Origin of the sequence: Burkholderia sp. Bp9012 (assembly GCF_003853825.1) — a bacterium.
In the GTDB taxonomy this organism is placed as follows: Bacteria; Pseudomonadota; Gammaproteobacteria; order Burkholderiales; family Burkholderiaceae; genus Burkholderia; species Burkholderia diffusa.
This window is the reverse complement of the sequence record NZ_QTQA01000016.1, coordinates 1-112,974: the sequence shown is the minus strand read 5'-3', so window position 1 is coordinate 112,974 and position 112,974 is coordinate 1. Positions and strand designations below refer to the sequence as shown.

108 protein-coding genes and 1 pseudogene (1 of these 109 only partly in view) are annotated in these 112,974 nt (G+C 67.7%); 58 read left to right on the top strand and 51 right to left on the bottom strand.

From position 1 onward, the window contains the following. The 4 genes from gatB to DIE11_RS22125 all read left to right on the top strand — a co-directional run. On the top strand, positions 1-1,140 hold the 3' portion of the coding sequence (gene gatB, locus DIE11_RS22140; RefSeq protein WP_059678975.1) for an Asp-tRNA(Asn)/Glu-tRNA(Gln) amidotransferase subunit GatB. The gene continues 333 nt to the left of window position 1, outside the view; only the last 1,140 of its 1,473 coding nucleotides appear in the window; the start codon falls outside the window, past its left edge; its stop codon occupies positions 1,138-1,140. 126 nt (positions 1,141-1,266) lie between these two features. After that, on the top strand, positions 1,267-2,106 hold the full coding sequence (locus tag DIE11_RS22135) for a PPK2 family polyphosphate kinase (RefSeq protein ID WP_059607488.1): 840 nt from the start codon (positions 1,267-1,269) through the stop codon (positions 2,104-2,106). A gap of 49 nt (positions 2,107-2,155) precedes the next feature. Then, complete coding sequence (locus DIE11_RS22130) at positions 2,156-2,926, top strand: exodeoxyribonuclease III (RefSeq protein ID WP_124627035.1); 771 nt, start codon at positions 2,156-2,158, stop codon at positions 2,924-2,926. Positions 2,927-3,061: 135 nt separating this feature from the next. After that, complete coding sequence (locus DIE11_RS22125) at positions 3,062-4,846, top strand: ATP-dependent endonuclease (RefSeq protein ID WP_124627032.1); 1,785 nt, start codon at positions 3,062-3,064, stop codon at positions 4,844-4,846. A 243-nt stretch (positions 4,847-5,089) separates the two neighbouring features. Here DIE11_RS22125 and DIE11_RS22120 read toward each other — a convergent pair whose 3' ends face one another. After that, a complete protein-coding gene (locus DIE11_RS22120) occupies positions 5,090-6,142 on the bottom strand; it encodes an NAD(P)-dependent alcohol dehydrogenase (protein WP_059607484.1) in 1,053 nt (350 codons plus the stop codon). A gap of 227 nt (positions 6,143-6,369) precedes the next feature. Between DIE11_RS22120 and DIE11_RS22115 the strand changes: the two genes are divergently transcribed. Further along, complete coding sequence (locus DIE11_RS22115) at positions 6,370-7,314, top strand: AraC family transcriptional regulator (RefSeq protein WP_124627031.1); 945 nt, start codon at positions 6,370-6,372, stop codon at positions 7,312-7,314. A 67-nt stretch (positions 7,315-7,381) separates the two neighbouring features. On the opposite strand, the gene DIE11_RS22110 is transcribed toward DIE11_RS22115, so the two are convergent. The 7 genes from DIE11_RS22110 to argB form a co-directional block, all read right to left on the bottom strand. Beyond that, positions 7,382-8,428: a M48 family metallopeptidase gene (locus tag DIE11_RS22110; protein WP_124627029.1), complete on the bottom strand. Its 1,047-nt coding sequence runs from the start codon at positions 8,426-8,428 to the stop codon at positions 7,382-7,384. After that, positions 8,418-9,839: an AmpG family muropeptide MFS transporter gene (locus DIE11_RS22105; RefSeq protein ID WP_124627027.1), complete on the bottom strand. Its 1,422-nt coding sequence runs from the start codon at positions 9,837-9,839 to the stop codon at positions 8,418-8,420. Before DIE11_RS22105 ends, DIE11_RS22110 begins: the two co-directional genes overlap by 11 nt. Before the next feature lie 116 nt (positions 9,840-9,955). Further along, a complete protein-coding gene (metW, locus tag DIE11_RS22100) occupies positions 9,956-10,564 on the bottom strand; it encodes a methionine biosynthesis protein MetW (RefSeq protein ID WP_124627025.1) in 609 nt (202 codons plus the stop codon). Continuing rightward, the gene (locus tag DIE11_RS22095; RefSeq protein ID WP_124627023.1) at positions 10,561-11,706 is read right to left on the bottom strand and encodes a homoserine O-acetyltransferase; all 1,146 of its coding nucleotides are present in this window, start codon (positions 11,704-11,706) and stop codon (positions 10,561-10,563) included. Before DIE11_RS22095 ends, metW begins: the two co-directional genes overlap by 4 nt. 253 nt (positions 11,707-11,959) lie before the next feature. Further along, positions 11,960-12,622: a nucleoid occlusion factor SlmA gene (gene slmA / locus DIE11_RS22085; RefSeq protein WP_124627020.1), complete on the bottom strand. Its 663-nt coding sequence runs from the start codon at positions 12,620-12,622 to the stop codon at positions 11,960-11,962. Continuing rightward, entirely contained in the window at positions 12,589-13,380 is a 792-nt protein-coding gene (locus DIE11_RS22080; protein WP_124627017.1) for a pyrimidine 5'-nucleotidase, read from the bottom strand. The genes slmA and DIE11_RS22080 overlap by 34 nt, the downstream gene beginning before the upstream one ends. Continuing rightward, positions 13,377-14,276 (bottom strand): acetylglutamate kinase, encoded by a 900-nt coding sequence (gene argB, locus DIE11_RS22075; protein ID WP_059534964.1) that lies wholly within the window; start codon positions 14,274-14,276, stop codon positions 13,377-13,379. Before argB ends, DIE11_RS22080 begins: the two co-directional genes overlap by 4 nt. A gap of 295 nt (positions 14,277-14,571) precedes the next feature. Here argB and DIE11_RS22065 point away from each other — a divergent pair, with 295 nt between their 5' ends. From DIE11_RS22065 to DIE11_RS22055, 3 genes are all read left to right on the top strand, one after another. Further along, on the top strand, positions 14,572-14,796 hold the full coding sequence (locus DIE11_RS22065; protein ID WP_059607468.1) for a cysteine-rich CWC family protein: 225 nt from the start codon (positions 14,572-14,574) through the stop codon (positions 14,794-14,796). Positions 14,797-14,908: 112 nt separating this feature from the next. Further along, positions 14,909-16,315 (top strand): ATP-binding protein, encoded by a 1,407-nt coding sequence (locus tag DIE11_RS22060; protein WP_124627015.1) that lies wholly within the window; start codon positions 14,909-14,911, stop codon positions 16,313-16,315. A gap of 13 nt (positions 16,316-16,328) precedes the next feature. Continuing rightward, complete coding sequence (locus DIE11_RS22055; protein WP_044847841.1) at positions 16,329-16,871, top strand: response regulator transcription factor; 543 nt, start codon at positions 16,329-16,331, stop codon at positions 16,869-16,871. Between the two features lie 83 nt (positions 16,872-16,954). Here the strand turns inward: DIE11_RS22055 and hslU are convergent, their stop codons facing one another. The 9 genes from hslU to lpxL all read right to left on the bottom strand — a co-directional run bounded on the left by hslU (position 16,955) and on the right by lpxL (position 26,299). Further along, positions 16,955-18,298, bottom strand: coding sequence for an ATP-dependent protease ATPase subunit HslU (hslU, locus tag DIE11_RS22050; RefSeq protein ID WP_059607464.1), 1,344 nt, complete (start codon positions 18,296-18,298; stop codon positions 16,955-16,957). Between the two features lie 10 nt (positions 18,299-18,308). Beyond that, entirely contained in the window at positions 18,309-18,845 is a 537-nt protein-coding gene (gene hslV, locus DIE11_RS22045; RefSeq protein ID WP_006760749.1) for an ATP-dependent protease subunit HslV, read from the bottom strand. Between the two features lie 237 nt (positions 18,846-19,082). Then, positions 19,083-19,499 (bottom strand): RNA polymerase-binding protein DksA, encoded by a 417-nt coding sequence (gene dksA / locus DIE11_RS22040; protein ID WP_006477498.1) that lies wholly within the window; start codon positions 19,497-19,499, stop codon positions 19,083-19,085. A 494-nt stretch (positions 19,500-19,993) separates the two neighbouring features. Continuing rightward, positions 19,994-21,067, bottom strand: coding sequence for a GTP-binding protein (locus DIE11_RS22030; protein WP_124627013.1), 1,074 nt, complete (start codon positions 21,065-21,067; stop codon positions 19,994-19,996). A 198-nt stretch (positions 21,068-21,265) separates the two neighbouring features. After that, a complete protein-coding gene (locus DIE11_RS22025) occupies positions 21,266-22,480 on the bottom strand; it encodes a class I SAM-dependent rRNA methyltransferase (protein WP_124627011.1) in 1,215 nt (404 codons plus the stop codon). A gap of 76 nt (positions 22,481-22,556) precedes the next feature. Beyond that, positions 22,557-23,477: a tyrosine recombinase XerC gene (gene xerC / locus DIE11_RS22020; RefSeq protein ID WP_059607459.1), complete on the bottom strand. Its 921-nt coding sequence runs from the start codon at positions 23,475-23,477 to the stop codon at positions 22,557-22,559. A 10-nt stretch (positions 23,478-23,487) separates the two neighbouring features. Further along, a complete protein-coding gene (locus DIE11_RS22015; protein ID WP_059607457.1) occupies positions 23,488-24,213 on the bottom strand; it encodes a DUF484 family protein in 726 nt (241 codons plus the stop codon). Between the two features lie 36 nt (positions 24,214-24,249). Further along, positions 24,250-25,119 (bottom strand): diaminopimelate epimerase, encoded by an 870-nt coding sequence (dapF, locus tag DIE11_RS22010; RefSeq protein ID WP_124627009.1) that lies wholly within the window; start codon positions 25,117-25,119, stop codon positions 24,250-24,252. 295 nt (positions 25,120-25,414) lie between these two features. Then, the gene (gene lpxL, locus DIE11_RS22005) at positions 25,415-26,299 is read right to left on the bottom strand and encodes a lauroyl acyltransferase LpxL (RefSeq protein ID WP_059468610.1); all 885 of its coding nucleotides are present in this window, start codon (positions 26,297-26,299) and stop codon (positions 25,415-25,417) included. A gap of 265 nt (positions 26,300-26,564) precedes the next feature. Between lpxL and metK the strand changes: the two genes are divergently transcribed. After that, positions 26,565-27,752: a methionine adenosyltransferase gene (metK, locus tag DIE11_RS22000; protein WP_059607451.1), complete on the top strand. Its 1,188-nt coding sequence runs from the start codon at positions 26,565-26,567 to the stop codon at positions 27,750-27,752. A gap of 118 nt (positions 27,753-27,870) precedes the next feature. Here metK and DIE11_RS21995 read toward each other — a convergent pair whose 3' ends face one another. Then, a complete protein-coding gene (locus DIE11_RS21995) occupies positions 27,871-28,212 on the bottom strand; it encodes a hypothetical protein (protein ID WP_124627007.1) in 342 nt (113 codons plus the stop codon). A gap of 353 nt (positions 28,213-28,565) precedes the next feature. On the opposite strand from DIE11_RS21995, the gene DIE11_RS21990 reads away from it, so the two are divergent. After that, entirely contained in the window at positions 28,566-29,339 is a 774-nt protein-coding gene (locus tag DIE11_RS21990; RefSeq protein WP_059607448.1) for a phytanoyl-CoA dioxygenase family protein, read from the top strand. Between the two features lie 149 nt (positions 29,340-29,488). Here the strand turns inward: DIE11_RS21990 and DIE11_RS21985 are convergent, their stop codons facing one another. After that, positions 29,489-29,695 (bottom strand): DUF3185 family protein, encoded by a 207-nt coding sequence (locus DIE11_RS21985; RefSeq protein WP_124627005.1) that lies wholly within the window; start codon positions 29,693-29,695, stop codon positions 29,489-29,491. Between the two features lie 184 nt (positions 29,696-29,879). Between DIE11_RS21985 and mgrA the strand changes: the two genes are divergently transcribed. Then, entirely contained in the window at positions 29,880-30,923 is a 1,044-nt protein-coding gene (mgrA, locus tag DIE11_RS21980) for an L-glyceraldehyde 3-phosphate reductase (protein WP_124627003.1), read from the top strand. Between the two features lie 119 nt (positions 30,924-31,042). On the opposite strand, the gene DIE11_RS21975 is transcribed toward mgrA, so the two are convergent. Together DIE11_RS21975 and DIE11_RS21970 are read right to left on the bottom strand one after the other, a co-directional pair. Then, the gene (locus DIE11_RS21975; protein ID WP_014895742.1) at positions 31,043-31,228 is read right to left on the bottom strand and encodes a hypothetical protein; all 186 of its coding nucleotides are present in this window, start codon (positions 31,226-31,228) and stop codon (positions 31,043-31,045) included. Positions 31,229-31,530: 302 nt separating this feature from the next. Next, positions 31,531-32,412 carry a DMT family transporter gene (locus DIE11_RS21970; RefSeq protein ID WP_124627001.1) on the bottom strand — a complete coding sequence of 294 codons (882 nt, stop codon included), beginning with the start codon at positions 32,410-32,412 and terminating at the stop codon, positions 31,531-31,533. 627 nt (positions 32,413-33,039) lie between these two features. Here DIE11_RS21970 and DIE11_RS21960 point away from each other — a divergent pair. Then, entirely contained in the window at positions 33,040-33,252 is a 213-nt protein-coding gene (locus DIE11_RS21960; RefSeq protein ID WP_011886311.1) for a hypothetical protein, read from the top strand. A 58-nt stretch (positions 33,253-33,310) separates the two neighbouring features. Then, positions 33,311-34,333 carry a serine/threonine protein kinase gene (locus DIE11_RS21955; RefSeq protein WP_124626999.1) on the top strand — a complete coding sequence of 341 codons (1,023 nt, stop codon included), beginning with the start codon at positions 33,311-33,313 and terminating at the stop codon, positions 34,331-34,333. Between the two features lie 72 nt (positions 34,334-34,405). Here DIE11_RS21955 and DIE11_RS21950 read toward each other — a convergent pair whose 3' ends face one another. After that, a complete protein-coding gene (locus DIE11_RS21950; protein WP_124626997.1) occupies positions 34,406-35,848 on the bottom strand; it encodes a coniferyl aldehyde dehydrogenase in 1,443 nt (480 codons plus the stop codon). A 720-nt stretch (positions 35,849-36,568) separates the two neighbouring features. On the opposite strand from DIE11_RS21950, the gene DIE11_RS21940 reads away from it, so the two are divergent. Beyond that, positions 36,569-38,212 (top strand): GMC family oxidoreductase, encoded by a 1,644-nt coding sequence (locus tag DIE11_RS21940; protein WP_124626995.1) that lies wholly within the window; start codon positions 36,569-36,571, stop codon positions 38,210-38,212. Between the two features lie 33 nt (positions 38,213-38,245). On the opposite strand, the gene DIE11_RS21935 is transcribed toward DIE11_RS21940, so the two are convergent. From DIE11_RS21935 to fliF, 6 genes are read right to left on the bottom strand one after another with little or no spacing between them, the layout of a single operon-like run. Continuing rightward, entirely contained in the window at positions 38,246-39,607 is a 1,362-nt protein-coding gene (locus DIE11_RS21935) for a flagellar hook-length control protein FliK (protein ID WP_124626993.1), read from the bottom strand. Between the two features lie 31 nt (positions 39,608-39,638). After that, complete coding sequence (gene fliJ / locus DIE11_RS21930; RefSeq protein WP_059607431.1) at positions 39,639-40,097, bottom strand: flagellar export protein FliJ; 459 nt, start codon at positions 40,095-40,097, stop codon at positions 39,639-39,641. A gap of 5 nt (positions 40,098-40,102) precedes the next feature. After that, positions 40,103-41,662, bottom strand: a complete 1,560-nt coding sequence (gene fliI, locus DIE11_RS21925) for a flagellar protein export ATPase FliI (protein ID WP_124626991.1) — start codon at positions 41,660-41,662, stop codon at positions 40,103-40,105. After that, the gene (gene fliH / locus DIE11_RS21920) at positions 41,656-42,339 is read right to left on the bottom strand and encodes a flagellar assembly protein FliH (RefSeq protein WP_124626989.1); all 684 of its coding nucleotides are present in this window, start codon (positions 42,337-42,339) and stop codon (positions 41,656-41,658) included. The genes fliI and fliH overlap by 7 nt, the downstream gene beginning before the upstream one ends. Further along, positions 42,332-43,327 (bottom strand): flagellar motor switch protein FliG, encoded by a 996-nt coding sequence (gene fliG / locus DIE11_RS21915; RefSeq protein ID WP_124626987.1) that lies wholly within the window; start codon positions 43,325-43,327, stop codon positions 42,332-42,334. Before fliG ends, fliH begins: the two co-directional genes overlap by 8 nt. Next, a complete protein-coding gene (gene fliF / locus DIE11_RS21910) occupies positions 43,317-45,080 on the bottom strand; it encodes a flagellar basal-body MS-ring/collar protein FliF (protein WP_124626985.1) in 1,764 nt (587 codons plus the stop codon). The genes fliG and fliF overlap by 11 nt, the downstream gene beginning before the upstream one ends. Positions 45,081-45,330: 250 nt before the next feature. On the opposite strand from fliF, the gene fliE reads away from it, so the two are divergent. The 6 genes from fliE to DIE11_RS21875 all read left to right on the top strand — a co-directional run bounded on the left by fliE (position 45,331) and on the right by DIE11_RS21875 (position 49,394). After that, on the top strand, positions 45,331-45,675 hold the full coding sequence (gene fliE / locus DIE11_RS21900; RefSeq protein ID WP_059448462.1) for a flagellar hook-basal body complex protein FliE: 345 nt from the start codon (positions 45,331-45,333) through the stop codon (positions 45,673-45,675). Between the two features lie 208 nt (positions 45,676-45,883). Beyond that, positions 45,884-46,318: a flagellar export chaperone FliS gene (fliS, locus tag DIE11_RS21895; protein ID WP_059535013.1), complete on the top strand. Its 435-nt coding sequence runs from the start codon at positions 45,884-45,886 to the stop codon at positions 46,316-46,318. Then, positions 46,315-46,647, top strand: a complete 333-nt coding sequence (locus tag DIE11_RS21890) for a flagellar protein FliT (RefSeq protein WP_059607422.1) — start codon at positions 46,315-46,317, stop codon at positions 46,645-46,647. The genes fliS and DIE11_RS21890 overlap by 4 nt, the downstream gene beginning before the upstream one ends. Positions 46,648-46,722: 75 nt before the next feature. Further along, on the top strand, positions 46,723-48,078 hold the full coding sequence (locus tag DIE11_RS21885) for a flagellar hook-length control protein FliK (protein WP_124626983.1): 1,356 nt from the start codon (positions 46,723-46,725) through the stop codon (positions 48,076-48,078). Further along, entirely contained in the window at positions 48,075-48,395 is a 321-nt protein-coding gene (locus DIE11_RS21880) for an EscU/YscU/HrcU family type III secretion system export apparatus switch protein (protein ID WP_124626981.1), read from the top strand. The genes DIE11_RS21885 and DIE11_RS21880 overlap by 4 nt, the downstream gene beginning before the upstream one ends. A gap of 264 nt (positions 48,396-48,659) precedes the next feature. After that, entirely contained in the window at positions 48,660-49,394 is a 735-nt protein-coding gene (locus tag DIE11_RS21875) for a PepSY-associated TM helix domain-containing protein (RefSeq protein WP_124626979.1), read from the top strand. 79 nt (positions 49,395-49,473) lie between these two features. Here the strand turns inward: DIE11_RS21875 and DIE11_RS21870 are convergent, their stop codons facing one another. From DIE11_RS21870 to DIE11_RS21830, 9 genes and pseudogenes are all read right to left on the bottom strand, one after another. Beyond that, positions 49,474-50,499, bottom strand: a complete 1,026-nt coding sequence (locus DIE11_RS21870; RefSeq protein ID WP_059607548.1) for an XdhC family protein — start codon at positions 50,497-50,499, stop codon at positions 49,474-49,476. Positions 50,500-50,828: 329 nt separating this feature from the next. Further along, positions 50,829-52,235 (bottom strand): amino acid permease, encoded by a 1,407-nt coding sequence (locus tag DIE11_RS21865; protein WP_059607413.1) that lies wholly within the window; start codon positions 52,233-52,235, stop codon positions 50,829-50,831. A 197-nt stretch (positions 52,236-52,432) separates the two neighbouring features. Continuing rightward, positions 52,433-53,089 (bottom strand): response regulator transcription factor RqpR, encoded by a 657-nt coding sequence (gene rqpR / locus DIE11_RS21860; RefSeq protein WP_124626977.1) that lies wholly within the window; start codon positions 53,087-53,089, stop codon positions 52,433-52,435. 7 nt (positions 53,090-53,096) lie between these two features. After that, positions 53,097-53,906 (bottom strand): quorum system sensor histidine kinase RqpS, encoded by an 810-nt coding sequence (gene rqpS, locus DIE11_RS21855; RefSeq protein WP_124626975.1) that lies wholly within the window; start codon positions 53,904-53,906, stop codon positions 53,097-53,099. A 415-nt stretch (positions 53,907-54,321) separates the two neighbouring features. After that, positions 54,322-55,092, bottom strand: coding sequence for a ferredoxin--NADP reductase (locus tag DIE11_RS21850; RefSeq protein ID WP_059535031.1), 771 nt, complete (start codon positions 55,090-55,092; stop codon positions 54,322-54,324). Between the two features lie 226 nt (positions 55,093-55,318). Next, positions 55,319-55,450, bottom strand: a pseudogene (locus tag DIE11_RS21845) (LysE family translocator); the annotation flags it as partial. A gap of 71 nt (positions 55,451-55,521) precedes the next feature. Continuing rightward, positions 55,522-56,337 carry an endonuclease/exonuclease/phosphatase family protein gene (locus tag DIE11_RS21840; RefSeq protein WP_059607406.1) on the bottom strand — a complete coding sequence of 272 codons (816 nt, stop codon included), beginning with the start codon at positions 56,335-56,337 and terminating at the stop codon, positions 55,522-55,524. Positions 56,338-56,342: 5 nt separating this feature from the next. After that, the gene (locus DIE11_RS21835) at positions 56,343-56,831 is read right to left on the bottom strand and encodes a hypothetical protein (protein WP_124626973.1); all 489 of its coding nucleotides are present in this window, start codon (positions 56,829-56,831) and stop codon (positions 56,343-56,345) included. 146 nt (positions 56,832-56,977) lie between these two features. Beyond that, positions 56,978-57,697 (bottom strand): nitroreductase, encoded by a 720-nt coding sequence (locus DIE11_RS21830; protein WP_124626971.1) that lies wholly within the window; start codon positions 57,695-57,697, stop codon positions 56,978-56,980. A gap of 227 nt (positions 57,698-57,924) precedes the next feature. On the opposite strand from DIE11_RS21830, the gene DIE11_RS21825 reads away from it, so the two are divergent. The 10 genes from DIE11_RS21825 to DIE11_RS21780 all read left to right on the top strand — a co-directional run bounded on the left by DIE11_RS21825 (position 57,925) and on the right by DIE11_RS21780 (position 69,255). Further along, positions 57,925-58,905 (top strand): AAA family ATPase, encoded by a 981-nt coding sequence (locus DIE11_RS21825; protein WP_059607402.1) that lies wholly within the window; start codon positions 57,925-57,927, stop codon positions 58,903-58,905. A gap of 122 nt (positions 58,906-59,027) precedes the next feature. Then, entirely contained in the window at positions 59,028-60,137 is a 1,110-nt protein-coding gene (locus tag DIE11_RS21820) for an NAD(P)/FAD-dependent oxidoreductase (RefSeq protein WP_124626969.1), read from the top strand. A 171-nt stretch (positions 60,138-60,308) separates the two neighbouring features. Next, on the top strand, positions 60,309-60,620 hold the full coding sequence (locus tag DIE11_RS21815; RefSeq protein ID WP_059508331.1) for a high-potential iron-sulfur protein: 312 nt from the start codon (positions 60,309-60,311) through the stop codon (positions 60,618-60,620). 188 nt (positions 60,621-60,808) lie between these two features. Next, positions 60,809-62,116, top strand: coding sequence for an MFS transporter (locus DIE11_RS21810; protein WP_059607399.1), 1,308 nt, complete (start codon positions 60,809-60,811; stop codon positions 62,114-62,116). Positions 62,117-62,428: 312 nt separating this feature from the next. After that, positions 62,429-64,057, top strand: coding sequence for an ABC transporter substrate-binding protein (locus DIE11_RS21805; protein ID WP_124626967.1), 1,629 nt, complete (start codon positions 62,429-62,431; stop codon positions 64,055-64,057). A gap of 116 nt (positions 64,058-64,173) precedes the next feature. Continuing rightward, complete coding sequence (locus DIE11_RS21800) at positions 64,174-65,184, top strand: ABC transporter permease subunit (RefSeq protein ID WP_124626965.1); 1,011 nt, start codon at positions 64,174-64,176, stop codon at positions 65,182-65,184. 4 nt (positions 65,185-65,188) lie between these two features. Beyond that, a complete protein-coding gene (locus DIE11_RS21795; protein ID WP_059607393.1) occupies positions 65,189-66,106 on the top strand; it encodes an ABC transporter permease subunit in 918 nt (305 codons plus the stop codon). 2 nt (positions 66,107-66,108) lie between these two features. After that, the gene (locus DIE11_RS21790; RefSeq protein ID WP_059607392.1) at positions 66,109-67,107 is read left to right on the top strand and encodes an ABC transporter ATP-binding protein; all 999 of its coding nucleotides are present in this window, start codon (positions 66,109-66,111) and stop codon (positions 67,105-67,107) included. Beyond that, complete coding sequence (locus tag DIE11_RS21785; RefSeq protein ID WP_124626963.1) at positions 67,104-68,117, top strand: peptide ABC transporter ATP-binding protein; 1,014 nt, start codon at positions 67,104-67,106, stop codon at positions 68,115-68,117. The genes DIE11_RS21790 and DIE11_RS21785 overlap by 4 nt, the downstream gene beginning before the upstream one ends. Beyond that, complete coding sequence (locus tag DIE11_RS21780) at positions 68,110-69,255, top strand: TraB/GumN family protein (protein WP_059607388.1); 1,146 nt, start codon at positions 68,110-68,112, stop codon at positions 69,253-69,255. Before DIE11_RS21785 ends, DIE11_RS21780 begins: the two co-directional genes overlap by 8 nt. Before the next feature lie 569 nt (positions 69,256-69,824). Here the strand turns inward: DIE11_RS21780 and pxpA are convergent. Genes pxpA through pxpB form a run of 3 tightly spaced genes read right to left on the bottom strand, consistent with a single transcriptional unit; the run spans position 69,825 to position 72,365 of the window. Further along, positions 69,825-70,589, bottom strand: coding sequence for a 5-oxoprolinase subunit PxpA (pxpA, locus tag DIE11_RS21775; protein WP_124626961.1), 765 nt, complete (start codon positions 70,587-70,589; stop codon positions 69,825-69,827). A gap of 55 nt (positions 70,590-70,644) precedes the next feature. Then, the gene (locus DIE11_RS21770; RefSeq protein ID WP_124626959.1) at positions 70,645-71,712 is read right to left on the bottom strand and encodes a biotin-dependent carboxyltransferase family protein; all 1,068 of its coding nucleotides are present in this window, start codon (positions 71,710-71,712) and stop codon (positions 70,645-70,647) included. Further along, positions 71,709-72,365, bottom strand: coding sequence for a 5-oxoprolinase subunit PxpB (pxpB, locus tag DIE11_RS21765; protein ID WP_059607384.1), 657 nt, complete (start codon positions 72,363-72,365; stop codon positions 71,709-71,711). The genes DIE11_RS21770 and pxpB overlap by 4 nt, the downstream gene beginning before the upstream one ends. Before the next feature lie 148 nt (positions 72,366-72,513). Here pxpB and DIE11_RS21760 point away from each other — a divergent pair, with 148 nt between their 5' ends. Then, a complete protein-coding gene (locus DIE11_RS21760; protein ID WP_059607383.1) occupies positions 72,514-73,026 on the top strand; it encodes a winged helix DNA-binding protein in 513 nt (170 codons plus the stop codon). Positions 73,027-73,094: 68 nt separating this feature from the next. Here DIE11_RS21760 and DIE11_RS21755 read toward each other — a convergent pair whose 3' ends face one another. After that, complete coding sequence (locus DIE11_RS21755) at positions 73,095-73,703, bottom strand: 5-formyltetrahydrofolate cyclo-ligase (RefSeq protein WP_059607382.1); 609 nt, start codon at positions 73,701-73,703, stop codon at positions 73,095-73,097. Between the two features lie 8 nt (positions 73,704-73,711). Here DIE11_RS21755 and DIE11_RS21750 point away from each other — a divergent pair, with 8 nt between their 5' ends. Genes DIE11_RS21750 through DIE11_RS21735 form a run of 4 tightly spaced genes read left to right on the top strand, consistent with a single transcriptional unit; the run spans position 73,712 to position 78,621 of the window. Beyond that, a complete protein-coding gene (locus tag DIE11_RS21750) occupies positions 73,712-75,664 on the top strand; it encodes a lytic transglycosylase domain-containing protein (RefSeq protein ID WP_124626957.1) in 1,953 nt (650 codons plus the stop codon). A 57-nt stretch (positions 75,665-75,721) separates the two neighbouring features. Continuing rightward, the gene (locus DIE11_RS21745; RefSeq protein WP_124626955.1) at positions 75,722-76,681 is read left to right on the top strand and encodes a complex I NDUFA9 subunit family protein; all 960 of its coding nucleotides are present in this window, start codon (positions 75,722-75,724) and stop codon (positions 76,679-76,681) included. Positions 76,682-76,735: 54 nt separating this feature from the next. Then, on the top strand, positions 76,736-77,383 hold the full coding sequence (locus tag DIE11_RS21740) for a glutathione S-transferase family protein (RefSeq protein WP_059607377.1): 648 nt from the start codon (positions 76,736-76,738) through the stop codon (positions 77,381-77,383). Continuing rightward, entirely contained in the window at positions 77,380-78,621 is a 1,242-nt protein-coding gene (locus DIE11_RS21735) for a multifunctional CCA addition/repair protein (protein ID WP_124626953.1), read from the top strand. Before DIE11_RS21740 ends, DIE11_RS21735 begins: the two co-directional genes overlap by 4 nt. A gap of 45 nt (positions 78,622-78,666) precedes the next feature. Here DIE11_RS21735 and DIE11_RS21730 read toward each other — a convergent pair whose 3' ends face one another. Then, entirely contained in the window at positions 78,667-79,485 is an 819-nt protein-coding gene (locus tag DIE11_RS21730; RefSeq protein WP_059607373.1) for a helix-turn-helix domain-containing protein, read from the bottom strand. Positions 79,486-79,939: 454 nt separating this feature from the next. Here DIE11_RS21730 and DIE11_RS21720 point away from each other — a divergent pair, with 454 nt between their 5' ends. Next, the gene (locus DIE11_RS21720; RefSeq protein WP_124626950.1) at positions 79,940-81,790 is read left to right on the top strand and encodes a M24 family metallopeptidase; all 1,851 of its coding nucleotides are present in this window, start codon (positions 79,940-79,942) and stop codon (positions 81,788-81,790) included. 131 nt (positions 81,791-81,921) lie between these two features. On the opposite strand, the gene DIE11_RS21715 is transcribed toward DIE11_RS21720, so the two are convergent. From DIE11_RS21715 to flgA, 3 genes are all read right to left on the bottom strand, one after another. Then, complete coding sequence (locus DIE11_RS21715; RefSeq protein ID WP_039317824.1) at positions 81,922-82,362, bottom strand: flagella synthesis protein FlgN; 441 nt, start codon at positions 82,360-82,362, stop codon at positions 81,922-81,924. A gap of 85 nt (positions 82,363-82,447) precedes the next feature. Further along, a complete protein-coding gene (gene flgM, locus DIE11_RS21710; protein WP_124626948.1) occupies positions 82,448-82,780 on the bottom strand; it encodes a flagellar biosynthesis anti-sigma factor FlgM in 333 nt (110 codons plus the stop codon). A gap of 118 nt (positions 82,781-82,898) precedes the next feature. Further along, complete coding sequence (gene flgA / locus DIE11_RS21705) at positions 82,899-84,131, bottom strand: flagellar basal body P-ring formation chaperone FlgA (protein WP_124626947.1); 1,233 nt, start codon at positions 84,129-84,131, stop codon at positions 82,899-82,901. A gap of 206 nt (positions 84,132-84,337) precedes the next feature. On the opposite strand from flgA, the gene flgB reads away from it, so the two are divergent. From flgB to DIE11_RS21640, 13 genes are all read left to right on the top strand, one after another. After that, positions 84,338-84,826, top strand: a complete 489-nt coding sequence (gene flgB, locus DIE11_RS21700; RefSeq protein ID WP_059448497.1) for a flagellar basal body rod protein FlgB — start codon at positions 84,338-84,340, stop codon at positions 84,824-84,826. A gap of 38 nt (positions 84,827-84,864) precedes the next feature. Next, entirely contained in the window at positions 84,865-85,290 is a 426-nt protein-coding gene (gene flgC / locus DIE11_RS21695) for a flagellar basal body rod protein FlgC (protein WP_059448498.1), read from the top strand. A 67-nt stretch (positions 85,291-85,357) separates the two neighbouring features. Further along, complete coding sequence (gene flgD / locus DIE11_RS21690) at positions 85,358-86,104, top strand: flagellar hook assembly protein FlgD (RefSeq protein WP_124626945.1); 747 nt, start codon at positions 85,358-85,360, stop codon at positions 86,102-86,104. A gap of 28 nt (positions 86,105-86,132) precedes the next feature. Continuing rightward, complete coding sequence (flgE, locus tag DIE11_RS21685; protein ID WP_124626942.1) at positions 86,133-87,374, top strand: flagellar hook protein FlgE; 1,242 nt, start codon at positions 86,133-86,135, stop codon at positions 87,372-87,374. 20 nt (positions 87,375-87,394) lie between these two features. Further along, a complete protein-coding gene (gene flgF / locus DIE11_RS21680) occupies positions 87,395-88,153 on the top strand; it encodes a flagellar basal-body rod protein FlgF (RefSeq protein ID WP_124626940.1) in 759 nt (252 codons plus the stop codon). Between the two features lie 35 nt (positions 88,154-88,188). After that, positions 88,189-88,977, top strand: coding sequence for a flagellar basal-body rod protein FlgG (gene flgG / locus DIE11_RS21675; RefSeq protein ID WP_014895799.1), 789 nt, complete (start codon positions 88,189-88,191; stop codon positions 88,975-88,977). 21 nt (positions 88,978-88,998) lie between these two features. Next, positions 88,999-89,688: a flagellar basal body L-ring protein FlgH gene (flgH, locus tag DIE11_RS21670; protein ID WP_124626938.1), complete on the top strand. Its 690-nt coding sequence runs from the start codon at positions 88,999-89,001 to the stop codon at positions 89,686-89,688. Positions 89,689-89,693: 5 nt separating this feature from the next. Next, positions 89,694-90,881 (top strand): flagellar basal body P-ring protein FlgI, encoded by a 1,188-nt coding sequence (locus DIE11_RS21665; RefSeq protein ID WP_124626936.1) that lies wholly within the window; start codon positions 89,694-89,696, stop codon positions 90,879-90,881. Next, positions 90,882-91,880: a flagellar assembly peptidoglycan hydrolase FlgJ gene (gene flgJ / locus DIE11_RS21660; protein WP_124626934.1), complete on the top strand. Its 999-nt coding sequence runs from the start codon at positions 90,882-90,884 to the stop codon at positions 91,878-91,880. Between the two features lie 236 nt (positions 91,881-92,116). Beyond that, positions 92,117-92,872, top strand: a complete 756-nt coding sequence (locus tag DIE11_RS21655; protein ID WP_124626932.1) for a flagellar brake protein — start codon at positions 92,117-92,119, stop codon at positions 92,870-92,872. Between the two features lie 195 nt (positions 92,873-93,067). After that, on the top strand, positions 93,068-95,050 hold the full coding sequence (gene flgK, locus DIE11_RS21650) for a flagellar hook-associated protein FlgK (protein ID WP_124626930.1): 1,983 nt from the start codon (positions 93,068-93,070) through the stop codon (positions 95,048-95,050). A gap of 23 nt (positions 95,051-95,073) precedes the next feature. Further along, entirely contained in the window at positions 95,074-96,312 is a 1,239-nt protein-coding gene (flgL, locus tag DIE11_RS21645; RefSeq protein WP_124626928.1) for a flagellar hook-associated protein FlgL, read from the top strand. Between the two features lie 240 nt (positions 96,313-96,552). Then, positions 96,553-97,860: a solute carrier family 23 protein gene (locus tag DIE11_RS21640; RefSeq protein ID WP_124626926.1), complete on the top strand. Its 1,308-nt coding sequence runs from the start codon at positions 96,553-96,555 to the stop codon at positions 97,858-97,860. 40 nt (positions 97,861-97,900) lie between these two features. On the opposite strand, the gene DIE11_RS21635 is transcribed toward DIE11_RS21640, so the two are convergent. Then, complete coding sequence (locus tag DIE11_RS21635) at positions 97,901-98,785, bottom strand: transcriptional regulator GcvA (RefSeq protein WP_059607347.1); 885 nt, start codon at positions 98,783-98,785, stop codon at positions 97,901-97,903. A gap of 96 nt (positions 98,786-98,881) precedes the next feature. Here DIE11_RS21635 and DIE11_RS21630 point away from each other — a divergent pair, with 96 nt between their 5' ends. From DIE11_RS21630 to DIE11_RS21590, 9 genes are all read left to right on the top strand, one after another. Further along, the gene (locus DIE11_RS21630; protein WP_124626925.1) at positions 98,882-99,496 is read left to right on the top strand and encodes a chromate transporter; all 615 of its coding nucleotides are present in this window, start codon (positions 98,882-98,884) and stop codon (positions 99,494-99,496) included. Beyond that, on the top strand, positions 99,493-100,020 hold the full coding sequence (locus DIE11_RS21625) for a chromate transporter (protein WP_059607343.1): 528 nt from the start codon (positions 99,493-99,495) through the stop codon (positions 100,018-100,020). The genes DIE11_RS21630 and DIE11_RS21625 overlap by 4 nt, the downstream gene beginning before the upstream one ends. Positions 100,021-100,078: 58 nt before the next feature. Further along, on the top strand, positions 100,079-100,801 hold the full coding sequence (locus DIE11_RS21620) for a YoaK family protein (protein WP_124626923.1): 723 nt from the start codon (positions 100,079-100,081) through the stop codon (positions 100,799-100,801). Between the two features lie 200 nt (positions 100,802-101,001). Further along, a complete protein-coding gene (locus DIE11_RS21615; RefSeq protein ID WP_124626921.1) occupies positions 101,002-102,123 on the top strand; it encodes a porin in 1,122 nt (373 codons plus the stop codon). A 373-nt stretch (positions 102,124-102,496) separates the two neighbouring features. Beyond that, positions 102,497-102,721 (top strand): hypothetical protein, encoded by a 225-nt coding sequence (locus tag DIE11_RS21610; protein WP_014895816.1) that lies wholly within the window; start codon positions 102,497-102,499, stop codon positions 102,719-102,721. Positions 102,722-102,965: 244 nt separating this feature from the next. Next, positions 102,966-104,321: a glutathione-disulfide reductase gene (gene gor / locus DIE11_RS21605; protein WP_124626919.1), complete on the top strand. Its 1,356-nt coding sequence runs from the start codon at positions 102,966-102,968 to the stop codon at positions 104,319-104,321. 449 nt (positions 104,322-104,770) lie between these two features. Beyond that, on the top strand, positions 104,771-105,442 hold the full coding sequence (locus tag DIE11_RS21600) for a CsgG/HfaB family protein (RefSeq protein WP_182670311.1): 672 nt from the start codon (positions 104,771-104,773) through the stop codon (positions 105,440-105,442). 83 nt (positions 105,443-105,525) lie between these two features. Continuing rightward, on the top strand, positions 105,526-105,954 hold the full coding sequence (locus DIE11_RS21595; protein ID WP_124626917.1) for a DUF4810 domain-containing protein: 429 nt from the start codon (positions 105,526-105,528) through the stop codon (positions 105,952-105,954). 10 nt (positions 105,955-105,964) lie between these two features. After that, the gene (locus tag DIE11_RS21590; RefSeq protein ID WP_124626915.1) at positions 105,965-106,630 is read left to right on the top strand and encodes a DUF799 domain-containing protein; all 666 of its coding nucleotides are present in this window, start codon (positions 105,965-105,967) and stop codon (positions 106,628-106,630) included. Positions 106,631-106,807: 177 nt separating this feature from the next. Here the strand turns inward: DIE11_RS21590 and DIE11_RS21585 are convergent, their stop codons facing one another. From DIE11_RS21585 to DIE11_RS21565, 5 genes are all read right to left on the bottom strand, one after another. Further along, positions 106,808-108,109 carry an FAD-binding oxidoreductase gene (locus tag DIE11_RS21585; protein ID WP_124626913.1) on the bottom strand — a complete coding sequence of 434 codons (1,302 nt, stop codon included), beginning with the start codon at positions 108,107-108,109 and terminating at the stop codon, positions 106,808-106,810. Between the two features lie 25 nt (positions 108,110-108,134). After that, positions 108,135-109,439, bottom strand: coding sequence for an FAD-binding oxidoreductase (locus tag DIE11_RS21580; RefSeq protein ID WP_124626912.1), 1,305 nt, complete (start codon positions 109,437-109,439; stop codon positions 108,135-108,137). 112 nt (positions 109,440-109,551) lie between these two features. Then, positions 109,552-111,126 (bottom strand): DUF3138 family protein, encoded by a 1,575-nt coding sequence (locus tag DIE11_RS21575; protein WP_124626909.1) that lies wholly within the window; start codon positions 111,124-111,126, stop codon positions 109,552-109,554. A 101-nt stretch (positions 111,127-111,227) separates the two neighbouring features. Next, a complete protein-coding gene (locus DIE11_RS21570; RefSeq protein WP_044847895.1) occupies positions 111,228-112,067 on the bottom strand; it encodes an ABC transporter permease subunit in 840 nt (279 codons plus the stop codon). Then, positions 112,064-112,974 (bottom strand): ABC transporter permease subunit (locus DIE11_RS21565; protein ID WP_124626907.1); only part of this gene is annotated, 911 nt, incomplete at its 5' end. The genes DIE11_RS21565 and DIE11_RS21570, both read right to left, overlap by 4 nt.

The window sequence follows — 112,974 nt, the reverse complement described above, 5'->3', positions numbered from 1 at the left end:
GCCAACGAAAAGGCCGGCAAGGAAGCGTACGAGAAGACGGTCAACCTGACCCGCGCGCACCTCGAGGAAGACGCGGGCAAGTCGCTGCACGAAGACTTCGCCGGTATGACGGGGATCGACCTGAACCGCGCGGGCACGCCGCTGCTCGAGATCGTCACCGAGCCGGAAATGCGTAGCGCGGCCGAGGCCGTGGCCTATGCGAAGGCGCTGCACGCGCTCGTCGTGTGGCTTGGCATCTGCGACGGCAACATGCAGGAAGGCTCGTTCCGCTGCGACGCGAACGTGTCGGTGCGGCCGGTCGGCCAGGAGAAGTTCGGCACGCGCGCCGAGATCAAGAACCTGAACTCGTTCCGGTTCCTCGAGGAAGCGATCAACTACGAAGTGCGCCGCCAGATCGAGCTGATCGAGGACGGCGGCGAAGTCGTGCAGGAAACGCGCCTCTACGATCCGGACAAGCGCGAGACGCGTTCGATGCGCAGCAAGGAAGACGCGCACGACTACCGCTACTTCCCCGATCCCGACCTGATGCCGCTCGTGATCGGCCAGGACTGGATCGAACGCGTGCAGTCCGGGATGCCCGAGCTGCCGGCCGCGATGCAGCAGCGCTTCGTCGAGCAGTACGGCGTGTCGGCGTACGACGCGGGCGTGCTGACGTCGAGCAAGGCGATGGCCGCGTATTTCGAGGCCGTGGTCGCAAAGGCCGGCGCGGCGAACGCGAAGATCGCCGCGAACTGGCTGATGGGCGACGTATCGTCGCAGCTGAACCGCGACGGCATCGAGATCGACGCGATTCCGGTATCGGCGGCCCAGCTCGCGCTCGTGCTGCAGCGCATCGCCGACGGCACGATCTCGAACAAGATCGCGAAGGAAATCTTCTCGACGATCTGGGACGAGAAGGCGACCGACGACGGCGCGGCCGACCGCATCATCGATGCGAAGGGGCTGAAGCAGATCTCCGACACCGGCGCGCTGGAGGCGATCATCGACGAGGTGCTCGCGGCGAACGCGAAGTCGGTCGAGGAATTCCGCGCGGGCAAGGAAAAGGCGTTCAACGCGCTGATCGGCCAGGCGATGAAGGCGACCAAGGGCAAGGCCAATCCGCAGCAGGTCAACGAGTTGCTGAAGAAGAAGCTCGGCTGAGCATGGCCGCGCGCCTGAACCGCGCCTGACGACGGGCCGCCGCCGAACCTGTTCGGGGCGGCCCGTCGTTTTGGTGCATGCGTTATCGTGTGCGCGTGTGCCTTGCACCGTCCAACGGAGGAACGAATGGCGAAACAACCGTCGCTCGACGATTTCCGCGTGCCGTACAGCACGCGCGAGAAAGAAGCCGCCGCATTCACGCTCGATGCGTTCGACCCGGCTGCGAAGCCGTTCTCGTCGGGGTCGAAGGATGCCGACCGCGAACGGCTGTCGGCCGTGTCGATCGAGCTCGACGTGCAGCAGGAACGTCTGCACACGCAGCAGAAGAAGCGCGTGCTGCTCGTGCTGCAGGGGATGGATACCAGCGGCAAGGACGGCACCGTGCGCGCCGTGTTCCGCGAGGTCGATCCGCTCGGCCTGCGCGTCGTGTCGTTCAAGGCGCCGACGCCGATCGAAGCCGCGCACGACTTCCTCTGGCGCGTGCATGCGCAAGCGCCGGCCGCGGGCGAGCTGGCGATCTTCAACCGCAGCCACTATGAAGACGTGCTCGTGCCGCGCGTGCTCGACGCGATCGACAGCAAGGAGTGCGAGCGCCGCTACCGGCAGATCCGCGATTTCGAGACGATGCTGGTCGAGAACGGCACGACCATCATCAAGTGCTTCCTGCACATCTCGAAGGACGAACAGCGCGCGCGGCTGCAGGCGCGTATCGACGATCCGACCAAGCACTGGAAGTTCGACATCTCCGATCTCGATGCGCGCAAGCGCTGGGACGCATATCAGTCCGCGTACCGCGACACGCTCGCCGCGACGTCGGCCGAGCATGCGCCGTGGTACGTGATCCCGGCGGACTCGAAGACGCACCGCAACGTGATGATCGCCGAGCTGCTGCTGCGCACGATGACCGACATGAAGCTGGAATTCCCGCTGCCGAAGCCCGAGCTCGAAGGCGTGAAGATCCGCTAGCCTGCGATCCTGTAACAACATCGAACTGAACTGAACAACGGAACCCGACATGATGCGAGTGATTACCGCCAACCTGAACGGCATCCGCTCCGCCGCGAAGAAGGGCTTCTTCGAATGGCTCGGCGAACAGAACGCCGATTGCGTGTGCGTGCAGGAAATCAAGGTATCGGCCGACGACCTGCCGGCTGAATTCGTCGAGCCGCACGGCTTCAGGAGCTACTTCCACCACGCCGAGAAGAAGGGCTACAGCGGCGCGGGCGTGTACAGCCGCCACGAGCCCGATGACGTGATCATCGGCTTCGGCAGCAGCGAATTCGATTCCGAGGGGCGCTACGTCGAGGCGCGCTACGGCAAGCTGTCGGTCGTGTCGGTGTACGTGCCGTCCGGCTCGAGCGGCGAAGAGCGCCAGCAGGCGAAGTACCGCTTCATGGACGAATTCATGCCGCACCTCGCCGAGCTGAAGAAGAAGCGCGAGGTGATCCTGTGCGGCGACGTGAACATCGTCCACAAGGAAATCGACATCAAGAACTGGAAGAGCAACCAGAAGAACTCGGGCTGCCTGCCGGAAGAACGCGAGTGGCTCACGAAGCTGTTCGACGATGTCGGCTACGTCGACGTGTTCCGCACGCTCGACCAGCGCCCCGAGCAGTACACGTGGTGGAGCAACCGCGGCCAGGCGTATGCGAAGAACGTCGGGTGGCGGATCGATTACCAGATCGCGACGCCCGGCGTGGCCGGTACCGCGAAAAGCACGTCGATCTTCAAGGACATCAAGTTCAGCGATCACGCGCCGCTGACGGTGGATTACGACTACAAGTGATCGTTAAGGCGCGGAAGTACGCGCCGTTAGCTTTATCGAAGGTAGGTGCTCCAGTGAGTGAGGCGGGCACACTGATGTAGCGCTGGGGTCGTGCGGGGTAGCACGGGCGTCGTTCAAAAGGTTGCGATAAAAATCATGCCGATAGACCATATAAAGGTAAAAAATTTCCGCTCTCTTGCTGACGTGTCAGTAGATGCTAAAGCGTTGACTGTATTCGTTGGCTGCAATGACGAGGGCAAATCAAATTTGCTGCGTGCACTCGATTTATTTTTCAATGGGACGAATGGTCGTTACGATTTCAAGTGGGATCGGGACTATAGTGGGTATGCTCGCGTGGTTAAGAACAAGGCCCCGCAAATCGAAATAGTATTAACATTCACTTTGCCGTACTCATTTAATGTGCGTCAGCAGGTGGTGTGGAAACGAGTGTGGCGACAACAAGGGCTTCACGGAGAACTCATCAGTCTTGCGGATGGTAGTGACCTACCTGGTCGTTCGAAGGCGTACGCATACCTCAAGGCGATGAGGTATGAGTATGTTCCTGCGATTAAAGGTCAAGAGTATTTTGAGTTGCTGCTGGGTTCGGTGCACGATATGTTGGATGCCACCGTCCAAAGCGATATTCGAGCGGCCGCCGCAAGTTTTACCGGTGAAATTCGCCGGCATACTGGAGGTATTCTTTCTGATTTGGAAGTGCAGCTTGGATTGAAATCAGATTTGGAACTTCCGAGTGATCTTAAGCAGCTCTTTACCGAACTCGAATTTCGATCGACGGTCGGGGATCGCCGGGTTGCGTTGTCTCAGAGAGGCGACGGAATTAAGGTGCGACATATTCCGATTATCTTGCGTTGGCTTGCGGAGCAAGCAAATCATCTGTCGGCACCAGGGCGGCCAAGGGTCGTAACGATCTGGGGGTATGAGGAACCTGAGAACAATCTCGAAACACGTCGATGTTTCGAGTTGGCTGAATTTTTTCTCGAAAATAGCGAAAAGACACAAACCTTTCTTACCACTCACTCTCCAGTGTTTTACTCAGTGATTCGATCATCCTCAAGTGATGAAATCGCGCTGGCTGAGGTCAAGCTTGGTGCTGGTGAGGGTACTCAAGTGACCCCTCGTTCGGTTGGGCAGCCGAGCGATGTGGAGGCTCTCCATTCTTCAATTGGTTTTTTGGAGTTGTTGGAGCCTCACGTTAGTGAGTGGCGGAAAAAGGTTGAGCGGTTGCAGGAGCGAATTGAGGAGGGGGTTGCGACAGACCACCCAACAATTTTTGTAGAGGGGCCTTCAGATAAAGCAATCATTGATACCATTCTGAAGACTCGATTCGATAAATCAAAGCATCTGCGTGTAATGTGTTCTGTGCGGAATGGCGGTGGGCATGGGTGGGTCAAAGATAGCTTGATCGCGTGGCACCATAGTCGCCCGCAAGCGCGAGCGGTTGGTTTGTTCGATGGCGATGATGCAAGTGTCCCGTCAATCGACGAGTTTCATGAGCTTGTCGAAAAGCGTGCGAACGGAAAAACCAAGGCATTTAAGCATAAAATGAAGGCTGATGGTTCTGCGCGCGAAGTGATCAAGGCAGGTGTCAGGCTTCAGTTTGCAATTGAAGAGCTTTGTCCGCGTGAACTGTGGGATGTGGCGAGTAAAAATGGCTGGCTTGAAGACCGAAGTGGGTTGACCCAATTTTACGGATTTCGAGAACATAACATCACATTCAATGATTGGCTTGCTGGAAAGCTTCCGGATTCAAGGCTGTTGATGCTTGCGAAGCAGCGCGTTGGGGAAGATTACAAAGAAAAGTTCTCAAATCTTGTTGTTGAGTCGCTGAAGGATGCAACGTGTTCGTTTGATTTTCAGCCGCTCGTGAAATTGGTTGAAGCTCTCGTTGAGCGAGTGGAGGTATCGTCTGCCGCGGCGTGATGAGAAATTTCTAATACGTTATTTGTTGTGATGGCCACGAATTTTCGTGGTTCATTGACTGGAATGGTCGATATTCAAGGATGTCAAGTTCAGTGGCGATGCACCGTTGACGATCGACTACGACTATAAGAGGTAACGCCTTCCGTCGCACATCGTTCGCGGCGCTGGAATCGAGAGACCTGATCGCCGGATGCAGAACGGGCCGCATGTCGAACATGCGGCCCGTTTCGTTTGGCGCGTGGCTTACTGCTTGATCGACGCCATGTCGATCACGAACCGGTACTTCACGTCGCTCTTCAGCATCCGCTCGTAAGCGGTGTTGATCTGCTGCATCGGAATCGTTTCGATATCCGACGTGATGCCATGCTTCGCGCAGAAATCGAGCATTTCCTGCGTCTCCGCGATTCCGCCGATCAGCGAGCCCGCGAGGCGGCGGCGCTTGAAGATCAGGTTGAACACCTGCGGCGACGGATGGTCGTGCTCCGGCGCGCCGACGAGCGTCATCGTGCCGTCGCGCTTGAGCAGGTGCAGGAACGGGTTCAGGTCGTGCTGCGCGGCGACCGTGTTCAGGATGAAATCGAAGCTGTTCAGGTGCGCGTTCATCTGCGCCTCGTCCTTCGAGATCACCACTTCATGCGCGCCGACGCGCTTGCCGTCCTCGATCTTCGACGGCGACGTCGTGAACAGCACGACGTGCGCGCCCATCGCGCGCGCGAGTTTCACGCCCATGTGGCCAAGCCCGCCGAGGCCGACGATCCCGACCTTCTTGCCGGGGCCGACGTTCCACTGGCGCAGCGGCGAATAGGTCGTGATCCCCGCGCACAGCAGCGGTGCGGCGCCGGCCGGGTCGAGCGTCTCGGGCACGCGCAGCACGAATGCCTCGTCGACGACGAGCTGCGTCGAATAGCCGCCGTACGTGACATCGCCGGTCACGCGATCCTGGCCGTTGTAGGTGCCGACGAAGCCGTTCTCGCAATACTGCTCGAGGCCTTCCGCGCAGCTCGGGCAGGTGCGGCACGAATCGACGAGACAGCCGACGCCGACCAGCTCGCCGACCTTGAAGCGCGACACCTGCGGGCCGGTCGCGGTCACGCGGCCGACGATTTCATGGCCCGGCACGACCGGATAGATCGTGTTGCGCCATTCGTTGCGGGCCTGATGCAGGTCCGAGTGGCAGACGCCGCAGTAGAGCACCTCGATCTGGACGTCGAGGTCGCGCAGCGCGCGGCGCTGGAATTCGAACGGGGCGAGCGGCGATTGCGCGTCGGTCGCCGCGTAAGCGTAGGTTGTGCTCATGCAGGGGCTCCTTGTCCGGGAAAACATCCGGCGAATCAGACTGCCGCCGCGTCATGTGGCGACGCGGCGAGACAGGTGCCCATCGTAAGGAGCGAGCCGCGTCGGCGAAATACACGAAGGTCTCGAAGATTTGCCTATTCCTCTCGAATTGCGCGCGAACGGCCGTAAAAATGCTTTCAAGGTGCTACATTGCGAGCCTGATTCTCTTGCAGGACAGGATGACGCCGATGAGCTTCCAGCCCCTTTCAGACGACGCGGGCGACCGTGTGCGGCGCCGCATGATCGAGCTGCATTCGCGTCTCGCACCGAACGACGGCGATACGCTGGCGGCGCTCGACGGCGTGCGCTTCATCCGCGTGAGCCGTCCGGTGCCGCGCATGCCGGTGCTGTACGAGCCGAGCATCATCGTCGTGTGCCAGGGTCGCAAGCTCGGCTATCTCGGCGATCGCTCGTTCGTCTACGACGCGCAGCAGTATCTCGTGCTGTCGGTGCCGCTGCCGTTCGAATGCGAGACCTTTGCGAGCATGGACGAGCCGTTTCTCGCGATCTCGATCCGCGTCGATCTCGCGGTGATCGCCGAGCTCGCGATCCTGCTCGACGAGACGCTCGGTGCGGCGGTCGGCGAGCCGCACGGCGTCTGTTCGACGCCGCTGGATGCGCCGCTCGCCGACGCGGTGGTGCGGCTGCTCGAAGTGCTCGCGTCGCCGCACGACACACGCGTGCTCGGGCCGGCGATCATGCGCGAGATCGCGTATCGCGTGCTGACGGGCGCGCAGGGCGACGCGATTCGCGCGGCGCTCGTTCAGCAACATCATTTCGGCCGCATCGCGAAGGCGCTGCGGCGCATCCATGCGGACCTGAAGGCCGATCTCGACGTCGAGACGCTCGCGCGCGAGGCCGGGATGAGCCTGGCGGTGTTCCATGCGCAGTTCAAGCACGTGACGGCGACGTCGCCGATGCAGTACGTGAAGGCCGCGCGCCTGCACCAGGCGCGGTTGATGATGGTGCAGGACGGTCTCGGGGCAGGTGCCGCCGCGGCGCGGGTCGGCTATGCGAGCGCATCGCAGTTCAGCCGGGAGTTCAAGCGGCTGTTCGGCCGCAGCCCGGGAGACGACGTGCGCTGGATGCGCGAAAGCGGCAGCCGGCCCGTCGAGTCGGAAGTCGGCGCGTAGCGCCCGGCCTCATACGCCGCTGACGCGCGTCGGCGATGCGCGGCGGGGAAGCCGCCGCATGCGGCGCTCAGCGCCGCACGATCTTGCGCCGCTGCGCGCTGATGCCCGCGTAGTCGGGGAGCGTGTCGACCCGTTTGCCGACTGCCTTCGCATACAGCGGCATCAGGTCCGGCAGGCGGTTCAGCAGATCCTGCCGCCGCGCGGCGTTGTACGGATGCATGTAGATGAAGCCCGATGTCCTGTTCGCGCGCGTCGCCGCCGCGAGCTTGTCCCACAGCGTGATCGCCGCGCGCGGATCGAAGCCCGCGCGGGCGGCAATGTCGCCGCCGATCACGTCGGCTTCGGTTTCGTCGGTCGGGTCGTAGCGCAGCGTCTGCAGACGCGCGCCGAGGTTCAGCGCCTGCGGCAGCGGCTCGCCGACGCCGAACAGCGGCGGCAGCGAGGCCGCGCGCAGCGACGTTTGCGACGTCGTGCTGAAATTGCTGCGTGCGTGTTCGCGCAGCGCATGCGCGATGCCGTGCGCGAGCAGCACACCGAACTCGTCGTCGTTCAGGCGGACGCGATCGAGCATCCCGCCGTACACGAGCACCTTGCCGCCCGGCAGGCACGTGACGCGGATGTCGCGCGAGCGGATCGCGTTGACGTCCCATGCCCAGTTCTTCACACGATCGTTCCACTTCACCGAATACGGCGCGAGCTTCATGACGATCGCGCGCAGTCGCTTCACGCGCGGCTGGTTGGCGGGCAGCAGACGGTCGCTGTCGGCGGCCGCCTGCACGATCTGCGCGTATTCGCTCGCGGTGAGCTGCTCGAGCAGCGGCGACGGGATCAGCGTGCGGAACGCGATCGCGTTGCCGTAGCGCACCTGCTGAGACGTCGGCGTATAGGCCTTCGCAGGCACGGCGGCGCCGGTCGGCTGCGCGGCTTCGGCGGCGGACTGCGCAACGGGAGCGGCGGGCGTGGACGGCGCAGCCGGCGCGATGGCGGGCGCGGAGCCGGCCGCAGCCGCACTTGTGTCGGTCGCATGCACGCTTCCCGCCGCGCCGAGCGTCGCGAGGCCGACGCTCAGCGCGGCGGCGACGCGTGCCGCGCGATGCAGTCGATCATTGCGCACGGCTGGCCTCGCCGTTGCGCGCGGTGCCGTTCCACGGCGCGATCTTGAACAGCAGCAGCATGCCGGGGATCGCGAGCGCGGTGCACACGATGAAGTAGTCGAACCAGCCGATCTTCGCGACGATGAAGCCGCTCGCGGCCGAGGCGAGCGTGCGCGGCACGGACGCGAGACTCGTGAACAGCGCGAACTGCGTGGCCGTGTAGCGCGGATCGGTCGTGCTCGCGATATACGCGACGAACGCAGCCATCGTCAGGCCGGTGGTGAACGTTTCGGCGGCGTAGACGAGCGCGAGCGCGACCGTCATCGGGCTCAGGTGCGGCGTGACCTCGAAGCCGAAGACCGACAGGAACGACGCGAGCGCGTGACTTGCCGCGACCGTGAAGTCGTAAAGCACCGCGAGCACCGGCGAGCCGGGGCCGACCTGGGCGAGCCACGCGAAGCCGAGCGTCGACACCATCTGCAGCGCGCCGAAAATCCACAGCCCGCGGCCGATGCCGATCTTCACGAGCCAGATGCCGCCGATGATGCCGCCGGCAACGCTCGCGACGAGCGCGGTGGTTTTCGCGACGATGCCGATTTCGGTGCGCGTGAAGCCGATGTCGAGGAAGAACGACGTCGACAGCGTGGTGGCCATCGTGTCGCCGATCTTGAACAGGAAGATGAACGCGATGACGAGCAGCGCACCGCGCCAGCCGTCGCGCTGGATGAATTCGCGGAACGGCAGCACGATCGCGTCGCGCAGGTTGCGCGGCGGCGCGCCGATCACCTCGGGCTCGCGCACGACGAGCGTCATCAGGATGCCCGGCAGCATGAATGCGCCGGTGATCGCGAACACGACGTCCCACGGCATGTGGTCGGACAGGATCAGCGCGAGCGAACCGGGGATCAGCGCGGCGAGCTTGTACGCGTTCACGTGTATCGCGTTGCCGAGGCCCTGCTCGGTGTCGCGCAGCAGCTCGCGACGGTAGGCATCGATCACGACGTCCGCGCTCGCGCCGAAGAACGCGACGAGCGTGGTGAGCGCGGCGACCGTCCAGATCGAGTCGCGCGGCGACACGAAGCCGAGCGCGGCGATCGCGCCGGCGACCAGCACCTGCGTGAGCAGCAGCCAGCCGCGCCGGCGTCCCGGCCGCCAGCCGGGCAGGCGCGGGATGTAGCGGTCCATCAGCGGCGCCCACAGGAACTTCCACGTATACGGGAACTGGATCAGCGCGAACAGGCCGATTTCCTTCAGGTTCACGCCCTCGGAGCGCAGCCATGCCTGCACGAGGTAGACGAGCGTGAAGAGCGGCAGACCGGACGTGAAGCCGAGAAACACGCAGATCAGCATGTGCGTGTTCAGATAGGCGCGCCAGCCGGGGTGATCCTCGTGAGCGGTGAGTGCGGGCGCCTCGTGTGGCCTTTTGGACATGGACAGAAACTGGGTAGCGTTGACTGATTGCGGCGGCGGCGCAGGCAGCGCGGGCGGCGCAGGAGGGGCGGCCGCACGCGGGGGCGGGCCGGATCATCCGTCAACGGCTCCCCGGCTCAGCTGCGCTTGACGCGGTAGACAGCAAGACTACCACGCCAGTTGGCTCCCCATCGAATCGGCTGGCCTTCGTGCAGCACGATGCGGTCGAGGATCGTGACGCCGACTTCGGGCGCGAGCGCCTCGAAATCCTTGATCGTCAGCACCCGGACGTTCGGCGTGTTGTGCCACTGGTAAGGCAGCGACTTCGACACCGGCATCCGGCCGCGCAGCACCGACAGCCGGTGCGCCCAGTAGCCGAAGTTCGGGAACGAAACGATGCATTCGCGTCCGACACGCGCGGTTTCGCGCAGGATCGCGGCCGTCTGGTGGATCGTCTGCAGCGTTTGCGACAGGATCGCGAAATCGAAGCTGTGATCCTCGAACAGGCGCAGGCCGTCCTCGAGGTTCTGCTGGATCACGTTGATCCCGTTCTTCGTGCTCGCGAGCACGCCGGCGTCATTCAGTTCGATCCCGTAGCCGGACACGTCCAGTTCCTCGGACAGCAGCGACAGCAGCGAGCCGTCGCCGCAGCCGAGATCGAGCACGGTCGAGCGCGGTTCGACCCAGCGGGCGATCGCACGGAAGTCCGCGCGTGCGGACAGGGAGTTCAGCGCTTGCTGGTTCATGCACCCACCTCGTTGGCGATTCGTTCGTAATACGCGCGGAGCAGGTTGTGATATCGCGCGTCGTCGAGCAGGAACGCGTCGTGGCCGTGCGGCGCGTCGATCTCCGCGTAGCTGACCGTGCGCTTGTTGTCGAGCAGCGCTTTCACGATCTCGCGCGACCGCGCGGGCGCGAAGCGCCAGTCGGTCGAGAAGCTCGCGATCAGGTATTTCGCCTGCGTGTGCGCGAGCGCGGCCGTCAGGTTGCCGTCGAACGCCTTCGCCGGGTCGAAGTAGTCGAGCGCGCGCGTGATCAGCAGGTAGGTGTTCGCGTCGAAGTAGTCGGCGAACTTGTCGCCCTGGTAGCGCAGGTACGACTCGACCTCGAATTCGACGTCGAAGCTGAAGTTGTACGCGTCGAGCGCGCCGTCCGCGCGGCGCAGCGCACGGCCGAATTTCTCGGCCATGTCGTCGTCGGAGAGATACGTGATGTGGCCGATCATCCGCGCGACGCGCAGGCCCCGCTTCGGCTTCACGCCGTGCGCGTAGTAGTTGCCGCCGTGGAAGTCGGGATCGGACAGGATCGCGGAGCGCGCGACCTCGTTGAACGCGATGTTCTGCGCGGACAGCTTCGGCGTCGACGCGATGTCGATACAGTGGGCGACGCGGTCCGGATACATCAGGCTCCATGCGAGCGCCTGCATCCCGCCGAGGCTGCCACCCATCACGGCGGCAAAGCGCTCGATGCCGAACGCGTCGGCGACGCGCGCCTGCGCATGCACCCAGTCCTCGACGGTGACGACCGGAAAGCGTGCGCCATACGGCTTGCCGGTCGACGGATCGACGCTCATCGGGCCGGTCGAGCCGAAGCACGAGCCGAGGTTGTTCACGCCGATCACGAAGAAGCGGTTGGTGTCGAGCGGCTTGCCCGGGCCGACCATGTTGTCCCACCAGCCGGTGCTGCGCGGATCGTCCGCGTAGATGCCGGCGACGTGGTGCGATGCGTTGAGCGCGTGGCAGACGAGCACCGCGTTCGAGCGCGCGGCGTTGAGTTCGCCGTACGTCTCGACGACGAGCTGATAGTTGCCGATCACGCTGCCGCTTTGCAAGCGCAGCGGTTCGGCGAAGTGCATGGTCTGTGGAGCGACGATGCCGATCGATTCCATTCGTTCCGCCTTATGACTGGGCGGCTAAACGGTGTCGGCGATGCGCGGAGGCGAAGGTGCGCGGCTGACGACCTCTTTAGCCGCATTTGTAGTGAACCGCCGGGACGAAGACGCATCAAGGCCCTGGTCGGTTCGCGCGCCCGCAATCGAGTCAGCAAATCGGCGCGCTTCCGACCCGCCACCCAAGGTGGCAGGTCGGAGGAGTATAGCGGAATTCCGCGGAGCGCGGATTTCGCGGGCCGGCTGCGCCCGGCTACTGCAGGATCAGCCGCAAATGCGCATCGGCCTGCTCGCCGGGCGGCCTCTGGAAGCCGCCTTTCGCGAACCGGTGCCACTTGCCGATCACGTAGCTGACGAGCAGGCTCGCGCGCGCGGCGGGATCGTAATCGGCCGGCAGCACGAACGGCGCGGCGCCATCGGGCGCCTGCGCCTCGGTACGCGCGACCCGCAGGCACTGCTTGACGGTCGCCTCGATCCGGTCGAGCAGCTGGTTCACGCGCTCGGTGAGCCGCTCGTCCTCGCCGACCAGCGCCTCGCCCGTCAGCACGCGCGTCATGCCCGGATTCTTCGCCGCGAAATTGAGCATCGTCAGCGCGATCGTGCGCGCCTGCTGCACGCCGTTCGGCTCCTTCGCGACGATCTGGTTGACGAGCCCGAACAGTGCCTGCTCGATGAACTCGATCAGGCCTTCGTACATCTTCGCCTTGCTGGTGAAATGCCGGTACAGCGCGGCTTCCGACACGTCGAGGCGGGCCGCGAGCGCGGCCGTCGTGATTTTTTCGGGCTTCGGCGCCTCGAGCATCGCGGCGAGCGTCTGCAGGATCATCACGCGACGCTCGCCCGGCTTCGGGCGCGTGCGGGACGGCGTGGCCTGGTCTTCCTTTACGGCTTGGTCCTGCGGGTAAGTCGGCTGCATTTCTGTCGCCCCGATCGTGTGCCCAGTCGGAGCGATTTTAACGAACGAATGCGCTGGTCGACATATTGCGGGCGGCCGATGTTCGGCAGATGGCCCGGCAGGTGCCCGGTGATCCACACCGTGCCGATGCCGAGGCGCTTGTAGCGCTTCAGGTGGCTGCGGGTATCTTCGACGAGGATCGCGTCTTCGAGCCGCGCATGCGCGGCGCGCAGAATCCGGCGCAGCATCGTGTGGTCGGGCTTCGCGCGCCATGTGCGACGGTCGCGCATGTGCTCGATCGCGATCACGCGCTCGAACAGGCGCTCGATGCGCAACTCGCGCAGCACCGCGCGCGCGTAGTTCTCGGGCGCGTTGGTCAGCACGAACTTGCGGCCCGGCAGCGCGGCGACGATGCGCGCGAGGCCGCGCTCGGCGCGCAGCATCGCGGGCAGGTCGGAAAACGTGTGGACGACGCGCAGGAAGTCGTGCGGATCGATCGGGTGATGGCGCGCGAGGCCGAGGAGCGCGGCGCCGTAGCGCTGCGTGTAGCCGGTGCGCAGCCGGTCGGCTTCGGCACGCCCGACGTGGAGCGTGTCGATGATGTACTGCGTCATCGCGCGGTTGATCTCCGGAAAGATCGCGTGCGATGCGTGATGGAGCGTGTTGTCGAGATCGAACAGCCAGACGGGCGCGCCGGCGCGCGGCCGGCTGCGAGGGATGCGCCGGCGTCGCAGCGACGCCGGCAGGTCGGGGCTGGAAGTTTTGCGGCGCGCGCTCAATGCGAGCGGATCATAGTGCCGAACGGCTGCTCGGTCAGGATTTCCAGCAGCACCGAGTGCTCGATCCGGCCGTCGACGATGTGCACCGACTTCACGCCGCTCTTTGCAGCGTCGAGCGCCGACGAGATCTTCGGCAGCATGCCGCCCGAGATCGTGCCGTCCGCGAACAGCGCGTCGATCTCGCGCGCCGACAGGTCGGTCAGCAGGTTGCCGTCCTTGTCCATCACGCCGGGGATGTTGGTCATCATCAGCAGCTTCTCGGCGTTCAGCACCGTCGCGAGCTTGCCCGCGACGAGGTCCGCGTTGATGTTGTACGAGAGGCCGTCCTCGCCGAAGCCGATCGGCGAGATCACCGGGATGAACGCGTCGTCCTGCAGCGCTTTCACGACCGCCGGGTTGATCGCCTCGACTTCGCCGACCTGGCCGATGTCGATGTACTGGCCCGGATTGTCGCGGTCCGGCATCAGCAGCTTGCGTGCGTGGATCAGGCCGCCGTCCTTGCCCGTCAGGCCCACCGCGTGGCCGCCGAAGTGGTTGATCAGCATCACGATGTCCTGCTGGACTTCGCCGCCCAGCACCCATTCGACGACTTCCATCGTCTCTTCGTCGGTCACGCGCATGCCCTGGATGAAGGTGCCGGCCTTGCCGATCTTCTTCAGCGCGTGATCGATCTGTGGGCCGCCGCCGTGGACGATCACCGGATTGATACCGACCAGTTTCAGCAGGATCACGTCGCGCGCGAAGCCTTGCTTGAGCCGCTCTTCCGTCATCGCGTTGCCGCCGTATTTGATCACCACGGTCTTGCCGTGGTAGCGGCGGATGTACGGCAGTGCCTCCGCGAGGATTTCTGCCTTCAGCGTGGGGGCGATCTGCGAGAGGTCGATGGGCTCGGACATGGCGGCGGCTCTGGCTGGGAACGGTTGAAACAGGGCGAATTGTACAGGAGTGGCGCAGCGCAGCATCGGGTTTTTGGGCTGGCCGGACGGCCGATCGCGCGGGCCGGTCGCCACGCGCGGCGGCCCGCCGGCCATGGTGCCGGACCCCGCGCGGGGCGCCCGCGGCGGCGGGGTGGACAGCGCGACGGCCTGCGTCGGCGGCATGCATCGGCCGAGCGGCCGACGTGCAAAATCCGTCCGCCGCGCTATGCTTGTCGCGTAGGGTGACGTTCCTGCCCGCTTCCGCGTTTCCGCCATGACCGATACCGCCGCCGACGCCCGCTCGACGCCGCGCCGCGCGCGTTGCCCACGCTGCGGGCGCGGCTTCGACTGCGGCGCTCGCACCCAGCCATTCGACTGCTGGTGCGCGTCGATGCCGACCCTGTCCGGCGGCGCGCCGCCGGCGGCCGGTACGCGCTGCCTCTGCCCGGAGTGCCTCGCCGCCGAGATCGCCCAGCGCATGGCACGCGAGGCCGGCTGACGGCGCGGGCCCGTGCAACCCGACTCGACGCCGGCTCGTCCGGTGCGCCGTCCGTCCTCGCTGAACCGGCCCCCGATAGAGGTGCCGGGCGCTAAACGGGTAAACTGCCCGGATGCAACGAATTACCACCACCGGGCGCGTCAACCTCAGTCACCTGTTCTGGCTGCGCAATCTCGCGATCATCGGCCAGCTCGTGACGATCGGCGTCGTGCAGACCTATTTCGGCGTGCATCTGCCGTTGCCGGCGATGCTCATGGTCATCGCGCTCGAAATCGTTTTCAACGCGCTGACCTGGGTGCGTGTGCTGCGCGCGCGGCCCGAGACCAATTTCGAGCTGCTCGGCCAGCTGTGGGTCGACCTCGGCGCGCTGTCGGCGCTGCTGTTCCTGTCGGGCGGCACGACCAACCCGTTCGTGTCGCTATACCTGCCGTCGCTCGCGATCGCGGCGGCCGTGCTGCCGTGGCACCTGATGATCTGGCTCGCGGCGTTCGCGGTCGCGTGCTACGCGGCGCTCGGATTCGATTCGGTGCCGCTCAACATGGACAATCCGGCGAATCTGTTCGACTACTACCGCACGGGGATGTGGGCGAACTTCATGGTCAGCGTCGGGCTGATCGCATGGTTCGTCGCGCGCATGTCGAACGCGTTGCGCCAGCGCGATGCGGCGCTCGGCGAAGCGCAGGCGCACCTGCTGCGCGACGAGCGGGCGGTCGCGCTCGGCGTGCAGGCCGCCACCGTCGCGCACGAGATGGGTACGCCGCTGTCGACGATCGCAATGCTTGCGGAGGAACTGCGCGATGCGGCACGCGCCGATCCGGGGCTCGCGCGCTACGAGGCCGACCTGAAGGTGCTGGAAGAACAGATGACGCTCTGCACGTCGGCGCTCGCGCGCCTGCGCAGCCGGGCGAGCGCGCCGGCGAGCCGCCAGCCGGTGGACGACTGGCTCGACACGTTCGTCGAGCACTGGCGCCTGAGGCATCCGCACGTGCAGTTCGAACTGCTCGGCGCGCGCCCGTCGGGCGTTGGGCTCGACGACACGGTCGCGGCCGGCCAGATCCTGACGATCCTGCTCGACAACGCCGCACGGGCGAGCCCGCACCGCGTGACGCTGGCCGCGAAGCTTGCGCATCACGAGCGGGCTGCGGACCAGATCGAATTCGAGGTATGCGACGACGGCCCCGGCATTCCGGCCGCGCTGCGCGAATCGCTCGGCTCGATGCCGGTCGACAGCACGCAGGGCGGCCACGGGGTCGGCCTGTACCTCGCGTTCAGCGCGGCCGTGCGTCTCGGCGGCGAGATCGAGCTGTCCGATGTCACGCCGCGCGCGGGGGGCGGCAACGGGCGCAGCCATGGCGGCGCGAACGGACACGCGGCAGGTGCGTCGGGCCAGCGCGCGACCGAACGAGCGGCGGCCACGCCGGACGGCCGCCCGGCCGGCACCCCCGGCCGCGGCACGCGCGCGGTGCTGCGCCTGCCGGTGGCGCGTATCGCGGTGCCGGCCGCCTCAACCAACACGTAGACGGAGAAACCACATGAGCGAGAACAATTTCCTGGTGATCGACGACAACGAGGTGTTCGCGGGCACGCTCGCGCGCGGCCTCGAGCGCCGCGGCTATGCGGTCCAGCAGGCGCACGACAAGGAGGCGGCGCTGCGGCTGGCGGCCGGCGGCAAGTTCCAGTTCATCACCGTCGACCTGCATCTCGGCGACGATTCGGGCCTGAGCCTGATCGCGCCGCTGTGCGACCTGCAGCCCGACGCGCGGATTCTCGTGCTGACCGGCTACGCGAGCATCGCGACCGCCGTGCAGGCGGTGAAGGAAGGCGCCGACAACTATCTGGCGAAGCCCGCGAACATCGAGTCGATCCTGGCCGCGCTGCAGACCAACGCGAGCGAAGTGCAGGCAGACGAGGCGCTCGAGAATCCGGTCGTGCTGTCGGTCGACCGGCTCGAATGGGAGCACATCCAGCGCGTGCTGGCGGAGAACAACAACAACATCTCGGCGACCGCGCGCGCGCTGAACATGCACCGCCGCACGCTGCAACGCAAGCTCGCGAAGAAGCCGGTGCGGCAGTAAGGGGCGCGGCTGCATCGGCCGGGCGCACCAACGAAAACGGGCGGCCCGTCGGGCCGCCCGTTTCGCATTCGACGCCGCGTGCGTTACAGCACGTAGCGCGACAGGTCTTCGTCCTGCGACACTTCGCCGAGCGCGCGATCGACGTACTTCGCATCGATCGTCACGCGCTCGCTGGCGTGATTGCCGGCCGAGAACGACACTTCCTCGAGCAGCTTCTCGATCACCGTATACAGCCGGCGCGCACCGATGTTCTCGGTCTTTTCGTTGACCGAGTACGCGATCTCGGCGAGGCGGCGGATGCCGTCTTCGGCGAACTCGAGCTGCACGTCTTCGGTGGCGAGCAGCGCCTGGTACTGCTTGACGAGGCTCGCGTCGGTCGCGTCGAGGATCGCCTCGAAGTCTTCCACCGACAGCGAATCGAGTTCGACGCGGATCGGAAAGCGCCCCTGCAGTTCGGGAATCAGGTCGCTCGGCTTGGCCAGGTGGAACGCACCGCTCGCGATGAACAGGATGTGATCGGTCTTCACCATCCCGTACTTCGTGTTGATCGTCGTGCCTTCGACGAGCGGCAGCAGGTCGCGCTGCACGCCCTGGCGCGACACTTCGCCGCCGCTGCCTTCGTTGTTGCGCGACGTGATCTTGTCGATCTCGTCGAGGAACACGATGCCGTTCTGCTCGACGTTCTGCACGGCCTTCGTCTTCACTTCCTCGTCGTTGAGCATCTTCGCCGCTTCCTCGTCGGTCAGCAGCTTCAGCGCTTCCTTGATCTTCACCTTGCGGCGCTGCTTCTTGCCGCTGCCGAGGTTCGAGAACATCGAGCGGATCTGCTCGGTCATTTCCTCCATCCCCGGCGGCGCCATGATTTCCATGCCGGCCGTCGGCTGCTCGAGGTCGAGTTCGACTTCCTTGTCGTCGAGCTGGCCTTCGCGCAGGCGCTTGCGGAAGGTCTGGCGCGTCGCGTTGTTGTCGTCGTTCGCGTGATCCGCGTTGCCGCCGAAGCCCACCGCGCGCGGTTGCGGCAGCAGGATGTCGAGGATGCGGTCTTCCGCCTGGTCGGTTGCCTTGCTGCGCACCTTGCGCATCTCGGATTCGCGCGTCTGCTTGACCGAGATCTCGATCAGGTCGCGCACGATGCTGTCGACGTCGCGGCCGACGTAGCCGACTTCGGTGAACTTGGTCGCCTCGATCTTGATGAACGGCGCGTCGGCGAGCTTCGCAAGGCGGCGCGCGATTTCGGTCTTGCCGACACCCGTCGGCCCGATCATCAGGATGTTCTTCGGCGTGATTTCCGTGCGCAGCGGATCGGCGACCTGCTGGCGGCGCCAGCGGTTGCGCAGCGCGACCGCGACGGCCTTCTTCGCCTTGTTCTGGCCGATGATGTGCTTGTCGAGTTCCGAGACGATCTCGGCAGGGGTCATGGTGCTCATGGTGCGGTCCTTACTCGATCGTTTCGATGATGCGGTTGTGGTTCGTGTAGATGCACATGTCGCCGGCGATCTCGAGCGATTTCTCGACGATCTCGCGCGGGGACAGCTCGGTGTTCTCCGCGAGCGCGCGGGCCGCAGCTTGCGCATAGGCGCCGCCCGAACCGATCGCACAAATGCCGCCTTCCGGGTCGAGCACGTCGCCGTTGCCGGTGATCACGAGCGTGGTGGTCGCATCGGCCGTGATCAGCATCGCCTCGAGGCGGCGCAGCATCCGGTCGGTGCGCCAGTCCTTCGCGAGCTCGACGGCCGCGCGGGTCAGGTTGCCCTGGTGCTTCTCGAGCTTCGCCTCGAAGCGATCGAGCAGCGAGAACGCATCGGCGGTGCCGCCCGCGAATCCGACCAGTACCTGGTTGTTGTAGATCCGCCGCACTTTCCGCGCGCCACCCTTCATGACGATGTTGCCGAGGGTTACCTGGCCGTCGCCGCCAAGCGCGACCTTGTCGCCGCGCCGGACCGAAACGATGGTCGTGCCGTGAAATTGCTCCATCTGCGTTCCTTGAGAAAAACGGGGAAGAGTCGGGCGGCGCGGGGCGCCGCCGCTTGAATCGCAGTGCGCCGGGGAGCGGCCCGGCGCGCGTCCGATTCATTTTAGGGCGGGCGCCGGGATATCAAGAGGGGGAGGCAAATCGGCCGGCGGGCCGGGAACCGGTGCCGGAAAAACAAAAAGCGCGCGGCGGGCCGCGCGCTTTCGGGAAGCAGCGTGTCGGAGCGGAACGCCGCTCGATCAGTCGCCGAACAGCTTCTGGCGCAGTTCGCGGCGCTCTTGCGCCTCGAGCGACAGCGTGGCCGTCGGGCGCGCGAGCAGGCGCGGGATGCCGATCGGCTCGCCGGTTTCCTCGCACCAGCCGTAATCGCCGGAATCGATGCGGGCGAGCGACTGTTGAACCTTCTTGAGGAGCTTGCGTTCGCGATCGCGCGTGCGCAGTTCGAGCGCGTGCTCTTCCTCGATCGTCGCGCGATCGGCGGGATCGGGCACGATCACCGTCTCGCGCAGGTTCTCGGTCGTCTGGCCTGCGTTCTTGAGGATGTCCGCCTGCAACTGTTCGAGCCGATTTTTGAAGAAGGCGAGCTGATCCTCATTCATGTAATCCTTGTCGCTCATCTTCAGGATTTCGGCTTCGGTCAAGAGTTTCTTCGTCATCTGCTTGCTTCTTCAATGTGCGGCAAATCAAGAGATATTGCCTGCACTTTGGGATTACCCGCAACTGCGCTTGCAATCATTTGCGATATGCCGCCGCGGGGCCGAAAGCCTCTGGAAAACCGGTTCTCAAATACCAGGATAGCCCTGGCGCGGATTTGCGCGCGCGGCGAACCGGTGTGCTGCGCGGCAGATCGCATCGGCCGCGGCCGGGTGGCGGATGGGCGATCCGGCGCGGTTGCGATGCCCGGTCAATGGTTCAGCAAGAACCGGGCCTGTTATTGCCGTACTCCAGCGGGCACGTATTGTAACTGAATCGCAAGCGGGCGCCGTATCGGGTCGATCCCCGTCGGCTGCGCCAATATCTAGAAAATATAACGCGCAAATCGCGAAAAAGCGATGACGGCGAAACCCTGCCCGGAAAAGGCACCGCGCAAGCGCCGCGGCCGCCCCGGAAGGCGGCCGCATGGAAGGCGCGCGACGCCGGGCCAGAAGGCTCAGGCGAGGCAGGCGTCGAGGCCGTCGGTGATCAGGTCCTGCGGCAGGTCGACGCCGATGAACACCATTTTGTTGGTCTTCTTCTCGACCGGCAGCCACTTCGCGGCGAGGTCGCTGCCCATCATCTGGTGCACGCCCTGGAACACGACCTTGCGGTCGACGCCCTTCATGTACAGCACGCCCTTGTAGCGCAGCATCCGTTCGCCGTAGATCTGCAGGATGCCGCCGAGGAAGTCTTCCAGCTTGTTCGGGTCGAACGGGCGGTCGTTGCGGTACACGAACGACTTGATCTTGTCGTCGTGGTGCGCGTGGTGGTGGTGGCCGTGGTCGTGATCGTGCGCGCATTGACCGTGATCGTGGTCGCAATGCGCGTGATCGTGATCATGGTCGTGATCGTGGTGATGGTGCGCGTGGTCGTCCTCGGCGAGGAAGTCCGGATCGATCTCGAGCTTCGCATTCAGGTTGAAGCCGCGCAGGTCGAAGATTTCCTTGATGTCGGCTTCGCCGAAGTTCACGACCTTGATCGTCGCCTTCGGGTTCATGTGCATCAGGCGGTGCTTGAGCGCCGCGACGGCCTGGTCGTCGACCAGGTCCGACTTCGTGATGAACAGGCGATCGGCGAAGCCGACCTGGCGCTGCACCACTTCGTGTTCGTCGAGCTGCGCGTTCGCATGCTTCGCGTCGACCAGCGTGATGACCGCGTCGAGCAGGAAATCGTCGGCGATTTCGCTGTCGATGAAGAAGGTTTGCGCGACGGGGCCCGGGTTCGCAAGGCCGGTCGTTTCGATCACGATGCGGTCGAAGTCGAGCTTGCCTTCGCGCTTCTTCGCGGCCAGATCGCCGAGCGCGCGTGCGAGGTCGCCGCGGATCGTGCAGCAGATGCAGCCGTTGCTCATCTGGATGATCTGCTCGTTCGTGTCCTGAACGAGGATCTCGTTGTCGATGTTTTCTTCGCCGAACTCGTTCTCGATCACGGCGATCTTCATGCCGTGCTGTTCGTTCAGGATGCGCTTGAGCAGGGTCGTCTTGCCGCTGCCGAGGAAGCCGGTGAGGATGGTGACGGGAGTGGCCATGTCGGTCGCCTGTGGTTCGTGAATCGGGGTCAAAACCAGGATGTGTGCGTCGCGCCGTCGACTCGCGAGCCGGGGCGCACAACCATCCATTGAAACATACCTGTCAAGCCTTCGCCCGTCGTCCGGACGACAGGCTCGAGCGCGTGGCCGCCAGCGGGGCGGCCCGGCGGACGCGGGTGTGCGCGTAGATCGGGGCGATCAGACGATTTGCAACAGCAGGCCCTTCAGATATTCGCCTTCCGGGAACGCGGCGAGTAGCGGGTGATCGACGCCCGCGCCGAGCCGCTTCAGGATCCGCGCGTCGACCTTCGCGTCGGCGGCCGCGCCCGCGACGATCTTCTGGAACAGGTCCATGTCGATCGCGCCCGAGCACGAATACGTAAACAGCAGGCCGCCCGGACGCAGCAGCTTGAAGCCGCTCAGGTTGATGTCCTTGTATGCGCGTGATGCGCGGTCGACGCTGTCGCGGGTCGGCGCGAACTTCGGCGGATCGAGCACGATCAGGTCGAAGCGCTCGCCTTCGTCGACGAGGCGGCGCAGCGTCTTGAACGCGTCCGCGTCGAGCCAGGTCGCGCGCTCGGCATCGAAGCCGTTCGCGACGACGTTCTGCTGCGCGAGCGCGAGCGCGTCGCCCGACGAGTCGATCGACACGACACGGTTCGCGCCGCCCTTGAGCGCCGCGAGCGAGAAGCCCCCCGTGTAGCAGAAGCAGTTGAGCGCGTCGCGGCCGGCCGCATACTGCGCGACGAGTGCGCGGTTGTCGCGCTGGTCGACGTAGAAGCCCGTCTTGTGGCCGTTCGGCACGTCGACGTGATAACGCACGCCGTTTTCGTTCGCGATCAGCGTCGCGGGCGGCGCATCTCCTGCCAGCACGCCGGTCGTCTGTTCGAGCCCTTCCTTGTCGCGGATCGACACGTCCGAGCGTTCGTACACGTTCGGGCAGCCGGTCGCGCCGCTGAGTGCCGCGACGATCGCGTCCTTCCACGCCTCGACGCCCGCCGCCATGAACTGGCATACGAGCTGGCCGCGCGGTGCGGCGCCCGGCTCGGCCGTGTCCGCGACGTAATGGTCGACGATCAGCCCCGGCAGCCCGTCGGCTTCGCCGAACACGAGCCGCACCGCGCCCGTGCCCGACACCATCGTCGTGCGGTGCGCGACCGCGCGCTGCACGCGGCGCTTGAAGAAGGCGTGATCGATCGGTTCGTTCTCGTCGAAGCTCCACACGCGCACGCGGATCTGCGACTGCGGGCTGTACGCGCCGCGCGCGAGGAAGCGGCCGTCGTGCGCGCGGACGATCACGGTCGCGCCGGGCGCGGGCTTGCCGTCGACGCGGTCGATCGCATTGGCGTAGATCCACGGATGGCGGCGCAGCAGCGATTTTTCCTTGGACGGCTTGAGGGTGACGGTTTGCATGATGAGATCGAAAGGGGCCGTGCGCAAAGCCGACCTTGGCCGGTCGCCGCGCGCGGCGGGTAACACGGGAAGCGCGTCAGTCGCGCTTCTTCGCGCGCGGATGCGCGCTGTCGTAAATTTTCGCGAGATGCTGGAAGTCGAGCGACGTATAGACCTGCGTGGCGGAGACGCTCGCGTGGCCCAGCAGTTCCTGCACCGCGCGCAGGTCGCCGCTCGACTGCAGCACGTGCGTTGCGAACGAATGGCGCAGCACGTGCGGGTGGACGTTGGCGGGAATGCCCGCGGCCAGCGCCGCGCGCTTCACGCGGTCGCGCACGACGCCGGGCGCCATCCGGTTGCCGCGCACGGACACGAACAGCGGATGCGGATCGTGCTTCACGAATTCGCCGCGCACCGCGAGCCACGCGTTCAGCGCCTCGATCGCCTTGCGGCCGACCGGCACCTTGCGTTCCTTGTTGCCCTTGCCGCGCACGGTGACTTCGGCCTCGGCGAGATCGAGCCAGCCGGCCGAGCGGTAGCCGTCGGCCTGCGTGTACATGACGTCGAGCCCGACCAGTTCGGCGAGGCGCAGCCCGGACGAATAGAAGAGTTCGAGGATCGCGTGATCGCGGATGCCTTCGGTCGTACCGGCGAGCGGCGCGTCCATCAGTGCCGATGCGTCGTCGACCGAAAGTGCCTTCGGCAGGGTTTTCGGGCGCTTCGGCGCACGCACCGCGGCGACGGGGTTCGCGGGCATCTCGATGCGCTGCGCGAGCCAGCGGTAGAACGCGCGCCACGCGGACAGCCGGTGCGAGATCGAGCGCGCGGACAGCCCGCCCGCATGCGCGCGCGCGACCGCGCCGCGCATGTCGGCAGCCGTGAGCGCCTCGAGCGGGCGGCCGGCGGCGAGCTTCTTCAGTTCGTCGAGTTCGTGCGTATACGCACGCAGCGTGTGTTCCGACAGCTGCCTGACGTGCTTCAGGTTCGACAGGTAGGCGGCGATCGGATCGTCGGTCATGGGCGCGGCATCAGTGCGGCAGCAGGCGCGTGAGCGCGGCGCTCGCGAGCGTCGCGATCTGCGCGAGGAAGTCGGTCGCCATCCCGTCGTGGAAGCGGCGCGGATCGGGCGAGCCGAGCACCAGCAGGCCGAACGCGGGGGCGTCGGTGCCGCCGAGCGGCGCGCGCAGCGCGAGCAGCGCGACCGACGTGGCCGCGCCGTCGCCGGCCGGCGCGGCTTCAGCGCCTTCCGCCGCATTCGCGGCCGGCGCCGCGAGCGCGGGTGCGAGCCACTGGGCCGCTTCGAATCCGGTGTTCGCGCCGCAGTACGGCGTCGACAGCCCGTTCGTGAACAGGCGCACTTCCTCGCCGACCTGGCGCGCGAAGTCGGCCTGCGAGTAGGTGTCGGCGACGTCCCACACGCGCAGCGCGGTTTGCGGCACGTCGAACACCTCGGCGATGCCGTCGGCGATCGTGCGCGGCAGCGCGTACGGATCGCGTTCCGCGATCACGCGCGCGGTCCAGCGACTGAACTTCGCGGACAGGCTGTCGTTCTCGTGGCCGTAGCGCACGAGCTCGGCGAGCCGGCGCTCGAGATGCTTGTTCTTGTCGCGCAGCATTTCCATCTGCCGCTCCTGCAGCGAGATCGCGGCCTTGCCGTGCGGATTCGCGAGACGGATCGTCGCGAGCAGTTCCGCGTGTTGCGCGAAGAATTCGGGATTGGCGAGCAGGTAGTCAGCGACTTCGCGATCGTTCATGTGGCTGGAGCGTTCAGTTATCAGGGCGTTGCAGGGTCAGACGTTCAGGTCGATCTCGCCTTCGAACACGGTCGCGGCGGGCCCGGCCATCATCAGCGCGGCGGTTTCGTCGCGCGCGCCGTCCCAGCTGATCGTCAGCGTGCCGCCGTGCGTGTGCACGGTTACCGGCGAATCGAGCAGGCCGCGCCGGATGCCGGCCGCCACCGCCGCGCACGCGCCGGTGCCGCACGCGAGCGTCTCGCCCGCGCCGCGCTCGTACACGCGCAGCTTCACCTCGTTGCGCGACACGATCTGCATGAAGCCGGCATTCACGCGCTGCGGGAAGCGGGCGTGAAGCTCGATCAACGGGCCTTCTTCGAGCACCGGATACGCTTCGGCGTCTTCGACGACCTGCACCGCGTGCGGGTTGCCCATCGACACCGTCGAGATCCAGCGCGTCGCGCCGCCGACGTCGAGCGGCCAGAGCGTGTCGTTGCCTTCCGTCCGGCCGTCGAGCCCCGAGGCGTCGAACGGCACCTGCGCCGGCGCGAACACGGGTGCGCCCATGTCGACGACGACTTCGCCGTCGTCCTGCATCGTCAGTGTGATCAGGCCCTTCATCACTTGCACGCGCACGCTGCGCTTGTCGGTCAGGCCGCGGTCGCTGACGAACTTCACGAAGCAGCGCGCGCCGTTGCCGCAGTGCTCGACCTCGCCGCCGTCGCAATTGAAGATCCGGTACTTGAAATCCGCGCCGTCGACGGTCGGTTTCTCGACGAGCAGCAACTGGTCGGCGCCGATGCCGAAGTGTCGGTCGGCGAGCGCGCGCACCTGCGCCTCGGTGAGCGGCGGCAGCGCGCGCGAATAGCTGTCGAGCACGACGAAGTCGTTGCCCGCGCCGTGCATCTTGGTGAACGAGAGTTTCACTGGGTCCGGAATTCCATGGCGAACAGGGCGGTCGGCACGGCGGACGCGGCGTGCCGCGATGGCGTGCGGCGTCGTTCGTCGTGCTGATCTCAACCGCAAATGATACATGCAGCCGACAGGGGCGTCCTGCGCGGGCGGGGCGTCATTCGGGTGGCTGGGCGGGGAAACCGGCGGGACGGCGGATCCGTGGCTCGCGCGGCAATCGGCCCACGGTCTCTGGCAGGGGCGCGCGCAAGGCGCGCCGAAGGTGGCACGGCTGCAGGCGCGCATCGTGCCGCGCGCCCGCGGGTTCGGCTCAGTAGAGGCTCGGCTCGCCGGGCGGGCGCGTCTTGAAGCGCTTGTGCACCCAGTAATACTGCTCCGGCATCAGCGGAATCTGCTCCTCGAGGAATTCGTTCATCCGCCGCGCGTCGAGATCGTCGTCGCCGGTCGGGTAGTTGTCCCACGGCTTGAACACCTTCAGCCGGTAGCCCTTGTAGTTCGGCAGCACCTCGCCGATGAACGGCACGACCTGCGCGCGGCCCGTCTTGGCGAGCCGGCCGACGGCCGTCAGCGTGCACGCCGGCACGCCGAAGAAGGGGACGAACGTCGAATTGCGCAGACCATAGTCCATGTCGGCGCCGAGCATCACCGGCTTGCGGTCGCGCAGCCAGCGCAGCACGACGCGGGCGCTGTCCGCGCGGCCGACCATCTCGGCGTCGAAACGCCCGCGGGCCTTTTTCGCCTCTTCCTCGAGCACGGCATTCGAGAACGGCTGGTACAGCGACCCGCAGCGGCGCTGCAGCGAACGGTTCAGCCAGATCGAGCCGGCTTCGATGCCGACGAAATGCAGGCCCAGGAACAGCGTCGGGGGCAGATCCGGATCGGTGAGGTCGACTGCGCTGTCGACCTGGATCAGCTTCGCGAGCTTGCGCTCGGAGCCGAACCACTGGACGCTGCGCTCGACGTAACTGCGGATCGCGTGGCGGAAGTGCTGGCCCGCCACTTCCTCGCGCCGTTCGTCGCTCCAGTCGGGGAAGCAGAGTTTCAGATTGGTATGTACGATGCGCTTTCGCCGGCTGGGAATCTGGTACAGCAGCCAGCCGAGGCCGTCGCCGAACCGTGCGGTCAAGCCGTACGGCAGCAGGGCGAGCAGCTTCAGCAAGCCGATGGCGAGGTGCGTGCCGAGGCGGCCTAGCATGCGGAATCTCCGTGGGGCCGGCTGGCCGGCACGTTGCGAACAGGGGGGTAGGACAGCGGACGATGCAGCACGAGTGGCGCTCTGTGACAATTCACGAAAGCCGCTATAATACGGGCTTCGCCGAGTTAACTGACAACTTGCGGGGCGAAGCCGGCTGGCGCGAAGCGCGCTGCCCGGTCCTGGTAATCCGCTAAAGCGTCGCCGCTTCAGGCCCAACGAAGCTGGCTACGTGAAACCAACCGTAACCACACAGGAGCCTGAAAAAGTGGCAAACGATTATCTCTTCACGTCCGAATCCGTCTCCGAAGGCCATCCGGACAAAGTCGCGGACCAAATCTCGGACGCGATTCTCGACGCCATCCTCGAGCAGGACAAATACTCCCGCGTTGCAGCCGAAACGCTGTGCAACACGGGTCTCGTCGTTCTGGCCGGTGAAATCACCACGACGGCCAACATCGATTACATCCAGATCGCCCGCGACACCATCAAGCGCATCGGCTACGACAACACCGACTACGGCATCGACTACAAGGGTTGCGCGGTACTCGTCGCGTACGACAAGCAGTCGCCGGACATCGCGCAAGGCGTCGACCGCGCGCATGACGACAACCTCGATCAAGGCGCGGGCGACCAGGGTCTGATGTTCGGTTACGCATGCGACGAAACGCCGGAACTGATGCCGCTGCCGATCCACCTGTCGCACCGTCTCGTCGAGCGCCAGGCGAGCCTGCGCCGCGACGGCCGCCTGCCGTGGCTGCGCCCGGACGCGAAGTCGCAAGTGACGATCCGCTACGTCGACGGCAAGCCCGATTCGATCGACACCGTCGTGCTGTCGACGCAGCATGCACCGGACATCGAACTGCCGGCGCTGCGCGAAGCCGTGATCGAGGAAATCATCAAGCCGACGCTGCCGGCCGACCTGATCAAGGGCGACATCAAGTTCCTGGTGAACCCGACCGGCCGGTTCGTGATCGGCGGTCCGCAGGGCGACTGCGGCCTGACGGGCCGCAAGATCATCGTCGACACCTACGGCGGTGCCGCACCGCACGGCGGCGGCGCGTTCTCGGGCAAGGATCCGTCGAAGGTCGACCGTTCGGCAGCGTATGCCGGCCGTTACGTCGCGAAGAACATCGTCGCGGCAGGCCTCGCCTCGCGCGCGCTGATCCAGGTGTCGTACGCGATCGGCGTGGCCGAGCCGACCTCGGTGATGGTCAACACGTTCGGCACGGGCCGCGTGTCGGATGCGGTGATCACGAAGCTCGTGCGCGAGCATTTCGACCTGCGTCCGAAGGGCATCATCAAGATGCTCGACCTGCTGCGCCCGATCTACGAGAAGACGGCAGCTTACGGCCACTTCGGCCGCGAAGAGCCGGAATTCTCGTGGGAAGCGACCGACAAGGCGCTCGCACTGGCCGAAGCGGCCGGCGTGGAGCCGACGGCACGCGTCGCGTAAGCGTCGTCCGCCCGAAACAAAAAACCCCGGCATGCCGGGGTTTTTTTTATGTGCGTCGATCGCCGGCGGGATGACGGCCTCGCTGCGATCGTGGCGAGCACTGCCCGCCGGCGCGGCTTCAGCGTGCGCTGAACCCGAACCAGCCGTTGCTGGCCGCGAGGCGGCGCGGGCGGTTGATGCGGCGCTGCGGGCCCTGCGTGCGGCGCAGCGCGAGCGCGCGCAGCGACGACGGCTTCTGCAGCAGCGAGCGCAGGCCGGCGCGGCGTGCGAACGCCTGCGCGCTCATCATCGAGAAGAACGCGTGGAACCAGGCGCGGATGCCGTCCAGCCGGCTGTGCGCGTGCGTATGCTCGGCGAGCGCCCGTGTACGTGCGCGGTGATGGCGCAGCGGGCGGGCGGGAGCGGACGGTGCGACGCGCTTCGCAGTGCGGTTGAGACGGGAAGTCAGACGGAGTGGCATGTGAACGATGCTTCGCTTGTATGGATGGCGCTCTTGAAAAGCGCACTGGTATGAACGGCCTCGGATGGCGCAACGGATCTTACCGAAAGTCGTTGCGCGCCGCGCCCGCCAGAATTGACAGGCCGCGACAGGCTACAAGGGATTCGTGACGTGCAAAAGTCGCGATAAACCCTTGTGCCGCAAGCGTGTCGCTGCATACCGCCTGTCGCTGAGGCTCGCGCCGCGCCGCACAGTTCCCTTGCGCCAGATCAAAACGACGATTGGCATGCCCCTGCGCACGACAATGGCGCTGTTCGCGGCATCCGGCGCCGATTTACAATCGTCACATTCACACGATAAACGTCTGGCATCCCATGTCGTCTCCATTGCAGTTGGAATCGATCCGCGCGCAAGTCGCGGAATTGCGCGAACGCGGCTTCGTCGTCGCGCGCGGCCTTGTCGACGAGGCGCAGTGCGCGGCGCTCAAGCAGATCGCGGCGCGCCAGTTGCAGGAAGCGGCGGAGCCGATCGAGTTCGAGGCGGATTTGCGCTACCCGGGCGCGCCCGAGTCGAAGCATGCGCCGGGCGGGCATACGGTGCGGCGGCTGCTGGACGCCTACACGCGCGATCCGGCGTTCGCCGCGCGCGCGATCGCACCCGAAATCGGCGAGTGGATGCGCGAGTACTTCGGCGAGCAGCCGGTGCTGTCACGCGCGCATCACAACTGCATGATGACGAAGCACCCCGCATACGGCAGCCTGACGGGCTGGCATCGCGACTTCCGCTACTGGTCGTTCGAACGCGCGGACATGGTGTCGGTGTGGCTCGCGCTCGGGCCGGAAACGAATGAAAACGGTGCGCTCTGGCTGGTGCCGGGTTCGCACACGGCCGAATTCGGGCCGGAAGCGTTCGACGACGCGAAGTTCTTCCGCAGCGACCTGCCGGAAAACCGCAAGATGATCGACGCGGCAACCTGCCCGTCGCTCCAGACGGGCGACGTCGTGTTCTTCCACTGCAACACGCTGCATTCGGCGGGGCAGAACCGCTCCGACCAGGTGAAGTTCTCGCTCGTCTATACGTACCACGGCGTGAGCAACCGGCCGACGCCGGGCACGCGTTCGGCGGCGAAGCCGGAAGTGCAGTTCTAGCGGCGGTTCGGGCGGCGATGCAGCCGCGCCGCTTGTCCGATGGGGCACTGCAGCTGCACGGGCGGATGAACGAACGGGCGGCCTGGGCCGCCCGTTGCATTTCGTGCAGCCCGCTCCGCAACGCGGGCCGCCATCGCGCGGCTGCGCGATCAGCGCTTGTTGGCCGGCATCGCGAGGCCGATCAGGCCGATCAGCGATGCGACGGCGCCGCCGGCGATCAGCAGGATCGTCTTCGTGGCGGGCGAGCCGGTGAAGAAGCGCGACACGTTGTCGTTGATCGAATGGAGCGACTGGCCGCCGAAATACAGCAGCACGACGCCGCCGACGAGCAGCGCAACCGAGATGACCCGGGACATACCAACCTCGCTGTAACGGTGATTCGAGACGCCGCAGTGTAGGCGACGCACGCGTCTGCGTCCATTGCCGTGCGCGCTTCGCCCACGTTCGATACCATAACCGTCGTACGTTTCCCTCGCCGCCGGCGCGCGATGTTCGCGCGCGGCGCGCGTCCCATCCCCGACGTCTTCACGGAACCGACTCATGGCCTACGAAGCAGCTTCCGAACGTTATGCCGACATGCAATACCGCACCTGCGGCAAATCCGGGCTCAAACTGCCCGCCCTGTCGCTCGGCCTGTGGCACAACTTCGGCGACTCGACGCCGATCGCGACGCAGCGCGACATCCTGCGCACCGCGTTCGACCTCGGCATCAATCATTTCGACCTCGCGAACAACTATGGGCCGCCGTACGGCAGCGCCGAAACCAACTTCGGCCGGCTGCTGAAGGAAGATTTTCGGCCGTACCGCGACGAGCTGCTGATCTCGACGAAGGCCGGCTGGGACATGTGGCCGGGGCCTTACGGCAGCGGCGGCGGGTCGCGCAAGTACGTGCTCGCGAGCCTCGACCAGAGCCTGCAGCGGATGGGGCTCGACTACGTCGACATCTTCTATTCGCACCGCTTCGACGCGCACACGCCGCTCGAGGAAACCGCCGGCGCGCTCGCATCGGCCGTGCAGCAGGGCAAGGCGCTGTACATCGGCATTTCGTCGTACTCGGCCGCGAAGACGCGCGAGATGGCCCAACTGCTCGCGCAATACAAGGTGCCGCTGCTGATCCACCAGCCGTCGTACAACCTGCTGAACCGTTGGGTCGAGGAGGATCTGCTCGGCACGCTCGACGACATCGGCACGGGCAGCATCGCATTCACGCCGCTCGCGCAGGGGCTGCTGACGTCGAAATACCTGAACGGCGTGCCGGCCGATGCGCGCGTGAACAAGCCGGGCGGCGGCTCGCTGAAGCAGGATCACCTGAGCGCGGACAACCTCGAGCACGTGCGCAAGCTCGACGGCATCGCCCAGCGGCGCGGGCAGAGCCTCGCGCAGATGGCGCTCGCCTGGGTGTTGCGCAATGGCCGCGTGACGTCCGCACTGATCGGCGCAAGCCGTCCGGAGCAAGTGCGCGAAAACGTCGGCGCGCTGAAGAATCTCGAATTCTCGGCCGACGAACTCGCGGAGATCGATCGCTACGCGACCGAGGGTGGCATCAATCTGTGGGAAAAACCGTCCACCGATCAGGCGATCTGATCGGCATCAAGGACAGTCGATACGGGATGCGAACCATTGCATGCCGTATCGCTGCGCACGCACACAAGCGGCTACGTCGCTGCGATGCCGCGGCGTGACCGGCGCGCGCCAACGCGTCGCTAGAGCAACGCAGGCAGGCCTTCGACGAGCAATACCGCAACGCCGACGCCGAGGATGACGCCGAGCACGCGCAGCAGGTTGTGGCGGAATTCGGTTGCGCACGGCACCGCGCCGAGAAACAGCGCGCCGGCCAGCGCCATCGGAATCAACAGGATGAAGTCGCCGATCGTGAAATAGGTGGTCATGCGTGTCTCCATAGCCGGCCGGAACAGGCGCACGCGCGTCTTCCAGCCCCATGCCGGGCATTTCTCGTGTTGGGCCGACCCGATTGCGAACGGGGCGGTCAGTTCGAGTATAGGCAACCTCGCTGCGTTTTTCGCTATCCGAACCATTAAAAGTATGCGGAAAACCCCGGAGAATCTGCATTTTTCCGGCGAGTCGGACGAATGCCTTGCACCATTCTTTCCCGCTCCTTTCGATTCGCGCTGAAACGTCGTACATGTTCGATACGGGGCCACCGCACCCGCGGGTGCGGCGGCCCGTCCGCCTACGCGCGATCGGGGCGCGCGCGAGCGGCCGGTGTGCGGAACACGAGCGCGAGCCCCGCCACGATCGCGCCCATGCCGGCGAGCGCGAGCGGTTCGGGCCGGTTGCCGAGCCAGACCGCGTCCATCAGCGTGGTGAGGACGGGCACGAGATAGAACAGGCTCGTCACGTTGACGAGATCGCCACGTTGCATCAACCGGTAGAACAGCAACTGCGCGATCACCGAGATCACGATGCCGAGCCACAGCAGCGGGACGATGAACGCCCAGCCGACCTCGAGCGAGACCGGCCGGAATGGCAGGATCGCCACGCACAGCGCGAGGCCGATCGCGTTCTGCAGCGGCAGCACGTCGGCAGGCGCCGCGCGCACGTGCTTTTGCAGCAGCGAGCCGGCGGTCAGCGCGACGAGCGCCGTGAGCGCGCAGGCGACGCCCATGATCGGCAGACCCGCACCGCCCACGCCGCGGCACACGATGAGCGCGAGACCCGCGAGCGACAGCCCGAGCCCCGCGACGCGCATCGGTTGCCAGCGCCGCTCGATGATCGCCAGCGTGAGGATCGGCTGCACGCCGAGGATCGTCGCAAGCACGCCCGGCGCGATCCCGCGCTCGAGCGCGAGCAGGTAGAAGATCGAATAGCCGCCCATCATGAGCAGGCCGGTCAGCGCGGCCATGCGCCGCTCGCCGCGCGGCGGCAGCCAGCGTCCGCGCATGATGGCCGGCACGAGCAGCACGAGTGATGCGAGCGCGAATCGCGCGGCGAGAAAGACGAACGCGGATGCGTGACGCAGACCGAGTTCAGCGAAGATCGCGCCGCTGCTCCACAGCAAGACGAAGAGCGACGTCACGCCATGCGCGGCGAGCGCGCGTTTGAACGAAATCATGTGAATCCACCTGTCGAACGGATCGAAACGTCCCAAGTCGCGCACGTGGCGACGCGCCGTGCGCAATGACGCACGAACGGCCGCAAACGGGCGAATGGAAAACGGAAACCGGAAGCCGGCTGGTCAGCCGACGCGTGCCGCCGGCGGGGGCGGCGCGGCGCCGACGAGCGGCGGTGCAACAGGAGGAGGGAGGACGGATGGATGCGCGCACGCCTGCGGCCGCGAGTCGAACTGCGGCCGGGATGTTGCGAGAGCGGACGTGAGCGGTTGCATCGGGTCGATTAGCGCTTGAACGCGAATGAACGACAAAGGTAACGCAAGGCGGCCGCCTGACGCAACCGCCGTCGGCGGGAGGCCGGCGCCGCGCGTGTGGCCGGTTTCGGCGGACGGTCACATTCGACAGGGTATGATGGGGGTATCCGTCCGTGCAAGCGCACGCGCGGCGCAGTGGTTGATTGGAGACATTCGACGAATTCGCGGCACTTCGCCTGCTTCTTCTTCTTTTCGCGCTTCGATAAACCGTGAACAATGGGATTACGCGCAACACCCCGACGAGGGCGGCGCGGATCGTGCATTTGCCGGCTCGCCAGCGAGCCGGGTTTCAAGTTTCAAGAGTGGGGAACCATCATGCATGTCGGGTCGATTGTCTGCACTACCCATATCGCCGTGCCGAAGGGCGCGCGCGGCATCGTTCAGCGCGTTCTGGGCGACATGGCCATGGTGACCTGGTACGCGGGCGTGCCAGGCGAGTCGAAGGAACTCAACACCGAGCCGTTCTTTCTCGAGGACCTGATCGACACCGGCGAATCCGTGCTGCCGGCCGGCGCCGCGATCCACTGAGCGCGCGTGCCGTATCGGACGCTCGTGTTTCGGCGCGGCTGACGGCACAATGCGGGGCATGAAAGACGTCACTTCCGCCTCCGCAGCTCCCGCCGGCCCGCCGTTCGCCGGCCTCACGCCCGAGTGCGTGCTCGATGCGCTCGACAGCGTGCTGATGCCGGCCGGGCTGCGCACCGACGGGCGCCTGCTCGCCCTCAACAGCTACGAAAACCGCGTCTACCAGGTCGGCATCGAGGACGGCCCGCCCGTCGTCGCGAAGTTCTACCGGCCCGCGCGCTGGTCGGACGAAGCGATTCTGGAAGAACACGCGTTCGTCGCCGAACTCGCCGCGCGCGAGATTCCGGCGGTGCCCGCGCGCGTCGTCGACGGCCGTACGCTGCACGCGTTCGACGGCTTCCGCTTCTCGATCTTCGAGCGGCGCGGCGGCCGCGCGCCCGACCTTGACCGCAGCGACACGCTCGAATGGCTCGGCCGCTTCATCGGCCGGATTCACGCGGTCGGCGCGACGCGGCCGTATGTCGCGCGTCCCGTGCTCGACATCCGCGCGTTCGGCTACGAGCCGCGCGACTACCTGCTCGCGCACGATTTCATTCCCGACGACGTAAGGCCCGCCTACGAGACGGCGGTGACGCTCGCGCTCGAAGGCGTCGAGGCCGCATTCGAGCGCGCGGGCGAGATTCGCCTGCTGCGCACGCACGGCGACTGCCATCCGAGCAACGTGCTGTGGACCGACGCGGGCCCGCATTTCGTCGACTTCGACGACAGCCGGATGGCGCCCGCGGTCCAGGATCTGTGGCTACTGCTGCCCGGCGATCGCGAAGGCGCGTCGCGCGCGCTCGCGGACCTGCTCGCCGGTTATGAGGACTTCTGCGAATTCGAGCCGCGCGAACTGCATCTGGTCGAAGCGCTGCGCACGCTGCGCTTGATCCACTACGCGGCATGGCTCGCACGCCGCTGGGACGATCCGGCGTTTCCGGCCGCGTTCCCGTGGTTCAACACGCATCGATACTGGGAAGCACGCGTGCTCGAGCTGCGCGAGCAGATCGGCGCGATGCAGGAAGGGCCGCTCTGGCCCGTGTGACGGCGCGCGCGGCAACCTCGCCGCGCGGCATTTTCGGGTGGGCCGACGCGCGTTGCTCGCGGCCCGCGCCGCTCAGAACTTCAACATCATCTTGATCACCGCGGCGAAGCGCTTGCCATAGGGCGGTGCGATCAGCCCGCGGGTATTCAGGCGTGCCTGCGTGAGCACGGGCTTCATCTTCGAGAACGTCACGAAGCCGTCGTAGCCGTGATACGCGCCCATCCCGCTCGCGCCGACGCCGCCGAACGGCAAACTGCCGCACGCGATGTGCAGCAACGCATCGTTGACCGTCACGCCGCCGGAGATCGTTTCGCGCATCACGCGGTCGATCGTGCCCCCATCCTCATCGAACAGGTACAGCGCGAGCGGCCGCGGGCGCGCGTTCACGTACGCGATCGCCTCGTCGAGCCGCTCGTACGGCACGAGCGGCAGCAGCGGCCCGAAGATTTCCTCCTGCATCAGCTGCGACGCGGCCGGCACGTGCGTGACCGCGCACGGCACGAAGCGGCGCGACGCGGGGTCGGACGGCGCATCCGACAGCGGATGCAGTTGCGCGCCGGCGGCCTGCGCGTCGGTCGCGAGCTGTTGCAGCCGGGCGTAATGGCGCGGCGACACGATCGTCGTGTAGTCGCCGTTGGCCGACAGGTCCGGATACAGCTTCGCGAAGCGCTCCCGTGCGCGCTCGATGAACGCGGCTTCCATCCCGCGCGGCAGCAGCACGTAGTCGGGCGCGATGCAGGTCTGGCCCGCGTTCAACGTCTTGCCGCCGATGATCGCATCGACGGCCGCGTCGAAGCGCGCATTCGGCCCGACGATCGCCGGCGACTTGCCGCCGAGCTCGAGCGTGACGGGGGTGAGATTGTCGGCCGCGGCGCGCATCACGTGGCGGCCGACGTGCGTCGAGCCGGTGAACAGCAGGTGATCGAACGGCAGTGCGGTGAACGCGGCGCCGATCTCCGCATCGCCGTTCACGACCGCGACATGGTCGCGCGAGAAGGTCTTCGCGATCAGCTGTTCGAACAGCGCCGACGTGCGCGGCGTTAGTTCGGACATCTTGACGATCGCGCGGTTGCCGGCGGCGAGTGCGCAGATCAGCGGCCCGGCCGCGAGCAGGACCGGATAGTTCCACGGCACGACGATGCCGACCACGCCGAGCGGCTGCGGCAGCACCTTCGCGCGCGCCGGCCGTAGCCACTTGTTCATCGGCTTGCGGATCGGCTTCATCCAGCGCTTGCCGTGCTTGAGCGCGTCGTCGATCTCTTCCTTCGCCATCCAGATTTCCGACAGCAGCACTTCCTGCTTCGCGCGATGCCCGAAGTCGGCGCTGATCGCATCGGCGAGCGCATCCGCGTGATCGATCAGCATCGTGCGCAGCGCGCGCAGGTGCTGCGCGCGGGTGTCCCACTCCGGGTATGGCGCGCGCAGGTAGGCCGCGCGCTGGTCGCGCAGCAGCGACGTCAAGGCATCGACCGACGGCTGCGCTTGCGGGGCCAGTTCGGGCAAATCGTTCTTCATTTCGTCTCCTCCAGTTGGGCGTGGCACGTCGGCCAGCAGTCAGGCCGCACGTACCCGCTCGGCGAGCGTGGCGGGGCGGGGCAGGATGGCGCGCGTCGCCCGGCAGGGTGCCGGATGCGATGCACGGTCGAAAACAGGGTGCAGCGTGCGGCAAGCGTCGCATCCGCGCGACGGTGTTCGTGTCCGAAAACGGGATTGCGCGGTCCGCGCGTACGGCCGGACGCGATGTCGGGCCGGTGTGCGATAGCGCGCGGCGAGTACTTGCCGGCGCACCGAAGCAGGGCAGCGCGGTGCGTGCGGCGACGTGCGCACCGGCAGGTCGTGCCGCGCGTGCGACGAGCCGTCCAAACGGTCGGCGATACGTCGCGTCGTTCGATTTCGACCGGCCGCGCGCACGGTGTTGCACCTCACCGTCCGGGCATCCGTTTGAAATGAAATGCGGGCCGCGCGCGGTGCGTCCGGACAACCCGGTCGGCACGCGGCCTGCAGAGCGTCGCGCTGCATCGTCGTCTCCCCAGTTTCGCGACGGCGCGGCTTCTGGCGGCCGGTGCATCGCGTCGCATCAATCGATACATCTTAAATTTAGTTCACGCGGGCGTTTAGAGGAATCGCTCTTGAATCGGCGTGCCGCGCGCGCGGCGGCCATTCCTACAATGCCCGAACATTACAAGCGGGAGCCGGCCGCGCCGGGCGCCGTTCATGACACGAAGGAGACGTGACATGCAATACGACTACATCATCGTAGGCGGAGGGTCGGGCGGCTCGAGCCTCGCCAGCCGCCTCGCCGACGCATGCCCCGACGCGACGATCGCGTTGATCGAGGCCGGCTCGCACACGGAGCGCAACCTGCTCGTCAACATGCCGGTGGGAATCGCGGCGCTCGTGCCGTTCAAGCTCGGCACGAACTACGGTTACGAGACGGTGCCGCAGCCGGGCCTCGGCGGCCGCCGCGGATATCAGCCGCGCGGGCGCGGAATGGGCGGCTCGAGCGCGATCAACGCGATGATCTACACGCGTGGCCACCCGGGCGACTACGATGAATGGGCGCAACTCGGCGCGACGGGCTGGGGCTGGCAGGACGTGCTGCCGTATTTCCGCCGCGCGGAGGGCAACGCGCGCGGTGCCGATGCGTGGCACGGCGCGGACGGCCCGCTGACGGTGTCCGACCTGCGCTTTCGCAATCCGTTTTCCGAACGATTCATCCAGGCGGCGCACGCGGCCGGCTATCCGCTCAACAACGACTTCAACGGCGCGACGCAGGAAGGCGTCGGCTTCTATCAGGTCACGCATCGCGACGGCTCGCGCTGCAGCGTCGCGCGCGCATACATCTACGGCCGCGAGCGGCCGAACCTGCACGTGATCACCGACGCGACGGTGCTGCGCGTGGGCTTCGACGGCAAGCGCGCGGTCGGGGTCGTGGTGTCGCGCGACGGACGCGTCGAGACGCTCGGTGCACGCGCGGAAGTGATCCTGTCGGCCGGCGCGTTCAATTCGCCGCAGCTGCTGATGTGCTCGGGGATCGGTCCGGCGGAACAGCTGCGCCGGCACGGGATCGCCGTCGTGCAGGACGCGCCGGACGTCGGCACGAACCTGATCGACCATATCGATTTCATCATCAACACGCGCGTGAATTCGTCGGAGCTGGTCGGCGTCTGCCTGCGCGGGATCGCGAAGATGACGCCGGCGCTCGTGCGCTACTTCTCGAGCCGCACGGGGATGATGACGAGCAACGTCGCGGAGGCCGGCGGCTTCATCAAGAGCGACCCCTCGCTCGATCGTCCGGACCTGCAGCTGCATTTCTGCACGGCGCTCGTCGACGACCACAACCGCAAGATGCACTGGGGCTTCGGCTATTCGCTGCACGTGTGCGCGCTGCGCCCGTTCAGCCGCGGCACGGTCGCGCTCGCGAGCGGCGATGCGCGCGACGCACCGCTGATCGATCCGCGCTTCTTCAGCGATACGCGCGATCTCGACCTGCTCGTGCGCGGCGCGCAGGCGATGCGCCGGATCCTGTCGCAGGCGCCGCTCGCGTCGCAGGGCGGGCGCGAGCTGTACACCCGGGCGGACCAGAGCGAAGCCGAGCTGCGCGCGACGATCGTCGAGCATGCCGACACGATCTATCACCCGGTCGGCACCTGCCGGATGGGCTCGGATGCGCGCGCGGTCGTGGATCCGCAACTGCGCGTGCGGGGCGTCGAAGGGCTGCGGGTGGTGGATGCGTCGGTGATGCCGACGCTGATCGGCGGGAACACGAATGCGCCGTCGGTGATGATCGGCGAACGCGCGGCGGACTTCATCGTCGCGACACGCCGGGGCGGTGGCGTGCCGCGCAACGAGGCGGCCGCGGCGGCGCACGGCCGCTGAGCGGCGCGCACCGGCACACGACCGACGCGATGCTCAGGCGAACGTATCGACGAGGCCCGCGCGGCTCACGGTCGCGCCGGCCGCTGCGGATTGCACGGCGTCGACCGGTGCGTCGACGGCTGACGACCCGGCGCGCGCGCGCGGCGACGGCCGGCCGCCGGCGAAGCTTTGCTGCGGGTTCTGCTGCTGCGACGCGAAGCCGCCATCGCTGACGCTCGCGCTGCCCAGGCCGAGCCCGCCCGCTTCCATCGCTTCACGCAGTTTCGGCAGCGCGGCTTCCACCGCGTCGCGCACCTGCGCGTGCTGCGACACGAACAGCGCATGCGCGTGGTTGTCCGCGACGCGCAGCACGACCTGCAGCGGGCCGAGGTCCGGCGGGTTCAGCGTCAGCTCGGCGCTTTGCTGGTGCGCATTCGACAGGAACACGACTTTCTGGCTCAGCGCATCGGTCCAGTCGGCGGTGCCGACGTGCGGCGCCAGCACGTGTGCGTTGGCCGCGGCGATCGAGCTTGCGGCGGGCGATGCCTGGAGGTTCGCCTGTGCGGCTGCCGCAGCCGTTGCGGCGGCAGCGACCGTCGCGTCGGCGGCCGGGCTGGCGGTTTCCTCGGCGGCCGCGAATGCGTGCTGCGCGGCGGGCTGGGCCGTTGCGCCGGCCTGCAGCGCCGGTGCGGTGGCTTGCGTGGGCGCCTGCTGCGTCGCGAGCGCGCCTTTCGCGTCGGCGAGCGTGCGGTCGAAGGTCGGGACTTTCGGCGTCGGCGGCGTAGCGGCAGCCGAGGCGGACGTCGCCGCCGCGGGTGCTGCCGCTGTCGCAGCCGTGCCCGTCGCGGGCATCGCGATTGCACCCGCGCCGCCGGTCAGCTTCGCAAGTGCCGCCTGCAGCGTGTCGCGACCCGACACCGGCACGGCAGGCTCGGCGGCCGCATCCTTGCTTGCGTGGTTCGTCAGCGCGGCCGTGGCGTCGGGCTGGCCGGACACGGCCGTCGTTTGCGCGGCGGTGGCAGCGGTATCGGCACCGACTGGCGCCGCGTCGTTCGCGCGCGTCTGCAGTTGCGCCTGCACGGCGGCTGCCGCGGCGAGCGCGGCAGCGTCCGGGTTGAGCGTCGCGATGGCGTCTTCGGTCGACTGGTCGTCGTCGCCGTGGTCGGCGGACTTCGTGCCGGCGGCGGATGTCGACGACGCCTGTTTCGTCGAGACGTCCGGCTTGCCGGCGATTGCCGCGTCGTGCCGCGTGACGACGCTTTGCTTCAGCGTCTGCGCGAACGGCATGGCGGCAGGGCTGCTTGCGGCATCGTTGCCGGCGGACTTGGCGGAGGCGGACGAACCCGCATCGCGGATCGCCTTGAGTGCGGTGCCGGCGGTGTCGAGCAGCACGCCGAGCAGGGGCAGGGGAGGCATGACGATTCTCTCGTTCGAAAGCGGTGAGCGGTTACGCTGAACGGGCCGCATCGGCCCGCATGCGCAGGATCTTCGCGGCGTGTTCGTCGGCGTCGCGCTGTTCGCGCTTCGCCGTACGCTGCGCTTCCTGCGCGACGCCGCGCGCCTGCAGGATTTCGTATGAACCGACGGTGCGTTTCTTCTGTTGCCAGTTGGGGCGCGCCTCGTCGATGCGGACTTCGGCTGCGGCCAGCACGTTGCGTTGCTGCACGATCGCCGCGTCGAGCGTATCGATGAACGCCTGGAAGTTGCGCCAGTTGCCGGCCGGCATCCCGTGTTGCGCGGACTGCGCGAAGCGCGCGTGATACTCGTCGCGATAGCGCAGCAGTGCATCGAGCTGGTCGGCGGCCGCGGTGCGGTCGCGCTGCGCGGTGCCGAGCTGCTTCGCGGCCGTGTCGAGATCTTCCTGCGCGCGGTCGAGCAGGAGCTGAAGGGGAAAGCCGTGTGCCATCGGGGTCAGCCTCCGTGTACGTCGAACAGCGCATCGAGCGCGCCGAGGCTCGACGCGAACGGCGCGCATTCGCGAAAGCCCTGCTGCAGGAACGATTCGATGCGCGGGTAGAGCGCGATCGCGCGGTCGAGCTGCGCGTCGCGGCCGGGCGCATAGGCGCCGACCGCGATCAGGTCGCGATTGCGCTGGTAGCGCGACAGCATCTGCTTGAACTGCCGCACGCGGTCGAGATGCGTTTCGTCGATCAGCGCGGTCATCGCGCGGCTGATCGACGCCTCGATGTCGATCGCCGGATAGTGGCCGGCTTCGGCGAGCGCGCGCGACAGCACGATATGGCCGTCGAGGATCGCGCGCGCCGAATCGGCGATCGGGTCCTGCTGGTCGTCGCCTTCGGTCAGCACCGTGTAGAACGCGGTGATCGAGCCGCCGCCTTCGGGCCCGTTGCCGGTGCGCTCGACGAGCGCGGGCAGCTTCGCGAATACCGACGGCGGATAGCCCTTGGTCGCGGGCGGCTCGCCGATCGCAAGCGCGATCTCGCGCTGCGCCATCGCGTAACGCGTCAGCGAATCCATCAGCAGCAGCACGTGCTTGCCCTGGTCGCGGAAATACTCGGCGAGCGACGTCGCGTAGGCCGCGCCCTGCATCCGCAGCAGCGGCGACACGTCGGCCGGCGCTGCGACGACGACCGAGCGCGCGAGCCCGTCCTCGCCGAGGATCTGTTCGATGAACTCCTTCACTTCGCGGCCGCGTTCGCCGATCAGCCCGATCACGATCACTTCCGCGCTGGTGTAGCGCGCCATCGTGCCGAGCAGCACCGACTTGCCGACGCCGGAGCCGGCGAACAGGCCCATCCGCTGCCCGCGGCCGACGGTGAGCAGGCCGTTGATCGCGCGCACGCCGACGTCGAGCACGTGATGGATCGGTTCGCGATCGAGCGGGTTGATCGACGGCGCCGACAGCGGTGCGTCGACCTTCGACGCGAGGGGGCCGAGGCCGTCGAGCGGGCGGCCCGACGCGTCGACCACGCGCCCGAGCATTTCCCAGCCGACCGGCAGCCGCTTCGCACCGGCGAGCGGATCGGCGACGGGCGCGCTTTCCCGTGGCCACACACGCGCACCGGGCAAGACGCCTGCGACGTCGGTGGTCGGCATCAGGAACAGGCGATCGCCGGCGAAGCCGACGACTTCCGCTTCCGCGTGCGGCAGCGTGCTGCCGGGCGGCAATTCGATCGTGCATTCGGCGCCGACCGACAGGCGCAGCCCGATCGCCTCGAGCACGAGGCCCGCGGCGCGCGTGAGGCGCCCGCACGGGCGCAGCGGCAGCGCGCGGTGACTGCGGGCCGCGAGCCCGTTCAGGTGCGTGCGCCAGTGCGCGAGGTGCGGATTGTGCGGCGCGCGCGGCGCATCGCCGGCGGTATCCGTCGCGGGCGCGTGCGTGCCGTGCGCGGCGCCATGCGATGCTTCGAGGTCGAACAACGCATCGGGGCCGAACGACGCGAGTGCGAGCTCGCGCTCGAGCGGTGTCATCCCGTCGTGCAGCACCGATTCGGGCGTGGGCGTCACCATGCGCTCACCTTGCCGATCGCGGCGGCGACGCGTTGCCAGCGGGTGGGCAGCGTCGCGTCGACCTCGCCGGTCGCGGCGTGCGCGCGGCAGCCGCCGCGCTCGATCGACGCGTCGGTGCGCACGTTCCAGCCGAGCGTATCGAGATCGTCCTGCAGATAGGCTTCGACGACGGGCAGGTCGGCCGGATTCACCACGAGATGCGGCGCGCCGGACAACGCCGGCTCGGCGGCGAGCACGTCGCGCACGGCCGCGACGAGCGCGGCCGGATCGTGCTTCACGTGCTGGCGCACGACCTGCTGCGCGATGTCGAGCGCGAGCTGCGCGAGCTCGGACGCGAGATCGTGCTCGACGCCCGACACGGCCTCGCGAAACGACGCGGCCAGCGCCGCAAGCTGCGCGGCCTGTTCGCGTGCTTCGGCCTGGCCGGCCTCGAAGCCTTGTTCGCGCCCCTGATCGAACCCGGCCTGGTAACCCAGTGCCTGGCCTTCGACGTGGCCGGCCGCATGGCCTTCGGCATGCGCGGCGTCGCGCACGCGCTGCAGTTCCTCGGCGAGCGCGGCGGCCGCCGCTGCCGCATCGTCGGGCGGCGGCGGGGGCGGCGGCGGATCGAACGACGCCATCTCCCACCGCTGGTACGCGGTGAGGGTGCCGGCGAGCTCGCGCGCGGAATCAGACATACGCGTCTTCCGCCTTGCCGCCGATCACGATCTGGCCGCTCTCGGCGAGGTTGCGCACGATCTGCAGGATGCGGCGCTGCTGCGTCTCGACTTCGGACACGCGCACCGGGCCGCGCGCGTCGAGATCCTCGGCGAGCAGTTCGGCCGCGCGTTGCGACATGTTCGCGAGGAATTTCTGGCGCAGCGCGGGCGGCGCGCCCTTGAGCGCGATGATCAGCGTTTCCGACTCGACTTCCTTCAGCACCATCTGGATCGCGCGATCCTCGAGGTCGAGCAGGTTCTCGAACACGAACATCTGGTCGACGATCTTCTGCGCGAGGTCGGCGTCGTACTGGCGCACGCTTTCGAGCACGCCTTCCTCGTGATTGCTCGTCATGAAGTTCAGGATCTCGGCCGCGGTGCGGATGCCGCCCATTGGGCTGCGCTTCAGGTTGTCGCTGCCGGACAGCAGGCCGGTGAGCACGTCGTCGAGCTCGCGCAGCGCGGCCGGCTGGATGCCGTCGAGCGTCGCGATCCGCAGCAGCACGTCGTTGCGCAGCCGCTCGGTGAAGCACGACGCGATCTCCGACGCCTGGTCGCGGTCGAGGTGCACGAGGATCGTCGCGATGATCTGCGGATGCTCGTTCTTGATCAGTTCCGCGACGGCGGCCGAGTCCATCCACTTCAGGCCCTCGATGCCGCTTGTGTCGCTGCCCTGCAGGATCCGGTCGATCAGCACGCCGGCCTTGTCCTCGCCGAGCGCCTTGGTCAGCACCGAGCGGATGTACTCGCTCGAATCGAGCGACAGCGCGGTGTGCTGCTCGGCTTCCTTCGCGAACTCGTGCAGCACCTCCTCGACCTGCTCGCGCGTGACGTTCTTCAGCGCGGCCATCGCGGCGCCGATCTTCTGCACCTCGCGCGGAGCGAGGAACTTGAATACTTCAGCGGCCTCTTCCTCGCCGATCGACATCAGCAGCAGCGCGCTCTTGGTCAGGCCTTCAGCGTTCATCGGACACCCAGTTCTTCACGACGGTGGCGACGATCTTCGGATCCTGGCGGGCGATCGTGCGCGCGTAGTCGAGGTTGCGTTCGTAGCGGTTCTTTTCGTTCTCGAAGCCGAGCAGCAGCGGATCGGGCTCGTCCGCCTGTTCCAGGGCGGGCAGGCCGTCGAGCGCGACCGGATCCTCCGGCGCCGCGAGTGCCGGTGCGGCCGGCTCGGGCGGCGGGAACGCGCGGCGCATCGCCGGGCGCACGAACATGAAATAGAGCGCCGCCGCGGCCGCCGCGATGCCGAGCCACTTCGCGGCTTCCTTCGCCATCGCGATCATGTCCGGCTGGCGCCACCACGGCAGGTCGGCGTACGGGTCAGTGGCGGTCGAGAACGCGCTGTTCACGACGTTGACCGAGTCGCCGCGCTTCTCGTCGTAGCCCATCGCGTCCTTCACGAGCTGCTCGATCTGCGCGAGCTTCGCGGGCGGCAGCGGCTGCATCGTCACGTGGCCCTTCGCGTCGGCGACCGGCTGGTAGTTGACCACGACGGCGACCGACAACCGCTTCACGTTGCCCATCGGCTGCTCCACGTGGCGGATCGTCTTGTCGAGCTCGTAGTTGGTCGTCTGGTCCTTGCGGTCGCTGACGGGCGTCGACTGCGGCCCGTTCTGGCCGTTGCCGGCGACGATCGGCGCGGAGGCCGGCTGCGGCGGCGTGTTCGACAGCGCGCCCGGCACGCCCGATGCGCCGCCCTGCGCGAGTTCGGTCGCGCTGCTGGTCTGCTGGCTGCGGATCGCGGCCTGTTGCGGCGCGCCGTTCGGGCCGTAGCTTTCCGAGGTCTGCTCGAGCTTCGAGAAATCGATGTCCGCGCTGACCTGCGAGCGCGCGTTGCCGGTGCCGAAGATCGGCGCGAGGATCGCGTCGATGCGCTTTTGCGTGTTGTGCTCGACCTGCTGCACGTACTTGAGCTGGCTCGCGTCGAGGCCGGTGGCCGACGCGGTCTGCGTCAGCAGGTTGCCGTCCTGGTCGACGATCGTCACGTTCTTGGCCGGCATGTCGGGCACGCCGGACGACACCATCCGCGTGACCGCCTGCACCTGGCCCTCGTCGAGCACGCGGCCCGGGTAGAGGTCGACGAACACCGATGCGCTCGGCGCTTCCTTGTCGCGCACGAACACCGACGGCTTCGGGATCGCCAGATGCACGCGCGCCGTCTTCACGGCGTTGATCGACTCGATCGTGCGTTGCAGCTCGCCTTCGAGCGCGCGCTGGTAGTTCACCTGCTCGGCGAACTGGCTGATGCCGAATTTCTGGCTGTCCATCAGCTCGAAGCCGACCGAGCCGCCCTTGGGCAGGCCCATCGCGGCGAGCTTCAGGCGCGTTTCGTGTACCTGGTTCGACGGCACGAGGATCGCGCCGCCGGCGTCGGCGAACTTGTAGGGAACGTTTGCCTGCTGGAGCGCGGTGATGATCGCGCCGCCGTCGCGGTCCGACAGGTTGCTGTACAGCACGCGATAGTCGGGCGCGCGGCTCCACAGCACGAGCGCGGTGATCGCGGCGATGGCGAGCGCGACGGCGATCACGAACGGCAGTTTCGGGTTGCCCTTCATCCGCGTGATGCCGGGGATGCGTTCCGCGAAGCCGCCGAACCCGAAGTCCGCGCCGGCGCCGCCTGCTCCCGGCAACGCGGCGGCCGCGGTGGCGCCTGGCACCGGGCTGGCGAGGCCCGTGCGGGCGTCGGGGTTGATCAGCGAGTTGGCCTGCGAATCCATGCGTGGAATTTCTCCGGAGCGGGACGACTGAGCCGCTCGGACGAGCGGACGGACAATGACACGATGCGATTATCGGGACCGGAGCGCGACTCCGATCGACTGAAAAGAGCGGGGTTTCCCCCGTACTTTCGCGGCTTTGGCGCGCGCCGCGCTGCTATCCTTTTTCGCGATCCGGCATGGTGCGCGTCGTGCGGCGCCGTCGGAGCGCCCGGTGCGTCCGGGTCTCTACTCTCATATGTCTGGGGACAGCATGGCTGCCAACGTCAGCGGAATCGGTTCGGTGTTGCAACAGATGCAGGCGATGGCCGCGCAGGCGAGCGGCGGCGTCGCGAGCCCGACGGCGGCGCTCGCCGGTTCGGGCGCGGCGACGGCCGGCACGTTCGCGAGCGCGATGAAGGCGTCGCTGGACAAGATCAGCGGCGACCAGAAGCACGCGCTCGGCGAGGCGCAGGCGTTCGAGGTCGGCGCGGCGAACGTGTCGCTGAACGACGTGATGGTCGACATGCAGAAGGCCAACATCGGTTTCCAGTTCGGGCTCCAGGTCCGCAACAAGCTCGTGAGCGCCTACAACGACATCATGCAGATGTCCGTGTGACGGGCCCGGCAACCCGGGACGGCCAGCCGGCGATGGACATCCACGGGCGGCCGACCGGCGACGCGCCCGGTGAGCGGCCTGCCGGTCCGGCCGGCGGCCCGTGCGCCTAAAGCTTTTCAATTCCCTTCCGATAACTCTGGAACAAGGCCGCTTCATGCATTGCAGCGCGGCGGCCACCGCATAGCCAACGCAACACAAGGAGAAGCGCATGTTTTCCCCAGGACACGCTGGAGCCAGTGCATACGCGCGTGTCGGCGTCGAGACGGGGGTGATGGGCGCCTCCCCGCACCGGCTGATCGCGATGCTGTACCAGGGCGCGCGCCAGGCCATCGCGCTCGCGCGCATGCATCTGCAGCAGGGCAACGTGCCCGCACGCGGCGAAGCGATCGGCAAGGCGATCGGGATCGTCGAGAGCGGCCTGCAGGCGTCGCTGAACCGCGACGCGGGGGGCCAGATCGCCGGGCGCCTCGACGCGCTGTACACGTATATCGGCCGGCGCCTGCTGGAAGCCAACATGCACGCGAGCGACGCGATGCTGGTCGAGGTCGACGGGTTGCTCGCGACGCTCGAGGAAGCGTGGACGGGCATCGCTCCGGAAGTCGCACGCATGGCCGCGCAACAGGCGGCGGGCGCGGCACGATGAATCTCAAGGCCGAATACTTCGCTCGCTACGAGGCGCTCGCGGCTGTTTCGGGCCGCATGCTGTCCGCGGCGCGCGGCGCGGAGTGGAGCGCGCTGCCGGAGTTGCAGGCCGAATTCCTGCGTCTCGTCGATGGGCTGAAGGAGGCCGATCCGGGCGTCGCGCTCGACCAGGCCGACCTCGGTCGCAAGCTCGGGCTGATCCGCCGCATCCTCGCTGACGACGCCGCGATCCGCGATCTCGCGAGCCCGGAAGTCGCCCGGCTGTCCGCGCTGTTCGAGGCGCGGCGCTCGACCCAGGTATTGACCGATCTCTACCGCGCTCGCGGGTAGTGCCCGTTTGCCGGGGCGGCGGTTGCCGCCTGCCCGGCTTCCCAACGATGTGGCTGAGGTGAGCAGGCTCCGATCATGACCGGTATCGACTCCGTTGCGGCCGCCCTGCTGGCGAGTCGCCTCGACAGCCTGCTGACCGGCTCCGTGACGGCGCCCGCTGGCGGCGGCGCGACCGCGCAGGTCGGCACGCCGGGCGCCGGCGCGTCGTCGCCGTCTTCGACAGGGGCCCCGCCGGCGGCACCACCGGCATCCGCGCAGACCGCGCTGTCCGAGGTCGCGCTCGTGCTCGACGCGATCTCGCGCTCGGGCGGCATCGCGACGCCCGTGATCGCCGGGCGCACGCCGCTGCTGGCCGATCCTGCCGTGTTGCTGAGCACGGCGGCGGCCGTGCCGCCCGACGGGCAGCCGGCCGCCGTTCCGGCTGCGTCCGCCGCCGCGCCTTCCACCGCAACGCCTGCGTCTGACGTCGCGGCCGCGCGCGATGCGGCGGCCGCGCCGCCCGTCGCGGCGCTGCGTGCGGCGCTCGCGCAGGCCGTGAGCGAAAGCGGCCTCTTTTACGAATCCCATCTCGCGCAGTGGCTGGCCGGCCAGCGCCCGCTCGCCGCGCTGATGCGCGAACCGCAGGCGCGGCTCATGACCGCGCCGGTGCAGCCCGCCCCGGATGCCGCGCAGCACGACGCACCCGACGTGCTCGACGAACTGCTCGCGCAGCGCCTGCCGCTACCGACGACGGCGCGAACGGCCACGCAGCCGGGCACGCCCGCGTCCGGCGGTGCGGTGCCGCGCGAGCTTGCACAGAACGCGGCTGCCGCCGCTCGGCAAGGTGCGGCGTCGGTCACGGCCGCGACGACCGACCCGCTCGGCGACCGCCCCGACACGCGCTGGACGCCCGCGCGCGCCGAACTGGGCGCCGCGTTGGCCGATCCGCAGGCGCAGGCACCGGCTCCCGTACATCCGGCCGCCGTGCCGATCGTCCGGCAGCAGCTCGATGCGCTCGCGACCGACCAGTTCCGCTGGGCGGGCGAGGCGTGGCCCGGGGCGCGCCTCGACTGGACGATCGAGCCCGACGATCCGGGCGGCCACGCGTCGCGCGGCGGCGACGATGCAGGAAGCGGGATCGCATGGCGCACGCGGCTGACGCTCACGTTACCGTCGCTCGGCACGGTCGACGCGGAGCTGGTGCTCAATGGCGCGCAACTCGTCGCGCGACTGCGCGCGAATTCGGCCGGCGCCGACCGGCTCACGCGGAACGAGGCCGCGCTGCGGCAGCGGTTCGAGGGATCGGGGCTGCAGCTCGGCGGACTGTCGATCCGTGCGGTCGGCGACGAACCGGACGGCTTCGACCCGCTCGTCGCGCAGGCGGCAGCCGCCGCGTATGCGCGCAGCGCGGCGGGCGGCACGCCGGGCGCCGACGACGAGGTGCCGCGATGAGCATGGCGTCCCGCAAGCGCGCGACCGCGCTCGTCTACGATCCGAAGGGGGGCGATACCGCGCCGCGCGTGGTTGCGAAGGGGTACGGCCTGCTCGCCGAGATGATCGTCGCTCGTGCGCGGGATGCCGGGCTGTACGTGCATACCGCGCCGGAGATGGTGTCGCTGCTGATGCAGGTCGATCTCGACGACCGGATTCCGCCGCAGCTTTACCAGGCCGTCGCGGATCTGCTGGCATGGCTGTACGCGCTCGATCGGACTGAGCCCGGGCCGGGCGACGTCGCCCCGCACTTTCCGCTACCGCCGCTGCGCCGCTGAGCGTTCGCCGGCCCGTTTTCCTTGCGAGACGCTGTCACAGTCTTTCACAATCATTTCGCCGGCATTTCCTTCTATTGACATGGATTGGCGTGCAATCCGCGCGCTTCGTCGGTTATCGCCTGATTTTCTTGTCGGCCGACGTTCGCCGTGGGATTGAGCGGCCGCGCCATTTGTGTAATGATATCCATTCTCATTTTCATGTTATCCGGGCGGCGCGCGTTTTTCGTGCGCTGCCCGTTGCTTTGAACAAATGGATACTCTCGCGTGAACGCGCCCGAAACGATCGCCCCGCCGCAGGCGGGCAGGCCCCCAGCGGGCGTCACCGTGCTGCATCCGGCCGCACGGCCCCTGAGCGACGCCGAACTGGCGACGCGCCGCCAGCGCTCGCGCCGCGCGACCTTCATCAAATGGCTGCGCAAGGTGCATGGCTGGGTCGGGCTCTGGGGCGCGGTGCTCGGGCTGCTGTTCGGCGTGACGGGCGTGCTGCTCAACCACCGTGCGCCACCGCTGAAGATCCCGACCGGCGAACCGCAGGTCGAGCAGATGCAGATCGCGTTGCCGGATCCGGCGCCGAAGTCGCCGGCCGCGATGACGAAGTGGCTGCAGCACGAACTGCACTTCGACGGCCGGCCGGGCCGCGTGCGCAAGGAGCCTGCGCAGCCGGTCGCCTGGGGCGACAAGCGCGTGATGCAGCCGGAGCACTGGCAGATGGGCCTGTTCGGTCCGCACCAGAGCCTGCAGGCCGAATATTGGGTCGGCAATGGCTACGTATCGGTGAAGCGCACCGGCAATACGTTCCTGACCACGCTGAACAACCTGCATCGCGGCGTCGGCATGAATCTCGGCTGGGTGCTGCTGATGGACACGATCGCCGGTTCGCTGATCCTGTTGTCGCTGACGGGCGTGCTGCTGTGGACCGAGCTGAACAAGCGCCGCACGGTCGGCGTCGTGCTGGTGGCAGGCTCCGTCGCCGCGGCGCTCGCCGCGGGTCTCGCCTGACTTGACCATCGACGTGCGCCGGTTGTCCGCCGGCGCATGACGGCCTCCGGCACGGCCATGCGCCACGGGGCAACTAGCTTCAGAGGCCGCAGGTCGCGCCGCTGTTCGCCGCGATCTCGCGGGCGGCCTTCGCGCCCTCGACCTGCAGGATCGTCGGCAGCGACACGTTGTTCTTCGCGGCCGTGATCTCGGCGAGGATCGAGATCGCGATTTCCGGCGGCGTGCGGCTGCCGATGTAGATGCCGGCCGGCCCGTGCAGCCGCGCCAGTTCCGCCTCGCTCAGGTCGAATTCGAGCAGCCGCTCGCGCCGGGCGGCGTTGTTGCGCCGCGAGCCGAGCGCGCCCACGTAGAACGCGGGCGTCTTCAGTGCCTCCATCAGCGCGAGATCGTCGAGCTTCGGGTCGTGCGTGAGCGCGATCACGGCCGAACGCGCGTCGAGTTTCATGTCGAGCACCGTGTCGTCGGGCATCGTGTGTACGACGCGCGTGCCCGTCACGTCCCACGCATCCGTGTACTCCTCGCGCGGATCGCAGACCGTCACCTGATAATCGAGCCCGACCGCGATCTGGCACAGATAGCGCGACAACTGCCCCGCGCCGATCACGAGCATCCGGTAGCGCGGCCCGTGTATCGTCACGAGCCGGTCGCCGTCGAACGCGAGCCCGTCGGTCGCCTGCGCGGGCGACAGCGACGCGCGGCCGGTCGCGAGCGTCATCGTGCGCGTGACGAGGCGGCCGGCCTCGACTTCCGCGCACAGCGCGGCGATCCCGCTGTCGGGCGTGAGCGGCTCCAGCACGAGCTGGATCGTGCCGCCGCAGGGCAGCCCGAAGCGGTGTGCTTCCTCGGCCGTCACGCCGTACTTGACGGCTTCCGGGCGTGCATCGGCCGCGATCCCGCTCGCATGCACGCGGGCGATCAGGTCGTCCTCGATGCAGCCGCCTGACACGGAGCCGACCACGAGGCCGTCCTCGCGCACCGCGAGCATCGCGCCCTCGGGGCGGGGTGACGAGCCCCACGTCTTCACGACCGTCACGAGCAGCACGCGGCGCCCTTCGTCGAGCCAGCGCGCGCTGGATTTCAGTACATCGAGATCGACGCTTTCCATCATTCCGTTCCTGTTGCCGGACGGCCCGCCGGGCCGGGCCATCGTTCGATGGCCGGATTATGAACCGCCCGGCGCGCGCGTGCTGGCAGCGTGCAAATCGTGCGGGCAAATCCGGACGATCGGGCAAGAAATCGCGACGATCGGGCAGCGATCGGGTGCGGGCGGGTGCGGGCGGGGCGCGGCGGCGCGTGTGGTGCGTGTGGTGCGCCACGCTCAAGGGGCGCCGATGGCCGGGCGGGTTCCGGCGGGGAGGGGGCGCGCACGGGGCCGGTGACGGCCCGGCGTGGCGTCGTGCCGCTGCGCGCGGCGTGCGCGCGCAGCGACGGCGGTCAATGCGCGTCGTGCTGACCGTGCGCGAGCTTCGAGTGGTGCCGCGAATACAGGAAGTAGATCACGAGGCCGATGACGAGCCAGATGCCGAACGCGGCCCACGTGACGGGTTGCAGGTTCAGCATCAGGAACAGGCACGCGCCGACCGCGAGGATCGGCACCACCGGCACGCCCGGGCAGCGGAATGCGCGCGGCAGTTCCGGGTGCGTGCGGCGCAGCACCAGCACCGCGATCGACACCATCGAGAACGCGGCGAGCGTGCCGATGTTGATCAGCTCGGCGAGCACGTTGAGCGGCACGAGCGCGGCGATCAGCCCGAAGAACAGGCCGACGAGCCAGGTCGTCAGGAACGGCGTCGCGTAGCGCGGATGCACGCGCGACAGCGCCGCCGGCAGCAGCCCGTCGCGCGACATCGCGAAGATGATGCGCGTCTGGCCGTAGCTCATCACGAGGATCACGGTCAGCATGCCGAGCACCGCGCCGAGATCGATGAAGCCCGCGACCCACTTCTCGCCGGCGATCTGCAGCGCATACGAGATCGGGTGCGACACGTTCGCGTACTGCGCCGACGGCACGATGCCGGTCGCGACTGCCGCGACCGTCACGTACAGCACCGCGCACACCGCGAGCGACGCGATGATGCCGATCGGCAGGTCGCGTTTCGGATTCTTCACTTCTTCGGCCGCCGACGACACCGCGTCGAAGCCGATGAACGCGAAGAACATCACGGCCGCCGCGCCGAACACGCCGTTCCAGCCGTGCGGCATGAACGGCTTCCAGTTCGCTGGCGTGACGTGGAAGACGCCGACCGCGATCACGAGCAGCACGACCGACACCTTGATGAACACCATGATGTTGTTGATGCGGGTCGACTCGCGGATGCCGATCGACAGCAGCGTCGTGATCACCAGCATCACGAGGAACGCCGGCAGGTTGAACCACGTGACGACGCCCGGAATCGCGCCGGGCGCGGCCGTCAGCACGGTCGGCAGCGTGAGCCCGAAGCCCTGCAGCAGCGACTGCAGGTAGCCCGACCAGCCGACCGACACGGCCGACGCCGCGAGGCCGTATTCGAGCATCAGGTCCCAGCCGATGATCCAGGCGACGAGCTCGCCGAGCGTCGCGTACGAGTAGGTGTAGATCGAGCCCGCGACCGGAATCGTCGACGCGAATTCGGCGTACGACAGCGCCGCGAGGCCGCACGCGATCGCGGCGATCACGAACGACAGCATCAGCGCGGGGCCGGCCTGCACGGCGCCCGTGCCGGTCAGCACGAAGATGCCGGTGCCGATGATCGCGCCGATCCCGAGGAAGGTGAGGTCGATTGCGCCGAGCGCTTTCTTGAGTCCGGCGCCGTGTGCGCCGGCGATCATGCGATCGACGTTTTTCTTGCGGAAGAGGGACATTGCGGATGAGTCTCCAGCGCGCGCGAGCGCGGCGGCGCCGAGTGAGTGAAAACCCGTAATTTTAGCCGATTTGGCGTGGAAGACCTGCTGCGGCGCAGCGGCGCGCTCGGGAATCGTCCGATAAAACAAGCGCTTGTGTGCGTCGTTCGGCGCACCGGGCCCGGCGCGGAGCCGGCCGGCGCGGCGAGGACGATGAATCAGGCGCCCGACGCGGGCGCCATGTCGACGAGCCGGTTGCTCATCACGTAGAACGTCAGTTCCGCGTTGTTCGACAGCCGCATCTTCTCGAGCAGCCGCGACCGGTACACGCTGACCGTCTTCACCGACAGCGACAGCGTGTTCGCGATGTCGGTGAGGCGCTTGCCCGACGCCAGCATGCAGAGCGTCTGGTATTCGCGGTCGGACAGCTTCTCGTGCGGCAGCGGTTCGTTCTCGAACGACACGTATTCGGCAAGCGCCTCGGCCATCGCCGGGCTCACGTACTTGCGGCCGGCCGCGACCTGCTGGATCGCGCCGATCATCTGCGCGGCATTCACCGTCTTCGACAGGTAGCCGGCCGCGCCGGCCTTCAGCGCGCGCACCGCGTACTGGTCCTCGCGATACATCGAGAACATCAGCACCGGCGCGCCCGGCAGCTTGCGCTTGATGCGCTTGAGCACCTCGATGCCGTTCGTGTCCGGCAAGGAGATGTCGAGCAGGATCACGTCGAAGGCCTGGCGGTCGACGGCGGCCACCGCATCGCTGCCGGTCTCGGCTTCGGTCACGTGACGCGCGATGCCGCGGTCGATCAGCAGATGGCGGATCCCTTGCCGGACGATCGCGTGATCGTCCACGAGCAGGATGTTCAGGCTCATGAGGGCCTCACGAAAGCGATGCGCGGCGCGCGGCCGCCGGCTCCGCGAACAGCGAGTCCCACGCGAAGCGCGCGGTGACGCGCGTGCCGCGCCCCGCTTCCGGTGCGCTCGCGTCGAAGCTGCCGCCGAACGCCTCGCAGCGTGCGCGCATTCCGGCGAGACCGTAGCCGGTGCGCCGGCTACGTGCAAGACCGGTCCCATCGTCGGTGACGATCAGGGACATATGCGAGTCGTCGGTGTCGATCTGCACGTCGACGGATGTCGCGCGCGCATGCTTCGCGACGTTCGACAGCGCTTCCTGCGCGACGCGGAAGATGGCGAGCGCGCCGGCGCCGCCGAGCTGCGTGAGTCGCGCGTCGGCCGCGCAGACGAAGCTCGTGCGCAGGCCGGTGCGGGCCGTGTGGCTGTCGACCCACGTCGACAGGGCGCCGACGACGCCGCCGTCGAGTGCCGGCGTGTCGCGCTCGTCGATCAGCTGGCGGTTGGCGTCGGTGGCGGAGTCGAGCGCCTGCTGCGCCAGCTCGAGCGCGCGCAGGCAGCCGTCCGGCGCATCGGCCGGCAGCCACGTTTGAACGTTTGCCAGCGCGAAACGCGCGGCGGTGAGTTCGGCGCCGAGTCCGTCATGCAGCTCGCCGGCGAGATGGCGGCGGGCCGCCTCGTCGGCAATCATCAGCTGGAGGGACAGCGCCGCGATCCGGGCGGCGGACGTGTCGTGTTCGGGCAGGGCTTCGGCCACGGGCGCGGCTGCGTCGCAGTCGAGCGGCTGCGACGGGAACGGGGCGTGAGCGCCCGTGGGCGCATTGAGCGACGTAACCATGACTCTCCCTGCTATCAGAAAGCGGTTCGGACACCGGCTGGCTGCCTGGATCGGCTGCCGTTTCGATGACGGCAGCCGCCAGAGAATCGCCCCGTACCGAGGTAACAAAAGTTACATCTTGTAACGTTTGAGTCCGACCCTCCAATGGTCGCCGAATCGGCGACCGCGCGGGGCGAATAATATCTCAAAAATTTGGAAAACGTCATGCCAGGCGGACATTTAAGGGTAAATGTGAATAATCCGAGTGAAGCTGTTGTAGGAAAAACACTGACACGGAAGCACCTGGATGGTGCGTATCAAAATGTAACGATTTGCCGTGGAATGATCGTGGTTTGTTACGAATTCGCCAAGTAGGGGCAAAAAAAAACCGGAGCTTTTGCTCCGGTTCTTGATGCTGCACAAATTCGGGGATCGATCAGTCCACGAATGCGCGTTCGATCACGTAGTGACCCGGCGCGCTGTTCTTGCCTTCGACCAGGCCGGCCTGCTTCAGCAGGTCCGTCGTGTCCTTCAGCATCGCGGTGCTGCCGCACAGCATCACGCGGTCGTTTTCCGGCGAGAACGCCGGCACGCCGAGGTCCGTGAACAGCTTGCCCGTCGCGATCAGGTCGGTGATCCGGCCCTCGTTGTCGAACGCCTCGCGCGTGACCGTCGGGTAGTAGACGAGCTTTTCCTTGATGATGTCGCCCAGGTACTCGTGGCCCGGCAGGTCGTGCTTGATGTAGTCCATGTACGCCAGCTCGCCCTTCAGGCGGCAGGTGTGCGTCAGGATGACCTTGTCGAAGCGTTCGTAGATGTCCGGGTCGCGGATGATCGACATGAATGGGGCGAGGCCCGTGCCGGTCGACAGCATCCACAGCGTCTTGCCGGGCAGCAGGTTGTCGGCGACGAGCGTGCCGGTCGGCTTCTTGCCGATCAGCACCGAGTCGCCCACCTTCAGGTGCTGCAGGCGCGACGTCAGCGGGCCGTTCTGGACCTTGATGCTGAAGAATTCGAGGTGCTCTTCGTAGTTCGGGCTGACGATCGAGTAGGCACGCGCGAGCGGCTTGCCGTCGACCTCGAGGCCGACCATCGTGAATTCGCCGTTGTTGAAGCGCAGGCTCGGCTCACGGGTGCAGGTGAAGCTGAAAAGCGTGTCGGTCCAGTGATGGACGGATTGGACGGTGGCGGTGTCGTATTTGCTCATGGCTTTGAAAACGGACGCGCGTAGCGGACGCGTGTAACGGGCCCAAAAACGGGCAAAAAACCGAGTGCGTCGGCCCGATCGCGGATCGGCCGGCCGGCGCGTCGGACACGCGCCTTCTCGATGACAGACGATTGAGGAACTGGTTATTTTACCCTGCTTGGGGCAGATGCGGGCTTGACCCGCGTGGCTGCGCGGATTTGGCGCAACGAAATCTTGCAACCGGCTTTCAGCGATCGGCCGCGAGCTTCGCGCCCAGGCCGACGAGCGCGGCGCCGCACAGCGCGTCGAGTGGACGCCGCGCGCGGCGGTAGCCGCGCTGCGCACGCGGGCTCGCGAACAGGAACGCGACGCACGAATACTCATGGCGGGCGCGGCGGCGGGCCGGCAAATCGCTACTCTGGCGCGCAGTCCTGCTGCCGCGCTACCGCGTCACTGCGGATCGAGGCGCAGCCGCGCGATATACGGCAGGTGGTCCGACAGCCACGCGGTTTCGCCTGACGGCGCCTGCCATTCGAGCGGCGTCAGCCCGCGCACGAACATCTTGTCGAGCGCGAGCGCCGGGGAGAACGCGGGGAACGTGCGGCCCGACTGCCCGAGCAGCGTCGCGACCTCGGACAGCCCGATCTCGCCGAACAGCGCGACCGAATCGTTGCGCCAGTCGTTGAAGTCGCCGGCGAGCACGAGCGGGTCGTCGCCCGCGTTGCGCACGATCCAGTGCGCGATCCAGTGCATCTGGCGCAGCCGCGCCGCGCGCGTGAGCGCGAGGTGCGCGCACAGCAGCGTGACGGGCCGTGCGCCCGCGAGCGTCGCGCGCGCAACCAGCAGCCCGCGCCGCTCGAAGCGGTGCGCGGAGATGTCCCAGCGGCCGCCGAGGTCGAGCGGATGCGGCGACAGGATCGCGTTGCCGTGCCGCCACGACGGCTTGAACACGTTCGGTCCGAGCGCGATCTGCCAGTCGAGCGCCTGCGCGATCTCGGTGGCCTGGCAGTGCCACACGTCGTCGACCGTGTCGTCCATCGGCGCGCCGAAGCCGGGGGCGAGCATCGGGCGCGGCATGCGGCGCGCCATCGCCTCCTGCAGGAAATACACGTCCGCGTGCGTCGACTGCATCCAGTTGCGCATCGCGTTCCATGCGGTGAAGCCGAGCGGCGAGCGGCCCTTGTGCAGGTTCCAGCTGACCGCGGTGATTTCGTCGGGCGCGGCGTGCGGCTCGGCGAACGGCAAGGACAGGGCGTCGGCGGACATGGCGCTCAGTCCTTCGTGACGTGCGCGCGCACGCGGTAGACGAGATGCGGGCGCTGCTCGACGAGCGTCCAGTCGGTCCATGCGTCGCCGCCGACCGACAGGCCCGGATGGCTCGCGACGATCTGCCGCGGCGACGCGGGCAGGCACGGATCGCTGCGCGTCGCGTTTTCGTCGTCGAGGGTTTCCTGCACGTCGAGCGCGAGCGACACCGTGTGCGCGGCGTCGTCGACGGTGAGCGGCGCGACCGTCACCGAGCGCGAGCGCTCGGTCGGCACGACGCGCGCGGCATTGCCGCAGCCGACGGGCACGGCGGACGGATAGCGATGGGTGTCGGTACGGGTTTGACCCACGGTGGTGCGTTGCTGGAACGTGTCGATCGTCTGACCGTCGCGCACCACCTGGATCTCCCACGCGACGACGGCCGGTGTGGGGCTCTGCGCATGGGCCGCGAGCGCGGCGCTCGCGAGCAGGACGGCCAGGCCGTGTTTCAGCATGAAACTTCTCCGGAAACGCGGGGTAGCGGGGAACGGACGCACATCTTACGCCCGATGGATCTGGACGGTGGTGTGACAGGACGTATCGCCGCAGGTTCGCAGCACGATCCGGTCCTGATCGAAAGGTAGGTCCGCGTCACGCGTTTTCAAGCGAAAAAGCGCGCGAACTCGGCGACGCTCGCGCGCTCGGTGACGAGACGGTTCTCGATCGCATCCGGGTCCGCATGGCCGAGCGACATCCCGCAGACGAGCTGCTCATTGGGCGGCATCCCGAGATGCGCGGCGATGATCCGGTGGAACGGCACGAACGCGGCCTGCGGGCAGGTGTCGAGGCCGCGTGCGCGCGCGGCCGTCATCACGCCCTGCAGGAACATTCCGCAGTCGAGCCATGCGCCGTGCGTCATCACGCGGTCGAGCGTGAAGAACAGCGCGACGGGCGCATCGAAGAAGCGGAAGTTGCGCGCATGCTGCGCGTGCATGCGGGCTTTTTCGTCGCGGCCGATGTTCAACAGACCATACAGGTCCCAGCCGACCTTGCGGCGCCGGTCGATATACGGCGACACCCATTCGCGCGGATAGTAGTCGTACTCGGCGACGTATTTCTCGTCGCGCGCCGGATCGTCGTACGCGGCGCTCAGGGCCGCGGCGAGTGCGTCGCGGGTCGCGCCGGTCGCGACGTACACGCGCCACGGCTGGATGTTGGTGCCCGACGGCGCGCGGCTCGCGGCTTCGAGGATCGCCTCGAGCGTGTCGCGCGGCACGGGCGTCGGCAGGAACGCGCGAATCGCGCGGCGCGACTTGAGCGCGGAGTCGACGGCGTCGATCGCATCGGTGTCGGCGCGCGGGACGGCAGCAGGGATGGACATCGGCATACCTTCGAAACGAAGCGCACGGCGCCGCGCGGGCGCCGTGGCATGGCCGGCGCGGCGGCCGGTGAATCATCGATCATACGCCGCACCGCGCGGCGCTGCAGTGTGCGCGTGGTGTTAGCAGCAGACCGGGGCGGCTGCTTGCTTGCACGCCGATGCGGGATCGCTACACTGAAATCGTAAGGGTCTGATGATCGTGTGACGGTAGCGGTAGCGAGGTTGGTATGACGACGGCGATGGTGAAACAGGAACTGGCGGTAGCGTCCTTGAGCACGGTGTACGACCTCGAGCAGGTCGAGACCGCGTTGAACGACTTGAACGAGAGCGCGAGCGACGCACTGCGCGCCACCTACGAGCGGATGCTCAAGACCGGCAATCTGCGCTTTTGCGTGAAGCCGAACCGGATGCCGTCATTCGACGAACTCGGCGGCGCGCTGCCCAATTTCACCGAGCCGCTCGACGACGTGCGCAAGCAGGTCGCGCTGTGCCTCGAGACGGACGACCGGCTCGAACTGATGCCGATCCTGCTGCTCGGGCCGCCCGGCATCGGCAAGACGCATTTCGCGAAGGCGCTCGCGCAACTGCTCGGCACCGCGTATCACTACGTGCCGATGAGTTCGCTGACGGCCGGCTGGATCCTGTCGGGCGCGTCGTCGCAATGGAAGAACGCGAAGCCCGGCAAGGTGTTCGAGGCGCTCGTCAACGGCAGCTATGCGAACCCGGTGATCGCGGTCGACGAGATCGACAAGGCCGGCAGCGACGCGCAATACGATCCGCTCGGCGCGCTGTACGCGTTGCTCGAGCACGACACCGCGCGCGCGTTCGTCGACGAATTCGCCGAGGTGCCGATCAATGCGGGCAACGTGATCTGGGTCGCGACCGCGAACGATGCGCAGGCGATTCCGGAGCCGCTGCTGAACCGGATGAACGTGTACGAGATCGCGCCGCCGGACGCGGCCGGCGCGCGCCGTATCGCGCAGACGATCTACGACGAGATCCGCACGTCGCACGCGTGGGGGCGGCGCTTCCCCGACACGCTCGACGACGACGCGCTCGACGTGCTGGCCGCGACGCCGCCGCGCACGATGCGCCGTGCGCTGCTGCATGCGTTCGGCGCCGCGCGGCTCGGCGGCCGCGACGTGATCGCGCCGTCCGACATCCGCGCCGACGAGGGCGCGACGAAGCGCCGGCCGATCGGATTCTGAGCCGGCCGCGCGCGCCTCGCCGCGTGGCGCGTGCAGGCCGATACGGAGGCGTTCGGCAAGCGGGCGGACCGGGACGTACAATTCCCTTCTCTCCCCTCGGTGCGCAAGCGGCGCGAAACGCCATGGAGCAGACGGACTGTGTGGTGATCGGCGCGGGTGTCGTCGGCCTTGCGATTGCGCGGGAACTGGCCGCGCGCGGGCGCGAAACCATCGTGCTCGAGGCGGCCGACGCGATCGGCACGGGCACGAGCTCGCGCAACAGCGAGGTGATTCATGCGGGGCTCTATTACCCGCGCGGTTCGCTGAAGGCGCTGTCGTGCGTGCACGGGCGCGACCTGTTGTACGAGTTCTGCGAGACACGCCACGTGCCGCACCGGCGCGTGGGCAAGCTGCTCGTCGCGACGAGCGCCGCGCAGGTGAAGCAGTTGAAGGCGATCGCCGCGCGCGCGGCGGAAAACGGCGTGCTCGACCTGATGCCGCTCACGCGTGCCGAGGCGCAGACGCTCGAGCCCGCGCTCGAATGCGCGGAGGCGCTGTTCTCGCCGAGCACCGGTATCGTGGACAGTCACCAGCTGATGCTGGCGCTGCTCGGCGACGCCGAGCGCGACGGCGCGATGTGCGCGGTGAAATCCCCGGTCGAATCGATCGACGTGCTGCGCGGCGGCCGCTTCGTGGTGCGTACCGGCGGCGACGCGCCGACCGAAATCGAGGCCGCGTGCGTGATCAACAGCGCGGGCCTCGGCGCGCAGGCGCTCGCGCGCCGCACGCGCGGGCTCGACCCGCGCTGGGTGCCGCCGCTCTATCTGGCGCGCGGCAACTACTTCAGCCTGTCCGGGCGCGCGCCGTTCTCGCACCTCGTCTATCCGATGCCCGACCGCGCCGGGCTCGGCGTGCATCTTACGCTCGACCTGGCCGGGCAGGCCCGTTTCGGCCCGGACGTCGAGTGGGTCGATGCGTTGCGCTACGAAGTCGATCCGGCGCGCGCACCGGCGTTCTACGCGTCGATCCGCACATACTGGCCAGGGCTACCCGACGATGCGCTGCAGCCGGCCTACGCGGGGATCCGGCCGAAGCTCGCGGGGCCCGGCGAGCCGCCGGCCGACTTCATCGTGCAGGGCGCGGCGCAGCACGGCGTGCGCGGGCTCGTGAACCTGTTCGGCATCGAGTCGCCGGGGCTGACCGCGTCGCTCGCGCTCGCGCAGCGCGTCGGCGACATGACGTCGCATGGGTGACGCACGCGCCCGTCTTCGTGCGGACCAGCCGTGTGAATTCCGTGTGAGCTCCCGTGTGAAATCCCTTATCTCCGGCATTTCGGCGCGCACATTCATTCGCTTGAGCGTTATTCTGTCGAACGGCTGTCGCCAGAACAGCTTTCAAACCGATAACGTTGGAGCGAGTCCCCCATGAAAACATCCCGTCGGAGTTTCCTGATTACGAGCATTGGTGCCGTGTCCGCGCTGGCGCTTTCGCGTGAAGCGCTGGCCGATGCGCCGATGCTGTCGGAAACCGATCCGGCCGCGGTGGCGCTCGGCTACAAGGCCGATGCCACGAAGGTCGACAAGGCGAAGTATCCGAAATACGCGGCGGGCCAGGATTGCGCGGCCTGCATGCTGTACCAGGGCAAGAAGGGTTCGGCTTCGGGCCCGTGCGGCGCCTTCCCCGGCAAGCAGGTGTCGGCGAAGGGCTGGTGCAGCGCATTCACGAAGATGGGCTGACGTCCGTGGCGGCATCGTGCGATGCCGCAATGTGGCGAAAACCGCAAAACGCCCGCCGTCGAAAGATGGCGGGCGTTTTTATTGCTTGAAAACGGTTCCGTCGCTTTCTACACTCGCTGCAAACCAGCGCGCCGCGGCAGACTGCTCCGCGTCGCCCGACACGGCGAATTCACGAGGATGAGGCACGCATGGCGACGATTGCGAATTCAACGAAAACGATCCGGCCCGAGCGTGCGCTGAACCGGCGCGCGGTCGTGGCGGCCGTGATCGGCAACGCGCTCGAGTGGTACGACTTCACGGTGTTCGGCTTCATGACGGTCGTGATCGCCGAGCTGTTCTTCCCGACGACCAGCGAATACTCGTCGCTGCTGCTGACCACCGCGACGTTCGGCGTGGCGTTCTTCATGCGTCCGATCGGCGGCATCGTGTTCGGCCTTTACGCCGACCGCGCGGGCCGCAAGGCCGCGCTGTCGCTCGTGATCCTGCTGATGACGGCCGGCATCTTCCTGCTCGCGATCGCACCGCCCTATGCGGCGATCGGCATCGGCGGCCCGCTCCTGATCGTGCTTGGCCGCCTGCTGCAGGGTTTCTCGGCGGGCGGCGAATTCGGCAGCGCGACCGCGCTCTTGATCGAAGCCGCGCCGTTCTCCAAGCGCGGTTTCTACGGCAGCTGGCAGATGGCGAGCCAGGCGGCCGCGCTGCTGATCGGCGCGCTCGTCGGCGCGGCCGTCACGCGCGGGCTGTCGCCCGATGCGCTGCGCAGCTGGGGCTGGCGCGTGCCGTTCATCCTCGGGCTCGTGATCGGCCCGATCGGCTTCTACATCCGCCGCCATCTCGCGGATTCCGAAGCGTTCCTGCATGCGCAGCAAAGCGCACGCCGTGCGACGCTCGGCGAAGTGTTCACGCGCCACCCGCGCGAGGTGCTGTGCGGGCTCGGCTCGGTGATCGCGCTGACGGTGACGATCTACGTGCTGATCAGCTATCTGCCGACCTTCGCGGTGAAGCAGCTGAAGCTGCCGTACGCGGAATCGTTCTATGCGGTGATCGTCGGCAACCTGCTGCTAATGGTGCTGTCGCCGGTCGCGGGCGCGTGGTCGGATCGCATCGGCCGCAAGGGGCTGTCGCTGTGGTCGCTCGTGCTGACGCTCGCGCTGATGTATCCGTTGTTCGCGTGGCTCGACGCGGCGCCGAGCATCGGGCGGCTGATCGCGGTGCAGGCCGTGCTGTCGGTGACGCTCGCCGGCTACTACGGGCCGTTCGGCGCGATGATCGCCGAGCTGTTCCCGGCCAACGTGCGCTCGACGGGGCTGTCGATCGCGTACAACGTCGCGGTGATGCTGTTCGGCGGTTTCGGGCAGTTCATCGTCACGTGGCTGATCAAGGCGACGGGTTCGCCGCTGGCGCCGACCTACTATGTGATGGCCGGGCTCGCGCTGTCGATCGTCGCGGTCGCGTTCGTGCCCGCGCGCAGCGCGGATCTCGACGCGCCGGCCTGACGGCTGCACTGCAGCGCGATCATCGTTTCGAAATCCGCAACGATGCGGGCCTTGGCCCCGAAATCGGCGCGACGCTCGTTCGCGTTCGCACACGAATTGTTTAGTTGTCGAAGGAAACACGCGCGGGACGAGCGAATTCGTCGCCCGTGCGCGCGGACGCACTTTTCGCGTGCGCGAGACATCCGCAAAAACCCGCGTGAATGCGTCTAGAAGAGTTTTTTCTCCAGCTTGTTGCAAAATCGCTAGCTCAAGTAATATCCGCGTACCCGGCCCCTGGGGGGACCGGTTCCGATCTGGAGACCTGGAGGAAACATGGAATACAACCGTCTGTTGCACACCCTGCGTGTTACCGCCATTGCAGGCGTGGCAGCGGCATCGCTCGGCGTCGCGGGTTCTGCATTCGCACAGATCCCGAACAAAACGCTCGTCTACTGCTCAGAAGGCAGCCCGGCGGGTTTCGATTCCGCGCAATTCACGACCGGCGTCGATTTCACCGCCGCCACATTCACCGTCTACAACCGCCTCGTCGAATTCGAGCGCGGCGGCACCAAGGTCGAGCCGGGCCTCGCCGAGAAGTGGGACGTATCGTCCGACGGCAAGGTGTACACCTTCCACCTGCGCCATGGCGTGAAGTTCCACACGACCGACTTCTTCAAGCCGACGCGTGAATTCAACGCGGACGACGTCGTGTTCTCGTTCGAACGCATGCTCGATCCGAACCAGGCGTTCCGCAAGGCCTACCCGGTGTCGTTCCCGTACTTCACCGACATGGGCCTCGACAAGCTGATCACGAAGGTCGAGAAGGTCGATCCGTACACCGTAAAGTTCACGCTGGCCGAGCCGAACGCGCCGTTCATCCAGAACATGGCGATGGAATTCGCGTCGATCCTGTCGGCCGAATACGGCGATCAGCTGATGAAGGCAGGCAAGGCCGCCGACATCAACCAGAAGCCGGTCGGCACGGGCCCGTTCATCTTCCGCAGCTACACGAAGGACGCGACGATCCGTTTCGACGGCAATCCTGATTACTGGAAGAAGGGCGCGGTGAAGATCTCGAAGCTGATCTTCTCGATCACGCCCGACCCGGGCGTGCGCGTGCAGAAGATCAAGCGCAACGAATGCCAGGTGATGAGCTATCCGCGTCCGGCCGACATCGCGACGCTGAAGGCCGACTCGGGCATCGACATGCCGTCGCAGCCGGGCTTCAACCTCGGCTACCTGGCGTACAACGTCGAGCACAAGCCGGTCGACAAGCTCGAAGTGCGTCAGGCACTCGACATGGCGATCAACAAGAAGGCGATCCTCGAATCCGTCTATCAGGGTGCGGGCCAGGCCGCCAGCGCGCCGATGCCGCCGACCCAATGGTCGTACGACAAGAACCTGAAGATGGCGCCGAACGACACCGCGAAGGCGAAGGCGCTGCTCACGAAGGCAGGCTATCCGAACGGTTTCGAGATCACGCTGTGGGCGATGCCGGTGCAGCGCGCGTACAACCCGAACGCCCGCCTGATGGCCGAGATGATCCAGGCCGACTGGGCGAAGATCGGCGTGAAGGCGAAGATCGTCACGTACGAGTGGGGCGAGTACATCAAGCGCGCGCACACGGGCGAGCAGGACACGATGCTGATCGGCTGGACGGGCGACAACGGCGACCCCGACAACTGGCTCGGCACGCTGCTCGGCTGCGAGGCGATCAAGGGCAACAACTTCTCGCACTGGTGCTACAAGCCGTTCGACGAGCTGGTCCAGAAGGGCCGCACGACGACGGGCCAGGATGCGCGCACGAAGATCTACACGCAGGCCCAGCAGATCTTCGCGCAGCAGCTGCCGTTCTCGCCGATCGCGAACTCGACGGTCTACCAGCCGGTACGCAAGAACGTGGTCGACATGCGCATCGAGCCGCTCGGCTACGCACGCTTCGACGGTGTCGGCGTGAAGTAATACGACCGGCGTAAGCTGTCCCCGAAGACCGAGACCGGTAATTCATCCGGCGGCGGGAGGCCAAAAGCTTCCCGTCGCCGGTCGCACATTTCCCACAAGAAAATACGAGACGCATCATGTTCACATTCGTGTTGCGCCGCGTGGGGATGGTGATCCCGACCTTCATCGGCATCACCATCCTGGCGTTTGCGCTGATTCACCTGATACCGGGCGACCCCATCGAAGTGATGATGGGCGAGCGCGGCGTCGATCCCGCGATGCATGCGGAGGCGATGAAACGCCTCGGGCTCGACCAGCCGCTGCCCCTGCAGTACATCCACTACATCGGCCGGGCGCTGCATGGCGACCTCGGCACGTCGATCATCACCAACACCAGCGTTGCGGGCGAATTCTTCGCGCGCTTCCCGGCGACCGTCGAGCTGTCGCTGTGCGCACTCGTGTTCGCGCTCGCGGTCGGGCTGCCGGCCGGCGTGATCGCCGCGCTGCGACGCGGCTCGGTCGTCGACCACGGCGTGATGGGCACCGCGCTCACCGGCTACTCGATGCCGATCTTCTGGTGGGGGCTGATCCTCATCATGGTGTTTTCGTCGTATCTCGGCTGGACGCCCGTGTCGGGGCGCATCGCCGTCGAATACGACTTCCCGCACCCGACGGGCTTCATGCTGATCGATGCGCTGCTCGCGCCGGACGAAGGCTCGTTCAGGTCGGCGGTCAGCCACCTGATCCTGCCCGCGATCGTGCTCGGCACGATCCCGCTCGCGGTGATCGCGCGGATGACGCGCTCGTCGATGCTCGAAGTGCTGCGCGAGGACTACATCCGCACCGCACGCGCGAAGGGGCTGTCGCCCGCGCGCGTGGTCGTCGTGCATGCGCTGCGCAATGCGCTGATCCCGGTCGTCACCGTGATCGGCCTGCAGATCGGCACGCTGCTCGCGGGCGCCGTGCTGACCGAGACGCTCTTTTCGTGGCCCGGTGTCGGCAAGTGGCTGATCGATGCGATCGGCCGCCGCGACTATCCGGTCGTCCAGGGCGGCATCCTGCTGATCGCGACGCTCGTGATCGTCGTGAACCTGGTCGTCGACCTGCTGTACGGCGTGCTGAATCCGCGCATCCGCCACACGAGGTAATTCCATGAGCAATCTGCAAAACACCCTGCCGAGCGAATCCGCGCCGGCCGGCGGCCGTGCGCTCGCGCTGCGCGAGTTCTGGGCCAACTTCTCGCGCAACCGCGGCGCCGTCGGCGCCGGCATCGTCGTGCTCGTGCTGATCCTGGTCGCGCTCCTTGCGCCGCTGATCGCCCCGCACAGCCCGGTCGAGCAATACCGCGACTACGTGAAGATCCCGCCCGCATGGCTCGCGGGCGGCAACTGGCAGTTCATCCTCGGCACCGACGAAGCGGGCCGCGACATTCTTTCGCGCCTGATGTTCGGCGCGCGCATGTCGTTCTGGATCGGCTTCGTGTCGGTCGTGCTCGCGCTGATCCCCGGCATCGTGCTCGGGCTGGTCGCCGCGTTCTTCCAGAAGTGGGCCGATACGCCCGTGATGCGCATCATGGACGTGCTGCTCGCGCTGCCGTCGCTGCTGCTCGCGGTCGCGGTCGTCGCGATCATCGGCCCGGGCCTCACCAACACGATGTTCGCGATCGCGATCGTCGCGCTGCCGGCCTATGTGCGCCTCACGCGCGCGTCGGCGCTCGGCGAACTGCAGAAGGAGTACGTGACGGCGTCGCGCGTGGCCGGTGCCGGCACGCTGCGCCTGATGTTCTCGCAGGTGCTGCCGAACTGCACGGCGCCGCTGATCGTGCAGGCGACGCTCGGCTTCTCGTCGGCGATCCTGGACGCGGCCGCGCTCGGCTTCCTCGGCCTCGGCGTGCAACCGCCGACCGCCGAGTGGGGCGCGATGCTGGCCTCCGCGCGCGACTACATCGACAACGCATGGTGGATCGTGACGATGCCCGGCCTGTCGATCCTGATTTCGGTGCTCGCGATCAACCTGCTCGGCGACGGGCTGCGCGACGCGCTCGATCCCAAACTGAAACGGATGGCGTGAACATGAGCCAAGATCTTCTGACCATCCGCAATCTCGCGGTGAACTTCAACGGCCTGCCCGCCGTCGACCGGATCAACCTGTCGATCGCGCCGGGCGAGGTGGTGGGCGTCGTCGGCGAATCGGGCTCGGGCAAGAGCGTGACGATGATGGCGCTGATGGGCCTGATCGACGCGCCGGGCAAGGTGACGGCGGATGAAGTCACGTTCAACGGTGTCGATCTGCTGAAGGCGTCGCCGAAGGCGCGCCGCAAGATCGTCGGCAAGGACATCGCGATGGTGTTCCAGGACGCGCTGTCGAGCCTGAATCCGAGCTACACGGTCGGCTATCAGATCAAGGAAGTGCTGAAGCTGCACGAGGGCCTGCGCGGCGACGCGCTGCATCGGCGCGCGCTCGAGCTGCTCGACCAGGTCGGGATTCCCGATGCGAAGAACCGCATCACGGCGTTCCCGCACCAGATGTCGGGCGGGATGAACCAGCGTGTGATGATCGCGATGGCGGTGGCGTGCAACCCGAAGCTGCTGATCGCCGACGAGCCGACCACCGCGCTCGACGTGACGATCCAGGCGCAGATCATGGACCTGCTCGTGAAGCTGCAGAAGGAGCGCGGGATGGCGCTCGTGCTGATCTCGCACGATCTGGCCGTGGTGTCGGAGGTCGCGCAGCGCGTCGCGGTGATGTATGCGGGCGAGGTCATCGAGACCAACCGCGTGCCGGACATCTTCCGTGCGCCGCATCATCCGTACACCGAAGCGCTGCTCGCGGCGATTCCCGAGCACAATCAGGGGGCGCGTCGCCTTGCCGCATTGCCGGGCATGGTGCCGGGCCGCGATGATCGCCCGTCCGGGTGCCTGTTCGCGCCGCGCTGCAAGTACGTCGTCGACGACTGCCGCAAGGCGCGGCCGGCGCTCGACACATTGGTGCCGGCCAACGACGCGATGCGTGCGCGCTGCATCAAGCCACTTAATGTTTCCAACCTCGACCTGACGGGAGGCGCACGATGAATGCAGTCCACGAAACGCGTGCGCCGCACGATGACGACGTCGTGCTGGTCGCCGACCAGCTCGCGAAACACTACACGGTGAAGCGCGGCATGTTCGGCCAGGGCACGGTGAAGGCGCTCAACGGCGTGTCGTTTTCGCTCAAGCGCGGCAAGACGCTCGCCGTCGTCGGCGAATCCGGTTGCGGGAAGTCGACGCTCGCGCGGCAGCTGACAATGATCGAGACGCCGACGTCCGGCCATCTGTCGATCGACGGCAAGGACGTCGCGGGCGCCGACCGCCACCGGGTCGCCGAGCTGCGCCGCCGCGTGCAGATGGTGTTCCAGAACCCGTTCGCATCGCTGAACCCGCGCAAGACCGTCGAGCAGACGCTTTCCGAGCCGCTCGAGATCAACGCGAACCTGACGGCCGCCGAACGCGCGTCGCGCATCGCGCAGATCATGCGCACGGTCGGCCTGCGGCCCGAGCACGCGAAGCGCTATCCGCACATGTTCTCGGGCGGCCAGCGCCAGCGGGTCGCGATCGCGCGCGCGATGATCCTCGATCCGCGGATCGTCGTCGCCGACGAGCCGGTGTCCGCGCTCGACGTGTCGATCCAGGCGCAGATCCTGAACCTGTTCATGGATCTGCAGGAGCAGTTCAAGACGAGCTACGTGTTCATCTCGCACAACCTGTCGGTGGTCGAGCACGTCGCCGACGACGTGATGGTGATGTACTTCGGCAGCGTCGCCGAGCTCGGCGACAAGGCGACGATCTACGCGCGGCCGCGCCATCCGTACACGCGCGCGCTGATGTCGGCGACGCCGGCGATCTTCGAGGAAGACCGCCGTGTGCAGATCAAGCTGCAGGGCGAGCTGCCGTCGCCGCTCAATCCGCCGTCGGGCTGCGCGTTCCACCAGCGCTGCCCGTACGCGGTCGAGCGCTGCCGCGTCGAGGAGCCGCAACTGCGCGAAGTGGACGGCCGGCGTGTAGCCTGCCATCGGGCCGAGGAGGTAGGGGAGGCGAATGCCTGAAGCGTTGGCGGCGCGCGCGTCCGGCGTGCGCCGTGCGGGGGCAAGCAGCGCGCGCGTGATGCGCGCGTACCGCTACGCGCGGCGCTGGAGCGTGCGTACCGTCACGGGCGCGGCGCTGGCCGGCGCGTGCGTGGCGGCCAGCGTTGCTGTTCCCGTCGAATCCGCGCGCGCCGAAGGGCGCGCGCCGGCCACTTCACCGATCCATCCGTCGCAAGTCCCGCCGCCCGGCATGAGCCTGCCGGGCTTCCACGCGCCCGCCGTGTCGGACGGCACGGTGTCGCGCGGCACCGTGCGCGTGCAGCCCGCGCGCATGCCGTTCTACGTTGCGACCAAGGGCAGGGTCACGCTGTACGTGCTCGGCACGCTGCATACGGGCGACCCGTCCGACTATCCGCCCGCGCAGCCGTTCCGGCCGCGCATCCTCGGGGCGCTCGCGGCGTCGCCGACGCTCGCGCTCGAACTGTCGCCGGACGATCTGCTCGAATCGCAGGACGACGTGTCGAAGTACGGCGTGTGCCGCTACCCGTGCCTGCAGCGCCTGTTGCCCGATCCGCTGTGGCAGCGCCTCGCGGGGCGCCTGCGCGGTAATCCGGCGGCGCTTGCCGAGATCCGCAAGATGCGGCCGTGGCTCGCGGCGCTCGTCGTCGAAACCTACGACTCGCTGTCGGCTGGCCTGCAGACCGAGTACGGCACCGAGGCGCAACTGCAGAACGTGTTCCTGAAGAAGAAGGGCGGCCGCGTGATCGGGCTCGAGACGCTCGCCGAGCAGATGCGTGCGTTTACCGGGCTGACGCTCGCCGAGCAGCGCGAGATGCTCGCGCAGGACATGGTGCAGACGCCGGCGCAGAACGCCGACGACATCAAGGCACTGCACCGGCTGTGGCAAATTGGCGACGCCGATGCGATCTCGGCGTGGGCGGTCGCGAAGAGCGAGCGGCTGGCCCGTTCGAAGGCGCTGTCGGCGTCGATCGACAACAAGATCCTGTACGAACGCAACCGGCGCTTCGTTGCACGGATGACGGCAATCGCCGCGCCGAACCGGCCGGTATTCGTCGCCATCGGCGCGCTGCATCTGGGCGGCCGGCGCGGGGTGCTCGAATTGTTGCGCCAGCAAGGGTATCAGGTCGACGCGAACTGATCGCGCCGGGCGCCGTGCACCGATCCTCCCCTGCTTGATCGACGATACGCACGCGCTGCGAGGTGCAGGCGGGTGCCCGTGCCGCCGCTCGATTCGATAAGGAAAACCCTTGAATCCTCAGAAAATAGCGTTTAAAACGATTGACATCCGGTTCTGCCGATCTCTATTCTTCATCCCACAAGTTGAAAAAATGAAAAGAATAGAAAAAGTTCTACGGGGTAGCAGAAAACAATGCGCGGGGTTAGCGTAGCCGGCACGTGATGTCGTGCCGGCCGCGTAGTGTCTGCATGCACGGCGGGGCCAAACATCGTCGGTACAACAAATGCATGCGACAGACTTGCGGATAAGCGACGTTCCGTCGTCCGACCGGGGGAAGCAGCAATCGGGTGGCGGCGGACGTTTTTTTATTCCGGAGCATTTTTCCGGTCACCGTCGAAAGACGGTTTCGGGGGGCGAATCGACAGACGGCGAAGTCCGCGGCGATTGCGCCAACAGAAAAGCGCCACGAGGGCGCTTTTTTCTTTGGTGCGGCGGTTTTTCATCTGGCGGCAGCGCGGCTTGCGCGCCGGTCAGGCGCCTTCGTCGGCCTCCAGCGCGCCCGGGGCGACGACATCGATACCGGCCGCTTCGAGCGCCGCGCGGATCCGCTTCGCGAACGCGAGCGCATGCGGGCCGTCGCCGTGCAGGCAGACGGTCTGCGCATTGAGCGGCACCCACTCGCCGCTCACCGACTGCACCTGCCGATCGCGCACCATGTCGAGCGTGCGCGCGAGCACCGCTTCCTCGTCATCGATCAGCGCGCCGGGCTGGCTGCGCGGCACGAGCGAGCCGTCCGCGCGGTAGCCGCGATCGGCGAACACTTCCTCCACCGCGGCGAGCCCCGCATGCCGCGCGGCCGCGACGAACACGCTGTTGGCCAGCCCGAACACGGCAAGCGACGGATCGAAGTCGTGGATCGCGGAGACCACCGCGTCGGCGATCATCGGGTCGCGCGCGGCCTGGTTGTACAGCGCGCCGTGCGGCTTCACGTGCGCGATGCGACCGCCCTCGGCCTGTGCGATCGCCGACAGCGCGCCGAGCTGGTACAGCACGCCGGCGTAGATGTCGCCGGCCGGCAGTTGCATCTCCTTGCGGCCGAAATTCTCCGGGTCGTGAAAGCTCGGGTGCGCGCCGATCGACACGCCTTTCTGCACGGCCCAGCGCACGCAGTCGCGCATCGCATTGGCGCCGCCTGCATGCCAGCCGCACGCGATGTTCGCCGACGTGACGAGGTCGAGCAGCGCCTCGTCCGATCCGCATCCTTCGCCGAGATCGGCATTCAGATCGATTTCCATGATGTTCCTCGTCCACTGATGGCGTGGCGCGTCCTTCGTCCTGCTTCCGCCATTGTCACGCCGCGCGCGATTGAACGCGGCGGCGGGTTTCCTCGCGCATCTCGATCGCGACGTCGATCTGCCGGAGATAGGCGCGTTCCGCGGTCAGGGCGGCGCGCGCGGCGTCGGGTGTCGTGCGCACGAAGCGGATCGGCAGGTTGAGCCGCGCCTGCGCGAGTTTCCAGAGATCCGCGCGGATCACCGTGCCGATCTTCGGATAGCCGCCGGTGGTCTGCGCGTCGTGCATCAGCACGATCGGCTGGCCGTTCGGCGGCACCTGGATCGTGCCGGGCAGCACCGCATGCGACAGCAGCTCGACCGGCCGCTCGCGCACCAGCTCCGCGCCGGCGAGACGATAGCCCATCCGGTTGCTGTTCGCGGTGACGAGCCATTCCTCGTCCCAGAACGCCTGCTGCGAATCGGCCGCGAACGACGCGTAGTCGGGGCCCGGCAGCACGCGCACGGGCATCGCCCAAGGCGCATGCGCGGGCCGGTGGCGGCGCGGCGGTTCGTCGACGCGCACGAACGCGCACCACGCAGGCGCCTTCACGCCGAATTCTGGCGCATCGGCTGCGAGGCAGCCGGCGCCGGCCGGCGGCACACCGACCGGAAGCCGATCGCCATCGCGCAGCGCGCGGCCGCCGAGGCCGCCGAAGCGCGATGCGAGATCGGTGCTGCGCGAGCCGAGCATCGGCAGCACGTCGATGCCGCCCGCGATGCACAGGTAGCCGCGCATCCCGCGTTTCGCGGCCGGCAGCACGAGCGTCTGCCCGGCGTCGACCGGCAGGCTCCACCACGAATACACGGGCTTGCCGTCGAGCGTCGCGCCGAATTCGGTGCCGGTGATCGCGATGCGCGTCGCGCGCGTGAAGCGGAACGCGGCCGGGCCGATCGTGATTTCGACGGCCGCCGCGTCGGGGCGATTGCCGACCAGCCGGTTGCCGACTTCGAGCGCGAGGCCGTCGAGCGCGCCGCCCTGCGCAACGCCGAGATGGCTCATGCCGCGGCGGCCGAGATCCTGCACGGTCGACAGCGGGCCGGCGCGGACCACCTCGATCGTGCCCGGTGCGGTGTTCTGGCTCATGTCGGGTCGACTCCGGCAATGGTGAAGCGCACGCGGTCGCCGGGCAGCAGCAGCGTCGGCTGCGGCCGCACCGGGTCGAACAGCACGTGCGACGTGCGGCCGATCAGCTGCCAGCCGCCGGGCGACGTGGCCGGGTAGATGCCCGTCTGCGCACCGCCGATGCCGACCGAGCCGGCCGGCACTTCCAGGCGCGGTGCCGCGCGGCGCGGCGTGTGCAGCGACGCATCGAGGCCGCCGAGATAGGCGAAGCCCGGCTGGAAGCCGACGAAGAACACGACGTATTCGCCGGCTGCGTGTCGCGCGACGACTTCGTCGGCCGGCAGCCCGGTATGCGCGGCGACGGCCGCCAGGTCGGGGCCGGCCGCACCGCCGTATTCGACCGGGATCTCGATCTCGCGGCCGTCCGCATGCTCGACGTCGGCGGTTTCCCATGCGTCGCGCAGCGCGGGCGTGAGCGACTCGGCCGTCGCGGCGAGCGCGTCGAACACGATCGTCAGGTTGTTCATGCCCGGCACGACGTCGATCACGTCGGGCCATGCGCGCGCGATCTCGGCGACGGCCCAGACGCGGCGCTGGCAATCGAGCGTGGCGGGCGGCGGCACCTCGCAGACGAGGGCGGCATCGCCGAGCGGATAAATGCGGGGTTGCGTCATCGGACTGGCACGGTTCGGACGGCAATGTTAGCGCACATTGTCAATAACATATCGATAACTTACCAATAAGCGTTTTCGCCTAGCCCGTATACCCGGGCTTCTGACGTACACTCGGCACACCCTGACATCCTGCTTGCGCCGCCTTTCCATGAAGCGTCCCCCGACCAAGATCGTGTCATCCGAACACCTCGTTTCCGATTCGAGCGCGGAGCTGTCGGAACTCGAATACGGGCTCATCATGGCCGGCAATGCCTTCAACCGCTGGATGGTGCGCTGCATGTCGGCCGCGGGTGCGAAGGACATGACGGCGGTCGAGGTGTCGCTGCTGCATCACGTCAGCCATCGCGAACGCAAGAAGAAGCTCGCCGACATCTGCTTCGTGCTCAATATCGAGGATACGCACGTCGCGACCTATGCGCTGAAAAAACTGATCGCGCGCGGCTATGTGAAAAGCGAGAAGAGCGGCAAGGAAGTGTTCTTCTTCGCGACCGACGCGGGCCGCGAGCTGTGCATGAAGTATCGGGAGGTGCGCGAGCATTGCCTGATCGAGACGCTGAAGGACAGCGGCCTCACCAACGAGCAGATCGGCGACGCGGCGCAGCTGCTGCGCCACGCATCGGGCCTCTACGACACCGCCGCGCGCGCGGCGGCGTCGCTGTAAACGATTGCGGACAGGACGGTCGACGCGGTGACGCGCGGCATGCCGCAGACGCCGCGTCGCGCGCCCCGTCATCCGGCGGCCGGGTAAAGCGCGCCGTCGGTCACGATCCAGCGCATCGCGAGATCGTGCGCTTCGGCCGGCAGCGCATCCACGCGGCACGCTTCATACGCAATGCCGACCGTCACCGGCAGCGTCTCGCCCGGCCACACCGCGAGCGTGCGGTCGTAATAGCCGCCGCCATAGCCGAGCCGGTAGCGCTGCAGATCGAATCCCACACACGGAATCAGCAACAGATCGGGCACGACGACGACCCCGGACGCCGGCTCCGGAATCCGGTGATGCCCTTCGCGCATCGGCGTGTGCGCATCCCACGCATGGAACGCGAGCGGCGTGTGCTTCTCGCCGATCACCGGCAGCGCGGCGCGGCGACCTGAGCCTGCCGCGGACCACGCGAGCACCGCGTCGCGTGCGTCGAATTCGCCCGGCAGCGGCCAGTAGAAGCCGACCGTGCGCGGTGCGAGCCGTTCGAGCAACAGGCGCAGCCGCGCGTCGAGCGCGGCATTCGCGGCGGGCTGCGACGCGGCGTCGCGACGCGCGCCGGACAGCGCTTTGCGCAGTGCAACCTTCGGGTTCGGCACAGGGTTGCATGCTATGCTTTCGCTCACTTCGTGCTCCATTCAAAACGATGTCGAACAGCCTTTTCCGAGTATATCGCGCGGTCGCGTTCGCGCTTTCGGCCGCCGCGCTCGTCGCGGGCACGGCCGCGTGCGCCGCACCGAACGACGACACGCTCGCCGGGGACGACCAGATCTTCGTGCAGCTGCGCGAAGCCGCGCGCCGCAACGACGCCGCCAAGGCCGCGCAGCTCGCGGCGATGATTCCGAACTATCCGGTCCCGTCCTACGTCGAGTATTTCCAGATCAAGCCGCAACTGTTCGATTCGACGGGCCGCGCCCGTGTCGACGCCCCCGACGCCCCCGTGCAGTCGTTCCTGCAGCGCTACGACGGCCAGGCAATCGCCGACCGCCTGCGCAACGACTACCTGCTCGTGCTCGGCGCGCGCCACGACTGGCGCAGCTTCGACGACCAGTACAAGCGCTTCGTGCTCGACGACGACACGCAGGTCAAGTGCTATGCGCTCGAATCGCGCGCGGCGCGCGGCGAGAACGTCGCCGAGGCGGCGCGCGCGCTGCTCGTCGAGCCGAAATACTACGGCGACGCCTGTGTCGACCTGATTACGGCGCTCACCGTCAACCAGCAGTTCACGAGCGACGACGTGTGGCTGCAGGCACGCCTCGCGTACGAGCAGAACTACACGACCCTCGGCGGGAAGATCGTCGACGCGCTCGGCCCGCGGCCGGTCGGCTTCGACCAGGCAACCAGCGCGCCGCCGCTGTACCTCGCGCGCGGCGTCGGCCCCGACGCGGCATCGCACCAGCTCGCGCTGATCGCGCTCGGCCGCATGGCGCGCAACGATCCGGACGCCGCGGCGGGAATGCTGACGTCGATCGCCGGCTCGCTGACGAAGCAGGAGCAGGCGATCGCATGGGGTGCGATCGGCTACCAGGGGGCGATCAAGCGCTCGGCGCTCGCATCGGTCTGGTATGCGAAATCCGCGAACGCGCCGCTGTCGAACCCGGGTTACGAATGGCGCACGCGCGCCGCGTTGCTCGTCGGCAACTGGCCGATGGTGCGCTGGTCGATCGAACAGATGCCGCCGTCGCTGCGCAGCGATCCGGCGTGGATCTACTGGCATGCACGCGCGCTCAAGCAGAGCGGCGACACGCTGCAGGCGAACCAGGAATTCGAGCAGGTCGCGGGCCAGTTCAACTTCTACGGACAGCTCGCCGGCGAGGAGCTCGGCCAGCGCACGTCGATCCCGCCGCGCACGAAGGTGAGCGACGCCGACGTCGACGCGATGAGCAAGATCCCGGGCTTCGCGCTCGCGCAACGCTTCTATGGGCTGAACCTGCGCCTCGAAGGCAACCGCGAATGGAACTGGCCGCTGCGCGGGATGACCGATCGCCAGCTGCTCGCGGCCGCCGAATACGGCAAGCGCATCGACCTGCTCGACCGCACGGTCAACACGGCCGACCGCACGAAGGCCGAGCACGATTTCACGCTGCGCTACCCGTCGCCGTACCGCGACATCGTCGAGCGCTACGCGCAGTCGACCGGCCTCGACGTCGAATGGGCGTACGGGCTGATCCGCCAGGAATCGCGCTTCATCACGAACGCGCGTTCGTCGGTCGGCGCGGGCGGGCTGATGCAGCTGATGCCGGCCACCGCGCAGATCGTCGCGAAGAAGCTCGGGATGGGCGCGATCACGCGTGCGCAGATGCATGACATCAATACGAACATCCAGCTCGGCACCTGGTACCTGTCGGACATCTACAACAACTTCGACAGCTCGCCGGTGCTGGCGACGGCCGGCTACAACGCGGGCCCGGGCCGGCCGCGCCAGTGGCGCCAGGTGTTGACGCAGCCGGTCGAAGGCGCGATCTTCGCGGAGACGATTCCATTCAACGAGACGCGCGACTACGTGAAGAACGTGCTGTCGAATACCGTCTACTACGCGGCGCTCTTCGAGGGCAAGCCGCAGTCGTTGAAGAAGCGCCTAGGCATGATCTCGCCCTGATCCGCCATCTTCACACTGCCGCGCGAGACGCGGCAGTGTGCTTTTGAGGTCACCATCATGGATCGTCAGACCGTCGCGCTGTTGGGTGGCACCGGCTTCATCGGCAGCCGGCTCGTCAATGCGCTGATCGACGCCGGCAAGCAGGTACGGATCGGCACGCGGCGGCGCGAGCATGCACGCCACCTGCAGATGCTGCCGGTCGAGATCGTCGAGCTCGACGATCTCGATACGCGCACGCTGGCGCGGTTCGTTGCCGGCGCGCATGCGGCCGTCAACCTCGTCGGCGTGCTGCACGGCGGCCGCGGCACGCCGTACGGGCCCGGGTTCGAGCGCGCGCACGTCGCGCTGCCGGCCGCGCTGGCCGCCGCGTGCGTCGAAGTCGGCGTGCGGCGCGTGCTGCACATGAGCGCGCTCGGCGCCGATTCGCACGGCCCGAGCATGTACCAGCGCTCGAAGGGCGACGGCGAGGCCGCGCTGCATGCGGTCGCGGCGACCGATTCGCTCGCGCTGACGATCTTCCGCCCGTCGGTCGTGTTCGGCCCCGGCGACGCGTTCCTGAACACGTTCGCGAACCTGCAGCGCACGCTGCCGGTGCTGCCGCTCGCGATGCCCGACGCGCGCTTCCAGCCGGTGTTCGTCGGCGACGTCGTGCGCGCGTTCGTCAACACGCTCGATCTCGCGGCCGCGCACGGCAAGACCTACGAACTCGGCGGCCCGACCGTCTACACGCTCGAGCAACTGGTGCGCTATTGCGGCACGCTGGTCGGCCGTCAGGCACGCATCGTGCGCCTGCCCGACGCGCTCGCGCGGCTGCAGGCGAGCGTGTTCGAATGCCTGCCCGGCGAGCCGGTGATCACGCGCGACAATCTCGCGTCGATGTCGGTGCCGAACGTGCTGTCCGGGCCGCTCGCGCCCGAACTCGGGATCGCGCCCGCGAGTCTCGAGAGCATCGCGCCCGCGTATCTCGGCCATGCCGCGCGGCGCTCCCGCTTCGACTGGTTCCGCTCGCGCCGCTAGGCGTCGCGGGCCGTCGCTTCCGTCATTCACTTTCGCGCTTTTCGGAACCTCGCCATGAAACTCATCATTGGAGACAAGAATTACTCGTCGTGGTCGATGCGGCCGTGGCTGCTGCTCGCGCATTTCGGCATCCCGTTCGACGAGATCGCCATCGAGCTGCGCCGCGACGATACGGCCGCGCGCATCCGCGAGTATTCGCCGACCGGCAAGGTGCCGTGCCTGATCGACGACCACGGCGTCGCGATCTGGGATTCGCTCGCGATCGCCGAGACGCTCGCCGAGCGCTATCCGCAGTTCCCGATGTGGCCGGCCGATCCGCTCGATCGCGTACATGCGCGCTGCATCTCGGCCGAGATGCACTCGGGCTTCGCCGCGCTGCGCACGCAGATGGGGATGAACGTGCGCGCGTCGATGCCGGGGCGCGGCGCGACGCCCGATGCGCTTGCCGACGTCGCGCGCATCGACGCGCTGTGGGGTGCATGCATCGAGGCATCGGGCGGACCGTTCCTGTTCGGTGAATTCGGGATTGCCGATGCGATGTATGCGCCCGTCGTGATGCGTTTCAACACGTATGCGCCGGAGTTGTCGCCGGAGGCGGCCGGGTATGCCGCGCGCGTGACGGCGCTGCCGGCGGTGCAGCGCTGGATCGATGCCGCGCGCCGCGAAACCCACGTGATCGCCGAATACGAACCGACGCCATGAACATCTACGCAGTAGGCGGAGCGATCCGCGACGAATTGCTCGGCGTGCCGGTGCAGGACCGCGACTACGTGGTGGTGGGCGCGACGCCCGAGCAGATGGCCGCGCAGGGCTTCCGGCCGGTCGGCAAGGATTTCCCCGTGTTCCTGCATCCGGATACGCAGGAGGAATACGCGCTCGCGCGCACCGAACGCAAGACGGCGGCCGGCTATCATGGCTTCCAGTTCTACTACGCGCCGGACGTGACGCTCGACGAGGACCTCGCGCGGCGCGACCTGACGATCAACGCGATGGCGCGTGAAGTGAGCCCGGAGGGCGCGCTGGTCGGCCCGGTGATCGATCCGTTCGATGGGCAGGCCGACCTGCGTGCACGTGTGTTCCGACACGTCGGCGACGCGTTCGTCGAGGATCCGGTGCGGATCCTGCGGATCGCGCGCTTTGCCGCGCGCTTCGCGGATTTCACGGTCGCGGACGATACGCTCGCGCTGATGCGGCGGATGGTCGACGCGGGCGAAGCGGACGCGCTGGTGCCCGAGCGCGTGTGGCAGGAGATCGCGCGCGGGCTGATGGAGGTGAAGCCGTCGCGGATGTTCGCGGTGCTGCGCGAGTGCGGCGCGCTCGCGCGCATCCTGCCCGAGGTCGACGCGCTGTGGGGCGTGCCGCAGCGCGCGGACTACCACCCGGAAGTCGACACGGGCGTGCACGTGATGATGGTCGTCGACTACGCAGCGAAGCAGGGCTACTCGCTGCCGGTGCGCTTCGCGGCGCTCACGCATGATCTCGGCAAGGCGACGACGCCCGCCGACGTGCTGCCGCGCCATGTCGGCCACGAAGGCCGCAGCGTCGATCTCATCAAGCCGTTGTGCGAGCGGCTGCGCGTGCCGAACGAGTGCCGCGATCTCGCGCTGGTGGTCGCGCGCGAGCACGGCAACCTGCATCGCGTGATGGAAATGGGCGCAGCCGCGCTGGTGCGGCTCTTCGAGCGCAGCGACGCGCTGCGCAAGCCCGCGCGCTTCGCCGAGATGCTGCAGGCGTGCGAATCGGATGCGCGCGGCCGGCTCGGGCTCGACACGCAGCCGTATCCGCAGGCCGAGCGGCTGCGCGTGGCGCTGGTGGCGGCGCGCAGCGTCGACGCGGGCGCGATCGCGCGCGGCTTCGCCAACGATGCGATGCAGATCAAGGACGCCGTGCATCGCGCGCGCATCGAGGCCGTCAAGCAGGCACTGGCGATCGGGGAATAGTGCGCAAGCGCCGGGCGGCGTGGTGCGCCGCCCGGCCGGCTGCCGTCATTGCTTCGTGCGGGCGGTGGCGCGGCGGGCCGGGGTGGCGGCGGCCGGACGCTTGCCGGCGGCCGCGCGCGGCTTCCCGGCCGCTGGCTTGGCCGCCGCGCGGGCCGGCGTGTCGACGGGCGCGGCCGCGATCGAATCCGCGTCGCGCTCGCGCTTCGGTGCGGGTTTGCGGCGGCTCACGCGCGGTTCGCCCGGCGCCGCGCCGGCATCGCGTGCGAGCAGTCTGATCTTCATCGCCTCGGATCCCAGCTCGGCGCCGTTGTCGTCGAAGAGCGGCAGCGTGCCGACCGCGATCATTTCGGCGGCCCCGTCGCCAACGTTCGCGACGCGGTGGCGCTTCCTCGCGTCGAAGTGCAGCGAGTCGCCGGCAGACAGCGGGTAATCCTTCTTGCCGATCGTGTAGCAAAGCCGGCCGGTCAGCACGTACACGAACTCGTCGCCGCCATGCGCGACCCATTCCGATCGGTAGCCCTCCATCATCCGGACCTTGAGCGCGTTGATCTGACTGCCGTCGAAGGTGGTGGACAGCCGCTCGTACCACTGCGACGCGGCATCGACCGCGTACGGTTCGCGGCGTCCCGCGTGCGAGTCGGGCTGCGCCTGGCGCGGCTGGTCGATCAGCGTGCCGAGCGGCACGTTCAGCGCCTTCGCGACGTTGACGAGCGACGACAGCGAGATGCCGGTGAGGTGGCGCTCGACCTGCGACAGGAACCCGACCGACAGGTTCGCTTCGGTCGCGACTTCCAGCAGCGTCTTCTTCGCTTCCCGGCGCAGGCGGCGAATGCGCTGGCCGATACGCATGATGTCTGAATCCATGAATCTCTTTCGTGGCAACGAGTCGCAAGGCGAGCGGAGGGGCGGTGCCGTCGCCGGGATGCGGCTTTCCGCGAATCGCACGAAGCACGGCCGTCGGGACGACGATGCCGGCGCATTGTACCGCGCACGCCGGCGCCCGGACGCCAGGACGCCATGCGCCCCGCGCCAGGCAGGGCCACGTGGGGCCGCGCCGCCGTCGCGCGCGGTGCCGGCAATTTTAGCCCTACGAAAATTTTGGCTTGACCTCGATTTCAGCGTGCTCTAGATTCTGTTGCTCGCATCAAACAAAGTTAAGTGAGACAAAAATTTCCCCGAAAATCCGTCGATGGAACGACACCGCGGCACGGCTGCCCGCCGGGCCGCGCTTCGTCCCCGCACGGGCGGCGTGCCGCGCCAGGCATGCGCCGGCGCGTGACGCCGCCGGCCGCCGACAACAATCAATAACGGGTATCCGATGATCGATCGACTGAAATACAGCTTCTCCGGCCTTCCCTCGTACGACGCGTCCGTCGCCGACACGCAGGCCGGCCTGTCGCGACTGCTCGACGCCGCCCGGCTCGACGCGGTCGTGGTCACGTCGCAGGACGAATACATCACCGAATACCTGCCGCGCCGCAACAACCCGCGCTACGCGCTGTCGGGCTTCGACGGCTCGGCCGGCTGCGGGATTTTCCTGAGCGCGGCGACCGCGCAGGCGCTCGGCGTGCCGCCGTTCGTGCTGTTCGTCGACGGCCGCTATCACCTGCAGGCCGAACAGCAGTGCGACCCGGCCCGCGTGCGCATCGAAAAGCTCGGGATGAACGTGACGATCTGGCAGGCGCTGGCCGACTGGCTGCTCGCGCACGCGAGCCGGCTCGCGCGGGTCGGCTACGACGCGCTGCGGATCAGCGTCGCGCAGCGCGACCGGCTGGTCGAGCGCACGCAGGCGGCGTCACTCGACTGGACGAGCCTCGTCGAGCGCGAAATCGACCGCGCGATCGCGCTGCCGGGCTGGGTGGTCGAGCGGCCGATCTTCGAACTGCCGGACGCGATGACCGGCGCGAGCGTCGCGGACAACCTCGACGCGCTGAACCGGCGGCTCGCCGCACACACCGGCGCGGCGCCCGGCAAGACCGCGTTCTTCACATGCGCGTCCGACGATCTCGCTTACCTGCTGAACAGCCGCGGCTATCACATCCCGAATGCATCGTCGCACCTGGGCTTCCTGTTCGCGGTCGGCGAGCAGGTCGCGCTGTTCCTGCCGGAAGGCTGCGACCGATGTCCGGTCGAACTGGCGTCGTATCCGGCGCTGCACGTGATCCGGCGCGACTTCGCCGAACTCGAGCGCTTCCTCGCGCAATTCGCGGTCGACCACGTGTGCTACGGGTTCGAATCGGTCAACTGCGCACTCGTCGAGTCGGTGCGCCGCGTGTGGCCGCATGCGCGCCACGCCGATTTCAACCCGGTGGAGGCGCTGCGGGCCGGCAAGACGCCGGCGGTGCTCGACCGGTTCCGCGACGCGTTCGCGCGCAGCTCGGCGGCGATCGCCGAAACGATGCGCTGGGCGAAGGCCGGCGAGCCGGGGCAGCGCCATACCGAGTACGACCTGGCCCGCACGATCAACGACGCGTACGGCGCCCGCTCGGCGGTCGCGCTGACGTTCCCGTCGATCGCGGCGAACGGCGCGAACAGCGCATTCGCGCACTACACGGCGGCGAGCGCCGACGTCGAGCTGACGGAAGGCGAGCTCGTGCTGCTCGACAGCGGCGCTTACTACGACGCCGGTTTCGCGACGGACTGCACGCGCGTCGTGCTGCGTCGCACGCGGCCGGAGACGGTCGCGCAGCCGTGGCAGCGCGAGATCTACACGGTCGCGCTGAAGGCGTGCATCAAGGGGCTCGTCACGCGCTTCCCGAAGGCGGCGACGGGCGGTGACGTCGATGCGACGGTGCGCCAGGTGTGCCGCGACCACGGCTACGATTTCGGCCACGGCACCGGGCACGGCGTCGGGATCCACGTGCACGAGGGCGGCGTGCGGTTCGCGCCGGGCGCGCAGTACGGGCTGGTGCCGAATGCGGTGATTTCGGTCGAGCCGGGCATCTACCTGCCGGGCAAGGGCGGTGTGCGGATCGAGAACATCGTGATCGTGCGCGCGGACGACGAAGCATCGGACACCGTGGCGTTCGAGAACATCGTCACGGTCGGCTACGACTGGGACCTGATCGACGTCGAGCTGCTGAACGACGACGAGCGCGCGTACCTGCGCGACTACGAACGGCTTTGCGTGGAACGCGGCACGCAGGTCACCGCGTGTCCGCTGCTTTAAGACGGGGAAGTGCGCGCGGCCGCGGCAGGGCCGCGCGATGCGCAGCCGGCGCGTCGGTGCGCCGGCGTGATCGGTACGTCAGTGGAATCGGGGCAATCGGTGAAGTCGGTGCAGTCGGTGCAGTCGGGGCATCAACGCATCAGCGCCGACACGCGCCCGTCCGGGCCATAGACCCCGGCCGGCGCGGGCGCCGAGCGCAGCACCGCGAGCGCGCGCTCGTTGTAGTCCATCCGGATCCGGATCAGCATCCCGTTGGTCGCATTGGCCTGGCGCGCGCGTTCGGCGGCCTGCAGCAGCAACTGCCAGCGGCCGGCGAGGCGGGCATCGCGCTCGGCGGCCTGGTCCATCCCTTTCTTGCCGGCCGGAAAGCCGAGCGCGGACAACTGCGTGTCGCGCGTGCGCTCGAGCTGCGCGAGCCGGTCGATCAGCGCGCTTTTCTTCTCGACGATGCCGGGCAGCATTTCAAGCGGCTCCGGCGTCGTCAGTGCCTTTTCCTCGTAGGCGAGCAGGGACGCGAACGCTTCGACCGTCGCGTGTTCGTCGTTGACCGTGGCCAGCAGCTCTTCTCTCATCGCGTCATGCTCGTCGCGCCGGCACGCGTGTCCGCATGCCGGCAAACCAGGGGACCGGTCAGGGCGTGACGGGCCCCGGGCCGGCTCAGTTGCCCTGCGGGCGCTGCTTTTGCAGCAGGTCGCGGGCGGTATTCAGTACGCCGTCGGCGATCTTGTTCACGTCGATCGTCAACGTGCCGTTGTTCAGCGCGTCCTTGATCGACTGGACGAGGGCCGTGTCGATGTCGGCGCTGCCGGAGGCCGACAGCGAACGCAGCTGGCCGGACAGACCCGACAGGTTCACGGTCGTGTCGCCGCCGGTCGATCCTGCGTCGGCCGCCTGCGCGGACGACGACGAAGCCGCGCCGGATTGCGCGCGGGTCGCGCCGTTGCCGGTCGACGCGAGTGGGCTCGGGTTCGGAGTGGAATCGATCTTCACGATGGGTTTCCTGTACGGTATGACCCAGATAACGGCCGGGTCGGCCCGAACTTTAGCATCGTGAGCCCGAAATCCTCCGAATAAACAATTCTTTACAATCTTGCGGCGCGATCCGTCCCTATAGCGGAATTTCCACGGTCCCGGCGTCCTTGACGATCGCCGTGACGATCTGGCCCGCCGCCATCCTGACCCGCACCGACTGGCCCGGCGCCGCATTCGCGAGCGCGCTGCCATCGGCCGAGATCGTGAAGCCGGGGCCGGCCGCGACGACCCGCACCGTCTGGCCGGCCGACACCGACGCGGCACTCTTCAGCATGTCCTGGCGCAACGGCAGCCCGGCCGAGATCCGGGCCAGCGCGATCGCGCCGACCGCCTGCGCGGGATCGGTGATCACCGCCAGCGGCAGCACCGTCAGGTCGCCGTCGCGCGCGACGAGGTCGGCCGCGGTGAGCGGCTCGCCGGGCGCGATCTGCCGAGCGGCGACGTAATAGGTGGCCTGCACGGCGACCTTCGCCTGCAGATAGACGGTCCACGGCCGCTCGCCGGCGCAGCGCACGCCGACCGTCGTGCGGCCCCACAGGCGCGCACCGGTCGGCAGGAATGCCTCGAGCGTCGTGCACGCGGCGAGTCCGCGCGGAAACGCGGCCGCGACGGTCGCGGTGGTCTTGCCCGGCAGGCCCGCGACCTGCTGCTGCAGGAACGCGAGGGCCGTGCGCCGGATCGTGTCGGGGTCCTGCTGGCCGGGTAGCGTGGCCGGCTGGGACGCGGTGGTGGCCTGGGCCGGGTTCACGGCAGCGCCCGGCGCGCGCGAGGCCGGCGCGGCTGAAGCGGCCCGGGCCGCCGCCATGCGCGCGGCGATGGCCGCTCGCGCGGGATTCGATGCGGGTTCGGCCGTGCCGGCGACGACGGTCGCGACGGCACCCGGATCGGCGGCGCGCCGCGCGTCATCGCCGGCGTTCGTGCGCGCGGTGGCGTAGGCGGGGCGCGGCGCGGGCGCCGGCACGGCGGCCGGCGGCGGGACGCTCGTCACGACCATCGCGCCGGCCGGCGGCGCCGCATAGCCGGCCGAGGCCGTGCCGGTCACGCCGGCGCCACCGCCCGCGCCACCCGCACCGCCGGCCATCGCCATGCCCGTACCCGACGCCGTGCCCGCATTCCCGCCGAACTGCCCGCCGCTCGCCGCGTTCGCATGCGCGAGCGCGGTCTCGGCCGTCTCGCCGCGTCCGGGAATCACGATCATCCCGTCGTCCGCGTGCGCGAGCGGCACCGCGAGCCACAGCGCCGCGGCGAGCGCGAACGCACGCGCCATGCGCGTGCCGCGTCCGTCGTTTCCGCGAAGTGCGCCTGTCATCGCCGTGTCCTCGAAGCCGTTGATCCGATTCGCATTCTAGGGAGCCGGGCCGTCGCGCAAACGATGAATAGAGGGGGCCTTTGCCGCGTTATTCGTCCGATTGCCGGTTGCGCCCGACGCCTACCATCGCTGTCATGGAAAAAAGCCCCTTGGGTCGCCATCCGGCGCAAGGGGGCGTGCAGCGCTTCATACGGAGAGACGCACACATGCTGGACAAACTCGATGCCGAATTCGCGTTCGGCCGACAGGCGCTCGACGTGCGCGCCTATCGGCAGGAACTGCTGTCGTCGAACATCGCGAACGCCGACACGCCCGGCTACCAGGCCCGCGACGTCGATTTCGCGTCGACCCTCGCGCGCTCGCTGAAGCAGACCGGCGGCGGCCTCGCGCCGAGCAACGCCGCGCAATTGCCGATGGCGCAGCCGGCCGGCGTGACGAGCGGGATGACGATGGTGTCGACGGCGCCGGGCCACATGGCCGGCACCGCGAAGCTGATTCCGACGGGCGGCCCGGCCGACGACTACGGTCGCGCGCAGTACCGGATGCCGCTGCAGCCGTCGCTCGACGGCAACACGGTCGATCTCGACGTCGAGCGCGTGCAGTTCGCGAACAACGCGCTGCACTACGAAACCGGGATGACCGTGATGACCCAGCAGATCAAGGCGATGATCGCCGCGATCTCGACGAACTCGTAAGCGCGCGCCGCTTCCGTATCCGAGCACAAGGAGCCCCCATGCCCTCGTTGATGAACATCTTCGGCGTCGCCGGTTCGGCGCTGTCCGCGCAATCGCAGCGCCTGAACGTCACCGCGTCGAACCTCGCGAACGCCGACAGCGCGACCGGCCCCGACGGCAAGCCGTACAAGGCGAAGCAGGTCGTGTTCGCCACCGACCCGATCGGCGGCGCGCGCACCGCGTCCGGCCAGGGCGTCGGCGGCGTGCGCGTGACGAAGGTGGTCGACGATCCGTCGCCGATGAAGTCGACCTACGACCCGGCGAACCCGGCCGCCGACGCGAACGGCTACGTGCAGATGCCGAACGTCGATCCGGTGCAGGAGATGGTGAACATGATCTCGGCGTCGCGCTCGTACCAGGCCAACGTCGAGACGCTGAACACCGCGAAGACGCTGATGCTCAAGACGCTGACGATCGGCACGTAAGCCGCGCGCAGAGCGACCGTCCCCATCGAGACCCAGACCCGACAGTTCCGAAACAAGGCCACCCAGGATGACTTCCTCCAGCACGACGATCGGCGGCAGCGGCACCAACGTGTCGACCCTGCCGACCGACACGATGAACACCAACAACGTGTCGACGAACGGCACGTCGGCGAGCGATCTGCAGGCGACGTTCCTGAAGCTGCTCGTCACGCAGCTGCAGAACCAGGATCCGACGAGCCCGGTCGACAGCTCGCAGATGACGTCGCAGCTCGCGCAGATCAATACGGTGAGCGGCATCGCGCAGCTGAACACGTCGCTCACGTCGCTGTCGACGCAGCTCGCGGCCGGGCAGCAGACGCAGGCCGCGCTGCTGATCGGCACGAACGTGCTCGCGCCGGGCAACAGCGTCGCGGTGAAGAGCGGCGCGGCGTCGCCGTTCGGCGTGTCGCTCACGAGCGACGTGTCGAACCTGACGATCACCGTGAAGAACAGCTCGGGCGCCGTCGTCAACACGATCGACGCGGGCAAGCAGTCGGCCGGCACGGTGCCGTTCAACTGGACGCCGACGGATGCGGCCGGCAACGCGCTGCCCGACGGCAACTACACCGTGAGCGCGCAGTACACGGGCTCGGACGGCAAGACGTATGCACCGACCGTGCTCGCGGCCGCGCAGGTGCAGAGCGTGATCAAGCAGGCCGACGGCACGGCGGGGCTCGTGCTGTCGAACGGCACGACGGTGGGCTTGACCCAGGTCGCGTCGATCTTCCCGAACACCGCGTCGTCGTCGTCCGGCGGCACGACCACCACCAACTGATCCAGCTTTCTCGAAAACGGAGACCGAAATGGGTTATCAACAGGGTCTGAGCGGCCTCGCCGGCGCATCGAACGCGCTCGACGTGATCGGCAACAACATCGCGAACGCGAACACGGTCGGCTTCAAGTCGAGTACCGCGCAGTTCTCCGACATGTACGCGAACTCGGTCGCGACGTCGGTCAACACGCAGATCGGGATCGGTACGACGCTCGCATCGGTGCAGCAGCAATTCGGCCAAGGCACGATCAACACGACGAACTCGTCGCTCGACGTCGCGATCAACGGCAACGGCTTCTTCCAGATGTCGAACAACGGCGTGACGACGTACTCGCGCGACGGCACGTTCCAGCGCGACAAGAACGGCTTCATCGTCGATTCGCAAGGCCGCAACCTGATGGGTTACGCGGCCAGCACGGGCGGCGTGGTCAACACCGCGCAGACCGTGCCGCTGCAGGCGCCGACCACCAACATCGCGCCGACCGCGACGACCAAGATCACCGGCCAGTTCAACCTGAACTCGCAGGACACGGTGCCGGCCAAGACGCCGTTCAGCGCGACCGACACCACGACGTACAACTACTCGACGTCGATCCAGGTGTACGACTCGCTCGGTGGCTCGCAGGCGGTCAACATGTACTTCGTGAAATCGGCGGCCGGCACGTGGGAAGCCTACGCGGGCGTGCAGGGCGGCACCACGACGGATCTCGGCACGGTGACATTCAACTCGTCGGGCGCGATCCAGAGCACGACGACGGGCACGCCGGCCACCCCGACCGCATCGCTCGGCCAGTTCCAGTTCACCGTCCCGAACACCGACGGCTCGGCGACGCCGCAGCAGCTCACGCTCGACCTGACCGGCACCACGCAGTACGGCGGCAAGGACGGTGTGAACAACCTCGCGCAGGATGGCTATGCGAGCGGCACGCTGACGACCTTCTCGATCGGCGCCGACGGCAAGCTGACCGGCAACTATTCGAACGGCCAGACGGCGGTGCTCGGCCAGATCGTGCTCGCGAACTTCAACAACCCGAACGGGCTCGTCAACCTCGGCGGCAACCAGTACGCCGAATCGTCCGCGTCGGGCGTGCCGCAGATTTCGTCGCCGGGCAGCACGAATCACGGTTCGCTGCAGGGCAGTGCGCTCGAGAACTCGAACGTCGACCTGACGTCGCAGCTCGTCAACCTGATCACCGCGCAGCGCAACTACCAGGCGAACGCGCAGACGATCAAGACGCAGCAGACCGTCGACCAGACGCTCATCAACCTGTAATGCGCGGATAACCGGCAGCCATGGACCGACTGATCTACACGGCGATGACGGGCGCGTCGCAGTCGCTCGACCAGCAGGCGATCGTCGCGAACAACCTCGCGAACGCGTCGACGACGGGCTTTCGCGCGCAACTCGCGACCTATCGCGCGGTGCCGATGAATTTCGGCGACGGCAGCAACATCGACCCGACGACGACGCGCACCTACGTGCTCGCGTCGACGCCCGGCGCGGATTACGCACCGGGCCCGATCACGCGCACCGGCAACCCGCTCGATGTCGCGGTGCAGGGCGCCGGCTGGCTGTCGGTGCAGACCGCCGACGGCAGCGAGGCGTACACGCGTGCGGGCAACCTGCACGTCGACGAAAACGGCCAGCTCGTCAACGCGAGCAACCTGCCGGTGATCGGCAACGGCGGCCCGATCTCGGTGCCGCCGAACGCGGAAGTGACGATCGGCAAGGACGGCACGGTGTCCGCGCTGATGCCGGGCGACCCGCCGACGGCGGTCGCGATCGTCGACCAGATGAAGCTCGTGAACCCCGACCCTGCCACGCTCACGCGCGGCAACGACGGGCTGTTCCGCACCGCCGACGGCAATCCGGCCGACAGCGACCCGGGCGTGGTCGTCACGCCGAATTCGCTCGAAGGCAGCAACGTGAACCCGGTGACCGCGATGGTCGCGATGATCGACAACGCACGGGCGTTCCAGCTGCAGTCGAAGCTGATCCAGACGGCCGACCAGAACGAGCAGTCGGCGAACCAGCTGCTCAACTTCAGCTGAGCGGCACGGCCCTCGCTACCAGGAGAAGATTCAACATGAACCGATCGCTCTACATCGCCGCCACCGGCATGAATGCGCAGCAGGCGCAGATGGACGTGATCTCGAACAACCTCGCGAACACCAGCACGAACGGCTTCAAGGCGTCGCGCGCGGTGTTCGAGGATCTGCTGTACCAGACCATCCGCCAGCCGGGCGCGAACTCGACGCAGCAAACCGAACTGCCGTCGGGCCTGCAGCTCGGCACCGGCGTGCAGCAGGTCGCGACCGAGCGCCTGTACACGCAGGGCGGCCTCACGCAGACCGGCAACTCGAAGGACGTCGCGATCAACGGCGCGGGCTTCTTCCAGGTGCTGATGCCGGACGGCACGAACGCGTACACGCGCGACGGCTCGTTCCAGACCAACGCGCAAGGCCAGCTCGTCACGTCGAGCGGCTACCAGATCCTGCCGGCGATCACCGTGCCGCAGAACGCGCAGTCGCTGACGATCGGCAAGGACGGCGTCGTATCGGTCACGCAGCCGGGCTCGAGCAACGCGGTGCAGATCGGCTCGCTGCAGATCGCGACCTTCATCAACCCGGCCGGCCTCGAGGCGAAGGGCGAGAACCTGTTCGCCGAGACCACGTCGTCGGGTGCGCCGAACGTGTCGCAGCCGGGCCTGAACGGCGCCGGCGTGCTCAACCAGGGCTATGTCGAGGCGTCGAACGTGAACGTCGTGCAGGAGCTCGTCAACATGATTCAGACGCAGCGCGCGTACGAGATCAACAGCAAGGCCGTGACGACGTCCGACCAGATGCTGCAGACCGTCACGCAGATGAAGAGCTAACCGGAAAGTCCCGTCGTCGCCATGAAGCAGGTTCGCCTCCTCCCGTCAGCCCCCGTCCGCGCCGCGTGCGCGGTCGCGGTGGCCGCGCTCGCCGGCTGCGCGCAGATTCCGCGCGACCCGATCATCCAGCAGCCGATGACGGCGCAGCCGCCGATGCCGATGGCGATGCAGGCGCCCGGCTCGATCTACAACCCGGGCTACGCGGGCCGGCCGCTGTTCGAGGATCAGCGGCCGCGCAACGTCGGCGACATCCTGACGATCATGATCGCGGAGAACATCAACGCGACCAAGTCGTCGGGCGCGAACACGAACCGGCAGGGCAATACCGACTTCAACGTGCCGACGGCCGGCTTCCTCGGCGGGCTGTTCGCGAAGGCGAACCTGTCGGCGGCCGGCAACAACAAGTTCGCGGCGACGGGCGGCGCGAGCGCGGCGAACACGTTCAACGGCACGATCACGGTGACCGTCACCAACGTGCTGCCCAACGGCAACCTCGTCGTCAGCGGCGAGAAGCAGATGCTGATCAACCAGGGCAACGAATTCGTGCGCTTCTCGGGCGTCGTCAACCCGAACACGATCTCGGGCGCGAACTCCGTCTACTCGACGCAGGTCGCCGACGCGAAGATCGAATACTCGTCGAAGGGCTACATCAACGAAGCCGAGACGATGGGCTGGCTGCAGCGCTTCTTCCTCAACATCGCACCGTGGTGATGACGATGCAGCAGCCTCTTTTCCATCGCCTGTCGTCCCGTGTGTCGCGCGTGCCTGCCGTCGCGCGGCTCGCCGCCGCGTTCTTGCTGGCGGCATGCGCGCTCGGCGCGGCCCCCGCGCACGCGGAGCGCCTGAAGGACCTCGCGCAGATCCAGGGCGTGCGCGACAACCCGCTGATCGGCTATGGCCTCGTCGTCGGCCTCGACGGCACGGGCGACCAGACGATGCAGACGCCGTTCACCACGCAGACGCTCGCGAACATGCTCGCGAACCTCGGCATCTCGATCAACAACGGCTCGGCGAACGGCGGCACGTCGTCGCTGAACAACATGCAGCTGAAGAACGTCGCGGCCGTGATGGTGACCGCGACACTGCCGCCGTTCGCGCGGCCGGGCGAGGCGCTCGACGTGACGGTCTCGTCGCTCGGCAACGCCAAGAGCCTGCGCGGCGGCACGCTGCTGCTCACGCCGCTGAAGGGCGCGGACGGCCAGGTGTACGCGCTCGCGCAGGGCAACATGGCGGTCGGCGGCGCGGGGGCGAGCGCGAACGGCAGCCGCGTGCAGGTGAACCAGCTCGCGGCCGGCCGGATCGTCGGCGGCGCGATCGTCGAGCGCGCGGTGCCGAACGCGATCGCGCAGATGAACGGCGTGCTGCAACTGCAACTGAACGACATGGACTACGGCACCGCGCAGCGGATCGTGTCCGCGGTCAATTCGAGCTTCGGCCCGGGCACCGCGACGGCGCTCGACGGCCGCACGATCCAGCTCGCCGCGCCGGCGGATTCCGCGCAGCAGGTCGCGTTCATGGCGCGCCTGCAGAACCTCGACGTGAGCCCGGACAAGGCCGCCGCGAAGGTGATCCTGAACGCGCGCACCGGCTCGATCGTGATGAACCAGATGGTCACGCTGCAAAGCTGCGCGGTCGCGCACGGCAACCTGTCGGTGGTCGTCAACACGCAGCCCGTGGTGTCGCAGCCGGGGCCGTTCTCGAACGGGCAGACGGTGGTCGCGCAGCAATCGCAGATCCAGCTGAAGCAGGACAACGGCGCGCTGAAGATGGTGACGGCCGGCGCGAACCTCGCCGACGTCGTGAAGGCGCTGAACACGCTTGGCGCGACGCCGGCGGATCTGATGTCGATCCTGCAGGCGATGAAGGCGGCCGGCGCGTTGCGCGCCGATCTGGAGATCATCTAAATGGCAGCGAACCTCCCGAACGCGAATGACCTGACGCAGCGCTTCGCACTCGACGTGCAGGGCTTCGACGCGCTGCGCGCGCAGGCGAAGCAGTCGCCGCAGGCCGGCGCGAAAGCGGTCGCGGGCCAGTTCGACGCGATGTTCACGGAGATGATGCTCAAGAGCATGCGCGACGCGTCGCCCGACGGCGGGCTGCTCGATTCGCACACGTCGAAGATGTACACGTCGATGCTCGACCAGCAACTCGCGCAGCAGATGTCGAAGCGCGGGATCGGCGTGGCCGACGCGCTGATGAAGCAGCTGCTGCGCAACGCGGGGCAGGGCGCGGGCGGCGACACGGCGGCCGACGCCGGCGCGGCCGGGCTCGGCGCGGTCGGCCTGGGTGCGGCCGGCTCGGGCACGTCGGGCAACGAAGGCAGCCTGGCCGCGATGAACGCGATGGCGAGGGCCTACGCGAACGCGGCGAACAACGGCGGGCTCGCCGGCGCGCGCGGCTACACGGCCGGCAGCGCGCTGACGCCGCCGCTGAAGGGCGCGAGCGGCGCGCAGGACGCCGACGCGTTCGTCGACCGGCTCGCCGGCCCGGCCCAGGCGGCGAGCGCGACCACCGGCATCCCGGCGCGCTTCATCGTCGGCCAGGCCGCGCTCGAATCGGGCTGGGGCAAGCGCGAGATCCGCGCGAGCGACGGCTCGACGAGCTACAACGTGTTCGGCATCAAGGCGAACAAGGGCTGGACGGGCCGCACGGTGTCGGCGCTGACGACCGAATACGTGAACGGCACGCCGCGCCGCGTCGTCGCGAAGTTCCGCGCGTACGATTCGTACGAACACGCGATGACCGATTATGCCAACCTGCTGAAGAACAACCCGCGCTACGCGGGCGTGCTGAGCGCGAGCCGCAGCGTCGAGGGCTTCGCGCACGGGATGCAGAAGGCCGGCTACGCGACCGACCCGAACTACGCGAAGAAGCTGATCTCGATCATGCAGCAGATCGGCTGACGGGGCAGGGGCCGGAACGGCCCCGCCCGCCGCCCGTTTCTTGCAGTCTTACGGACCGCGTCCGGCACCCTGCCGCGCGCGGTTTCAACGTTTGCGCGAAAAAAACCGGCATTTCGATCTAAACTTTCGGTGAGCACTGCCGCTAAGTGTGTGAGACCTGCAACCGGGCCATGTTCTGGCCCGGTTTTACTGCGCACCGGTTGCCCGGGCGCCCATGAAAAGAAAACCGGCTAGCCATGAATATCGAAACGTCGACCGATCCGAGCCTGGATGCGGGCCATTCCGGGCCTGACTACGCCCGCCGCAATCCGCTGGAGATCGGCGTGCAGCTGCGCAACCTCGTGAACCGAGGCGACTTCCTGACCGTCCAGTACCCGGGCGGCCAGCTCGTCACGCGCCTGCTCGAGGTCGACGTCGGCGCGCGCACGTTCACGTTCGACTGGGGCGCGCTGTCCGAGCAGAACGCCGGCATCCTCGGCGCGTCGCATTGCACGTTCGCGGCGGCGCCCGAAGGCGTGCGCGTGGAATTCACCACGAGCACGCCGCGCGAGACGCGCTACGAGGGGCTGCCCGCGTTCGTCGCCGATTTCCCCGACGTGCTGATGTGCATCCAGCGCCGCGAGTATTTCCGTGTCGATGCGCCGATCGTCGATCCGTTCCTGTGTCGCGGCAAGCTGCCGGACGGCGAGAGCTTCGTGTTCGAGGTGCATAACCTGTCGCTCGGCGGCGTCGGCCTGCGCACGGCCGACGAGCGTGTCGAGGCGCTCGAAGTCGGCACGCTGCTGCCGGACGTCGAGCTCGAGCTGACCGGCCACGGCACGCTGTCGCTCGACCTGCGGCTCGTGTCGCAACGTTCGACCCAGATGCCGAACGGTTCGCGACGCTTCCAGCTCGGTTTTCGCTTCATGTCGCTGCCGGGCAGCGCGGAGAACACGCTGCAGCGCCTGATCACGCAGCTCGAGATGAAGCGCCGCTCGCTCGCGCGGGCCTGACCTACGCCCCTCTCGCGGCCCCGCCCGGGGCCGCTTTCGCACCGGTGCCGGCAGCGTCCGCCGCGCCGTTCGACAGACGACGCGCACGCGCGCGTCGCATGCGCATTTTTCCCTCAATTTTTCCGATCCGCGGCCGTTATACCGGGAGTTACGCAACCCGGCGGCCGCAGCGCGGCCGGCTCATCAGGATCGCGCATGTCCAACACACTCATGAACCTCGGTGTCAGCGGCCTCAATGCCGCGCTCTGGGGCCTCACGACGACCGGTCAGAACATCAGCAACGCCGCGACGCCCGGCTATTCGGTCGAACGCCCGGTCTATGCCGAGGCGAGCGGCCAGTACACGTCGAGCGGCTACATGCCGCAGGGCGTGAACACCGTCACGGTGCAGCGGCAGTACAGCCAGTACCTGAGCGACCAGCTGAACAGCGCGCAGTCGCAGGGCGGCGCGCTGTCGACGTGGTATTCGCTCGTCGCGCAGCTGAACAACTACGTCGGCAGCCCGACGGCCGGGATCTCGACCGCGATCACGGGCTATTTCACCGGCTTGCAGAACGTCGCGAACAGCGCCGCCGATCCGTCGGTGCGGCAGACCGCGATCAGCAACGCGCAGATCCTCGCGAATCAGCTCAACGCGGCCGGCCAGCAGTACGACGCGCTACGCCAGAGCGTGAATACGCAGCTCACCAGCACGGTGTCGCAGATCAACACGTACACCGCGCAGATCGCGAATCTGAACCAGCAAATCTCGGCGGCGAGCAGCCAGGGGCAGCCGCCGAACCAGCTGATGGACCAGCGCGACCTCGCGGTGTCGAACCTGTCGAGCCTCGCAGGCGTGCAGGTGGTGCGCAACGACAGCGGCTACAGCGTGTTCCTCGCGGGCGGCCAGCCGCTCGTTCTCGCCGACAAGAGCTATCAGCTCGCGACCGTCACGTCGCCGTCGGATCCGAGCGAGCTGACCGTCGTGTCGCAGGGGATCGCCGGCGCGAATCCGCCAGGCCCGAACCAGGCGCTGCCGGATGCGTCGCTGTCGGGCGGCACGCTCGGTGGCCTGCTCGCGTTCCGCAGCCAGACGCTCGACCCCGCGCAGGCGCAACTCGGCGCGGTCGCGGCCAGTTTCGCCGCGCAGGTCAACGGGCAGAACGCGCTCGGCATCGATCTGTCGGGCAAGCCGGGCGGCAACCTGTTCACGGTGGCGGCCCCGGCCGTCTATTCGACCCAGGGCAATACCGGCAACGCGTCTCTTTCCGTCTCGTTCGCCAACGCGTCGCAGCCGACGACGAGCGACTACACGCTATCGTACGACGGCACGAACTACACGCTGACCGACCGCGCGAGCGGCGCGGTGGTCGACCAGAAGGCCGGGCCGATGCCGCTTTCGCTCGGCGGGCTGAACTTCTCGTTCTCGTCCGGCGCGATGAATGCCGGCGACCAGTTCACCGTGCTTCCGACGCGCGGCGCGCTGTCGGGCTTCGGCCTCGCGACGACGAGCGGCTCGGCGATCGCGGCCGCGTCGCCGGCCATCACGTCGCCGTCGAGCACCAACATCGGCACCGCCAAGATCGCGCTGAGCGGGGTGAGCGCCGGCTACCAGGTGCCGTCGACCAAGCTGACCTACGACGCGGCGACGAAGTCGCTGTCGGGCTTCCCGGTCGGAACCACGGTGACGATCCCGGGCACGCCGCCGACTTCGGTGACGATCAACACGCCGACCGACTCCGTGCCGTACGACCCGACGACCGGTGCCGCGATGACGATGTCCGGGACGGCCGCCGGGGCGATGAACGGCGTGACCGTCACGCTGTCGGGCACGCCGTCGGACGGCGATTCGTTCACGATCGGACCGTACGCGGGCGGCACGAGCGACGGCAGCAACGCGCTCGCGCTGTCGAAGCTCGTCAACGCGAAGACGCTCGGCGGCGGCACGACGACGCTCACCGGGGCCTATGCGAACTACGTGAACAACATCGGCAACGCCGCGAGCCAGCTCAAGTCGTCGAGCACGGCACAGACGGCGCTGGTCGGCCAGATCACGTCCGCGCAGCAGTCGGTGTCGGGCGTGAACCAGAACGAGGAAGCCGCGAACCTGATGCAGTACCAGCAGCTCTACCAGGCGAACGCGAAAGTGATCCAGACGGCGTCGTCGCTGTTCCAGACCGTGCTGGGCCTGTTCAGCTGACCGGATTCGAGAGGATAGAAACGATGCGGATTTCCACGACCCAGTTCTACCAGCTGAACGTTGGTCAGATGAACGATCAGCAGGCCCAGCTCGCGCAGCTCTACCAGCAGATCTCGAGCGGCGTGAGCCTGACGACGCCGGCCGACAACCCGGTGGGCGCGGCGCAGGCGGTGCAGTTGTCGATGACGTCGGCCACGCTGTCGCAGTACGCGGCGAACCAGAACGTGGCGCTCGCGTCGCTGCAGGCCGAGGACCAGACGCTGCAGAACGTCGGCACCGTGCTCGGCAGCGTCCAGTCGGTGATCGTGCGCGCCGGCGACGGTTCGCTCGCGGACAGCGACCGCGCGGCGCTCGCGACGCAGCTCGAGGGCTATCGCGACCAGTTGTTGTCGCTCGCGAACTCGACGGACGGCGCGGGCAACTACCTGTTCGCCGGCTACAAGAATGCGGCGGCGCCGTTCACGAAGAACGCGGCCGGCGGCATCAGCTATGTCGGCGATACGGGCACGCGCACGGTACAGATCGACGATTCGCGCAGCGTGCCGCAGGGCGACTCGGGCCTCTCGGTGTTCATGTCGGTGCAGGCGCTGGGCAGCTCGCCGGTGCAGGCGGCAGGCGTGGGCAACACGGGCACGGCCACCATTGGCAACGTCACGGTGACGGACCCATCGGCCGCGACGAACGCGCATCAGTTCACGATCACCTTCGGCGGCACGGCGGCCGCGCCGACCTACACGGTGACCGACAATACGGCGTCGCCGCCGACGACCACGCCCGCGCAGGCCTACACGTCGGGCACCGCGATCGCGCTCGGCAGCGGGATGAAGGTGGCGGTGTCGGGCACGCCGGCGGTCAACGACACCTTTTCGGTCACGCCTGCGCCGCAGGCGAGCGGGGTCGACGTGTTCTCGACGCTCGATTCGATGATCACGGCGTTGAAGACGCCCGTCACCGGCAACCCGACGGCGAGCGCCGCGCTGTCGAACACGATGGGCACGGCCGCGACGAAGATCAACAACACGATGCGCAACGTCACGACGGTGCTGGCATCGGTCGGCGGCCGCGAGCAGGAAGTCAAGGCGATGCAGGCCGTCAACCAGACCGCGGCGCTGCAGACGAGCAGCAACCTGTCGGACCTGACCAGCACCAACATGGTGACGACCATCAGCCAGTACCTGCAGGTGCAGAACGCGCTGAGCGGCGCGCAGAAGGCGTACGCGCAGTTGCAGAACATGTCGCTGTTCCAGTACATCAATCCGTGACCCCCGTGGCGCCCGCTGCGATGTGAGCGCACGCTTGCATCGCGGCGAGCGCCGGCAGGCCTCCGTCGGCCTTCATCGGCCTTCATCGACGCGATCGTGCCGTGCGGCACTCCGCCCGACGGCACGACCGCTGCACCGGCGGTTCGCGCTTGCCAGCCCCATTTCCGCTCCGTAAACTCGCGCCAGATTCCAGACCGGCGCACCGTCCGCAGCCGGCGTTCGACAGGAGCCCTTTTCCCCATGTCCGATTCCTATTTCCCGCGCTGGCGGGTGCAACCGACCGGCGCCGCCGCGCGCGTGGTCGGCCCCGACGAACGCCTCGCGTGGCCGCAGATGGTCGCGATGGGCGTGCAGCACGTCGTCGCGATGTTCGGCTCGACCGTGCTCGCGCCGCTGCTGATGGGCTTCGACCCGAACCTGTGCATCTTCATGTCGGGCATCGGCACGCTGCTGTTCTTCGTGCTGGTCGGCGGTCGCGTGCCGAGCTACCTCGGCTCGAGCTTCGCGTTCATCGGCCTCGTGATCGCGGTGACGGGCTACGGCGGCAGCGGGCCGAACCCGAACATCCCCGTCGCGCTCGGCGGGATCATCGCGTGCGGCGTCGTGTACGTCGCGCTCGGCGCGCTGGTGCAGGCGATCGGCACGCGCTGGATCGAGACGCTGATGCCGCCCGTCGTCACCGGCGCGGTGGTCGCGGTGATCGGGCTGAACCTGGCGCCGATCGCGGTCAAGGGCGTGTCGGCGTCGACCTTCGACTCGGTGATGGCGCTCGTCACGGTGCTGTGCGTCGGCGGCGTCGCCGTGTTCGCGCGCGGGATGATGCAGCGCCTGCTGATCCTCGTCGGGCTGGTGATCGCCTACGTGATCTATGCGATCGCCACCAACGGGATGGGCCTCGGCAAGCCGGTCGATTTCTCGATCGTCGCGCATGCCGCGTGGTTCGGCGTGCCGAGCTTCCGTGCGCCGGTCTTCGATCCGCACGCGATGCTGATGCTCGCGCCGATCGCGGTGATCCTGGTCGCGGAGAACCTCGGCCACATCAAGGCGGTGAGCGCGATGACGGGCACCAACCTCGACCGCTACGTCGGTCGCGCGTTCATCGGCGACGGGCTCGCGACGATCGTGTCGGGCAGCGTCGGCGGCACGGGCGTGACCACCTACGCGGAGAACATCGGCGTGATGGCCGTCACGCGGATCTATTCGACGCTGGTGTTCGCGGTCGCCGCGCTGATCGCGATCGGGCTGGGCTTCTCGCCGAAGTTCGGCGCGGTGATCCAGACGATTCCGGGCCCGGTGCTCGGCGGCGTGTCGATCGTCGTGTTCGGGCTGATCGCGGTGACGGGCGCGCGGATCTGGGTCGTCAACAAGGTCGACTTCTCCGACAACCGCAACCTGATCGTCGCGGCCGTCACGCTGGTGCTCGGCGCCGGCAACTTCTCGCTGAAGTTCGGCGGCTTCGGGCTCGGCGGGATCGGCACGGCGACGTTCGGCGCGATCATCCTGTATGCGATCCTGCGCAAGGAAAAGGAACCGGGCCCGGTGGTCTGACCCGGCAGCGGGCGGTGCAATGCCGCCCGCCGGCACGTATTTACGGGCCGATATTCGACTGCGCCTGCAGCCACGCGCAGAACTGCGCGACGAGCGTATCGCCGGCCGGCGCGCCCGGCGCGATCCACCAGTAGCTGCGCGTCGCGATGCGCGGCCCGGGCAGCGGCATCACGAGGCGGCCGCTCGCGAGCTCGTCGTCGATCAGCGGCAGCGGGCCGAGCGCGACGCCCAGCCCGTCGACGGCCGCCTGCAGCGCCAGGTAGAAGTGATCGAACGACTGCCGCTTGCGCCCCTTCATCGTCACGCCGGCCGCCGCGAACCAGTCGCGCCAGCCTTCCGGCCGCGTATCCGAATGCAGCAGCACGTGCCGCGCGAGGTCGTCCGCCCGGGCGATTGGCGCGCGCTTGAGCAGCGCGGGGCTGCAGACCGGAATCACGCTTTCGTCGAGGAAGTGGCCGCTCGTGCAGTTCGGCCAGTGGCCGGGGCCGCGGCGGATCGCGACGTCGAAACCGTCGAGCGTGTCGAGCGGCGCGTTCGACGTGGACAGCTTCAGCTCGACGTTCGGCACGTCGCGCTGGAACCGCGACAGGCGCGGCAGCAGCCATTTCATCGCGAAGGTCGGCAGCGCATTGATGCGCAGCACGCGCGCGGCACCGGTGTTGCGCAGCTGCTCGGTGGCGAGCGCGATGCTGTCGAACGCGGCACGGACGGTATCCAGATAGCGGCGGCCTTCGTCGGTGAGCTTCACGCGCTTGCCATAGCGGTGGAACACCGGCTTGCCGAGCCACGCCTCGAACCCGGCGATTTGCCGACTGATGGCACCGTGAGTCACATGCAGCTCGTCGCCGGCGGCGCTGAAGCTTTCGTGTCGTGCCGCTGCTTCAAAGGCCCGAAGCGCGGAAAAGGAAGGGAGATCGCGTGCCATGCTTGTGATTCTAGGTCACAAAGGCGCGCCGATAAAATCGTTTTGCCGGGGTGCGGAACGGCGGTAACCTCGAGGCACCGTTTGATGAGGACCCCCATGCAATCCGTTTCTCCGCCGCCCGCCGCGTCCCCGCGCCGGATCAGCCTCGCCGAGCTGTTCACCGGTTTCCTGTCGCTTGGCCTGATGTCGTTCGGCGGCGCGCTGCCGTTCGCACGGCGTACGATCGTCGACGAGCGCAAATGGCTCACCGCCGACGAATTCACCGATCTGCTCGGGCTGTGCCAGTTCCTGCCGGGCGGCAACGTGATCAACCTGTCGGTCGCCGTCGGCATGCGCTTTCGCGGCGTCGCGGGCGCGTTCGCCGGCATTCTCGGGTTGATCGCGGGCCCGACGCTCGTGGTCGTCGCGCTCGGCGTGCTGTATGCGAAGACGCAGGGCGATCCGCGTGTGCAGCACCTGTTCGGCGGGCTCGCTGCCGCGGCCGCGGGCCTGCTCGTCGCGATGGCCGTGAAGGTCGCGAAACAGCTGCGGCAGGCGCCGCGCACCGCGGCCGGCATCGCGGCGCTCGCGTTCGTCGCGATCGCGGTGCTGCGCATGCCGCTCCTGACCACGATGCTGGTGCTGACGCCCGCGAGCATCTGGCTCGCGTCGCGCCGCCGCGATACGCCGGCACCGCAGCACGCGGCCGCGCGCGACGGAGGCCAGTCATGAACGACACGCTGGTCGCGATCGCGACGATCTTCAGCCAGCTTTCGCTGCTCGCATTTGGCGGCGGCAACACGATCCTGCCGGAGATGCAGCGGCAGGTCGTCGACGTGCACCACTGGATGAGCGCGCACGAGTTCACCGCGCTGTTCGCGCTCGCGCAGGCCGCGCCGGGGCCGAACATGATGATCGTGTCGCTGGTCGGCTGGCATGTGGCCGGCTGGGCCGGGCTGCTGGTCGCGTCGATCGCGAAGTTCGGGCCGTCGTCGCTCGTCACGGTGCTGGCGCTGCACGCGTGGGAGCGCTTTCGCGACCGGCCGTGGCGCCGCTACGTGCAGCAGGGGCTGATGCCGGTCACGGTCGGGCTCGTCGCGGCCAGCGCGGTGCTGATCTCGGAAGCGTCGAACCGCACCGCGATCCAGTGGGGCATCTCCGCCGCATGCGCGGTGCTCGCGTGGCGCACGCGCCTCCATCCGCTGTGGCTGCTCGCGGCCGGCGCGTTGATCGGGCTCACGGGCATCGGGCAGTGAGCCAAGGACAAGCCATCTCCCGTGCAGCATACTGGCGCGAATATTCACGGGAGGATCGATGGATCTGGACGGCGCCAGCCGCAATCTCACTGTCGCCGCGTTGCTGACGCTGTCCGGCGGCTACCTCGACGCGTACACGTACGTCGGCCACGGCCACGTGTTCGCGAACACGATGACCGGCAACGTCGCGCTGCTCGGCATCAACCTGTCGGCCGGCGAATGGGCCGCCGCGCTGCATCACGTGCCGCCGCTCGTCGGCTTCGTGATCGCAGTGTTCGTCGCGCACCTGCTCGGTCTCGCCGCGCAGCGCGGCTGGATGCGGCACACCGCGTTCGCGAGCCTGATCGTCGAGATCGCGTTTCTCGGCGTCGCCGCGAGTGGCCTCGTCGGCGCGTCGAGCGCGTGGCTGGTTCCGGGCATCTCGTTCGTCGCGACGCTGCAGACGCTGTCGTTCACCCATCTCGAGGAACTGTCGTACACGTCGGTGATGACGACCGGCAACCTGCGGCGTGCCGCGCAGAAGCTGTTCGTCGGGTTGATCCCGCGCTACGACGCGGGTGCGCTGCACGACTCGGCGCTGCTCGCGACGATCAGCTTCTGCTTCCTGGCCGGCGCGGTGGTCGGCGGCCTCGCGACGCGGCTCGCGCCGGACGTCGCGCTGTGGGGCGCCGTGCTGCTGCTTGCGGGCGCGTTCGCGGAGATCGTGCGGCGCGCGTGGCGTCGCGCGGGGAACGGCGGCGACGATGGTCGCGACGGCGACGGGGTGGCGCAAACGGCCTGACGGCGCGCGAGGCAAGCCCGGTACGGGAAACGTTGTTCCCGGGCGACAGTCGCGCGATTACCGCGCGTTTCAATTTCTTTCAGAGATTGCAGTCGTCATATGATTCAGCCCACATCGCGCGCGCCATGAACGTGCGCGATCGCCACCCGGCTGCGCACGCGGCCGGCAATGAACGGAGACACCTACAAATAGGAAAGCTCATGAAGCAGACCACCCGACTCGCAGTCATCGCAGGGGGCGCCGCGCTCGCATTCGCCAGCCAGTACGCGGCCGCACAAAGCTCGGTCACGCTCTGGGGCGTCGCCGACGTCAGCGTCCGCTACCTGACCAACGCAAACGCCAAGAACGACGGCCTGCTGTCGATGACCAACGGCGCGATCACCAACAGCCGCTTCGGCATCTACGGCACGGAAGACCTCGGCAGCGGCCTGAAGGCCGTGTTCAAGCTCGAAAGCGGCGTGAACCTGCAGAACGGCGCATTCTCCGACAGCGGCCGCCTGTTCAACCGTGCGGCATACGTCGGCCTGGATAGCCCGTACGGCACGGTGACGCTCGGCCGCCAGAAGACGCCGCTCTTCGACCTGCTGTCGGACACCTACGATCCGCTGACGGTCGGCAACTACTTCGAAAATGCCTGGCTGCCGGTCGCACTCGGCGGCGGCCTGTATGCGGACAACCAGATCAAGTACTCGGGCACTTTCGCGGGCCTGACCGCGAAGGCGATGTATTCGACGGGCACGAACTACGAATCGACCGGCGCGGGCGGCTTCTCGGGCCAGATCCCGGGCTCGCTCGGCAAGGGCAATGCGTGGGGCGTCTCGCTGTCTTACGTGATGGGCCCGCTCAGCATCGCGGCCGGCGCGCAGCAGAACAGCGACAACTCCGCACGCAAGCAGACGATCTACCACGCGAACGTCGTGTACGCGTTCAGCAAGGCGAAGGTCTATGCCGGCTACCTGCGCTCGAAGGACGACACCGGTTTCGTCGACAGCCTGCTCGCGCAGCAGTCGATTCCGGTCGCGAAGGGCACGGGCCGGATCGACGACGGTCCGTTCGCGGGCGTGAGCTGGCAGGTCAGCACGCCGCTGACGCTGACGGGCGCGTTCTACTACGACCACATGCGCAACGCGATGACCGCGAACGGCACGCTCGCGAGCGGCAACCGCTACGCGATCGTCGGCATCGCCGAATACGCGCTCAGCAAGCGCACGGAAGTCTACGGCACCGTCGACTTCAACAAGACGAACGGCGCGGCGAACGTCGAACTGCCGGGTCGCAGCAACCAGACCGGCATCGCGATCGGCCTGCGCAATATCTTCTGACGAAAGTCGGCATGCATGCGCCGGCCCAGGCTCGGCGCGCATCGAAGAGGCTCCCGCGGGAGCCTCTTTTTTTTCGTCACGCGACCTTCATGCGCGTGGCCGACCATTCAGCGACCGCTCCATCGGGAACTGCCAGCCCGTAAGGATTCCGTCGGCATTCCAGAACATACTTTGACAGTGCGCACGAAGCGATTCCGCTACGCTGCGTGCAGGGTCCGCCGCGTGCCGCAACGCACGCGCGGGCGTCGTTCCGGCGTACGTTTCGCGTGCGGCCGGCCTCGTGCGTAACTTGTGTATCCGGTGATGACAAACACGGTCTGCCGGTTTTTTTCGTGGGACGATGCGCTCACGATTTTCTTGAAAGGGGATGACGATGGGTATCCTGAACACCGTGGGTGAAATCGCTGGCGCAGTGGCAGCCGTCGAGGCGGCCGAGAAGGTCGATCCGGATGCGGGTTTGCTGACCAAGGCGGCGGCAGCTGTTGCCGGCTTCAAGGGCGCCGAGGCGATCGAAGGCATGCTCGAGAAGAAGGAAGAGCAGCCCCAGCAGGCAGACGATACGCAGGCGACGGACGGCAGCGACACGTCGCAGGCCTGAGCATGGCGGCCGGTCCCGCCGCGGGTGCGCCCCTCGCGCGCCCGGACGGACCGGTGCCGCGCGGCCGGCAGGCCGGGCATGTGGTCGATCGGTGACGCATGGCAAACCCGGCAGCTGGTTTGACCGGCGAGAGGCAACGTCTCTCGCCGTTTTTTATGGCGCGCGCGTCCTGCGGCGCCACGGTCCACACGAATTCCCGATTCTTGTTATCGTGCCGTCATCCGAATCGAGATGAGGGCTTGCGATGGATTTCGACTACGACCTGTTCGTCATCGGGGCCGGCTCCGGCGGCGTGAGGCTCGCCCGGATGTCGGCGTCATACGGCGCGCGCGTCGGCATAGCGGAAGAAGAGCAGATCGGCGGTACCTGCGTGCTGCGCGGCTGCATTCCGAAGAAGCTGCTCGTGTACGCATCGCACTATCCGCACGAGCTCGAGGACGCGAAGGGCTTCGGCTGGACCTTCGGTGCCGGCACGCTCGACTGGCCCGCGCTGATCGCCGCGAAGGATCGCGAGATCAACCGGCTCAGCGACATCTACATCAACCTGCTGCGGCAATCCGGCGTCGCGATGCACGCGGGGCGCGCGACGCTCGTCGATGCGCATACCGTCGCCATCGGCGAACGCACGATCCGTGCGCGCCACATCGCGATCGCGACCGGTTCGCGCCCGTCGCTGCCGTCGCGGCCCGGCATCGAGCATGCGATCACGTCGCGCGAGGCGCTGTCGCTCGCGACGCTGCCCGCACGCATCGCGGTGGTCGGCGGCGGCTATATCGCGGTCGAGTTCGCGGGCATCTTCAACGGCGTCGGCAGCCATGTCGATCTCTTCTATCGCGGCGAGAAGATCCTGCGCGGCTTCGACGACGACGTGCGTCAATTCCTGACCGACGAGATGACCAGGCAGGGCGTCGCGATCCATGCGCGCGCGGTGGTCGAATCGATCGCGCGCGCGGACGACGGCACGCTCTCCGTGCGTGTCGGCGACGCGCAGCACGGGCCGTACGACGCGGTGCTCTACGCGACCGGCCGCGTGCCGAACGTCGAAGGGCTGGGGCTCGAACGGGCGGGCGTCGTGCTCGACGCGCGTGGTGCGATCGCCGTCGATGCGTATTCGGCGACGTCGGTGCCCTCGATCCATGCGATCGGCGACGTCACGTCGCGGCCGCAGCTCACCCCGGTGGCGACACGCGACGGCGGACTGCTCGCGCGGACATTGTTCGGCGGCGCGCGTGTCGCGGCCGATCACGATTATGTGCCGTCGGCCGTGTTCAGCCAGCCCGAGGTCGCGACGGTCGGCCTGACCGAGGCCGATGCGCGTCGCCTGCACGGCGAGGTCGACATCTACCGCGCGTCGTTCAAGGCGCTGCGCCACACGCTGTCGGGCCGCGACGAGCGCACGCTGATGAAGCTCGTGGTCGCGCGCGACAGCCAGCGCGTGATCGGCGCGCACATGGTCGGCCGCGACGCGGGCGAGATCATCCAGGGCATCGCGATCGCGATCCGCGCGGGCGCGACGAAGGCGCAGTTCGACGACACGATCGGCATTCACCCGACCGCAGCGGAGGAATTCGTGACGATGCGCCAGAAAGTGGCCGACTGACCGCAACCGGTGCGCCGGCTCGCCGGCCGGCGCGCGTGTTCCGCGCGCCCGGCTGGCGTGTGACGCACCACGGATCTCCGCGATGATTCGTAAAGAACGTCAATTCTTCCAAAGAATCCCCGTCTCGATAATCAGGCTTGGTATCATCGGCCAAAATCATATTCGGGGCCGATCATGCGCGATCAACAGCGCAGTAAACAAAATCAAGGGGTAGCCGGCGCAAGCGGGGTGGTCGATCCATGCGCCGCGCGTTCGCGTCTTGCCGCAGCACGTCCGTTGCGCGCACTTTCCCTTCGCATGCCGCCATCTCCGTCGCCGTCCGGGCGATGAAGTCGCGCGCGCCAATGCGTGCCCCAACCGTTTCAATCACCGCATCGACCGCCGGCTCGTCAACGCGCCGGCGCGCCCGTTCCGGGCAATCTTTTCACGCAAGGAGACCAGCAGTGAACATTCAGACACGACGCACCGTTCTCGTGGCGGCGGCGCTCGTCGCGGCGCTGTCCGGCTGCGCGACCGAATCGTCGCGCACGCTCGACGTGCCGGCAGTGAGCAGCGCGCAGAAGCCGTATGCGGGCAAGCCCGTCGCGATCGCGGTCGGCAAGTTCGACAATCGCTCGAGCTACATGCGCGGCATCTTCTCGGACGGCATCGACCGCCTCGGCGGACAGGCGAAGACGATCCTCGTCACGCGCCTGCAGCAGAGCCGCCGCTTCAACGTGCTCGATCGCGAGAACCTCGACGAGATCAAGCAGGAAGCCGGCTTCATGAAGAAGGCACAGGCCGTGAAGGGCGCGAACTACGTCGTGACCGGCGACGTGACCGAGTTCGGCCGCAAGGACGTCGGCGATCACCAGCTGTTCGGCATTCTCGGCCGCGGCAAGACGCAGGTCGCGTATGCGAAGGTCAACCTGAACATCGTCGACACGACGACGTCGGAAGTCGTCGCGTCGAGCCAGGGTGCGGGCGAGTTCAGCCTGTCGAACCGGGAAGTGATCGGCTTCGGCGGCACGGCCGGTTACGACTCGACGCTCAACGGCAAGGTGCTGGACCTCGCGATCCAGGAAGCCGTGAATCATCTCGTCGACCAGGTCGACGCCGGCACGCTGAAGGTACCGCAGTAAGCGTCGCAGCCCATGTAGCAGCGCGGCGCCGGGGCCGGCGCCGCGCTGGACCGATTGACAACGACATCAAAAGAGAACAGACCATGAAACGGGGTAACTGGCTGCCGGCAACGGCCGCCGCCTTGCTGCTCGCCGGCTGCGCGAGCTCCACGCCGCCGCTTTATCAGTGGACCGGCTATCAGCCGCAGGTGTACGAGTACTTCAAGGGGCAGAAGTCGCCGCAGGAGCAGATCGACGCGCTCGAAAAGGCGCTGCAGGAGATTCGCGCGAAGGGCAACATGCCGCCGCCGGGCTTCCATGCGCATCTGGGGATGCTGTACGCGAGCGTCGGCAACGAGCAGCAGGCCGAGCAGGAACTGCAGGCCGAGAAGCAGTCGTTCCCGGAATCGTCGACCTTCATGGATTTCCTGATGAAGAAAAAGACCGGCGTGTCGAAGACCGCGGATCAGAAGCCAGCCGCCCAGGCGATCGCCGGCCAGAAGGATATTGCCCCGACCACCGCCAAACCGTAACGCGCCCGCCATGTTCAAGACACTCTCATTCAAGCTGATGTCCGTGCTGTCGATCGTCGCGCTGTTGAGCGCGTGCGCGCAGCCGGTGAAACGACCCGACTACACGGCGTTCAAGAAGAGCCAGCCGCGCTCGATCCTCGTCCTGCCGCCCCTCAACGAGACGTCCGACGTGGCGGCAACCTACGGGATGCTGTCGCAGATGACGCTGCCGCTGGCCGAATCCGGCTACTACGTGGTGCCGGTTGCCGTGATGGACGAGACGTTCAAGCAGAACGGCCTGACCAACGCGGCCGAGATCCAGCAGACGTCGCCCGCGAAACTGCGCGAGATTTTCGGTGCGGATGCCGCGCTGTATTCGAAGGTGTCGCAGTACGGCACCGTCTACCGGATCCTTGCGAGCGCAACGGTCGTGTCGGCCTCGGCGAAGCTCGTCGACCTGCGTACCGGCGACGTGCTGTGGCAGGGCCGGGCGAGCGCGAGCAGCGACGAGGGCGGCAACAACGGCGGCGGCAGCCTGATCGGCATGCTGGTGACGGCAGCGGTCAAGCAGATCGCGAACACGCTGATCGACCAGAGCCATGACGTCGCCGCGTTCACCAGCACGCGGCTGCTGTCGGCCGGTCCGCCCAACGGGCTGCTGTACGGTCCGCATTCGCCGAAGTACGGGACGGACTGATCGGTGCATGTCGTGCTCGGTGCGTGGGCACGGTATGTGCCCGACGGACCGATGTCATGCGAATCGATTGCACGGCCGCGCTTGTTGCGCGGCCGTTTTTCATTTTGCATCGGTGTGTGGCGTGAGACGCGCGGTGCGCGACGCGCTTACGGCTCGCGTCGCTCCGATGCGGCCCGCTCAATGCATGCCGAACGCGTCGAGCAGCCGGTACCAGCTCATGGCGAGCACCAGCGCCGGCGTGCGCAGCGTCGCGCCGCCGGGGAAGTCGCGATGCCGGATCTTGCCGAACAGGTCGAAGCGGCTCGCCTGGCCGTCGATCGCCTCGGCGATCAGCTTGCCGGCAAGCGCCGTCGTGTTCACGCCGTGCCCCGAGAAGCCCTGCGCGAAGTACATCGTCGGCGCGACGCGCCCGAAGTGCGGCGCGCGGTTCATCGTGATGTCGACGAAGCCGCCCCATGCGTAGTCGACCTTGACGTCCGCGAGCTGCGGGAACGTCTTCAGCATGTCCGCGCGCATTGCCGCCGCGAGATCGCGCGGTTGCCGCGTCGAATAGCTGACCTTGCCGCCCCACACGAGCCGCGTGTCGGGCGCCGGCCGGAAATAGTCGAGCACGAAGCGGCTGTCGCAGATCGCCGCGCGCGCGGGCATCAGCGCGGCGGCGCGCGCTTCGCCGAGCGGCTCGGTGGCGATCACGTAGGTGCCGACCGGCATGATCTTCTTCGACAGCGCGGGCGCGAGCGTACCCACGTACGTGTTGCACGCGAGCACGACGAAGCGCGCGCGCACCTGCCCCTGGGCGGTTTCGACGACGTGGCCGCCCGACACGTCGCGCACGCGCGTCACGCAGCTGTCCTCGTGGATCCGCACGCCGGCGTCGGTGGCCGCACGCGCGAGCCCGAGCGTGTAGTTCAGCGGATGCAGGTGGCCGCTGTCGGGGTCGTACAGGCCGCCGCGATAGCGCGCCGACTGCACGTAGTCGCCGAGCTCGTCTGCCTCCACGAAATGGAAGCGGTCGTAGCCGAAGCGCTTCGCGGCCTCGTCGCGCCAGCGCTTCAGCGCATCCGCGTCGCGCTCGGTGTTCGCGGCGGTCAGGTAGCCCGGTACGAGCGCGCAGTCGATGTCGTGCCGCGCGATGCGGGACTTCACGAGCGACAGCGTTTCGAGCCCCATGTCCCAGATCCGCTTCACGTCGCCTTCCGGCATGAAGTTGCCGAACGTGTCGATGTCGCATGCAAAGCCGCCGATCAGCTGGCCGCCGTTGCGCCCGCTCGCCGCCCATCCGACCCGCGACGCTTCGAGCACGGTCACCGAGTGGCCGCGCTCGGCGAGGTTGAGCGCGGCGGACAAACCGGTGAGGCCTGCGCCGATCACGCACACGTCGGCGTCGGTCGTGCCGGCGAGCGGCGCATGGCGGGTCGTATCGTTGGCGGTCGCCGCGTAGTACGACGCGACGTGCGGCTGGTTGGCGAATGTCTGCATGATCGGGAAAGCGAATGAAATGGGCTCAGAACAGCTCGCGCACGCGGTGGTACAGCATCCCGAGTTCGAGCGCGGGTTGCCGCCACGCGTCGCCGCCGGGAAAGCGCCGGTGGCGCAGCTGCGCGAACAGGTCGAACGCGCGCGTGTCGCCCGCGATCGCGCCGGCGATCGCGCGTCCGGCGACTCCGGTCAGCGCGACGCCGTGCCCGCTGAAGCCCTGGACGTAGAAGAAGTTCGGATCGAGCGCGCCGAAGTCCGGCGCGCGGTTGCGCGTGACGTCGACGAAGCCGCCCCACGCGTGGTCGACGCGCACGTCGGCGAGCTGCGGGAACACGCCGACCATGCGCTGCCGGATCGTTTCCGCGAGCGTGTCGGGCGACGCGCCCGCGGAGTTCGCGCGGCCGCCGAACAGCATTCGATGGTCGGCCGACAGCCGGAAGTAGTCGAGGAAGAAGTTGTTGTCGCACACGGCTTCGCGCTGCGCGATCAGCGCGTCGGCGCGCGCGCGGCCGAGCGGTTCGGTCGCGATGATGTACGACGCGATCGGCGCGATGCGCGCGGCGGTGGCGGCCGGCAGGATGCCGCCGGGGCCTGCGTTGCAGCACGACACGACGAAGCGGCAGCGCACTTCGCCCGACGGTGTGCGCACGACCGGCCGCGCGCCGCGAACGACGTCGAGCGCGGGCGTGTGCGCATGGAGCGCGACGCCTTCGCGGCGCGCGGCATCGGCGAGGCCCAGGCAATATTTGAGCGGATGCAGGTGACCCGACAGCGGATCGTAGACGCCGGCCAGATAACGTGACGACGCGATGCGCGCGCGAATCGCGCCGGTGTCGAGCCACGACAGCGACGGATGGCCCCAGCGCGACGTCGCGGCATCCATCCATGCGCGCAGGTCGTCGATGCGGCGCGGCTTCGTCGCGACCGTGAGGTAGCCGCGCGTGAAGTCGCAGTCGATGCCGTGGCGCGCGATGCGCTCGGCGATCAGCGCGACGCCGTCGAGCGACAGCGACCACGCGGCACGCGCGCCGGCGGCGCCGAGCTGCCGCTCGATCACCTCGTCTTTCGCGAAGCCCGTGATTGCCTGGCCGCCGTTGCGGCCCGACGCGCCCCAGCCGGGCCGGTGCGCATCGATCACGGCGACCGACAGCCCGCGCGCGCGGCAGTCGAGCGCCGTCGACAGGCCCGCGAAGCCCGCGCCGATCACGCACACGTCGACGTCGATCGCGTCTTCCAGCACGGGATCGTCGGCCGCGGGTCGCGCGGCGGTCGCTTCGTAGTACGAGTCGCGCGCGAGCGCGTCGGCGCGGCGGGTGAAAGACTGCGTCATCAAACCGACTCCCTCGAGGACGGCCGGCGCCGGTGCGCGACGCACCGCGATCCGGCCGGGTGAAACGATGCGGGACGCCATGCACGCGGCACGGCGTCCCGCGCGGCCAGCATCAGAACGAATAGATGAACTGCGTCGCGAGCAGGTCGTTGGACTTGCCGTACGAGCCGTCGTTGCGCAGGAACACCTTGTTGTTCGCCCAGTCGTGCCGGTATTCGACCTTCACGGTGATCTGCTGGGTCGGATAGAACAGCAGATCGAGCGCGACGTCCTGGCGCACCGCGCCCTTGCACTCGAAGCCCAGGCCGCCGCCGGCCTTCGACATCGCGAGGCAGTCCGCGTCGACGCCGAAGCCGTTGTTCGGATCCATCCCGTTGCCGTTCAGCGCGATGCCGCCACCGCCGCCGCCGTTCTTCGTGTTGGCGAGCAGGTCGTAGCGCAGCGTCACGCCCATGCGACCGACCACCGGCGCGTTGAACTTGCGGTGCGCGAGCAGCGACAGACCGTACCACTGCGCGAGCCCGCCGTTGAACGCCGCATGCTGCTGCCGGCCGTAGTCGACTTCGGCGTTGTACTGAATATCGGCAAGCGTGTAGGTCGCATCGAGTTCGCCGAAGAAGAACGAACCATAGGCGCTCGGTGCCGCGCCGCCCGGGCCGTAGTGGACGACGCCCTGGTCGTCGATCGCGCTCGCCAGCGTCTGCCGCCCGATGTTGAACGACCCGCCGATATCGAGTGCGCTCGACCACGTGTAGTCCGCGCGCGCGGTGAAGGTCGGCACCTTGTTGCTCGTGCTGATCGGGTCGCCGAGCGCATTGGTGCCCGTCTGCGTGACCGAGCCGTACGTGCGGTACTGCTCGTTGCCGAGGAAGAACTTCCACGCCCAGTTGCCCTTCGTGTAGTTCGCACCGACGCCGACGTAGCTGCCCGGATCCGAGAAATCGTACAGCAGGTTGTGCGTGAGCGTGAGCATCTGGTTCGACTGCTGCACCTCGTAGCCGCCGAAGCTCGGGATCAAACCGGCGACGAGCGTCGTCGACGCGGTGATCGGCACGTTGACGACCGCCGTGTTCAGCAGGTTGTCGGTGATCGAGCCGCGCGAATTCTGCAGCAGCGTGATGCCGTTGCCGCGGTTCGGCATCAGCGTGATCTCCGCCGACGGCGCCATCGGGCCGACGCCGAAGGTCTTCTTGATGTCGAGGTAGAGATCGCCGAACGTGCTGTTGAAGTAGTTGTACGCGTTCTCGTGGTTCGCGAACAGGAACGACGACGTGCCGGCCGCGCGGTTGTAGATGTAGGTCGGGTCGATGTAGCCCGTGACCGACAGGCCCGCGAGCGGCCCGGTGTTGGCCGCGTCCGTCAGCGAGTCGACCTTCAGCTGCTGGTTCGCGATCTGCTGCTTCATTTCGCTGACTTCGTCGTTGGTCAGCGTGGCCTGGGCACGGCCGTAGTCCGGCGAGGACGGATCGGCGGCCACCATCGCCGGCTTGGCCGAGGCCGTCGCGCCGGCCTGCGCGACCGGCGCGCCGCCCGGTTTCGCGGCGAGCTGCGCCTGCATGGCCTTCATCTGCTTCTGCAGCGCGGCGACCTGCGCCTGCAGTGCCTTGATTTCGGCGGAGGTCGAGTCGGCCAGCGCGATGCCCGGCAACGCGCCGGCCACCAGCAGGCAGATCAGTTTCTTCTTCATTGCGGATTCTCCTTGTCGTGGGCCTGTCAATGTGTGATCGGTTTGCGCGCCGCATCACGCGGCGCACGGGTCTTGTTATCGATGGAACGGGAAGAGGGAAGTCAGGCCGCCGCGAACGCCGCCTTCATGTCGGCCACGCGGCGTCGCTCGCGCGCGATCATCATCTGGTTCACGACGATCACGCCGATCGTCACAGCGGTGATGAACAGCGTCGCGAGTGCATTCATTTCAGGGTTCAGGCCAAGACGCACACGCGAGAACACCACCAGCGGCAGCGTCGTCGAGCCGGGCCCGGACAGGAACGCCGACAGCACCAGATCGTCGATCGACAGCGTGAACGACAGCAGCCAGCCCGACAGCAGCGCCTGCGAGATCAGCGGCAGCGTCACCACGAAGAACACCTTCAGCGGCGTCGCGCCCAGATCGAGCGCCGCTTCCTCCAGCGACTTGTTCATCTCCTTCACGCGCGACTGCACGATGATCGCCACGTACGACACGCAGAGCATCACGTGGCCGATCCAGATCGTCACCATCCCGCGACCCTTCGGCCAGCCGAACATCTGCTCCAGCGCCACGAAAAGCAGCAGCAGCGAGATGCCCTGGATCACCTCGGGAATCACGAGCGGCGCGTTGATCATCCCCGTGTACAGCGTGAAGCCCTTGAAGCGGCCGAAGCGCGCGAGCACGAAGCCCGCCCACGTGCCGATCACGACCGACGCGGTGGCCGTCAGCAGGCCGATCTTCAGCGACAGCCACGCGGCCGTGAGCAGCTCGTCGTCCTGCCACAGCGCCGCGTACCACTTCAGCGAGAAGCCCGACCACACCGTCACCAGCTTCGACTCGTTGAACGAGTACACGACCAGGCTGATGATCGGGATGTACAGGAACAGAAAGCCGAAGGCGAGGACGCCTGTCGACAGCGGTTTGCTCGGCTTGATCATTTCGCTTCCTCCAGTTCCTTGACCTGGTAGTACTGGAACAGCGCCATCGGCACCAGCAACAGCAGCACCATCGCGACCGTCACCGCGGACGCCATCGGCCAGTCCATGTTGTTGAAGAACTCGTCCCACATCACGCGGCCGATCATCAGCGTGTCGGCGCCGCCGAGCAGCTCCGGAATCACGTACTCGCCGACCGCCGGAATGAACACCAGCAGGCTGCCGGCGATGATCCCGTTCTTCGACAGCGGCAGCGTGATGCGCGTGAACGCGACCCACGGTCTGGCGCCAAGGTCGTACGCGGCCTCGAGCAGCGTCAGATCCATCTTCACGAGGTGCGCATACAGCGGCATCACCATGAACGGCAGGTACGAATAGACCATCCCGATGTAGACGCCCGCGTCGCTGTGATAGAGGCGCAGCGGCGTGTGGATGATGCCCAGTGCGATCAGCGTGTGGTTCAGGAGGCCGTCATCCTTCAGGATGCCGATCCATGCGTACACGCGAATCAGGAACGACGTCCAGAACGGCAGCATCACGGCCATCATCAGCACGTTGCGCCGGGCCGGTTCCGAGCGCGCGATGTAGTACGCCATCGGGTAACCGATCAGCAGGCACAGCAGCGTCGACACGGCGGCCATCTTCAGCGAGCTGAGGTAGGTCGCGATGTACAGGTCGTCCTGCAGCAGGAACGCGTAGTGCGACAGCTGCAGCGCGAAGTGCACGACGCCGTCCTTGATCTCGACGAGCGACGTGTACGGCGGGATCCCCATCACCTGGTCGGCGAAGCTGATCTTGAACACCAGCACGAACGGCAGCGCGAAGAAGATCGTGAGCCACACGAACGGCACGCCGATCGCGATGCCGCGGCCCGACGGCAGGAAGCGCGACAGCGCGGCGAAGCGGCTGC

Coding starts and splice junctions, on each gene's coding strand:
- fliJ (WP_059607431.1), bottom strand. CDS start 40,097: ATGGCACACGGCTTTCCCCTTCAGCTCCTGCTCGACCGCGCGCAGGAA.
- DIE11_RS21825 (WP_059607402.1), top strand. CDS start 57,925: ATGACGACGGCGATGGTGAAACAGGAACTGGCGGTAGCGTCCTTGAGC.
- DIE11_RS21990 (WP_059607448.1), top strand. CDS start 28,566: ATGTCGTCTCCATTGCAGTTGGAATCGATCCGCGCGCAAGTCGCGGAA.
- DIE11_RS22115 (WP_124627031.1), top strand. CDS start 6,370: ATGAGCTTCCAGCCCCTTTCAGACGACGCGGGCGACCGTGTGCGGCGC.
- DIE11_RS21635 (WP_059607347.1), bottom strand. CDS start 98,785: ATGGCACGCGATCTCCCTTCCTTTTCCGCGCTTCGGGCCTTTGAAGCA.
- DIE11_RS21760 (WP_059607383.1), top strand. CDS start 72,514: ATGAAGCGTCCCCCGACCAAGATCGTGTCATCCGAACACCTCGTTTCC.
- DIE11_RS22095 (WP_124627023.1), bottom strand. CDS start 11,706: ATGGAATCGATCGGCATCGTCGCTCCACAGACCATGCACTTCGCCGAA.
- DIE11_RS21960 (WP_011886311.1), top strand. CDS start 33,040: ATGCATGTCGGGTCGATTGTCTGCACTACCCATATCGCCGTGCCGAAG.
- pxpB (WP_059607384.1), bottom strand. CDS start 72,365: ATGACGCAACCCCGCATTTATCCGCTCGGCGATGCCGCCCTCGTCTGC.
- fliH (WP_124626989.1), bottom strand. CDS start 42,339: ATGTCTGATTCCGCGCGCGAGCTCGCCGGCACCCTCACCGCGTACCAG.
- DIE11_RS21795 (WP_059607393.1), top strand. CDS start 65,189: ATGAGCAATCTGCAAAACACCCTGCCGAGCGAATCCGCGCCGGCCGGC.
- xerC (WP_059607459.1), bottom strand. CDS start 23,477: ATGACCGACGATCCGATCGCCGCCTACCTGTCGAACCTGAAGCACGTC.
- DIE11_RS21665 (WP_124626936.1), top strand. CDS start 89,694: ATGCAGCAGCCTCTTTTCCATCGCCTGTCGTCCCGTGTGTCGCGCGTG.
- DIE11_RS21740 (WP_059607377.1), top strand. CDS start 76,736: ATGAAACTCATCATTGGAGACAAGAATTACTCGTCGTGGTCGATGCGG.
- flgK (WP_124626930.1), top strand. CDS start 93,068: ATGTCCAACACACTCATGAACCTCGGTGTCAGCGGCCTCAATGCCGCG.
- DIE11_RS21815 (WP_059508331.1), top strand. CDS start 60,309: ATGAAAACATCCCGTCGGAGTTTCCTGATTACGAGCATTGGTGCCGTG.
- DIE11_RS22015 (WP_059607457.1), bottom strand. CDS start 24,213: ATGAACGATCGCGAAGTCGCTGACTACCTGCTCGCCAATCCCGAATTC.
- DIE11_RS21835 (WP_124626973.1), bottom strand. CDS start 56,831: ATGCTGAAACACGGCCTGGCCGTCCTGCTCGCGAGCGCCGCGCTCGCG.
- DIE11_RS21820 (WP_124626969.1), top strand. CDS start 59,028: ATGGAGCAGACGGACTGTGTGGTGATCGGCGCGGGTGTCGTCGGCCTT.
- flgD (WP_124626945.1), top strand. CDS start 85,358: ATGACTTCCTCCAGCACGACGATCGGCGGCAGCGGCACCAACGTGTCG.
- DIE11_RS21745 (WP_124626955.1), top strand. CDS start 75,722: ATGGATCGTCAGACCGTCGCGCTGTTGGGTGGCACCGGCTTCATCGGC.
- DIE11_RS21975 (WP_014895742.1), bottom strand. CDS start 31,228: ATGACCACCTATTTCACGATCGGCGACTTCATCCTGTTGATTCCGATG.
- DIE11_RS21655 (WP_124626932.1), top strand. CDS start 92,117: ATGAATATCGAAACGTCGACCGATCCGAGCCTGGATGCGGGCCATTCC.
- flgH (WP_124626938.1), top strand. CDS start 88,999: ATGAAGCAGGTTCGCCTCCTCCCGTCAGCCCCCGTCCGCGCCGCGTGC.
- DIE11_RS21810 (WP_059607399.1), top strand. CDS start 60,809: ATGGCGACGATTGCGAATTCAACGAAAACGATCCGGCCCGAGCGTGCG.
- flgJ (WP_124626934.1), top strand. CDS start 90,882: ATGGCAGCGAACCTCCCGAACGCGAATGACCTGACGCAGCGCTTCGCA.
- fliS (WP_059535013.1), top strand. CDS start 45,884: ATGTTTTCCCCAGGACACGCTGGAGCCAGTGCATACGCGCGTGTCGGC.
- rqpS (WP_124626975.1), bottom strand. CDS start 53,906: ATGGTTACGTCGCTCAATGCGCCCACGGGCGCTCACGCCCCGTTCCCG.
- DIE11_RS21590 (WP_124626915.1), top strand. CDS start 105,965: ATGTTCAAGACACTCTCATTCAAGCTGATGTCCGTGCTGTCGATCGTC.
- DIE11_RS21585 (WP_124626913.1), bottom strand. CDS start 108,109: ATGCAGACATTCGCCAACCAGCCGCACGTCGCGTCGTACTACGCGGCG.
- fliG (WP_124626987.1), bottom strand. CDS start 43,327: ATGAACGCTGAAGGCCTGACCAAGAGCGCGCTGCTGCTGATGTCGATC.
- fliI (WP_124626991.1), bottom strand. CDS start 41,662: ATGGTGACGCCCACGCCCGAATCGGTGCTGCACGACGGGATGACACCG.
- argB (WP_059534964.1), bottom strand. CDS start 14,276: ATGTCCGAGCCCATCGACCTCTCGCAGATCGCCCCCACGCTGAAGGCA.
- flgF (WP_124626940.1), top strand. CDS start 87,395: ATGGACCGACTGATCTACACGGCGATGACGGGCGCGTCGCAGTCGCTC.
- DIE11_RS21840 (WP_059607406.1), bottom strand. CDS start 56,337: ATGTCCGCCGACGCCCTGTCCTTGCCGTTCGCCGAGCCGCACGCCGCG.
- DIE11_RS22130 (WP_124627035.1), top strand. CDS start 2,156: ATGATGCGAGTGATTACCGCCAACCTGAACGGCATCCGCTCCGCCGCG.
- DIE11_RS22030 (WP_124627013.1), bottom strand. CDS start 21,067: ATGGCCACTCCCGTCACCATCCTCACCGGCTTCCTCGGCAGCGGCAAG.
- DIE11_RS22120 (WP_059607484.1), bottom strand. CDS start 6,142: ATGAGCACAACCTACGCTTACGCGGCGACCGACGCGCAATCGCCGCTC.
- DIE11_RS21755 (WP_059607382.1), bottom strand. CDS start 73,703: ATGGAGCACGAAGTGAGCGAAAGCATAGCATGCAACCCTGTGCCGAAC.
- DIE11_RS21770 (WP_124626959.1), bottom strand. CDS start 71,712: ATGAGCCAGAACACCGCACCGGGCACGATCGAGGTGGTCCGCGCCGGC.
- DIE11_RS21780 (WP_059607388.1), top strand. CDS start 68,110: ATGCCTGAAGCGTTGGCGGCGCGCGCGTCCGGCGTGCGCCGTGCGGGG.
- DIE11_RS21620 (WP_124626923.1), top strand. CDS start 100,079: ATGGATCTGGACGGCGCCAGCCGCAATCTCACTGTCGCCGCGTTGCTG.
- DIE11_RS21950 (WP_124626997.1), bottom strand. CDS start 35,848: ATGAAGAACGATTTGCCCGAACTGGCCCCGCAAGCGCAGCCGTCGGTC.
- DIE11_RS22065 (WP_059607468.1), top strand. CDS start 14,572: ATGACCGATACCGCCGCCGACGCCCGCTCGACGCCGCGCCGCGCGCGT.
- gor (WP_124626919.1), top strand. CDS start 102,966: ATGGATTTCGACTACGACCTGTTCGTCATCGGGGCCGGCTCCGGCGGC.
- DIE11_RS21785 (WP_124626963.1), top strand. CDS start 67,104: ATGAATGCAGTCCACGAAACGCGTGCGCCGCACGATGACGACGTCGTG.
- DIE11_RS21955 (WP_124626999.1), top strand. CDS start 33,311: ATGAAAGACGTCACTTCCGCCTCCGCAGCTCCCGCCGGCCCGCCGTTC.
- lpxL (WP_059468610.1), bottom strand. CDS start 26,299: ATGCTAGGCCGCCTCGGCACGCACCTCGCCATCGGCTTGCTGAAGCTG.
- flgB (WP_059448497.1), top strand. CDS start 84,338: ATGCTGGACAAACTCGATGCCGAATTCGCGTTCGGCCGACAGGCGCTC.
- DIE11_RS22125 (WP_124627032.1), top strand. CDS start 3,062: ATGCCGATAGACCATATAAAGGTAAAAAATTTCCGCTCTCTTGCTGAC.
- DIE11_RS21720 (WP_124626950.1), top strand. CDS start 79,940: ATGATCGATCGACTGAAATACAGCTTCTCCGGCCTTCCCTCGTACGAC.
- DIE11_RS21625 (WP_059607343.1), top strand. CDS start 99,493: ATGAACGACACGCTGGTCGCGATCGCGACGATCTTCAGCCAGCTTTCG.
- DIE11_RS21580 (WP_124626912.1), bottom strand. CDS start 109,439: ATGACGCAGTCTTTCACCCGCCGCGCCGACGCGCTCGCGCGCGACTCG.
- DIE11_RS22055 (WP_044847841.1), top strand. CDS start 16,329: ATGAGCGAGAACAATTTCCTGGTGATCGACGACAACGAGGTGTTCGCG.
- DIE11_RS22135 (WP_059607488.1), top strand. CDS start 1,267: ATGGCGAAACAACCGTCGCTCGACGATTTCCGCGTGCCGTACAGCACG.
- flgC (WP_059448498.1), top strand. CDS start 84,865: ATGCCCTCGTTGATGAACATCTTCGGCGTCGCCGGTTCGGCGCTGTCC.
- DIE11_RS21830 (WP_124626971.1), bottom strand. CDS start 57,697: ATGTCCATCCCTGCTGCCGTCCCGCGCGCCGACACCGATGCGATCGAC.
- DIE11_RS21715 (WP_039317824.1), bottom strand. CDS start 82,362: ATGAGAGAAGAGCTGCTGGCCACGGTCAACGACGAACACGCGACGGTC.
- DIE11_RS21870 (WP_059607548.1), bottom strand. CDS start 50,499: ATGGAAAGCGTCGATCTCGATGTACTGAAATCCAGCGCGCGCTGGCTC.
- DIE11_RS21940 (WP_124626995.1), top strand. CDS start 36,569: ATGCAATACGACTACATCATCGTAGGCGGAGGGTCGGGCGGCTCGAGC.
- hslV (WP_006760749.1), bottom strand. CDS start 18,845: ATGGAGCAATTTCACGGCACGACCATCGTTTCGGTCCGGCGCGGCGAC.
- DIE11_RS21575 (WP_124626909.1), bottom strand. CDS start 111,126: ATGAAGAAGAAACTGATCTGCCTGCTGGTGGCCGGCGCGTTGCCGGGC.
- DIE11_RS21615 (WP_124626921.1), top strand. CDS start 101,002: ATGAAGCAGACCACCCGACTCGCAGTCATCGCAGGGGGCGCCGCGCTC.
- DIE11_RS21735 (WP_124626953.1), top strand. CDS start 77,380: ATGAACATCTACGCAGTAGGCGGAGCGATCCGCGACGAATTGCTCGGC.
- DIE11_RS22060 (WP_124627015.1), top strand. CDS start 14,909: ATGCAACGAATTACCACCACCGGGCGCGTCAACCTCAGTCACCTGTTC.
- slmA (WP_124627020.1), bottom strand. CDS start 12,622: ATGCAGCCGACTTACCCGCAGGACCAAGCCGTAAAGGAAGACCAGGCC.
- DIE11_RS21935 (WP_124626993.1), bottom strand. CDS start 39,607: ATGCCTCCCCTGCCCCTGCTCGGCGTGCTGCTCGACACCGCCGGCACC.
- DIE11_RS21570 (WP_044847895.1), bottom strand. CDS start 112,067: ATGATCAAGCCGAGCAAACCGCTGTCGACAGGCGTCCTCGCCTTCGGC.
- DIE11_RS21970 (WP_124627001.1), bottom strand. CDS start 32,412: ATGATTTCGTTCAAACGCGCGCTCGCCGCGCATGGCGTGACGTCGCTC.
- DIE11_RS22025 (WP_124627011.1), bottom strand. CDS start 22,480: ATGCAAACCGTCACCCTCAAGCCGTCCAAGGAAAAATCGCTGCTGCGC.
- DIE11_RS21885 (WP_124626983.1), top strand. CDS start 46,723: ATGACCGGTATCGACTCCGTTGCGGCCGCCCTGCTGGCGAGTCGCCTC.
- DIE11_RS21865 (WP_059607413.1), bottom strand. CDS start 52,235: ATGTCCCTCTTCCGCAAGAAAAACGTCGATCGCATGATCGCCGGCGCA.
- metW (WP_124627025.1), bottom strand. CDS start 10,564: ATGAACCAGCAAGCGCTGAACTCCCTGTCCGCACGCGCGGACTTCCGT.
- fliF (WP_124626985.1), bottom strand. CDS start 45,080: ATGGATTCGCAGGCCAACTCGCTGATCAACCCCGACGCCCGCACGGGC.
- flgA (WP_124626947.1), bottom strand. CDS start 84,131: ATGACAGGCGCACTTCGCGGAAACGACGGACGCGGCACGCGCATGGCG.
- DIE11_RS21750 (WP_124626957.1), top strand. CDS start 73,712: ATGTCGAACAGCCTTTTCCGAGTATATCGCGCGGTCGCGTTCGCGCTT.
- DIE11_RS21985 (WP_124627005.1), bottom strand. CDS start 29,695: ATGTCCCGGGTCATCTCGGTTGCGCTGCTCGTCGGCGGCGTCGTGCTG.
- DIE11_RS21595 (WP_124626917.1), top strand. CDS start 105,526: ATGAAACGGGGTAACTGGCTGCCGGCAACGGCCGCCGCCTTGCTGCTC.
- DIE11_RS21610 (WP_014895816.1), top strand. CDS start 102,497: ATGGGTATCCTGAACACCGTGGGTGAAATCGCTGGCGCAGTGGCAGCC.
- flgG (WP_014895799.1), top strand. CDS start 88,189: ATGAACCGATCGCTCTACATCGCCGCCACCGGCATGAATGCGCAGCAG.
- mgrA (WP_124627003.1), top strand. CDS start 29,880: ATGGCCTACGAAGCAGCTTCCGAACGTTATGCCGACATGCAATACCGC.
- fliE (WP_059448462.1), top strand. CDS start 45,331: ATGGCTGCCAACGTCAGCGGAATCGGTTCGGTGTTGCAACAGATGCAG.
- pxpA (WP_124626961.1), bottom strand. CDS start 70,589: ATGGAAATCGATCTGAATGCCGATCTCGGCGAAGGATGCGGATCGGAC.
- DIE11_RS21890 (WP_059607422.1), top strand. CDS start 46,315: ATGAATCTCAAGGCCGAATACTTCGCTCGCTACGAGGCGCTCGCGGCT.
- flgL (WP_124626928.1), top strand. CDS start 95,074: ATGCGGATTTCCACGACCCAGTTCTACCAGCTGAACGTTGGTCAGATG.
- DIE11_RS21880 (WP_124626981.1), top strand. CDS start 48,075: ATGAGCATGGCGTCCCGCAAGCGCGCGACCGCGCTCGTCTACGATCCG.
- DIE11_RS21630 (WP_124626925.1), top strand. CDS start 98,882: ATGCAATCCGTTTCTCCGCCGCCCGCCGCGTCCCCGCGCCGGATCAGC.
- DIE11_RS21850 (WP_059535031.1), bottom strand. CDS start 55,092: ATGAGCAAATACGACACCGCCACCGTCCAATCCGTCCATCACTGGACC.
- DIE11_RS21640 (WP_124626926.1), top strand. CDS start 96,553: ATGTCCGATTCCTATTTCCCGCGCTGGCGGGTGCAACCGACCGGCGCC.
- DIE11_RS21995 (WP_124627007.1), bottom strand. CDS start 28,212: ATGCCACTCCGTCTGACTTCCCGTCTCAACCGCACTGCGAAGCGCGTC.
- DIE11_RS21790 (WP_059607392.1), top strand. CDS start 66,109: ATGAGCCAAGATCTTCTGACCATCCGCAATCTCGCGGTGAACTTCAAC.
- rqpR (WP_124626977.1), bottom strand. CDS start 53,089: ATGAGCCTGAACATCCTGCTCGTGGACGATCACGCGATCGTCCGGCAA.
- dksA (WP_006477498.1), bottom strand. CDS start 19,499: ATGACGAAGAAACTCTTGACCGAAGCCGAAATCCTGAAGATGAGCGAC.
- DIE11_RS21805 (WP_124626967.1), top strand. CDS start 62,429: ATGGAATACAACCGTCTGTTGCACACCCTGCGTGTTACCGCCATTGCA.
- DIE11_RS21730 (WP_059607373.1), bottom strand. CDS start 79,485: ATGGATTCAGACATCATGCGTATCGGCCAGCGCATTCGCCGCCTGCGC.
- DIE11_RS21800 (WP_124626965.1), top strand. CDS start 64,174: ATGTTCACATTCGTGTTGCGCCGCGTGGGGATGGTGATCCCGACCTTC.
- DIE11_RS22105 (WP_124627027.1), bottom strand. CDS start 9,839: ATGTCCAAAAGGCCACACGAGGCGCCCGCACTCACCGCTCACGAGGAT.
- hslU (WP_059607464.1), bottom strand. CDS start 18,298: ATGAGCACCATGACCCCTGCCGAGATCGTCTCGGAACTCGACAAGCAC.
- flgE (WP_124626942.1), top strand. CDS start 86,133: ATGGGTTATCAACAGGGTCTGAGCGGCCTCGCCGGCGCATCGAACGCG.